Annotated in this window: 98 protein-coding genes and 1 pseudogene (1 of these 99 running past the window's edge); 35 read left to right on the top strand and 64 right to left on the bottom strand. The window is 38.0% G+C overall.

The window, feature by feature from the left end:
• From ATS74_RS18240 to ATS74_RS18230, 3 genes and pseudogenes are all read right to left on the bottom strand, one after another.
• A pseudogene (locus ATS74_RS18240) lies at positions 1–454 on the bottom strand (S46 family peptidase); its annotated part reaches 166 nt to the left of the window's first position; the annotation flags it as partial.
• Between the two features lie 48 nt (positions 455–502).
• Positions 503–2,593 carry a bifunctional diguanylate cyclase/phosphodiesterase gene (locus ATS74_RS18235; RefSeq protein ID WP_058550283.1) on the bottom strand — a complete coding sequence of 697 codons (2,091 nt, stop codon included), beginning with the start codon at positions 2,591–2,593 and terminating at the stop codon, positions 503–505.
• Positions 2,594–2,769: 176 nt separating this feature from the next.
• The gene (locus tag ATS74_RS18230; protein WP_058550282.1) at positions 2,770–4,557 is read right to left on the bottom strand and encodes a M61 family metallopeptidase; all 1,788 of its coding nucleotides are present in this window, start codon (positions 4,555–4,557) and stop codon (positions 2,770–2,772) included.
• A gap of 204 nt (positions 4,558–4,761) precedes the next feature.
• Here ATS74_RS18230 and ATS74_RS18225 point away from each other — a divergent pair, with 204 nt between their 5' ends.
• The 6 genes from ATS74_RS18225 (at position 4,762) to ATS74_RS18200 (ending at position 11,888) form a co-directional block, all read left to right on the top strand.
• Complete coding sequence (locus ATS74_RS18225) at positions 4,762–6,297, top strand: GGDEF domain-containing protein (protein ID WP_058550281.1); 1,536 nt, start codon at positions 4,762–4,764, stop codon at positions 6,295–6,297.
• Between the two features lie 65 nt (positions 6,298–6,362).
• Positions 6,363–7,706: a nucleotide 5'-monophosphate nucleosidase PpnN gene (gene ppnN, locus ATS74_RS18220; protein ID WP_058550280.1), complete on the top strand. Its 1,344-nt coding sequence runs from the start codon at positions 6,363–6,365 to the stop codon at positions 7,704–7,706.
• 10 nt (positions 7,707–7,716) lie between these two features.
• Positions 7,717–8,490 carry a flap endonuclease Xni gene (gene xni / locus ATS74_RS18215; protein WP_058550279.1) on the top strand — a complete coding sequence of 258 codons (774 nt, stop codon included), beginning with the start codon at positions 7,717–7,719 and terminating at the stop codon, positions 8,488–8,490.
• A gap of 69 nt (positions 8,491–8,559) precedes the next feature.
• Complete coding sequence (locus ATS74_RS18210; RefSeq protein ID WP_058550278.1) at positions 8,560–8,943, top strand: DUF3192 domain-containing protein; 384 nt, start codon at positions 8,560–8,562, stop codon at positions 8,941–8,943.
• A gap of 11 nt (positions 8,944–8,954) precedes the next feature.
• Positions 8,955–10,643: a hypothetical protein gene (locus tag ATS74_RS18205; RefSeq protein WP_058550277.1), complete on the top strand. Its 1,689-nt coding sequence runs from the start codon at positions 8,955–8,957 to the stop codon at positions 10,641–10,643.
• Positions 10,644–10,880: 237 nt separating this feature from the next.
• Positions 10,881–11,888: an isocitrate dehydrogenase gene (locus ATS74_RS18200; RefSeq protein ID WP_058550276.1), complete on the top strand. Its 1,008-nt coding sequence runs from the start codon at positions 10,881–10,883 to the stop codon at positions 11,886–11,888.
• Positions 11,889–12,134: 246 nt separating this feature from the next.
• Here the strand turns inward: ATS74_RS18200 and ATS74_RS18195 are convergent, their stop codons facing one another.
• Positions 12,135–15,140 carry an immune inhibitor A domain-containing protein gene (locus ATS74_RS18195; RefSeq protein WP_058550275.1) on the bottom strand — a complete coding sequence of 1,002 codons (3,006 nt, stop codon included), beginning with the start codon at positions 15,138–15,140 and terminating at the stop codon, positions 12,135–12,137.
• Between the two features lie 477 nt (positions 15,141–15,617).
• On the opposite strand from ATS74_RS18195, the gene ATS74_RS18190 reads away from it, so the two are divergent.
• Together ATS74_RS18190 and ilvN are read left to right on the top strand one after the other, a co-directional pair.
• Positions 15,618–17,342 carry an acetolactate synthase 3 large subunit gene (locus ATS74_RS18190; protein ID WP_058550274.1) on the top strand — a complete coding sequence of 575 codons (1,725 nt, stop codon included), beginning with the start codon at positions 15,618–15,620 and terminating at the stop codon, positions 17,340–17,342.
• On the top strand, positions 17,342–17,839 hold the full coding sequence (ilvN, locus tag ATS74_RS18185; RefSeq protein WP_058550273.1) for an acetolactate synthase small subunit: 498 nt from the start codon (positions 17,342–17,344) through the stop codon (positions 17,837–17,839). The genes ATS74_RS18190 and ilvN overlap by 1 nt, the downstream gene beginning before the upstream one ends.
• 371 nt (positions 17,840–18,210) lie before the next feature.
• Here the strand turns inward: ilvN and ATS74_RS18180 are convergent, their stop codons facing one another.
• From ATS74_RS18180 to ATS74_RS18110, 15 genes are all read right to left on the bottom strand, one after another.
• Complete coding sequence (locus tag ATS74_RS18180) at positions 18,211–18,486, bottom strand: HU family DNA-binding protein (RefSeq protein ID WP_004586404.1); 276 nt, start codon at positions 18,484–18,486, stop codon at positions 18,211–18,213.
• A gap of 210 nt (positions 18,487–18,696) precedes the next feature.
• Entirely contained in the window at positions 18,697–19,233 is a 537-nt protein-coding gene (locus ATS74_RS18175) for a DUF3833 domain-containing protein (protein ID WP_058550272.1), read from the bottom strand.
• Between the two features lie 3 nt (positions 19,234–19,236).
• A complete protein-coding gene (locus ATS74_RS18170) occupies positions 19,237–19,725 on the bottom strand; it encodes a chalcone isomerase family protein (RefSeq protein ID WP_058550271.1) in 489 nt (162 codons plus the stop codon).
• 81 nt (positions 19,726–19,806) lie between these two features.
• Entirely contained in the window at positions 19,807–20,316 is a 510-nt protein-coding gene (locus tag ATS74_RS18165; protein WP_058550270.1) for a DUF2878 domain-containing protein, read from the bottom strand.
• Complete coding sequence (locus ATS74_RS18160; protein ID WP_058550269.1) at positions 20,294–21,556, bottom strand: SAM-dependent methyltransferase; 1,263 nt, start codon at positions 21,554–21,556, stop codon at positions 20,294–20,296. The genes ATS74_RS18165 and ATS74_RS18160 overlap by 23 nt, the downstream gene beginning before the upstream one ends.
• 51 nt (positions 21,557–21,607) lie before the next feature.
• Positions 21,608–22,336 (bottom strand): DUF1365 domain-containing protein, encoded by a 729-nt coding sequence (locus tag ATS74_RS18155; RefSeq protein ID WP_058550268.1) that lies wholly within the window; start codon positions 22,334–22,336, stop codon positions 21,608–21,610.
• Entirely contained in the window at positions 22,329–23,585 is a 1,257-nt protein-coding gene (locus ATS74_RS18150; RefSeq protein WP_058550267.1) for an NAD(P)/FAD-dependent oxidoreductase, read from the bottom strand. Before ATS74_RS18150 ends, ATS74_RS18155 begins: the two co-directional genes overlap by 8 nt.
• Entirely contained in the window at positions 23,582–24,292 is a 711-nt protein-coding gene (locus ATS74_RS18145; RefSeq protein WP_058550266.1) for an SDR family NAD(P)-dependent oxidoreductase, read from the bottom strand. Before ATS74_RS18145 ends, ATS74_RS18150 begins: the two co-directional genes overlap by 4 nt.
• Before the next feature lie 2 nt (positions 24,293–24,294).
• Positions 24,295–24,723, bottom strand: a complete 429-nt coding sequence (locus tag ATS74_RS18140) for a nuclear transport factor 2 family protein (RefSeq protein WP_058550265.1) — start codon at positions 24,721–24,723, stop codon at positions 24,295–24,297.
• Position 24,724: 1 nt separating this feature from the next.
• Positions 24,725–26,119, bottom strand: a complete 1,395-nt coding sequence (gene phrB, locus ATS74_RS18135; protein WP_058550264.1) for a deoxyribodipyrimidine photo-lyase — start codon at positions 26,117–26,119, stop codon at positions 24,725–24,727.
• Positions 26,119–27,072, bottom strand: coding sequence for a YbgA family protein (locus tag ATS74_RS18130; protein ID WP_058550263.1), 954 nt, complete (start codon positions 27,070–27,072; stop codon positions 26,119–26,121). Before ATS74_RS18130 ends, phrB begins: the two co-directional genes overlap by 1 nt.
• 8 nt (positions 27,073–27,080) lie before the next feature.
• Entirely contained in the window at positions 27,081–27,761 is a 681-nt protein-coding gene (locus ATS74_RS18125) for a ChrR family anti-sigma-E factor (RefSeq protein ID WP_058550262.1), read from the bottom strand.
• Positions 27,754–28,377: a sigma-70 family RNA polymerase sigma factor gene (locus tag ATS74_RS18120; RefSeq protein WP_058550261.1), complete on the bottom strand. Its 624-nt coding sequence runs from the start codon at positions 28,375–28,377 to the stop codon at positions 27,754–27,756. Before ATS74_RS18120 ends, ATS74_RS18125 begins: the two co-directional genes overlap by 8 nt.
• A gap of 69 nt (positions 28,378–28,446) precedes the next feature.
• Complete coding sequence (locus ATS74_RS18115; RefSeq protein WP_058550260.1) at positions 28,447–29,025, bottom strand: LON peptidase substrate-binding domain-containing protein; 579 nt, start codon at positions 29,023–29,025, stop codon at positions 28,447–28,449.
• 237 nt (positions 29,026–29,262) lie between these two features.
• Positions 29,263–29,535, bottom strand: coding sequence for a hypothetical protein (locus ATS74_RS18110; RefSeq protein WP_058550259.1), 273 nt, complete (start codon positions 29,533–29,535; stop codon positions 29,263–29,265).
• A 296-nt stretch (positions 29,536–29,831) separates the two neighbouring features.
• On the opposite strand from ATS74_RS18110, the gene ATS74_RS18105 reads away from it, so the two are divergent.
• On the top strand, positions 29,832–31,523 hold the full coding sequence (locus ATS74_RS18105) for an alkaline phosphatase D family protein (protein ID WP_058550258.1): 1,692 nt from the start codon (positions 29,832–29,834) through the stop codon (positions 31,521–31,523).
• 78 nt (positions 31,524–31,601) lie between these two features.
• Here ATS74_RS18105 and ATS74_RS18100 read toward each other — a convergent pair whose 3' ends face one another.
• Together ATS74_RS18100 and ATS74_RS18095 are read right to left on the bottom strand one after the other, a co-directional pair.
• Positions 31,602–33,080: a cellulase family glycosylhydrolase gene (locus ATS74_RS18100; RefSeq protein ID WP_058550257.1), complete on the bottom strand. Its 1,479-nt coding sequence runs from the start codon at positions 33,078–33,080 to the stop codon at positions 31,602–31,604.
• A 338-nt stretch (positions 33,081–33,418) separates the two neighbouring features.
• Complete coding sequence (locus ATS74_RS18095; RefSeq protein WP_058550256.1) at positions 33,419–33,763, bottom strand: hypothetical protein; 345 nt, start codon at positions 33,761–33,763, stop codon at positions 33,419–33,421.
• A gap of 173 nt (positions 33,764–33,936) precedes the next feature.
• Between ATS74_RS18095 and trhA the strand changes: the two genes are divergently transcribed.
• On the top strand, positions 33,937–34,566 hold the full coding sequence (gene trhA / locus ATS74_RS18090; RefSeq protein WP_058550255.1) for a PAQR family membrane homeostasis protein TrhA: 630 nt from the start codon (positions 33,937–33,939) through the stop codon (positions 34,564–34,566).
• Between the two features lie 598 nt (positions 34,567–35,164).
• Entirely contained in the window at positions 35,165–36,064 is a 900-nt protein-coding gene (locus ATS74_RS18085; protein WP_058550370.1) for an SDR family oxidoreductase, read from the top strand.
• A 230-nt stretch (positions 36,065–36,294) separates the two neighbouring features.
• Here the strand turns inward: ATS74_RS18085 and ATS74_RS18080 are convergent, their stop codons facing one another.
• The 3 genes from ATS74_RS18080 to ATS74_RS18070 form a co-directional block, all read right to left on the bottom strand.
• Entirely contained in the window at positions 36,295–36,846 is a 552-nt protein-coding gene (locus ATS74_RS18080) for a hypothetical protein (RefSeq protein WP_058550254.1), read from the bottom strand.
• Positions 36,847–37,374: 528 nt separating this feature from the next.
• Positions 37,375–37,686 carry an MGMT family protein gene (locus ATS74_RS18075; RefSeq protein ID WP_058550253.1) on the bottom strand — a complete coding sequence of 104 codons (312 nt, stop codon included), beginning with the start codon at positions 37,684–37,686 and terminating at the stop codon, positions 37,375–37,377.
• Positions 37,676–38,572 carry a LysR family transcriptional regulator gene (locus ATS74_RS18070; protein WP_058550252.1) on the bottom strand — a complete coding sequence of 299 codons (897 nt, stop codon included), beginning with the start codon at positions 38,570–38,572 and terminating at the stop codon, positions 37,676–37,678. Before ATS74_RS18070 ends, ATS74_RS18075 begins: the two co-directional genes overlap by 11 nt.
• Positions 38,573–38,695: 123 nt before the next feature.
• Here ATS74_RS18070 and ATS74_RS18065 point away from each other — a divergent pair, with 123 nt between their 5' ends.
• The 3 genes from ATS74_RS18065 (at position 38,696) to ATS74_RS18055 (ending at position 43,395) form a co-directional block, all read left to right on the top strand.
• Positions 38,696–39,778 (top strand): efflux RND transporter periplasmic adaptor subunit, encoded by a 1,083-nt coding sequence (locus ATS74_RS18065; protein ID WP_058550251.1) that lies wholly within the window; start codon positions 38,696–38,698, stop codon positions 39,776–39,778.
• Between the two features lie 2 nt (positions 39,779–39,780).
• Positions 39,781–42,855 (top strand): efflux RND transporter permease subunit, encoded by a 3,075-nt coding sequence (locus ATS74_RS18060; protein WP_058550250.1) that lies wholly within the window; start codon positions 39,781–39,783, stop codon positions 42,853–42,855.
• Positions 42,856–43,086: 231 nt separating this feature from the next.
• Positions 43,087–43,395, top strand: a complete 309-nt coding sequence (locus tag ATS74_RS18055; protein WP_201023038.1) for a hypothetical protein — start codon at positions 43,087–43,089, stop codon at positions 43,393–43,395.
• A 16-nt stretch (positions 43,396–43,411) separates the two neighbouring features.
• Here the strand turns inward: ATS74_RS18055 and rluF are convergent, their stop codons facing one another.
• The 10 genes from rluF to ATS74_RS18005 form a co-directional block, all read right to left on the bottom strand.
• Positions 43,412–44,407 (bottom strand): 23S rRNA pseudouridine(2604) synthase RluF, encoded by a 996-nt coding sequence (gene rluF / locus ATS74_RS18050; protein ID WP_058550249.1) that lies wholly within the window; start codon positions 44,405–44,407, stop codon positions 43,412–43,414.
• An 85-nt stretch (positions 44,408–44,492) separates the two neighbouring features.
• Positions 44,493–45,563 carry a DUF418 domain-containing protein gene (locus ATS74_RS18045; protein WP_058550248.1) on the bottom strand — a complete coding sequence of 357 codons (1,071 nt, stop codon included), beginning with the start codon at positions 45,561–45,563 and terminating at the stop codon, positions 44,493–44,495.
• Between the two features lie 34 nt (positions 45,564–45,597).
• On the bottom strand, positions 45,598–46,812 hold the full coding sequence (locus tag ATS74_RS18040; RefSeq protein ID WP_058550369.1) for an EAL and HDOD domain-containing protein: 1,215 nt from the start codon (positions 46,810–46,812) through the stop codon (positions 45,598–45,600).
• A gap of 92 nt (positions 46,813–46,904) precedes the next feature.
• A complete protein-coding gene (locus ATS74_RS18035) occupies positions 46,905–48,440 on the bottom strand; it encodes a glycogen synthase (protein WP_058550247.1) in 1,536 nt (511 codons plus the stop codon).
• A gap of 81 nt (positions 48,441–48,521) precedes the next feature.
• On the bottom strand, positions 48,522–49,823 hold the full coding sequence (gene glgC, locus ATS74_RS18030; RefSeq protein WP_058550246.1) for a glucose-1-phosphate adenylyltransferase: 1,302 nt from the start codon (positions 49,821–49,823) through the stop codon (positions 48,522–48,524).
• A gap of 14 nt (positions 49,824–49,837) precedes the next feature.
• Positions 49,838–52,375, bottom strand: a complete 2,538-nt coding sequence (locus tag ATS74_RS18025) for a glycogen/starch/alpha-glucan phosphorylase (RefSeq protein WP_058550245.1) — start codon at positions 52,373–52,375, stop codon at positions 49,838–49,840.
• Complete coding sequence (gene glgX, locus ATS74_RS18020) at positions 52,368–54,431, bottom strand: glycogen debranching protein GlgX (RefSeq protein ID WP_058550244.1); 2,064 nt, start codon at positions 54,429–54,431, stop codon at positions 52,368–52,370. The genes ATS74_RS18025 and glgX overlap by 8 nt, the downstream gene beginning before the upstream one ends.
• The gene (glgB, locus tag ATS74_RS18015; protein ID WP_058550243.1) at positions 54,424–56,628 is read right to left on the bottom strand and encodes a 1,4-alpha-glucan branching protein GlgB; all 2,205 of its coding nucleotides are present in this window, start codon (positions 56,626–56,628) and stop codon (positions 54,424–54,426) included. Before glgB ends, glgX begins: the two co-directional genes overlap by 8 nt.
• On the bottom strand, positions 56,629–58,623 hold the full coding sequence (malQ, locus tag ATS74_RS18010) for a 4-alpha-glucanotransferase (RefSeq protein ID WP_058550242.1): 1,995 nt from the start codon (positions 58,621–58,623) through the stop codon (positions 56,629–56,631).
• Positions 58,624–58,632: 9 nt separating this feature from the next.
• Positions 58,633–58,935, bottom strand: a complete 303-nt coding sequence (locus ATS74_RS18005; RefSeq protein WP_058550241.1) for an isoamylase early set domain-containing protein — start codon at positions 58,933–58,935, stop codon at positions 58,633–58,635.
• Between the two features lie 378 nt (positions 58,936–59,313).
• On the opposite strand from ATS74_RS18005, the gene ATS74_RS18000 reads away from it, so the two are divergent.
• Complete coding sequence (locus ATS74_RS18000; RefSeq protein ID WP_058550240.1) at positions 59,314–60,246, top strand: hypothetical protein; 933 nt, start codon at positions 59,314–59,316, stop codon at positions 60,244–60,246.
• 7 nt (positions 60,247–60,253) lie between these two features.
• Here ATS74_RS18000 and ATS74_RS17995 read toward each other — a convergent pair whose 3' ends face one another.
• Positions 60,254–61,423, bottom strand: coding sequence for a cache domain-containing protein (locus ATS74_RS17995; protein ID WP_058550239.1), 1,170 nt, complete (start codon positions 61,421–61,423; stop codon positions 60,254–60,256).
• A 341-nt stretch (positions 61,424–61,764) separates the two neighbouring features.
• Entirely contained in the window at positions 61,765–62,193 is a 429-nt protein-coding gene (locus ATS74_RS17990; protein WP_058550238.1) for an Lrp/AsnC family transcriptional regulator, read from the bottom strand.
• Positions 62,194–62,375: 182 nt separating this feature from the next.
• Here ATS74_RS17990 and ATS74_RS17985 point away from each other — a divergent pair, with 182 nt between their 5' ends.
• The 6 genes from ATS74_RS17985 (at position 62,376) to ATS74_RS17960 (ending at position 69,386) form a co-directional block, all read left to right on the top strand.
• Complete coding sequence (locus ATS74_RS17985; RefSeq protein WP_058550237.1) at positions 62,376–63,581, top strand: aspartate aminotransferase family protein; 1,206 nt, start codon at positions 62,376–62,378, stop codon at positions 63,579–63,581.
• A 45-nt stretch (positions 63,582–63,626) separates the two neighbouring features.
• Positions 63,627–64,661 (top strand): arginine N-succinyltransferase, encoded by a 1,035-nt coding sequence (gene astA / locus ATS74_RS17980; protein ID WP_058550236.1) that lies wholly within the window; start codon positions 63,627–63,629, stop codon positions 64,659–64,661.
• A gap of 7 nt (positions 64,662–64,668) precedes the next feature.
• A complete protein-coding gene (astD, locus tag ATS74_RS17975; RefSeq protein ID WP_058550235.1) occupies positions 64,669–66,135 on the top strand; it encodes a succinylglutamate-semialdehyde dehydrogenase in 1,467 nt (488 codons plus the stop codon).
• A 22-nt stretch (positions 66,136–66,157) separates the two neighbouring features.
• Positions 66,158–66,961, top strand: coding sequence for a DUF1338 domain-containing protein (locus ATS74_RS17970; protein ID WP_058550234.1), 804 nt, complete (start codon positions 66,158–66,160; stop codon positions 66,959–66,961).
• Between the two features lie 144 nt (positions 66,962–67,105).
• Positions 67,106–67,891: a transporter substrate-binding domain-containing protein gene (locus ATS74_RS17965; protein ID WP_058550233.1), complete on the top strand. Its 786-nt coding sequence runs from the start codon at positions 67,106–67,108 to the stop codon at positions 67,889–67,891.
• A 271-nt stretch (positions 67,892–68,162) separates the two neighbouring features.
• Positions 68,163–69,386: a type III PLP-dependent enzyme gene (locus ATS74_RS17960; RefSeq protein ID WP_058550368.1), complete on the top strand. Its 1,224-nt coding sequence runs from the start codon at positions 68,163–68,165 to the stop codon at positions 69,384–69,386.
• Positions 69,387–69,535: 149 nt separating this feature from the next.
• Here ATS74_RS17960 and ATS74_RS17955 read toward each other — a convergent pair whose 3' ends face one another.
• Entirely contained in the window at positions 69,536–70,816 is a 1,281-nt protein-coding gene (locus ATS74_RS17955; RefSeq protein WP_058550232.1) for a flavohemoglobin expression-modulating QEGLA motif protein, read from the bottom strand.
• Positions 70,817–70,962: 146 nt separating this feature from the next.
• Here ATS74_RS17955 and ATS74_RS17950 point away from each other — a divergent pair, with 146 nt between their 5' ends.
• The 7 genes from ATS74_RS17950 (at position 70,963) to ATS74_RS17920 (ending at position 77,711) form a co-directional block, all read left to right on the top strand.
• A complete protein-coding gene (locus ATS74_RS17950; RefSeq protein WP_058550231.1) occupies positions 70,963–71,220 on the top strand; it encodes a DUF3081 domain-containing protein in 258 nt (85 codons plus the stop codon).
• Positions 71,220–71,525 (top strand): hypothetical protein, encoded by a 306-nt coding sequence (locus tag ATS74_RS17945; protein ID WP_058550230.1) that lies wholly within the window; start codon positions 71,220–71,222, stop codon positions 71,523–71,525. Before ATS74_RS17950 ends, ATS74_RS17945 begins: the two co-directional genes overlap by 1 nt.
• A 380-nt stretch (positions 71,526–71,905) precedes the next feature.
• The gene (gene betI, locus ATS74_RS17940) at positions 71,906–72,481 is read left to right on the top strand and encodes a transcriptional regulator BetI (protein ID WP_173827090.1); all 576 of its coding nucleotides are present in this window, start codon (positions 71,906–71,908) and stop codon (positions 72,479–72,481) included.
• Between the two features lies 1 nt (position 72,482).
• A complete protein-coding gene (betB, locus tag ATS74_RS17935) occupies positions 72,483–73,946 on the top strand; it encodes a betaine-aldehyde dehydrogenase (RefSeq protein ID WP_058550366.1) in 1,464 nt (487 codons plus the stop codon).
• Positions 73,947–73,957: 11 nt separating this feature from the next.
• Positions 73,958–75,625, top strand: a complete 1,668-nt coding sequence (gene betA, locus ATS74_RS17930; protein ID WP_058550229.1) for a choline dehydrogenase — start codon at positions 73,958–73,960, stop codon at positions 75,623–75,625.
• Between the two features lie 157 nt (positions 75,626–75,782).
• Complete coding sequence (locus tag ATS74_RS17925) at positions 75,783–77,000, top strand: BCCT family transporter (RefSeq protein WP_058550228.1); 1,218 nt, start codon at positions 75,783–75,785, stop codon at positions 76,998–77,000.
• A gap of 9 nt (positions 77,001–77,009) precedes the next feature.
• Positions 77,010–77,711 carry a TorF family putative porin gene (locus ATS74_RS17920; RefSeq protein ID WP_058550227.1) on the top strand — a complete coding sequence of 234 codons (702 nt, stop codon included), beginning with the start codon at positions 77,010–77,012 and terminating at the stop codon, positions 77,709–77,711.
• Positions 77,712–77,826: 115 nt separating this feature from the next.
• On the opposite strand, the gene ATS74_RS17915 is transcribed toward ATS74_RS17920, so the two are convergent.
• From ATS74_RS17915 to fdxA, 3 genes are all read right to left on the bottom strand, one after another.
• On the bottom strand, positions 77,827–79,737 hold the full coding sequence (locus tag ATS74_RS17915; RefSeq protein WP_058550226.1) for a putative bifunctional diguanylate cyclase/phosphodiesterase: 1,911 nt from the start codon (positions 79,735–79,737) through the stop codon (positions 77,827–77,829).
• Positions 79,738–80,024: 287 nt separating this feature from the next.
• Positions 80,025–82,271: a carbohydrate binding family 9 domain-containing protein gene (locus ATS74_RS17910; protein ID WP_058550365.1), complete on the bottom strand. Its 2,247-nt coding sequence runs from the start codon at positions 82,269–82,271 to the stop codon at positions 80,025–80,027.
• A 141-nt stretch (positions 82,272–82,412) separates the two neighbouring features.
• Positions 82,413–82,736 (bottom strand): ferredoxin FdxA, encoded by a 324-nt coding sequence (fdxA, locus tag ATS74_RS17905; RefSeq protein WP_058550364.1) that lies wholly within the window; start codon positions 82,734–82,736, stop codon positions 82,413–82,415.
• 191 nt (positions 82,737–82,927) lie between these two features.
• Between fdxA and ATS74_RS17900 the strand changes: the two genes are divergently transcribed.
• Both ATS74_RS17900 and ATS74_RS17895 read left to right on the top strand, forming a co-directional pair.
• A complete protein-coding gene (locus ATS74_RS17900) occupies positions 82,928–84,535 on the top strand; it encodes an NAD(P)/FAD-dependent oxidoreductase (RefSeq protein WP_058550225.1) in 1,608 nt (535 codons plus the stop codon).
• 92 nt (positions 84,536–84,627) lie between these two features.
• Positions 84,628–86,127 (top strand): amidase family protein, encoded by a 1,500-nt coding sequence (locus ATS74_RS17895; RefSeq protein WP_058550224.1) that lies wholly within the window; start codon positions 84,628–84,630, stop codon positions 86,125–86,127.
• 36 nt (positions 86,128–86,163) lie between these two features.
• Here the strand turns inward: ATS74_RS17895 and ATS74_RS17890 are convergent, their stop codons facing one another.
• Together ATS74_RS17890 and dapA are read right to left on the bottom strand one after the other, a co-directional pair.
• The gene (locus tag ATS74_RS17890; RefSeq protein ID WP_058550223.1) at positions 86,164–87,465 is read right to left on the bottom strand and encodes a DEAD/DEAH box helicase; all 1,302 of its coding nucleotides are present in this window, start codon (positions 87,463–87,465) and stop codon (positions 86,164–86,166) included.
• Positions 87,466–87,556: 91 nt separating this feature from the next.
• Positions 87,557–88,474 (bottom strand): 4-hydroxy-tetrahydrodipicolinate synthase, encoded by a 918-nt coding sequence (gene dapA / locus ATS74_RS17885; protein WP_058550222.1) that lies wholly within the window; start codon positions 88,472–88,474, stop codon positions 87,557–87,559.
• Between the two features lie 172 nt (positions 88,475–88,646).
• Between dapA and ATS74_RS17880 the strand changes: the two genes are divergently transcribed.
• A complete protein-coding gene (locus ATS74_RS17880) occupies positions 88,647–89,306 on the top strand; it encodes a DUF6058 family natural product biosynthesis protein (protein WP_058550221.1) in 660 nt (219 codons plus the stop codon).
• A gap of 268 nt (positions 89,307–89,574) precedes the next feature.
• Here the strand turns inward: ATS74_RS17880 and ATS74_RS17875 are convergent, their stop codons facing one another.
• The 6 genes from ATS74_RS17875 to ATS74_RS17855 all read right to left on the bottom strand — a co-directional run bounded on the left by ATS74_RS17875 (position 89,575) and on the right by ATS74_RS17855 (position 94,132).
• Complete coding sequence (locus ATS74_RS17875) at positions 89,575–90,339, bottom strand: hypothetical protein (protein ID WP_058550220.1); 765 nt, start codon at positions 90,337–90,339, stop codon at positions 89,575–89,577.
• A gap of 132 nt (positions 90,340–90,471) precedes the next feature.
• The gene (locus tag ATS74_RS17870) at positions 90,472–90,876 is read right to left on the bottom strand and encodes a hypothetical protein (RefSeq protein WP_058550219.1); all 405 of its coding nucleotides are present in this window, start codon (positions 90,874–90,876) and stop codon (positions 90,472–90,474) included.
• A 154-nt stretch (positions 90,877–91,030) separates the two neighbouring features.
• Complete coding sequence (locus ATS74_RS20055) at positions 91,031–91,189, bottom strand: hypothetical protein (protein WP_165491333.1); 159 nt, start codon at positions 91,187–91,189, stop codon at positions 91,031–91,033.
• 446 nt (positions 91,190–91,635) lie between these two features.
• The gene (locus tag ATS74_RS17865; RefSeq protein ID WP_058550218.1) at positions 91,636–91,923 is read right to left on the bottom strand and encodes a putative quinol monooxygenase; all 288 of its coding nucleotides are present in this window, start codon (positions 91,921–91,923) and stop codon (positions 91,636–91,638) included.
• 64 nt (positions 91,924–91,987) lie between these two features.
• Positions 91,988–92,803: a 2,5-didehydrogluconate reductase DkgB gene (gene dkgB / locus ATS74_RS17860; protein ID WP_058550217.1), complete on the bottom strand. Its 816-nt coding sequence runs from the start codon at positions 92,801–92,803 to the stop codon at positions 91,988–91,990.
• A gap of 156 nt (positions 92,804–92,959) precedes the next feature.
• Entirely contained in the window at positions 92,960–94,132 is a 1,173-nt protein-coding gene (locus ATS74_RS17855) for an MFS transporter (RefSeq protein WP_058550216.1), read from the bottom strand.
• A gap of 114 nt (positions 94,133–94,246) precedes the next feature.
• Between ATS74_RS17855 and ATS74_RS17850 the strand changes: the two genes are divergently transcribed.
• Positions 94,247–95,134 carry a LysR family transcriptional regulator gene (locus ATS74_RS17850; protein ID WP_058550215.1) on the top strand — a complete coding sequence of 296 codons (888 nt, stop codon included), beginning with the start codon at positions 94,247–94,249 and terminating at the stop codon, positions 95,132–95,134.
• Positions 95,135–95,190: 56 nt separating this feature from the next.
• Entirely contained in the window at positions 95,191–96,219 is a 1,029-nt protein-coding gene (locus ATS74_RS17845; RefSeq protein ID WP_058550214.1) for a metal-dependent hydrolase, read from the top strand.
• 218 nt (positions 96,220–96,437) lie between these two features.
• On the opposite strand, the gene ATS74_RS17840 is transcribed toward ATS74_RS17845, so the two are convergent.
• Together ATS74_RS17840 and ATS74_RS17835 are read right to left on the bottom strand one after the other, a co-directional pair.
• Positions 96,438–97,403 (bottom strand): sensor domain-containing diguanylate cyclase, encoded by a 966-nt coding sequence (locus tag ATS74_RS17840; protein WP_058550213.1) that lies wholly within the window; start codon positions 97,401–97,403, stop codon positions 96,438–96,440.
• A 281-nt stretch (positions 97,404–97,684) separates the two neighbouring features.
• Positions 97,685–97,951 carry a hypothetical protein gene (locus ATS74_RS17835; RefSeq protein WP_058550212.1) on the bottom strand — a complete coding sequence of 89 codons (267 nt, stop codon included), beginning with the start codon at positions 97,949–97,951 and terminating at the stop codon, positions 97,685–97,687.
• 227 nt (positions 97,952–98,178) lie between these two features.
• Here ATS74_RS17835 and ATS74_RS17830 point away from each other — a divergent pair, with 227 nt between their 5' ends.
• A complete protein-coding gene (locus tag ATS74_RS17830) occupies positions 98,179–98,442 on the top strand; it encodes a type B 50S ribosomal protein L31 (protein WP_058550363.1) in 264 nt (87 codons plus the stop codon).
• Between the two features lie 176 nt (positions 98,443–98,618).
• On the opposite strand, the gene ATS74_RS17825 is transcribed toward ATS74_RS17830, so the two are convergent.
• Positions 98,619–99,005: an OsmC family protein gene (locus tag ATS74_RS17825; protein WP_058550211.1), complete on the bottom strand. Its 387-nt coding sequence runs from the start codon at positions 99,003–99,005 to the stop codon at positions 98,619–98,621.
• A 28-nt stretch (positions 99,006–99,033) separates the two neighbouring features.
• A complete protein-coding gene (locus ATS74_RS17820; RefSeq protein ID WP_058550210.1) occupies positions 99,034–99,423 on the bottom strand; it encodes a cytochrome b562 in 390 nt (129 codons plus the stop codon).
• A 618-nt stretch (positions 99,424–100,041) separates the two neighbouring features.
• Between ATS74_RS17820 and ATS74_RS17815 the strand changes: the two genes are divergently transcribed.
• On the top strand, positions 100,042–102,888 hold the full coding sequence (locus ATS74_RS17815; RefSeq protein WP_058550209.1) for a TonB-dependent receptor domain-containing protein: 2,847 nt from the start codon (positions 100,042–100,044) through the stop codon (positions 102,886–102,888).
• Positions 102,889–102,992: 104 nt separating this feature from the next.
• On the opposite strand, the gene ATS74_RS17810 is transcribed toward ATS74_RS17815, so the two are convergent.
• The 12 genes from ATS74_RS17810 to ATS74_RS17755 form a co-directional block, all read right to left on the bottom strand.
• Positions 102,993–104,771 (bottom strand): sugar phosphorylase, encoded by a 1,779-nt coding sequence (locus tag ATS74_RS17810; RefSeq protein ID WP_058550208.1) that lies wholly within the window; start codon positions 104,769–104,771, stop codon positions 102,993–102,995.
• A gap of 29 nt (positions 104,772–104,800) precedes the next feature.
• The gene (locus ATS74_RS17805) at positions 104,801–106,021 is read right to left on the bottom strand and encodes a hypothetical protein (RefSeq protein ID WP_058550207.1); all 1,221 of its coding nucleotides are present in this window, start codon (positions 106,019–106,021) and stop codon (positions 104,801–104,803) included.
• A complete protein-coding gene (locus tag ATS74_RS17800; RefSeq protein WP_058550206.1) occupies positions 106,014–107,759 on the bottom strand; it encodes an HAD-IIB family hydrolase in 1,746 nt (581 codons plus the stop codon). Before ATS74_RS17800 ends, ATS74_RS17805 begins: the two co-directional genes overlap by 8 nt.
• 145 nt (positions 107,760–107,904) lie before the next feature.
• On the bottom strand, positions 107,905–109,143 hold the full coding sequence (locus tag ATS74_RS17795; protein WP_058550205.1) for a uracil-xanthine permease family protein: 1,239 nt from the start codon (positions 109,141–109,143) through the stop codon (positions 107,905–107,907).
• 9 nt (positions 109,144–109,152) lie between these two features.
• Positions 109,153–109,782, bottom strand: coding sequence for a uracil phosphoribosyltransferase (gene upp, locus ATS74_RS17790; protein ID WP_058550204.1), 630 nt, complete (start codon positions 109,780–109,782; stop codon positions 109,153–109,155).
• A 146-nt stretch (positions 109,783–109,928) separates the two neighbouring features.
• A complete protein-coding gene (locus ATS74_RS17785) occupies positions 109,929–110,885 on the bottom strand; it encodes a kinase (RefSeq protein WP_058550203.1) in 957 nt (318 codons plus the stop codon).
• Positions 110,886–111,128: 243 nt separating this feature from the next.
• A complete protein-coding gene (locus ATS74_RS17780; protein ID WP_058550202.1) occupies positions 111,129–112,103 on the bottom strand; it encodes a transposase in 975 nt (324 codons plus the stop codon).
• A gap of 258 nt (positions 112,104–112,361) precedes the next feature.
• Positions 112,362–112,781, bottom strand: coding sequence for a hypothetical protein (locus tag ATS74_RS17775; RefSeq protein WP_058550201.1), 420 nt, complete (start codon positions 112,779–112,781; stop codon positions 112,362–112,364).
• Positions 112,782–112,914: 133 nt separating this feature from the next.
• Positions 112,915–113,358: a hypothetical protein gene (locus tag ATS74_RS17770; RefSeq protein ID WP_058550200.1), complete on the bottom strand. Its 444-nt coding sequence runs from the start codon at positions 113,356–113,358 to the stop codon at positions 112,915–112,917.
• Between the two features lie 118 nt (positions 113,359–113,476).
• Positions 113,477–113,842, bottom strand: coding sequence for a cupin domain-containing protein (locus tag ATS74_RS17765; RefSeq protein ID WP_017040012.1), 366 nt, complete (start codon positions 113,840–113,842; stop codon positions 113,477–113,479).
• A gap of 117 nt (positions 113,843–113,959) precedes the next feature.
• A complete protein-coding gene (locus tag ATS74_RS17760) occupies positions 113,960–114,631 on the bottom strand; it encodes a hypothetical protein (protein ID WP_058550199.1) in 672 nt (223 codons plus the stop codon).
• Between the two features lie 116 nt (positions 114,632–114,747).
• A complete protein-coding gene (locus tag ATS74_RS17755; protein WP_082660687.1) occupies positions 114,748–115,065 on the bottom strand; it encodes a hypothetical protein in 318 nt (105 codons plus the stop codon).
• Positions 115,066–115,343 lie beyond the last annotated feature (278 nt).

Below are 115,343 nucleotides of genomic sequence, written 5' to 3'. Positions count from 1 at the left end.
AGCTCTGCTTTACCGTTAAGTGTTGGCGAACCTGAGTTACCACCGGTAGTGTCTACATTTGATAAAAAGTTAACGGGTACTGTATTCATGCCACCCGTGTAATCACCGTAGAGCTTGGCTTTAATTTGCTCTTGTAACTTTTTAGGTGCATTAAATGGGTCAACATCGGTGTTTTTAGCTAGTAATCCTTCAAGCGATGTAAAGGGTGTTGCTACCAAGCCGTCTTGAGGTGAATAGCCGCCTACAGTGCCATAGGTTACTCGTAGTGTGCTGTTAGCATCGGCGTATACAGGTTTGTTTTTAGCTTTGTTAAGCGCAATGATTGCGCTCATTAGCTCTGGCGACCTGCTTGTAATTTACCTGCAAGTGCTTTTGGTTTATCTTCCTCAGCTTTTATTACTTTAAAGATTGCTTTGGCGTACTGCACAAATGGGTCTTGGCTTTGACTTAGCTGGCCAAACGATTGCTAAAATAGTGAATTGTTACAATCGAGTGTTTAATCTTACTTTTTATCAAAATTCATCGAAAAATCAAGAAACTGTTCTGCTGGTATTGGTTTACTAAAATAGAAGCCTTGCATAAAATCACAACCCAATTCGTTCAATAAAGTATGCTGCTCTTTTGTTTCTACACCTTCGGCAACAACTGTCAGTCCTAAGCTGTGCGACATGGCAATAATTGCCTTTACGAGATTACGGTCTTCATTGTTTAGTACAATACCATCAATAAAACTTCTATCTATTTTAAGTACATTAAAAGGGTATTCTCTCAAATAACTTAATGATGAATAACCTGTACCAAAGTCATCCATTGATAAGTTAATGCCTAATGCAGTAATTTCAGTCAGTATATCAACAACATTAGTGTGGCAACTCATCAATACACCCTCAGTTATTTCAAGCTCTAAACTTTCGGGGTTTACGTTTGCTTCACTCAATGAGTTTTGAATAAAACTGAGTAGTCCTACGTCTCTAAATTGGCGAGGAGATAAGTTAACAGCCATTGTATATTTTTGTTGGCGTTTACAGGTACTTTGCCATGTGTTTAAAAAGTGTAAAGCTTGGCTAATTACAAACTTGCCAATAGGTACAATTAATCCTGTATTTTCGGCAATAGGTATAAACTCATCAGGTGTTACATTACCTAACACAGGGTTATGCCAACGTAATAACGCTTCTGCACCAATGATGTGTTTATTTTTGGCGTCAAATTGGGGCTGGTAGAATAACTCAAATTCATTACGCTCAAGGGCGTCACGCATCTGCTCTTCTATTACTAGTCGGCGCTGAATAATTACGTTCATTTTTTTAGTAAAAAATGAATAAGTATTACGACCATATGATTTTGCTTGATACATTGCTGTATCGGCATTTCGTAGTAAATCAGCGACTGTAGTGCCATTTTCAGGATATATGGCTACACCAATACTCGCTGTAAGTATGTGCTCCCGGCCTTCAATTTTAAAAGGAGCTCTAAAGTTATTAAGCAGTTTTTCAGTAATTTTTAGCGCTGCATGGTGATCAGTTATACCTCGTAGCAATACGATAAACTCATCTCCACCGAGTCGCCCTACCGTGTCGTCTTTTCGAAGTGCCTCTTGCAGCCTTTGCGCTGATTCAATTAAAAGTTTGTCTCCTGTTTCATGGCCTAAAGAGTCGTTTATTTTTTTAAAATCATCTAAATCCAAAAACAGTACTGCCGCTTTTTCGTTATTTCTTTGTGCTTCAATAAGTAATTGCGACAAACGATCAAGTGCTAAAAAACGATTTGGGAGTAAAGTTAGACTATCGTAATACGCTTGATGTCTAATTATTTCATCTGATTTATGCTGTTCTGTAATATCTCGAATAATAACCATTAACTGGTTATGTTCTGTTATTTTATTTATTCTTGCTTCAAAAAAAACGAGCCCATGGGGCAAAGCTAGCTCGTATTTAAAACTCATCATCTGCTCTTTTTCTAATACAAGGCTGATATAAGTTTCAAATTTTTTGGCTACTTCCTCAGGTAATACATCTCCCATCTTTTTACCAATAAACTGCTTTGGCTTGGTATAAAGATCGGTTTCATTGCTCGCATGATACTCTAGGATAGTTCCATCATTTTCCATCAAGAAAAATAAATCAGGAATTGCCCCAAAAATGGTTTTTAGCATATCCTCATTAAATGAAGCCTCTGCTTGTGCTTTTTTCACATCCGACAAATCGATATCAATACAGTACATTTGTTTTGTATTATATTGATTTGTAAACATAACATGGCTGGAAAAAACCGATACGTTGTTTCCATCCTTGTCTTGTAAAATAATTTCAGATGCTGGAATTTCTATATCTTTTTTTACCCAATCACTGTGCGCATCAATAACAAATTCACACATTGGCTCTGGAATTATAAGATCTTCTATTTTTTGCCCTATGGCTTCTTCTTTGGTATAGCCATAAAGTCGCTCACTGCCTTCATTCCAATAAATAACACGACGCTCATTGTCATAACCTTGAACAGAAATAACATTTACTGCATCAAATAACTGATGCAAATAGTCGTTAATTACAAATTGATGGGTTAAATTTGAAGTCGGGTTATCTGATTTCATTTTGAGGCTATATCCATAATAATTTTATTTAATAATAGGAAATACTAAATAATTAAATTTAACTTTAATGTTAAATTTCCATATACATTTTATACGTCATTATGCAAAACAAAAAAAGAGCCGAAGCTCTTTTTTTAATGGTAGTTATTTATATCTAAACACTATAAAAACTGAGTTTAATTTTTTGTCACATCATTTGGATGCTCCACGCCAATCCATGCTTTGAATAGTGCTTTTTGCTCAGACGTTGCCTCTTTATCAGCAACTACTTTTTTAGGTTTATCGTAATTTTTAGATAAAACTAACGTTAAGCTTTCAAGTTTATCTCGACGAATATAATCAATTGTCACCTTATCGCCCGCATTAAATGTTTCTAGGCTACTTTTTAGATCTTTGCCTACATGTTGCTTGTTAATAGCCACAATTTTGTCGTCGGTTGTTAAACCCGCCTGCCATGCACTACCACCGCGTTTAACGTAGCTAAGAGTTAACAGCTCGCCTGTGTTTTTAGCCGTTGCATCAATGCTTGCAACTACTTTAGCTTTTTCAGGACGCTCAAGTTTTAAACCAACCTTAGCAAGTAGCTCATCAAAGTTAATATTTGCTGGAGAGTCTACATTTTCTTCCCACCAGATTGAATAATCACGGCCGGTTAGATTTTCTAAAATATTTAGCACATCAGTTTGTGTAAAGCCGGCAGGCATCTTATGGTTGTTATAAAGTGCCTTATGTACGTCGCGGTAACTAATTTTACCTTGGCTTTTTTCAAGTAAGTCGATATCTAAAGCTAATGAAAGTAACGAGCCTTCTGAATAAATATTTGTACTGTAATTACGAGCATGATCACCACCTTGGTTTATCCACTTATCAAAGCTGGTTTCGCTTGCACTTTGTACTTCTCGACCTGGTGTTTGTAAATGCCGATTAATTGTTTTACTCATCACTTTAAAAAATTCGTCGGTTGTTTCTATACCCGAGCGAACTAATAAGTGATCTTCAAAATAACTTGTTGAACCTTCTGCAATCCAAAGCAGTTTTGAATAGTTCATATTAGTGTAATCGTAAGGCACCAAACCTTGAGGGCGATATGCTTTAACATTCCACGTATGAATAAATTCGTGTGCGGCTGTGCTAATAAAACCTAAGTAATCTTCGCGACTACCAAATCTATCGCGTGGACGTTGAATAATTGTTGAGTTTAAATGCTCAGTTGCACCACCAGCACCCGACGTAGCGTGTACCATAAATACATAACGTTCATAAGGGTAGCTATCCCAAATTACATTGCCTGTAGCCACTAATTTTTTTAAATCACTTAGCATTAAATCTACATCGTAGTTACCATCACCCCATACCACTAAATCATATTCTCGATTATCTACTTCAAAAGTATGTAGTTGGTTAATACCCGTTTCGATAGGCGAATCTACAAGCACATCATAATCGGCCGCTTTAAAACTATTTTTCCCTTTTAAATTATCCATCCCCGATACAGAGCGCCACTTTTTAGGCACGTCTAAATTAACGGTTACTGGCTCTTGGCGAAACGAGTCACTAAACATAAAAAAGCCTGATGCATCTATAAATGCATGGCTGTCGTCAATGTGGCGAGCACGTTTACCAAGTTCATTTGCGTACACCTGGTAGTCAACATTAACTTCTGTAGGTTCATTAAGATGTACACGCCATGTACTGTGATCTATTTTTTCCCATTTTAGTTCTTTGCCATCTTCGTCTTTGGCTTTGAAGTAGCGAATGCCATTTGCAAGGTTTAACATTTCGTAGCGACCCGTGCGCCACGCAGGAAGTTTTATATCAAGGTGTGCTTGCGCTGTTTTTGGAAACTCGACACTTACATCACCTAAATGATGCTGTGGCTGCGAAATTTCTAAAGAATAATTTACATCGGCAAATACAGGTGCTGAACACGCAGCTAAAATTGAAAGGGCTAATAACTTTTTCATAGAGACTCTTAGTGGAAACTTAATTACCTATAAGACTAACAACCCCCTATTTAAAAGTGAATTAAATACGACAAATTGCCCTGTATACGAGTTTATACGTACTATGACTTTAAATTTTATAAGTTTTTTACTAGATAACTACACTTAATAAAATTTTGTTGTAAACTGAACTTAATGAAACTAATACAATGGCGGTATGCTTAGGTGACTGAAAAATCTAAAGCTACAGATAAAAAGTTGAAACAAGCTATTGATGCTCGTATGGCAGTAGAAACTGCGCGAAAACACCAAGTTGATATTTTATCTAATTTAGCGGCAAAATTGTCTTTGAGCTGTAAAGGCCTAGACACAGAGCTTGATAATAGATTAGCTAGGTTTCGTTCTGCATTAGTAAAAGGGGTTAGTTTTGAAAATTTATCACCACTAATTGACGAACTGGTTGGCCTATTACAAAACCAAGAGGCAGTTCAACTAGCGCAGCAAAGAGATTTATTTACGAGTGTTCAAAGCGCAGGTAAGCAACTACAAAAAACAAAAGGCTTACCAGATGAAACGCGTCGTACTTTGCGTCACTTATTAGATCATGAAATAAATAACGTTCAGTCTACGCACGACTATATCCCTTTATTAGATCAACTCATTAGCTTTTATCATCAAGCTCTTCAAACCAAACTAGCAGCAAACCAAGGTGAAGGCGGCTCAGTATCCTCACAAATGGCAAAGCAATTGTTAGAGCTTGCCAATGAGTTAGTTCTTGAAGATGAGTCGACGGATCAAATAAAAGTAATAAAAAATACAATCACTGATAGCGACAGCCTAGAAAACCTTCTTGATGCTGCAATAAAAATAATAAGCGTTATCGTAAAAAATATTAATAAAGAACGTCAGTCAGCTCAAAGTTTTTTAACTTCACTTAATCAAACATTAGAAGAGCTACATCACTCGATTGTATCTACCAGTAAACACTCTGAATCAATGAATGTTGAGTTTAATATTTTAAACAAAAGCATTGAAAGTAAAATTAAAAATCTCAATGAGCAAACTCAACAGGCCACCTCAATCTCATCGTTAAAAGAGCTTGTTGATAACGAATTAAAATCTTTGAGTGAAGACTTCATCGCCAAAGAAAAATTAGAACAAGAAGACCGTCAAATGCTTGTTTCTAGTTTTGATAGCATTACAAAACGAATTGTTACCCTAGAAAGCAAGTTAACAACGTATAAAAAACGCTTAAACGAACAACGTTTTAAAAGCTTACTTGATGGGCTTACAAAATTACCTAATCGCGCTGCCTTTGACGAGCGCTACAATCATGAAATGCACCTATTTAATGTGCAACCATCAGATGTTACCCTTGCGGTGATTGATGTAGACCATTTTAAATCAATAAATGACCGATTTGGCCACACTGCGGGTGATATTACATTACAGGTTATTTCTAAAGCACTGCAAAAGTCGGTAAGAAAATCTGATTTTATAGCCCGTTATGGCGGTGAAGAATTTGTATTATTAATGCCGGGTGTATCGCTAGAAAACGCAGCACTTCCGCTTGATAAGGTTAGAAAGGTTATTAAAAATATTCCTTTTAAATTTAGAGAAAAACAAATAGAGATCACTATTTCTGTTGGTGCGACTCAATTTAAAAAAGGCGATACCCCGCTCAAAGCATTTGATAGAGCAGATGACGCCCTTTACGAAGCAAAAAATTCTGGTCGGGATCGCCTTTGTACTAGTAAGTAATAAATTACAAATGTTGTTTATTTATTACCACGCAGTTTACTATTTTAGCCTCAAGGAGAACGCCGATGTTAATACAGTTAAACCCTACTGGGGTTTTAGATTTACTGTCGCAATTAGAAGTTGATTTATTAGAGCAATCTTCCGCTAGCGAGCGTTATAAGTTATTTAGAAACTGTGCGCTTGCAGTTCTTAATGTAGGTAGCCATACCGATTCAAGCAACGAAATTTATGACAAATATCAAGACTTCGACATTCGATTAGTTAGCCGTGAACGTGGTATTAAAATTGAACTTGAAAACCCACCCGAAACAGCTTTTGTTGATGGCGAAATAATTACAGGTATTCACGAACATATTTTTTCGGTTATTCGTGACATTTTATTTATTTGCCAAAAATATGAAAAGGATCTTAAAGAGCAAAAAGCTATCACACATATGGTTTTTGATATGCTTAGAAATGCAGGCGCTTTGAGAGTAAATAGCGAGCCAAGCATGATAGTTTGTTGGGGCGGCCACTCAATTAACGAAATTGAATACAAATACACTAAGCAAGTTGGCTATGAACTTGGCCTACGTGGTTTAAATATTTGTACAGGTTGCGGCCCTGGTGCCATGAAAGGCCCAATGAAAGGTGCAACTATTGGTCATGCTAAACAGCGAAATACCGATAATCGTTATTTAGGGTTAACCGAGCCAAGCATTATTGCTGCTGAGCCACCAAACCCGATCGTAAATGAACTTGTTATTTTACCTGACATTGAAAAACGCTTAGAAGCATTTATAAGAACAGCCCACGCAATTATTATTTTCCCTGGTGGTGCAGGTACAGCAGAAGAATTACTATATCTTTTAGGGATTTTACTTCACCCAGATAACGCTAAGCAGTGTTTACCTGTCATTTTAACAGGGCCAAAAGAAAGTGAAGCGTATTTTAATGAACTTTGCCAATTTATTGAAATGACTTTAGGCACGCAAGCACTCGATAAATTTGAAGTGATTATAGATAACCCTGAACTCGTTGGCCAAAAGCTAAAGTCTGCCATGGCAAGTGTACGAAATTATCGTAAAAGTGAAGGTGATGCTTATTACTTTAATTGGACACTTAAAATTGATAACGATTTTCAGCAACCGTTTGCCCCTACTCACGAAAATATGGCAAACCTCGACTTACATCTTGAACAACCCAAGCAACAATTAGCGGCTAATTTACGCCGTGCGTTTTCAGGTATAGTTGCCGGTAATGTAAAAGATGAAGGTATAAAAGCCATTAAACAAAATGGGCCTTATATTTTAAGTGGCGAGCCGGCCTTAATGACCGATATGGATAAACTACTACAAGCATTTGTTGACCAAGGTAGAATGAAACTCCCTGGTAGTAAATATATTCCGTGTTACAAAATAAAAGCATGAGTTATATAGTTTGAAACCCCAATTACTTCTTATTGATGCGCTTAATTTAATTAGGCGCATTTACGCTGTTGATGCTAATCAAAAACACCACAGTGATGCACAAATGATTGAAATATGCTGCTCACGTGTTGCCCACGCATGTAAAAAACTACTTAAAAGTAGTAATGCAACACATGCTATTGCGGTCTTTGATGGAGATAGAAGCTGGCGATACCATTTTTACAAAGATTACAAACATTCACGCGCACCAATGCCGCAAATGTTAAAAGACGCATTAGTAGATTTTAAAACGGCAATAGAACAAACTGGCATTGTTGTATTTGAACCCGTTAACGATGAAGCTGACGATATAATAGCAACGCTTGCTTACAAGGCCTCCAGTAATCAAATAAGTAACATTGTAGTATCAACGGATAAAGGGTTTTTACCACATATTGGCTCTTACATTACCGTTTACGATTACTTTAAAAAGTTATACCTTGACGAGACAAGTATAAAAGATCGTTTTGGAGTAGAGAAAAACAAGCTGGTTGATTTTTGGGCTCTAGCAGGCGATAAAACCAATGATATACCTGGCGTTAAAGGTATTGGCACAAAGTCTGCGCAGCAATTAGTAAATAACTATAGCTCTATTGAGCAAGCGCTAGAGGATGACTCTTTAACCCCTAGTATTAAAAGTAAGCTTGTCGCTAATATGGATATGTATGTTATTTCAAAACACTTGGTTAGTTTGCGTACCGATATAAATTTAGGCTTTAGTTTAAAGCAGTTAAGGCTAAGTTAATCGCAAGTTTATAGCCTGCGTTACCATCAATACGTATACTATTATTAGTTACAGCAGCCAGAGTTAAGCATGTTGAAAAAGTTTATTAGATATTTAATTTTAGGTTTAGGGCTATATGCGCTAATAGCAGCATCTGTGATCATGTTTTATAAAGACGATCCGCAAGCTATGATCTGGCAAGACCGCGAAGCATTTAATAAACGATTTATAGAAAAATTATCTCTTGAGCAACCCACTACTTTAAATAGTGTGCTTGATTACTTAGGCAGCCCCGATTTAACGTATGCTAAACGCGATGGAGAACAAGTTTTTCAAATTGTTTTTTATCGTACACAACATAAAACATCTGACGGTATTACAACAATGGATGAATGTACTGGATTACTTTTTAAAAATGGACAGCTTTTTTTATGGGGTCCCAGCGCTTATAACAAATACCAAGAACAAAATTAGGTGCAGGTTTAATGGAAGAAACCGTATCAACCACCTTAGAGCACCTACTTAGTAATACGCAGTTATTTTTAGGTACTTATAGTAATAAAAAAAAGTGGACAGCCATATACCCTATGGCAAATAAACTCGCCGAACAATATAGAACACTCTATGCTGAACAACCCCATGCGCTTCAAGCACGGCTTACGCTTTACAATCCAAATTATTCATACGCTACAAACCTCGTTATTGCACAGTGCGTTGTCACTGCAGCTCTGTGTAAATCTCAAAGCTACGACTCAAAGCTAAGCGAGCTATATATTAGCACCGCGCTTATTGAGCATTTATGTGTTGGTGCTCAGTTAAATAAATTAGGCAATCAAGATGAGTTTACCGATACAGATAAACATATTTGGAAGATGCGTCATAAACTAGCTGCAAAGATTATGCTTACGGCTGGAGAGCCAGCCCAGCACGTTGCGCAATTGCTAGCTAAGCTAAATAAATACAAGCAAGCATTGGTGAGTACCCCAAAAATTATGCTTTATGATGGCGGTATTACATTACTTGCCATCGCAAATATCATTGCAATGAACATTAGCAATAACTCGCAAAATAAGCATATGAGCATATATAAAGCTTTAAGTGATTTATATATTCGGACTCCAAACTTGTTTGCCCTAGAACTAATTAAATCACTAGTTTCTCATTTGGGTCCATTATTGCCAGGTAGCCGAGTAAACTATGCTGACCAATCAATGATTTATTTAGCGACAGATCCCCAAGGGAAGCATGTATTAATAAGCACTGAAAATCCTAAAAAACTCGTGTGGTACAAAGTTAAAGCATCCTTTAGCGACAACGCAAAACAATGGAGTTGCGTTAGTAAAAGCATTAGCTTTACGGTATTTAATAGCGAGCATATTAAAACAAAAAGTCCCTCGTTTGAAAATAAAGCACAAGAGCTGCTTAATTTAATTAGCCACATTAAATTACAACATGAATACAGTTATAAAGGGTTAAGCCAACTAATGGCAGCCCACCCACTCGTGGTCGCAAATTTATGTGAAGCAGTAAAGCCTTATAATAAAGAGTATCAAGCCGCAAAAGATTTAAAGCACAGTCTGTCAATGGTCGGCTATTATAACGCGCCAGCTATAATACAACGTGTTGTATTTGAGCAGCTTGTAAATGTTACCCCCCATCCTTTGCATGCCTATATTGTTAATAGATTAAATGCACTGGTAAAAATAATGGCTTTGCTTGTAAGTAAAAATAAACACGATCAGTTTGAGCATATAACATTGCCCTTATATGCTTATACACATTTTTTACTAACACAGTGCAGTACATTACTTTCTCGTAAAACATTAATAGACAGCACCCCTAATAAAATATTGAGCGCGCCCATTTGCTCATTTTTTGGCGTAAAAGAAGTTAATTCTGATGCACTAACTCAGCAATTGACTCATTTATTAAGTGATAACCCATGGACAATGGCATTATTAGAAGCAGAGCAAACACCTAAAAAACATTTAACTAACTCTCATAAGCTATGGGTGTCGCTTAAAATACTTGCACAGATCGTATTTAAACCAGACCTTGAAATGAGTGCTTGGCAAAAGCAAACATTAAACGAGCAACTAAAAATACAAAAGTGGCATGACGAAACAGATTTCAATCAACATTTAGCTGCTTTGGGTATATTCAATAGTATTTAACCTAAATTGCGAATAATAAATCTAATTTAAGTTGACTAAAGGTTATTTAATATTTCTATACCCACTATAAATTTCATTTATACCCGGTATTTACTGTATAAACTAGCAAAATGGGTGATAAATTGGTATAAATGCGCCCTTAAATTTTCAAGCACGTTCACATAAATGACCTAACAAGCAGTTACTCTCTCAGAGTAATAATTTATGTGCAAATCAAACTCTTTAAAGGAAAAGTCAATGGCCAAACAAACCATCACAGTGATCAAAGGCGACGGCATCGGTCCGAGCATTATCGACTCAGCACTTGAAATATTAAAAGCCGCAGGTTGCGACTTTGATTATGAATTTGTTGATGCAGGCCTTGCAGCACTTGAAAAAACAGGTGAGCTACTTCCACAAGAAACAATTGATACAATAGCTAAAAATAAAATCACTTTAAAAGGCCCATTAACTACGCCTGTAGGTGAAGGTTTTACGTCTATTAACGTTACACTGCGTAAGCAATTTGGTTTATACGCAAATGTTCGCCCTGTGAAATCGTTTGTTGGTACTAAAGCACGTTACGACGATATTGATATCATCACTATTCGTGAAAACACGCAAGGTATGTACTCAGGCGCAGGCCAAGTGGTTAGTGAAGATGGCAACGAAGCTGAAGCAAAATCAGTGATCACACGTGAAGGCGCAGAAAAAATTGTAACGTTTGCTTACGAGCTTGCAATACGTGAAGGCCGTAAAAAAGTAACAGCGGTACATAAAGCTAACATATTAAAATCAACATCAGGCTTATTTTTAAAAGTAGCCCGTGAAGTAGCTGAGCGTTACCCACAAATTGAGTCAACAGAAATGATTGTTGATGCAACATGTATGAAACTTGTAATGACACCAGAAGAGTTTGACGTAATTGTAACGACTAACTTATTTGGTGATATTTTATCAGACTTATGTGCAGGTTTAGTGGGTGGTTTAGGTATGGCTCCAGGCGCTAACATTGGTGAAGATGCCGCTATTTTTGAAGCTGTACACGGTAGTGCTCCAGATATCGCAGGTAAAAACTTAGCTAACCCTACATCAGTAATCTTAGCGTCTATTCAAATGCTTGAGCATTTAGACATGGGCGACACTGCAGAGCGAATTCGTAGTGCTGTAGCTGATGTGATTAAATCAGGTGATCGTACAACACGTGATTTAGGCGGCAGCCACGGTACTACAGACTTCACTCAATCAGTGATTGATCGTCTTTAAAAAGTAGCCGCTTAATATCGGCTTCTATTTGAACGTTAAAAAGCCAGCTATGCTGGCTTTTTTGCTTTTACGGGCGAAGAAATAGTTTTATACCAATTCGCTTAATTAATTGATCTATTTTGAGGTAGGAAAAACGTGTTGATAGCGAGGCAAAAAAATCGCTACTTGCTCTACCTTCTGCATCCATGCAGTCATTAATGAGAATTTTTTAACACAGGTAGCGACACGTTTAGCCTTGTGGAATGATTAAGTATTTTTGCCCATTGGTATTACTCTCAGAGTACTAAAGGCTAATAAAATAAGTAAGCCTACTAGTGTTCCACCACTTGAGCCTGAACTACTTTGCTCTATGTTTACGCTTACAGTTAAGCTTTCAGTAATAACTTCGCCCGTATGAGCATCAGTCGCTTTAAGTGTCACAGCATAACTCCCTTCATTTTGATAAACATAACTTGGGTTTTGTATGTTAGAAGTACTTCCATCACCAAAATTCCAGTTGTATGTGTAGTTACCAAAACCACCGCTTATATCACTATTAAACTGAACATTTAAATTATTAGAAGTAAAACCACTTTCAATGCTCATAGGTACTGTTGTAGAAATATCTAGCGTTTTTTCAGTTTGATTTCCTTGACTGTCTGTTACGGTCAGTTCAACTTGGTAATTACCTGAATATAAATAACTATGTGTAATACTCTGCGTCGCTAAGCTGTTATTATCACCTAAGCTCCACTGATAACTAAAAGGTGAAACGCCACCCGTAATATTAGCTTGGGCTGTCAATACCCCTTGGTTAATATCATAATCAACCTCGTTAATTGCTAATGGCTTAGTAATATTTACTTCAGCGGTAAATACTTGCTCAGCATTATCGTTGCTAACAATAAACTCAACATTATAAGTGCCAAAATCATCATACTCATGAGAAGGTGCAAGCTCAGTGCTTGTTGAGCCATCATCAAAACGCCACATAAACTTATCGGTTGGTGTTAAAGTTAATCCTTCAATATCAAATTGTACATTAAGATCAGTAATACTAAATTTAATCCCATTTGCAGAACTATAACTTAGCTCAACACTAACGCTTTCGTTATTAGTTGATTGATTTAATAAAGTAAACCCAAAACCTAATTGTGGTAATTCAACACCAGATTCAGTTTGTTGTGAAAAACTATAATCTGTTTTATCACTAAACTCACTAATGGCTGATAAATCGTTGTCGCCTAACCCTGCACGCTGGTCATATAAACTAAATGCAGCATCGCGTATTTGTATTGCCGTATCGGCAGTTGTTTGCGTAGTGCCTGTTTTAATTGCTCGCTGGTCTGCGTCAACAACTAACGCAAAGCCAGTTCCTGGGTGCTCGGTGGTATTATTATCTGATTGTGATTCGTCGGCGTACCACAAAAGTACTCCCGGGGAATATTGCTCACTTTGCAATCCGCTATCGATACCTAGATAAGATCTTAATTGTAAATAGTAATGCGATGGTGCGGCGTATATGTAACTACCTATTCTTTCAAAGTTTGTTAGTTGAGCAGATGTTTGCACTTCTGCGTTGTTTTGCCAAATTAACGTTTCGTTTTGCCTAACCTTCATATCATCAACAACAAAACCATAGTAATGGGTATTTGCATCAGTTACATATTCAATACTAAACTCTACTGTTTGCCCTGCATAAGAGGTTAAATCAAACTCATGCGTTAAATAGCCGTTAGGTTGTTTAGCATCACTATTTAAAAAAGAATCACCGGTAATGTAAGGCCCAATATCGCCATAATATGGGTTAATAGCTTGGGTGTAATTGCCACTAATTGGCGTACCATTCACTTTTATTTGCACTAAATCGTAATCACGTTCAATGCTGTAATAGGCATTAAAACTTAGCATTAGTGCATCATTGCTCGGTGGCAGTTCTATCGTATTTATAAAACTATTACGCAGGTTATCACCTGTATTTGAATAATATTGAAACTCCCCTTCTACCGGTGTTTTAAACTTTTCTAGACGCTTAGGTAAAACAACTTTTAATTGGCTTTGTGTTTGTGAAGTACTTGAGGTATCAACAAGTATTTGCTCAGAATTTGCGTTAACTTCTGTCATTTCAAGCTCTAGCTGATTGACCCAATTTCCCTGATAGCGCGTTTGTAAGTATTCAAGCGCATAAGGACTAAACATCACAGGCTCTGAGCCCCTTAAAGCCCCCGACCAACTACCAGTAGACATAACAGACCAAGATGCAACCGGCTCACCCACAGTATTAGATTGTAAATCGTATTCATCAAGCAACCCTAAATCGTGACCAAACTCGTGCACAACTACACCAATTCCAGCATCAATTGGGTTAATTGTATAGCCAAAAAGCTTAACAGAACTCCCCGTTACTTCACTAGGTTGGCTGTTTTCATCAAATACATAGTAACGATGAGACCAAATCGCATCGGTAGCTAAGTAACCTCCTCCAGCTTCTTCACCAATACTTGAATGAAAAATCATCACATGGTCTATTATTCCGTTGGGTTCGTTAATAATACCGTCACCGTCAATATCGTCTAAATCAGTAAGGTCGTAATCACTTAAATTGATATTATATTGTGCTACAGCTTTTTCTACTGCTTCTTTAACTAAAGATGGCGCATTAATATCTCGGGTATTCCCTTGTCTTTCTCCATATACTTTGGCGTTACTATCAGCGGTTACCCAGCCATAAACATCACCGCTAAAATTTAAGCTTGCACCCGACGCGTCTGAATAATAGCTTTTTGCTGTTAATAAGTTTTGACCATCTGGACCTACATAGCTTTCGCTATTAAATAACATCTGCTGATAATGTTCTTTAGAATAATCAGCGTAAAACATATCTGTATCTGGGGCTGTTAACTTATTATCGTCATGTTTCAAGTCGGGAAAGTCTATCAATATAGTCAGTACTTTTACTTGATTTACAGTCTGATCGGGGATTAAAGAAGAAGAAAAAGCAGCTTGAGATTTTACTGAATCCAGTGGATTATCAATTTTAGAATTAAACTGTCTAAAACCATTTTTAATTAAACGTGAGTTATTAGTACTCATATCCATGTATTGATCATATGATGACTCAAGATCACTCGGCGCAATGTTATCTCTTTTATTAAGCCAATATAAAATACGTTCCTTGTTAGTAATACCCACATCATGTGGAGATGCTTTATCAGCAATTGCTAAAGGACTTATTAATGTAGATAAAAGCGAAATTATAGTCACTTTTTTCACTGTAGATTCCTCAATCATTTTTATGAATTCATCATACCTAAAATTTACTATTTAGGCAGTTTCTAAAACATATAATTAACACAATTAAACTTAGCTAAATTTAATTGTTATGCTTACCTTTATAACCGTAAAAAATGCATAATATTTACTGAGTACTCAGATAAAAACACCACATTTTGCAATTTCAAGTTGAAAAACAATTTAAAATGAAATTTCAATGCAAAAAAGCCATTTCAAGGTTGACATAGAGCCTTAAAACCCTTAAAAATAACCTTATACAGAATATTTAATTTAAAAGCAGTGTTTTGCTAAATAGAGTAAAAACTATGAACACACAAATTAACCTTTTAGTCGTACTCGTACTGGTCTTAGTTATAAGCCCAGCGGGGATGTATTAAAAGGTGATACTGCTTTTTAAAAACCCTCGCACTACGCGGGGGTTTTTTTATGCACAAAAAAGCGCACAGAGGAATGAGGATGAGCAAACAAGAGTATAATGGCTCTGAACTAGTAGTTCAGGCATTGAAAGACTTAAAGGTTAAATACATATTTGGCTACCCCGGTGGTTCGGTTTTAGACTTATATGATGCACTTTTTCAGCAAGATGATATTGAGCATATTTTAGTACGCCATGAACAAGCAGCAACGCACATGGCTGATGGCTATGCCCGTGCCACCGGTGAAGTAGGTGTTGTACTTGCAACCTCAGGCCCTGGCGCTACAAACTGTATTACAGGAATTGCTACAGCTTATATGGATTCAATCCCTATGGTTGTTTTATCAGGCCAAGTACCGACTAATTTAATTGGTGATGATGCCTTTCAAGAAACCGACATTGTTGGTTGTTCGCGCCCTGTGGTTAAACACAGCTTTAACTGTCGAAGTGCTAAAGAGATCCCAGCGATCCTTGCAAAAGCGTTTTATATTGCAAGTACTGGTCGCCCAGGTCCTGTAGTGGTTGAGCTACCAAAAGATATGCTCAACCCAGCGATTAAGTTTGAGTACGAATTTCCTAAAACTACCGAGCTTAGAACCTATAGCCCAAATACAAAAGGTCATTCAAAACAAATACGCAAAGCAGTAACCGCTATTCTTGAAGCAAAAAAATTAGTGATTTATTCTGGCGGCGGAATTGTACTTTCTAATACCTCAGAGCAATTAACTCACTTAGTTGAATCATTAAATGCTCCTATTACAAATACTTTAATGGGCCTTGGTGGTATTTCAGGTGTACACCCTAATTTTGTAGGCATGCTTGGAATGCATGGTACGCTTGAAGCAAATAAAGCAATGGCCAACGCTGATGTAATTTTAGCCTTAGGCGCACGTTTTGATGATCGTGTTACAAATAACGTTAACAAGTTTTGCCCTAACGCAACCATCGTGCATGTTGATGTAGATCCGACCTCAATTTCTAAAACTATTAAAGCTCATATTCCAGTTGTAGGGTGTTTAGCAACGGTTATAGAACAACTACAAACTGCTATTGATAAAAGCCCAATACAAATTGATAGAAGCGCCCAAGAAGATTGGTGGCGACAAATTATTAGCTGGCGTGAACAAAAATGCCTTAATTACAACACCGATGGCGATAAAATTAAGCCCCAAGCTGTTATTGAAGCAGTGTACAAAGCAACAAATGGCGATGCATATGTAAGCTCAGACGTAGGTCAGCATCAAATGTTTGCCGCTCAATATTACCCGTTTAAAAACCCTCGCCAGTGGATCAACTCTGGAGGCCTAGGCACTATGGGCTTTGGTTTACCTGCTGCAATGGGCGTTAAACTTGCGTTCCCAGATAAAGAGTCTGTATGTGTAACGGGCGATGGTTCTATTCAAATGAACATCCAAGAGCTATCAACGTGTTTGCAATATAACTTAGCTGTTAAAGTTGTATCATTAAATAACCGCTCTTTAGGTATGGTACGCCAATGGCAAGACATGATTTACGGCGGTCGCCATTCATCGTCTTACATGGACTCTTTACCTGACTTTGTAAAACTTGTAGAAAGTTACGGTCACGTTGGAATAAAGGTAGACACGCTCGATGAACTACAACCAGCGATAGACAGAGCTATGAGTATAAATGACCGTTTAGTATTTTTAGATATAAACGTTGATGAAAAAGAACATGTATACCCAATGCAAATTAAGTTAGGCGGCATTGATGAGATGTGGTTACGTAAAGGAGTAAAAGCATAATGCGTCGTATTTTATCTATATTATTAGAAAACGAACCTGGTGCACTATCGCGTATCGTTGGGCTTTTTTCACAACGTGCTTATAACATTGATAGCCTTACGGTGGGTACTACTGACGATCAATCACTATCGCGTATCACTATTACAACTATGGGTGATGACAGAATTGTTGAGCAAATTACGAAACAAGTAAATAAGCTTGTTGATGTACTTAAAATCATCGACTTAACAGAAATGAGCCATATTGAGCGTGAGTTATTACTTGTTAAGGTATTTGCCCAAGACGAAACCACACGCGCTGCCGTAACACGTGTGGTTGATGTGTTCCAAGGCGCTATTTTAGATATGGGTCGACAAAGTTACAGCCTACAACTTGTAAGCAGTACAGACAAAATAGAATCGTTTTTAGACACACTGCGTCATGAAACAGACATTATTGAAGTTGTACGCTCAGGTGCCGTTGGTATCGGACGAGGCGATAAAGCTTTAAAAGCGTAACTTTAAATACGTTACAGCCCATTTTTAGTGAGTTTTAAGCAAAATCCCTGCTAAGTAATTAGTAGGGATTTTTTATGGTCTGTACCTATAAAAAATCATACTGATTCGTTTAATTAAGAGCAATTTTGGGCAATAAACCGTATAAGCAAGAGGCAAAAAATTTGTTGTTTAGTTGTTAACACTAATTGCTTTTGCATTGCTCTACGGCCTGCATTAATACAGTCGTATATTAGAAATTTTTAACGCATTAACGTCAATTTAATTGAGTATTATTGCAAATTAGTAGTTGACCCGCTTTGGTGGCAACTTTTATACAGGCAAAAAAAAAAGAGCTTAATAGCTCTTTTTTAAAAAATTCTGTAAATCGCCAATTAAGGGTTTACTTGGTCTTTAAGACCTTTACCTGCTTTAAAGCTTGGGATAGTTGCCGCTGCGATTTGGATCTCAGCACCCGTTTGTGGGTTACGGCCAGTGCGTGCTGCACGTTCTTTAACTGAGAAAGTACCAAAACCAACTAATGCAACTGAATTACCTTCTTTTAAAGAAGAAGTTACAGCGCCAGTAAACGCGTCAAGTGCACGTGTAGCAGCAGCTTTAGAGATTTCTGCATCAGTAGCGATTTTTTCAACTAATTGAGCTTTATTCATTGTTAGATTCCTATTCGTTATTATTTTGCCTTCGCAAAACCTATCTTTATGCATTTTTAAAGAGTTAGCAACAGCAAATTGCGTTTTTTGCTTAAATTCTTAAAAAATGCGTAAAATTTAAATAATTCTCGGTAAAATACAGCGTGTTGGGTTAACAAAGACTTAATTTGAGTACAATTTTGGTGCAAGTTAAACAACGACGTAAATCAACTATATTTTTTCGATAACTAAGGTCACTTCCCCGACCTCGACACCAAACTTAACAATAGATGTGCGGTTTATCAAGCGCGATTGTGTAACCAGGTACATCCAATCGTCAAAGTTTACATTTAATGTTGAGCCATCGTAAGGTAGCTCTACATTGTAGTTCCAGTGAAACACACTGCCCATACTTTTTCCTTTAGCTACACCTGTAACATCTGCGGCTGTGCCAGTTAATGTATTATCATCGTTAAGTATTACTTTCCAAACACGCCTTTGCGTTTCACCATCGTCGTATACAAAATCTTCTTCAATAACGCCTTGTGAGCCATTCCAGCTTGCATTCATATCAACAACAAGCTTTCGGGTTAATTCACCTTTAAAGTCTTGTACAACGCCATATGCTTTTAATTCACCACTAAAAAACTCTTTGAAGTTAAACTCAGGTGAACTGTTTTTATAATGCTCAACACTCGGCGCTGAGCAGCTAATTAAAAATATGGCAAAAATACACACCATAAGTGGCTTTATCTTTAATAAGCTCATGAGTTAGTTTCCTAGTAGTTGTTGTCGAAGCGCAGGCTCAGACGTATTTTTATCAAGCCATATTGCCAAAAAATCATTAGCAAATTGAACATCATCTATTTGGCCCACTTTTTCATCATTATAATAAAATGTACTTTTACCATTTACGTCTGTTTTTAGCATTAAGGAGTCGCCTTTGCTTATATTTGGCCAAATATTAAGTAATTTTTCAGCATACTTTTGAGATAAGTCAGGTTTGTTTAAGTGCTCCCACTGCTCTTTAGTTGCTTTAACAATGTCTTTTGCCTCAAAGTCACGCAAGTATTTAAGCTTAAATTTTATCGGGTTTTCACCGCTTTTATATTTACCAGAGGGTGTAAACAATGTGGCATCGTAAACGTCCCAAAATAAATACTCCATTCTGGCTTCGCCTACTTTTGTAAAGTCATCATTTGCATAGGCATTATAGGAGGTGAGTAAAAAGCAAAAACTAATCAATAAATTTATTTTCAAAATCGTTCCTTAACTTTATAAAGTACTAGATATACGCGCTACAGAACAAGTTTGATCAAATCACAAGCAGGCTGAGGCATGCTAAAGAGATTTTGTGTTCAGCACCGCTTTTATTTTTGAGTTTATAAACAATATTAAAGTAAACATACTTGACCATATTAAGCCGTATATCAGCCAAAATTGTATCAAGGGTAATTGTAAGTTTAGTACACCAAAGCGTGCGCCGGCCCAGTAGCTTGCAGGTGCAAAGGCCAAACATACTAAAAATGCTTGCCAAAACTTAAGTGACGTCAAAAAAGACATTGAGCTGTTAATACATAGCACTAAAGAGGCCCATAAAAATACAAGCCAAAGAGGAAATGGGTAAGAATGAAACTCAAGCAATCCAATTTTTACAGCAATATACTCGCCTAGTAACCCTAGCGGAAGTGCTTTAAAAATTAAAATAGCATCGTGTTTTTTTTGCTTTGATAAATAAAACATCAGAGCAATTACTAAAGGCGTTACATAAATAGATTGCCCTTCAAGCAGTAATGATAAAAACCATACTGCTTGAAACAAGACAAAATTAATAACCGAGTGCAATTTCATCGTTATCGCTAGTAAAACGCGGTTTACGAGCCATTAAGTGAACCGTACTAGTGGCACGAGTTCTAAATGCCCCTTCACAGTAAGCAAAATAAAATAACCATAGTCTGTAAAAGCGTTCGTCAAATTTAGTTCTGTCTAACTCTGGCCAGCTTTGAATAAAACGTTCGCGCCAATCCGCTAATGTTCGCGCGTAATGAGCACCAATATCATTCACAGTATGAATAACCATGTTTGTATTATTTTTAATTTGTTCACTCATTTCGTTGAGCGATGGCAAACACCCACCAGGAAATATATATTGCTGAATAAAATCGGAATTTTTTAAATAATGTTTATAACGCTGATCGCTTATTGTTATTGCTTGAATAAGCATAGCGCCATTTTCTTTGAGTAAATCACCGCACTTGGTAAAAAAGCTTGGTAAATACTCATGGCCGACAGCTTCTATCATTTCAATCGAAACAAGCTTGTCGTACTGCCCTTCTAATAAACGATAATCAAGCTTTAATAACGTTATTTTTCTTTCAAGACCAAGGGCTTTAACCTTGTTAGCAACGTAATCGTACTGCTCGTCAGAAATAGTTGTAGTTGTTACGTGGCAATCATAGTGGGTGGCTGCATAAATAGCGAAAGCACCCCAACCTGTACCAATTTCAATCACCGAGTCGCCTTGTTGTAACTCTACCTGCTCACAAATACGTTTAAGCTTATATTGCTGCGCCTCCTCAAGCGATGCATCTTTACTAGGGTAAACGGCGCTTGAATACAACATTTCATCAGATAAAAAAGATTCATACAAATCATTACCTAAATCATAGTGAGCAACAATATTCTTTTTTGAACCAGACTCTGAATTTTTATTTTTAAAATGGTTAATTCTATGGGCAATATTACTAAAAAAAGAGAATTTCTTTTCAAAATTGTCTAATTGATCTTGGTTAATTGCAAAAATTTCGATAAGGCGCGTCAAGTTGTCGCAAGACCACTGGCCTAAAATATAAGATTCACCAGCGCCAACACTACCTGATAATGCAAATGCTTTATACATCGCTTTATCGTTTACGCTTATAGTCACCTTTAAGTTTGACGAAGTATCACCAAAAACAGAGCGAGAGCTACCGTCAACTAAAACTACTTGGCCTGTTTCTATAGAAGAAAATGCGCCTATTACTAACTTTTTATAAAAGTTAGTAAACCAACCTGTGTTTTGTGCGCAATTTAAACTCGACACTTTTTCCATTGAATTACCTATATTATTGTTTTAACTACCAAGGCTTAACACCTAATGGCTTCACGAATGACCTAAAAAAGGCACTCTTTTAACAAACAACTTAAAAGCTTGAACATAAATACCTTTGAAAACAGACCACGTCATAGCTGGAAAGCGTTTTAGTAATTGACTAACCGCTTCTTTGGTTAGGTCTTGACGTTTTAGCCTAAGAGAAGCATCAAATAACAATGTTTCGTCTTTCTTATTTTCTATGTGTATCAATGTATTGCTAAGTGTATGTCGAATGTTCCAGTGGTAGTCCATATTCAAATCCATAAATGGTGATACGGAAAAAACCTTTTTAAAGTTCACTTTTTTTCCTAAAGGAACTAAATAGTAATGTCTCTCATTCCAAGGTGTATTACTTACTTCTGCTACTAAATACTTAAATTCGTCACTAGTGTGGCCATAAAAATAAAAATTTACTGGGCTGAAATAAATTCCAAAGCAACGCAACTGCCCCAACATATAAATATGCTCAAACTCTTCATTAACACCTAATGATTGCAATTGCATTTGTGCACGCTCAAACACGGTATGTTGCTGCGGATGAGGTACATTTTGTAAGTAATCTGCCTGTTTAAACCTAAGTGCTTTAAACCCAAATGTACCCAACATAGGATGAATATTATTTAAGTTTAAAGGCTGCTTTAAGTCAACCCACATCATATAAAGCGAGTAGTTAAAGCTATGGTTTTTAACAGCAAATCGGCGATGTCTAACATCGCCTAAGTACACTGCACTAGTCAAACTCAACACCTAACTGCTTTGCTACGTCTACACCGCTTCGTACACCGTCTTCATGAAAGCCGTTATACCAATAAGCACCACAAAAATAACTGTTATTTTGCCCATCAATACTGTGTTTTTGCTTTTGTGCGGCTATGGATGATTGATTAAATACAGGGTGGTGGTAAGTAAACTCACGAAGTATTTTACTTTGTTCAATCCCCTGCAGGTGATTAAGCGTTACACAAAATTGTGTATCACTTGCAATTCCTTGCAAAATATTCATTTGATACGTAACAACCGCGGCTTTGTCTGTGTTGTTATTAAGAAGATAATTCCAGCTTGCCCACGCTGCTTTTCTGTCCGGTAATAAACTCGTATCGGTATGTAAAACCACAGAGTTTTCAGTATAAGCGATGGCACCTAATACGGATTGCTCTTGCGCTGTTGCATCACCCAAAAGGCTAAGTGCTTGGTCTGAATGACAAGCAAAAATGACTTTATCAAATTCGTCTTTGTCACCATTTGCAAACTCAATAATAGCTTTGTCGTTAGTACGAATCACTGATTCTATATTACTATTTAGTTTTATTTTATCTGCAAACCCCTTAATTAAAGGGTTAATGTACTCACGAGACCCACCAGGAATAACAAACCACTGCGGACGGTTTGTTATGTCTAAGAGTCCATGATTAAAGAAAAATTTAACAAAAAACTCGACACCAACATTTTCCATTTCTTTAATACTGGTAGACCAAATAGCAGCGCCCATCGGCAAAATATAATGATATTTAAAAAAGTCGTTAAAGCCATGTTCGTTAAGTAACTCACCCAACGAGTGTTCTTGTTTGTAGTCACCTTGATCGTAAATAGCTTTACACACTTTATTAAACTTAACAATATCGTATAAAAGACGCCAAAATTTAGGTCTAAATATATTTCTTCGCTGAGCAAACAAGCTTGTAAAAGTATGGCCGTTATATTCAAAGCCAGTAGCATCGTTATGCACGCTAAAACTCATTTGAGTAGGCTGTTTATCAATGCCTATACGAGCAAGTAGTTTTTCAAAGTATGGATAAGTTCTATCATTAAAAACAATAAAACCAGTATCAATAGCGTATTTGGCTCCGCTTATAGTTACATCAACTGTTGCAGTGTGCCCGCCTATGTAATCATTTTTTTCAAACACCGTTACATCGTAATGTTTATGAAGTAAATGTGCGGCAGTTAATCCAGATACACCAGATCCAATTATTGCTATTTTTTTCAACGAGTTAATCCTTTTGCGATTTTAAGCCATAGCGGGAGTGGTAATATTCGCAAAGCTTTTAAAATAAGTGTAAAACGATAAGGGAAATGAACTTCTTTGCGGCGCTTACCGATACCTTTAATCATATAATCTGCCGCCTCTTTTGCGGTAACCGCCATTGGCATAGGAAAGTCATTTTTGTTTGTGAGCGGTGTTTTTACAAACCCAGGATGAACTAGCGTTACATCAACGTCACTTAAATCTACGGCTAAGCTCTTAGCTAAATAACTAACGCCTGATTTAGATGCCCCGTAGGCTTCTGAACGAGGAAGCGGCAGATAAGTTACGCTTGAGCTTACTAATACAAGTTGGCCACCTGCATTAATTTTAGGTAGTAAAGCTTCTAGGCAGTAACCCATTGCTAATAAATTAACTGTAATGACACGTTCAAATAAAGCACTATCAAAATTTCGTGCATCATCAACATATTCACAATTGCCTGCGTTTAATATAACGCGGTCATATTGTGTAAAACCAATGGTTGATTGTTTAATATCATCCAGACTTGTGGCATCAAATTGACAAATTTGAATATTTTTATGCTGAGCAAGTTCAGCTAGTTTTTCTCTGTTTCGACCACAAGCAATAACGGTATCGCCCTGCTCAGCGTATTTAATCGCTAGTTGCTCACCAATACCTGAGGTAGCCCCTGTAATTAATGTAATCATATTCAGCCTGCCCTTTTATCTATGTAGTTAATAACAGAGCCTAATAACGGAATGTGTTTGTACAAAAGCTCACCAACATTAAAATAATCTCGATGCTTAATAATCTTATCTTTTTTAAAAATAAGCTTACTGTGCCCTTGTACAGATATTGTTTTACCCGAGGAAAGTTTTGGGTGTGCGTAGTGCATAGTCCAGTAAATAAATGCGTTATTGTCAACGCTAAAAGAATCCGTTATGTCAAATTGGCAGTGTTTAACATTGCTATATAAATTAGCAAAATAAGCACGTAACTCGGCAATACCGTTTATCTGATGCATTGGATCTATAAACTCAATATCATCACTGTAAATTTCACTTAATAGCTCTAAATTGCTGTTATCAAGTTTTTGATAAATATCTACAAATTTATCTACTGGTAGCACGTTATCCATATCACACCTTAAAAGCAGCCAACGCACGCTCACGTGCAGCTTTATGATCTACAATTGCCGGCCAGTAACAGTCCTTCGTTTTACCCATAGAAGCAATATAAGTATGTGGAAAGTGAATTTGTTTATCTGGCACATTTTTAAGCTCTGGCAAATACTTACGTATAAACTTACCTGTTGGATCAAAGCGTTCACTTTGGGTAATAGGGTTAAAAATTCTAAAATACGGCTGAGCGTCACACCCTGTACTGGCAGCCCATTGCCAGCCACCATTATTAGATGCTAAATCACCATCAATTAGATGCTTCATAAAGTACTTTTCGCCTTCACGCCAATCAATAAGCAAATGCTTAGTTAAAAAACTTGCAACAACCATACGTAAACGATTGTGCATCCAACCTGTTTGCTTTAACTGAAGCATAGCAGCGTCTACAAGTGGGTAACCTGTACGACCTTCGCACCATGCATTAAAGTCATCTTCGTTTTTACGCCACTTTACCGCGTTATACTTTTCGTTAAAATTATCTCCACGCGATAACTTAGGAAACTCTGAAATTAAATGTCGGTAAAATTCGCGCCAAACAAGTTCATTTATCCATGTGAAGGTTTTACTTTTTGACGTTGTTAAAATATCAGGATATTGCTGCTGAATATTAATTAATAATTGCTTTGTACTCACTATACCAAGCGCTAAATAAGGGCTTAAGCCCGAGGTTCCTTTAATACTTGGAATATCACGGTTATCGTCATAGCTTGTTAGTTTGTCAGCAATAAAATCATTCACTATTTTAGAGAGTGTTTCATCATCTACAGGCCATTTTTCAGAGCCATCATCACTTTTAAGAAGTGGTTCAGCTTTTACATCAACAGACGATTTTTCTAAAGGCCACGTTGGTAAACTAAAGTGAATGTCTTGATACTGCTTTAGCCATGCGCGCTTAAACGGAGTAAACACTTTATACATTTCATTGCTTTGGTTTTTAACACTGCCCGCTGGCGCAATTAAATCCCCTTCGTAAAGAGTAAATGTAACACCAACATCATCGCATTTAGCTAAAATTGCCTTATCACGATTTACTTCATTTAATTCATATTCAGTGTTAGCAACAATATGTTTAACGTTATTCGACTGGCAAAACTCAATTAACTTCGATTCGCAATCACTAAAGTATGGCGCACAAATTACATGCAGCGTAATACCATAATCTGCTAGTTGCTGTTGTAAGTACTTTACTCGTCGCTTAAGTAAATCTATTTGAATTGGCGCGGTGTTATGCTGCTGCCATTGCTTTTCGCAAACAAAAAAAATGGCGTGTTTAGCGCCATCATTTAGCGCCTGAATCAACGCTTCGTTCGAAAAAAGGCGCAAATCGCGCCTAAACCAAAATAATGTGTTCATTAAATACCGTATCGTAGTTTTAGTTCGTTAGGGTAAGGGTTAAAGAATACTTGTTTTTCAAGGTACTCGTTTGGATGCACTTTTAAGTGGTGTTTAAGTAATGTTAACGGAACATATAACGGCACCAAGCCTTCTCTATATTCATCAATAGCGTCACGTAACTCTTGTTTTTCAACTTTAGATAAATCTTTTTTAAAGTAACCTTGTAAATGCATTAAGGTATTGCAGTTATTTCTACGAGAAGCAGGCTTTTTTAAACCCGTCATTAAACCTAAAATATATTCGTCGGCAAGTGCGTTTACATCATCCCCAACAAAAGTCCCCAGTAAGTTGCCGAGGTCTCTATAAGCTTTGTAGTTATGAGCCATTAGCAAATATTTATACTGAGAATGAAACTGAGTTAATTTGTGAACACTTAGCGGCTCTTTTGCTAGCATTTGCCAGTTTTTATATACGTAAACACGCATTACAAAGTTTTCACGAAGGTGCATGTCATTTAAGCGGCCGTTTTCTTCACATGGCAATAACGGATTGTGTTTCATTATTTGCTCTGCAAAAAAACCAACGCCTTCAGATGTGTTTCCTGTACCTGCTTCGTTATAAATTTTTATGCGTTCCATACCGCAGCTTGGGCTTTTGGCACAAAAAACAAAACCGCTTAATGTACTTGCTTGCTCTGTTGCCACTTTTTTACCATATTCGGTTAATTGTGGGCCTACATCCCCAGAGCCATCTGGCCTGCACACTTTAATTGTGTCGCCAACCCTAACCTGCCTAATCGTAGGTCGAGGAATTGGTAAACCTACAGCGACCTCTGGGCAAAAACGCGTGTATTCAACGTGCTTACCCAGTTCATCCATACAAAAGTTAGATTTTTTATGACCTGTATCAAATCTTACTTTTTCGCCTGCTAAGCAAGCGCTTATGCCTATTTTTATTGTGTCTGTTTGCATAAATTCTCTTAATAAATCAAATTACCAATTGGATTTAGTAACTTGCTGAAGCCCTTATTAAAATGTAGCGCACTACTGACCACTGTAAAGCATAAACAACCATCTTTTGTTAGTGGTGTATGTTGGTGGCTACCATCTTGAAAAATAAAGTCACCTGGTACGTAGCTACCTTCTTCGTCACTAAACTCACCATCAAGTAATAAAGTAATTTCAAAACCAGTATGAGTATGCTCCGGAATTTCACCACCAGCATCAATATGTAACAAGCTTGATCGCAGTGGTCCGTCATCAAGCGCTACACGTGAGCGGGCTAATTTACCAACCTGCGTAAACTTACCATGCGATATGCGTGTCAGTGCTCGTGGTAGCTGATAATTATGGTTATTTACTTTAATAGCAACTGGTTCTACTTCATATACTTCATCAACGCTTGTATCGGCAGTAATAAAATCGAATAAGCTAGACTCTTGCTCATCTGTAATATCAGCAGGCAGTGGTTCTGCATGCGTACTTTGCTCAAAAGAGTCGCTAAAAACTTGCTCGGCATTGCTCGCCTCAATTTTTGCTACTTTTGCTTGGCACACTGGACACATATCTACATGAATAGATACGGCTAAGCTAAGTGATGCGCTAAGTGATGCACTGCAATATTGTGTCAGTAAGGTTTCACTCGGGTGATGTTTAATCATGCTGATCTCCCATTTCATTACGTAATTTCTGTAAGGCCAAACGTAAACGTGATTTTACCGTGCCTACTGGAATGTTAAGTTGATGTGCAAGTTGCTCTTGCGACATATCTTGAAAATAAACCCCTCTTACAACTTCTCTTTGTGCAAGTGGTAACTTGTCGAGATAACGTTTGATTTGTTTATCTTCAAGGTGATCGGTGTATTCGTGATTTGTATCTTGGGTTTCGTTCAATAACGGCCAAATATCTTCGCTAATATTTTCTTCTTTATTGCTTTTCATTTTACGAAGCATATCAAACGATGCATTACGCATTACCGTGTAAACCCACGTAGTCGCAGCGCCTTTGTCGCTGTGATATAAATGCGCTTTTCGCCATACAGATGTTAGTGTTTCTTGCACAAGTTCCATTGCTTGCGCCTCAACACCAAACTGTTTTATACCAAATCGTTTAATTTTTGGAGCAAAATATTCAAATAAATAAGCAAACGCTTTTTTGTCTCTCGATTGAGCTACATCAATGAGCGCTTGCATTAGTTCTTTGCTTGGCGTTTCTGGCATGGCAGTGTACTTACCTGTATTAGGTTCACAACGTGGTGATTGTTGTTGACTTACCATAATAATATATCCCGTTATTGCTTTTGTATTAGTAAATACGCACGCAAGTTTGTTTAGGATCAAATAAAATTAGGCAAATTCGTTATTAATCACAGTATGGAGGAAACTTAGTAAGTTATCAAAGTTAGTTTCGAACGCAAGTTGCTGTTTTTTCTCAATAGATATAGGCAATAATTCTAACCAGCGGGCTACAACCCACGTTAGTTCGTCAAAGCGAGTTTGCTTATACAATTCACTCAGCTCATGATTGGTTGAAAATATATTTTGAAGGGTCAATTTAAGCTTTGTATGCTCGCCAATATCAGCGAACGATTGGCTGTACCAATAAGGTGCAGTACAATTTGAAATTAAACCATGGCGAAGCTCTTGCTCATCTTGGTAAACATCATCAATTTGCACGGTTTTGGATGCAATTACATCTATAAGCAACATACCGCTGTCATCTTGGTTAAAGTCTATAATGTCGACTAAGCAACCCTGAGCGCTTATATTAAACGGTGTGTCGTGCTCAAAAGTACACAGTACAAATCCGGTGTCGTTTTCTAGTGCTGTTTTAACCATATTTAAATAGCGAGGCTCAAATATACGCAAACGCGTATAGCCCTGAGGTAGTATAAAAATTGGTAATGGAAAAATCGCACGCTTCATAAAGTCTACTTATTTAAATCACTCTGCCTTTATTTACGTGCGCTTTTGCTAAGTCGATCAGCTTAGTATCAATCGAATTAATTACCTGTAATGTTATTAATTAAAGATTAAACCAACTCCCCATAACTTTAATCATTTGAACCGAGTAATAAGCACTTATCATACTCACTACCGGTGCTAACATTAATGCAAATAATCCTAATTCATTGCTCATCGTCTTAATTCCTTTTAATTAGTTTACTGCGCGTTATTTGCTAAGTTTTTTGCTGTAGTACTATCACTAACTTCACTTGGCTGCTTGGTTTCTAATAAGCTATCTAAAATAGCTTGTGCATCAAAACTTAGCGTTTCTTTTAACGAGCTTTCAAGCTCAGATGTTGTTTGCTTTACATAGTTACTAACACTGGTTGATAAAATATCAGTTACATCTAGGTCCACTTCAGCTGCATTAACATGTGCAGAACCTAATACTAATAAACTTGCCATAGCGATTTTAATTGAATTTTTCATAATGGTATTCCTTGTTTGTGTATTGTTTAGACGTAATAACATAATCAAGGGTTGTGCCAATATAAAATAAAAATTAAAGCATTGTTATTAAACAACTTTATTAATTAACATTAAAATCAAACAATTCAGCGCTAGTTAATTTAACCACTGCGTTTAATTTTTTGACCATATTTTAGTAAATAAATAAAACGCTATTCTCCCTCACTCCGTCATATTAAATACATTTAGCGCGTATAAAAATGTCATATCGACACAATAAAATTCAGGCCAATTTAAATAACTCTAAAAAGTGCAGTATGCCAATTTCATCTCGTCGTAATTTTTTAAAAACAACCGCTGCAAGTGTGTTTAGCGTGGCAGTTTCAAGCAGCATTACTGGTTGTACCAACTCATTAATCAATAAACCATTGTCACATACTGAATTTAACCACGGCGTGGCAAGTGGTGATCCATTAAGCAATGCGTTAATAATTTGGACGCGTGCAACTTCATCACAATCAACAACTTTAGTAACTCTTGCATGGGAAGTAGCACTGGATCCTCAATTTAAAAACATTATCAGAAAGGGGCAAGAGCAAACAGATGCAAGCCGTGACTATACAATAAAAATAGACGTACAAGGGTTGCTTCCAAATACGCAGTACTTTTATCGCTTTATAGGAGCAAATACGGCAAGCCCTATCGGTCGTGCTAAAACACTTCCTATAGAGAACGTTGAACAAGTTAAAATGGTTGTTGTGTCATGCTCAAACTATCCGGCAGGATATTTTAATGCATACACTGATGCTGCTAAGCAAAAAGATCTAGATGTTGTACTTCACTTAGGTGATTACATTTATGAATACCCAATGGGTGGATACGCAACCGAAAATGCAGAAAAAATTAACCGTAAACTAGCAGATGATAATAGCGGTGAAATAATTACATTGAATGACTATCGAAAGCGATATGCTATTTATAGAACCGATAAAGGATTACAAGCACTACATGCAGCAGCCCCTTTTATAGCAATATGGGATGACCATGAAATCACAAACGACACGTATAAAGCAGGTGCTGAAAACCACACCCCCGATGAAGGTAATTTTTACAAACGCCGCGCTGCAGCCATACAAGCGTATTATGAATGGCTTCCAATTCGCCCGCCAATGGGCGAACAAAATCCCCATATTTACCGCACGTTCAATTTTGGAAATTTAATAAGCCTACATATGCTAGATACTCGTGTAATAGCACGCGATAAACAACTCCTCTACAGTAATTACCAAAGCGCTGAGACTAAGCAATTAGATATTACTCGCTTCATGAGTGACTTAAATAATCCACAAAGGCAATTACTAGGAAACACTCAGCTAGCCTGGCTTACAAATGCAATAAAAAACTCAAATGCAAAGTGGCAAGTATTAGGGCAGCAAGTACTCATGACAAAAATGTGGCTACCTATAGAGGTTTTTTTTCAATCTGAGCGAAAAAAAACTGCGCAAATACTTGAAGAGCTAGTTTCAATAAAAAACGCGGTACTGGATAATAAAGCTGTAACACGACAGCAATTAACACGCATAAATACATTAATGCCCTATAACTTAGACGCGTGGGATGGCTACCCTAGCGAACGCGAAGTACTGTATAAAAGCACTGCTGCATTAAATAAAAAATTAGTCGTCCTTGCGGGTGATACTCACAATGCATGGCAAGGCACGTTAAAAAATAAAAGGGGTGAAAACGTAGGGGTAGAATTTGCAACACCAAGCGTGACCTCACCCGGTATGGAGCACTATTTAGCACTTAACCCGCAGCAAGCTAAACAAATGGCCGATTCACTTTCGTTACTAATTAACGATTTAGATTATTGCGAATTATCGCATCGTGGTTATATGTTACTTACAATTACAAACAATCAAATTACAACCGATTGGCGTTATGTGGATAACATACAATCACCTACTTACAATCTTATTAATCAGCACCAAAGTATTTATAAAGGCTAACTTATATAACAGTGCTTTATAAGGTTAAAAGGCAAATACACTCAGTATTTACCTTTTAACTTTTTGTACAAAGCCTAATTAATTACAACTGTAAATCAGTGTCCACGAAGCATCACTTCCTGGCGTCGTATTAGTGTACCAATTAGCAATGTATGCATTGCCTTGATATTGCATTTTATCGTCTGTGTTATTGTGCGTATAAGGACCTGCAGCATAGTCTTTTTTCACCCAATTAGGATATGCGTTTATATCACTGCAGTCTGTAGAGCTCACTATAGCGCATCCGTTCGAATCAACACTTGCTCCTGCAGGTGTATCAGGACATTGATCAACATCATCATATACGCCATCGTTATCGGTATCAGTTTGTGGCTCCTCTACTTCCAATACACAGCCTACATCATTTACCGTTTCGCCGACTGGTGTATTTGGACACTGGTCAATATCATCGCTAACACCATCAGCATCAGTATCAGATACTTCACACCCGATGCTATCGACAATAGTATCCGCAGGTGTATTCTCACATTGGTCAAGGCTATCAATAATACCGTCGCCATCACTATCAAGCTGAATGTTGTCATTAGCATCATGCCAACTTTGAATGATTTCTTTTGCTTTAGTACCAGAGGCTGTTAATGAATCCCAATCTCCACCTGGTGTGAACATTGACGCACCTTCACTTTTATCGTTAAGTGCCCACATTGCATGGCTAATGTTATTAGTTTTTAAAAATGCCATCCAGGCATCTGTTTCATTAATATTAACACCACCATTACCATCTGCATTTACACTACCCCACTCGGTGGCAAATAAAGCAATGCCGTTATCTAAAGCAACTTGAGCTTTATTACGGTATGACTGGCCATGCGTACCTGCATAAAAATGAAGAGTATAAGCAACATTCGCACGATCGATTGGGTTTTGTGACGCAATATCAACATCCTGAGACCATGTTGGCGTACCAACAACAATTAAATTGTCAGGATCAATTGCGCGTATTTTGTCTATAACGGTTTCTGCGTATGGCTTAATATCGTATTCCCATGATATTTGTAATGGCTCATTATAAATCTCATAAATTACGTTATCATTGTCTCCATACTTAGTGGCTACTTCTTCAAAAAATTTGATTGCAGTAGCTTGATCTTTATGCGCTTCGTGGCTATGGAAATCTATTATAACGTACATATCTTCGGCAATTGCCGCAGTAACAACTTCATCAAGTCGACCCATGTTACCGTTCCAATCTTGATTTATATCACCGCCAGCACCGTGGCCAATTGCTGCACGTATAATAGTTGCACCAAATTCAGACTTAGCTTTAGAAACTGTTTGCGCGGTGTAAAATTTTTCACCACCCCAACCTGTATTACTCCAAAACAAACTAGGGCCTGCAAAACTTTTACTTACACCGTCTGCCAATACCTGATTGCCGCTTACCGTTAGCTTTTCAACTTCAGCATTTGCTACTGACGTCATTCCTAGCATTAATGCTAAAGATAGGCTGCTAACTTTAAAGCTTCTTTTAACACGATTATTGGTACAAATATTCATAACACTTTCCTTAAAAATTATTAGCTTTTTTAGGCTAAAACAATACATTTTGTATTAATTTAGATACACAAATAATAACTAATACTATTTGAAAAGCGAGAATAGCAAACTTTTGTTAACAACAAAACGCCTATTACAATATAAAAACATTAGATAAATTAAAATTAAAAATCATAAAGTAGTACATTCGAGTTATTTAGAGGCAACAATAAGGAAGATAAGGGGCTTTACAATACATTTACATAAGTGGATTTAATTGAAAAATAATTTACTAAAATAAAAAATGGCTGCTCTTGGCAACCATTCATTAAAAAATCAATCTAAAATAACCATAAAATTTATTTAATGTGAGCTTTTCTACCTAAGCGATAAGCATCAACAATGCTCAAAGCCCACACAATAACCATTAAGGGTACATACTTATATTGTGCAAGCTTTGCGCACTCATCAGAAGGTTGTTGCGCTGCTTTTAATATACCCGCGATTGTCATGGGTATTTTACCCGACATAAGTTCATTAGCAGTACATTGAGCAATCGCAAAAATATCTTTAAGCGTCAATATTAATAAAATAGAAAATACACCTGCAAAAATACTCCCTATTAGATGTTTCTTTAACGAAAAGTGCCCCGCTCCAGGGTAAACAACAGCGGTAAGTAAAGCCGCTTTTAAATCTTTTTTCATGTTTGTTTCAGCTCGTAATATGGATTACAGTAGACAACAACATAGTGAATTAATTCTCTTTAAAATCAAGTAAAAGCTTAATTAACTCAAATCGAGAACGCATAAAAACCATATTGAAACTTTCAGCGTACAACTGTACACTCAAATTAAATTTTACAGTGGTAGGATATGTTATGTCGTTAGACGCGCCTTATTCCCGAAAAGAAGAAAAGCTCAATGTATTAAGCCATGCATTGGGTATTGCATTTGCAGTGTTTGTAATGTGGGATTTGTTCACTCAAGCAACCAGTGTTAAAGCATATATAAGCACAGCTGTTTATGGGGCAAGCTTATTTATTTTATTTTTATCATCCACACTTTATCACGCAAGCGTACAGCCTAAACTCCGTGCCTTTTATAAAAAATGTGATCACTGCGCAATTTACGTATTAATAGCGGGTACGTATACCCCCTTTTTATTAATATCGCTAAATGGCGCTTGGTCTTGGGGCACACTTAGCTTTATATGGGCTGTAGCACTTAGCGGCGTTGCTTATAAAATACTGGTTAAAAATGGTAACAAAAAAGTATCGTTAGCTACTTACTTACTCATGGGCTGGTTTGCCCTAGCTATTGTATACCCGCTTTATTTAAATATTGATGTAAATGCACTTTATTGGTTACTCGCCGGTGGTATTTTTTACAGCTTAGGTACTTTATTTTATAGCGCTAAAAGCACCCAATTTAGCCATGCTATTTGGCATTTATTTGTGATTGCTGGGTGTGTGTGCCACTACATTTCAATTACTAATTACGTGTATTAGTACATGTAATTAGTAATTTACTGCCACGCACATAAACCGCATTAATTTGGCTACCCTTTTACGTAAAAGCGCGTTGTAGCTTAGTCGATATCACCTGGCCTTAATTAAAAACGCTGTTATTTACGGCTCTGAATATAAGCCTATCATTGTCCCTTACTCGCCTAATTAACTAGCTCAATAAACAGCGTGTAACATTTTCGGTACTCTTATCCATTTTTTACCCATTTTATTCACTTACTCTTCTCCTAGTTTAAAAATAAATGCTTTAAAATAAGTGAGATAGCTTCATATCTTGAATGTAACGCTATGGCATATCTATTGCTCCTTCAATATAAATGGTCAGTAAAACCTTGGCCAAGCAAATACGTTAAAGGAGATACAAAGTGGGCGCATTCCAAGCTGATTCTACAATTGAGTTAAGTGCTACATTAGTAAGTTGCTACTTATACTCAATATTTTACAACCACACTCACTTTTACGTCTATTCCCGCAAAGCAAAGAGGTAGGTAACACGCATTACTGCGTTATCTAACATTAGGCTCTTTGTGATTACATGCAGTTAATCCAACTTAAACTTTACGTTAAAGGAGACGTTGATATGCCAACTAACCAATTTACGATGCAAGACCCTAGAAGCCAATATCAAATGGGACGAACCGAAAAAGACAGTGATCAACCAGACCCAGGCCTAGATGAAATTTTAAAACCCAAAGCAGATCACGGCGAAGATACCTATGTAGGTAGCGACAGATTAAAGGGTCGCAAGGCGTTGATCACTGGGGGCGACTCGGGCATTGGGAGAGCGGTTGCCATTGCATTTGCCAGAGAAGGTGCCGATGTAGTTTTTAATTACTTAGCCAGCGAAGAAGCCGATGCGAAAGAAACACTCGATATATTAAAAGACAGCGGTAACAAAGCATGGGGAATTGCAGGCGATATCTCTGACGAGAGTTTTTGTAACGATCTTGTGGCTCAAAGCGTTGAAAACTTAGGCTCAATCGACATATTAGTGAATAATGCGGGTAAGCAACAGTTTGTTGCCGAGTTAGACGATTTATCTACCGAGCAATTTTGCCAAACATATGCAACAAATGTATTTGCTATGTTTTGGATAACAAAAGCGGCGGTAAAACATATGCCACCGGGCGCTAGTATTATTAATACAACCTCTATCCAATGTTATCAACCCTCTGCTGGGCTTCTTGATTACGCATCGACTAAGGGTGCAATTACAAGCTTTACTAAAAGCTTAGCAAAAATGGTGATTGATAAAGGCATTCGGGTTAATGGGGTTGCTCCTGGGCCAATTTGGACCCCGCTTCAACAAAGTGGCGGCCAACCGGCTAAAAAATTGCCTGAATTTGGTGATAACGTGCCATTAGGTAGACCAGGCCAGCCTGCTGAACTAGCACCAACCTATGTATACTTAGCATCGCAAGAGTCAAGTTACATTACCGCTGAAATAATGGGCGTGACAGGTGGGCAGCATCTACCTTAATCATGATGGCTAACTCATATTAGTTAATCTCAGCTTATTGATTTTATAAAATAATAGCGGCGTATATACGCCGCTATTATTACCTAGCTTTTTTTCAATCACACCTAAATAAAGCCCGCTAAATATTGGCCAGGCTCTGGTTAACAACACCTTAGATACACACTAAAACCTGTGCTTACACAGCAGTATTTATACACGCATAAATTAACTGCTTAAATAACTCAAGCAGATTAAGTGTTATCTTTTTTAGCACGTATACCGCGAATGAACTCTTCTAAATAAGGTGTAAACTCTAACGCGAGTGCTATAAATAGCACAGTTGCCAAGTAAGTTATTGGTAAAGGAGATGCTTTTAATTGCAACGTAAAGTCAGGAGGAAAGCCGCCTGATGTAAATAAAGCGGTAAATTGTCCCCAATGGCGCGCAATAATTAAAACCAAAGCTAATAGGGGTATCATTTCTAAAAAACTGTGTATATGTTGCTCTACCGGCCCTACCCTTCGCTTACTTACCGCATAAGTTACATCCCACATTGCTGTAAGCTCATGCAAAAAAAACAACACAATACAAATGGCGATAATTAAACTATTAACTTCAAAAATTAAAACTAAGATTAACGGAATGCCCACTTCGGCAAACATTAATAAATGGATAAATGACTCTTTAGCACCGCTGGTTGCAGAAATATTACTACGTCGATGACAAAACCAATCAGCAATGCCAGCGACAAGCCAAACAGGGATCACAAAGTACATTAAAATAACTAAAGTTGGGTCAGTCATAGTTTTTTTAGTCCTTAATATTTGGTTTTTATAACCCTCATGCTGAAATTAAATATCTACACTTAATCACCTCGATTATTCATCACTAGCGATGTGAAAAAACGTATTTTTCAAATAATTTATCAGTCAAATTTAAGATGGCTTGGGGATTACTTACTTTTTACCTTTTGCAAATGAGATACCATTTTTGAACGCGCCCTTGAGTCAACATTTGGTATGCTCAAAATCTATTTACAACAAATAAGTATTTCAAGTGTTATGCCAAATCTCGACGCTAAATTGAATTAATGAAGGTATAGGTAGGTGTAGAGGTGTTTTTACTTTGCCGTATATATTTTTATTGTGTAAAAAATAGAAAATATTTCACTTATCATTGTAAGTTTTTCATTTATGAGGCTAGATAAGGAGATTGTGCTAAAAGTAGAACTAAAAAGCCCAATTTGTTGTAGATTTACGATAGCTAAAAAAAGTAAGCTGCACACTTATATTAAAGCAGCCTTTAAAAGCTCTTTTACGATTATACGTTCACTATTGCCATCTACACTCGCGCATATTTACTTTATCATTCTTAAAACTAACACCTTCTGATAATAGCTTTTGGCGTTGTTCTTGGTATTTATCACTGCCTTCGGGAAACGATATTTTTCCTTGGCTATTTACTACCCTGTGCCAAGGTATAACCGAGTCGTTTGGCATTACCTTTAACAAGCGCCCTACCAAACGTGAATTTTGCGGGAAACCGGCAAGCGTTGCTATTTGCCCGTAACTTGCTACAAAACCTGCAGGTATATTTGCAATAATGGTGTAGATGAGGGTTTCTTTATCAATATTACCGGTCATTAACGTAAGCCTCACTGAGTACTTTAAATTGCTCCCAAATAGAGCGCGCAACGGGGCCATGATGTATTGCATCACGCCTAAATGCACGCACTTCTATACCAAACTCATCTTCTCTGTCGTTTATCTGTATTTGCTGCAACAGCCCGGCTTCTATTTCTGGGGCGCAGTAATCTATATTCATCATTGCCCAACCTGCGCCTTGTAATAAAAACGACTTTAAATTGGTTACATCATCTATTTTCATTAAGGCTGAGCCTTTTGAATACGAAAGCTTGTCGCTGTCTATATTTAAGTCGCTTTCAAACATAGCCAAACAGGGGTAATTTTGTAATTCGTTAAAGGTGATATGTTTTGGAAACGTATTGGCCGCTGCAATTATACCAATATTAAATTTACCTATTGGCAGACTTTCTAGGTGCCCTGTTGCATGAAATAAATCAAACCACGGGCCAATGCCAAGCTCTACTTGGCCGCTATTTACTTGCTCTAAAGAAACAAAGCGTTTGCCACTGGTTAAATTAAACTCTGTGCGTTTAAATAGTCTAAAAGTATTACTTATGATCTCGTTGTAACTTTGCTTTTGGCAAATTTGCTCATAGCATATTCTAAATTGTGGCTCGTTACCCAGAGCAAGCTCTTTAGCAAGCTGTGCTAGCTCATCATTTGCATGCAATAATTGTTGTGCTTCGCGGTGAAAAACACGGCCTTTTTCAGTTAACTGTAATCGGTACTTGGTTCTATCAAGTAACTCAAAACCTATTTTTGCTTCAAGGTTTTTTATGGCAAGTGTAAGCGCTGGTTGAGTTTTATGTAATTTAAGCGCCGCGCCACTTAAACTTGCACTTTGTACAATGGCATCTAAAATTTGTAATTGATTCAGCTTCATACTGCGCTCAACATGATCATAAATAAAACTTATTATGTTTCTAAAATTTAATGAATTTTATTTTATATGGTTGCAGCGTATCCTGCACTTAATTATTTTGCCCATCATTGCCACGGAGAAGACATGAAACTCTTTCGTCTATGTATACTTACTACGACTTTACTTACCTTAATGGCCTGTTCTGAGCCAGAAAAGCAAGTAAAAGAAGAGCCCATAAGGCCTGTTAAATTATTTAATATTGGACATGATTCGCAAACAAATGTACGCAGTTTTCCTGCTGAAGTGGTTGCAAACCAAGGCTCTTACTTGGCGTTTAGAGTAAATGGTGAGCTTGTTGAGTTTCCGGTTTTAGCAGGTGAAGAAGTTAAAAAAGGTCAGCTACTGGCAAAGCTCGACCCAGAAGACTTTCAACTACAATACGATGATAGAAAAGCCCGCTTTGAGCTTGCTAAGTCGCAACTTGGTCGTATTGAGCAATTACTTGAGAAAAGAATCGCGAGCCAATCAGAATACGATGAAGCATTGGCTAATATGCAGGTAGCTGAATCTGCCTTTAAAATTGCCGAAACAAATTTAGAATACAGCGAATTACGCGCACCATTTGCAGGCACTGTAGCTAAAGTATTTGTTAAAAACTTTGAAAACATTCAAGCCAAGCAAAATATTTTACGCCTAGAAACCCGCGATTTAATGGATGTAGAAATACAAGTGCCTGAAAAAATAATCGCGCGTATTAAAAAAGGCAGCGACTACCACCCAACAGTGGTTTTTGATGGTTTTACCAATAAAGAATACACCCTTGATTTAAAAGAGTGGGATACACAAGCCGATCCTACGACTCTGACTTACAAAGTGGTTTTTTCCCTGCCCGTTCCTAAAGATTTTAATTTATTAGCAGGCATGACTGGGCGTGTATTTATTGATTTATCAAAAGTTACTAGCTCGCAAGTGGCTTACACTATTTTACCAGTTGAGTCGGTTTTTTCAGAAGCTAAAGAAAGCGTGTCAGATAACGCCTACGTATGGATATATAACCCTGCAACTGGTGTTGTAAACAAACAAGCGGTTAAAGTAGGCCAAGTACACCGCGATGGCATCGAGGTGTTAAATGGTGTGAAAGAAGGCCAAATAGTTGTATCTGCAGGCGTGCACTCACTAGATGAAGGCATGAAAGTACGTCCATGGAATAAAGAGCGAGGCTTATAATTATGAGCTTTGCGCAGCTTTCTATAGAAAAAAAAGTAATTAGTTGGATGTTTGCACTGCTGTTATTAATAGGCGGCAGTGTATCGTATTTCGATTTAGGCCAATTAGAAGACCCTGAGTTTACGCTTAAAAAAGCCATGGTGATTACCATGTACCCAGGTGCGTCGCCTCAGCAGGTCGAAGAGGAAGTCACCTTCCCTATTGAAAATGCAATTCAACAATTACCCTATGTTGATTTTGTTACGTCTATTTCATCAAACGGTAAGTCGCAAATCTCAGTAGAGATGAAAAGCAATTACCGAAAAGAGCAGCTTCGCCAAATTTGGGATGAAATGCGTCGTAAAATTAATGACCTTTCTCCCTCTCTTCCTAGTGGCGTATACCCAAGTACCATTTTAGATGACTTTGGTGATGTGTATGGTGTGCTGTATTCGGTTACAGGTGACGGCTACTCGTACGATGAGCTTAAAGATTACACTGATTATTTAAAGCGCGAGCTTGTACTAGTTAAAGGTGTAAGCAAGGTTACTATTGCTGGTGAGCAACAACCACAGGTAATGGTTGAAGTGTCTTCGCGTAAGTTGGCGCAACTTGGCATAGCACCTAGCCATATTTTTGGCTTACTGCAATCTCAAAATACAGTATCGAACGCAGGTAAAATTAGAGTGGGTGATGAATCTATTCGCTTTCACCCTACTGGCGAGTTTAAAGATGTGAGTGAACTTGAAACTCTTCTTATATCTAAACCCGGCGCGAGTGAACTTATATACCTTGGCGATGTAGCAAAAGTATTTAGAGAATATGCAGAAGTACCCAGCAATGTTATTCGTTACAATTCAGAGCAAGCGCTATTGATAGGCGTGTCGTTTATGAACGGTGTAAACGTTGTAGATGTGGGCAAGCGTATAGATGATCACTTATCTGAACTTGAATACCAGCGCCCGCACGGCATACATGTTGAATCGGTTTATAACCAACCTAAAGAAGTAGAAAAATCAGTAGATGGCTTTATTGTTAGTCTTGTAGAAGCAATTGCGATTGTAATTGTTGTACTGCTTATTTTTATGGGCTTAAAAAGCGGTATTTTAATTGGCGGTATTTTATTACTGACTGTATTAGGCACCTTTATATTTATGAAGTTGTTTGCCATAGACCTGCAACGAATTTCACTTGGCGCACTTATCATTGCGCTAGGTATGTTGGTTGACAACGCCATTGTTGTCACCGAAGGCATATTAATAAACTTAAAGCGTGGGCAAACAAAACTCAAAGCAGCGGTTAATATAGTAGAGCAAACTAAATGGCCACTGTTAGGTGCAACGGTTATTGGTATAACCGCGTTTGCACCCATTGGCTTAAGCTCTGATGCAACGGGTGAATTTGCAGGTAGCTTATTTTGGGTTTTATTTATCTCGCTCTTATTAAGCTGGATAACGGCTATTACATTAACGCCATTTTTTGCAAACTTAATGTTTAAGCAAGATGAGTTTAAAAAAGATAAAGGTGATAACGACGAAGACGACGACCCTTATAAAGGCTTTATTTTTACAGGCTATAAAAAGCTATTAGATGTGTCTATGCGCTTTCGCAAAACCACACTGGTGCTTATGGTTGTATTGCTTTGTTCTGCAGTTGTTGGCTTTGGTGCTGTTAAACAGTCGTTTTTTCCGGCATCTAATACGCCCATGTTTTACGTAGATTATTGGCAACAACAAGGCTCAGATATTAGAGCTACGCTTGATGGCATAAAAAAGCTAGAAAACTACTTACAAAAAGAAGAGCTCGTTGAAGAAATAACCAGTACCACTGGTCAAGGTGCACCGCGTTTTATGCTAACGTATGCGCCTCAAAAATCGTACTCATCTTATGGTCAGCTTATTATTAGGGTAAAAAACCGTGAAGCGGTTGCTGTAGTAATGCAAAAAGTTCGCGAGTATTCACAAAATACGCCGCTTTCAGCTGAGCTTAAAATAAAACCAATGGAAATTGGCCCATCAACCGATGCAAAAATAGAGGCGCGTTTTACAGGCCCTGATCCTGTTGTGCTTCGTAAACTGGCTGCAAAAGCTGAAGAAGCAATAGCACAAGACGACGGTGCTTATAATATTCGTGACGACTGGCGTGCACGTACTAAAATGATTCGTCCACAGTTTAACGAGCAAAAAGCGCGCCGCTTGGGGATTAGTAAGTCTGATCTTGATGATGTGCTGCTTACCAGCCTTTCGGGCAAACAAGTGGGTGTATACAGAGATGGTACGCAGTTATTACCTATTATTGCTCGCTCCCCTGCTAATGAGCGTCTAAATGTAGAAAGCGTTCACGATTTACAAATTTACAGCCCTGTACTGGGTGTATTTGTACCGGTTACGCAAGTTGTTGATGAGTTTATTGTTGAATGGGAAGATAGCCTTATTATGCGCCGCGACCGTAAACGCACGATAACAGTTATGGCCGATCAAAATGTATTAGGAGATGAAACTGCCGCCAAGTTATTTGCGCGTATTCGTGGGTCTGTAGAAGCGATAGAACTGCCACGCGGGTATACATTAGAATGGGGCGGTGAATATGAATCATCGACAGATGCCCAAAAAGCAATATTTGGCTCGCTCCCTCTTGGTTATTTAGCGATGTTTGCAGTAACTGTATTACTGTTTAACTCTGTAAAACAACCTTTGGTTATTTGGGCTACGGTACCACTTGCCATTATTGGTGTTAGTGCGGGTATGTTAATAATGAATGCCGCATTTAGCTTTATGGCTTTACTTGGCTTATTAAGTTTAAGTGGCATGCTGATTAAAAATGGAATTGTGTTAGTTGATCAAATTAATCTAGAACTGCGCGATGGCAAATCGCCTTATCAGGCGGTGTTTGAATCTGGCGTTAGTCGTGTACGCCCTGTTGCAATGGCAGCTATAACCACCATTTTAGGTATGATACCACTATTGTTTGATGTGTTTTTTCAGTCAATGGCTGTAACCATTATGTTTGGTTTAGGCTTTGCCACGATACTAACGCTAATTGTAGTGCCAGTGCTTTACACTGTAGTATTTAAAATAGATTACGAACCAAAACAGTAATTTAGTAAAGCTATAAAACACGTATAAACGCAGCTCGCTTAACACGGGCTGCGTTTTTTAATATATAAAACAAACTAGAGGTCATTTACACTTTGTTACTCAGTTTTTACTTAGCCCACGAGGTTACAAACCTCGCGCCACGATTAAACCGCCCCTAGTTTGAACAAATTTTAATCCTGAAAGGTCAACAGGTCCTAGCACGATGGAAAGCTTCGCGGGTGGCTTGGTATTTTGTTTATACCGGTTTTAGTTTATTTATGGCTGTGGGCTAGTTTTTGTATTTCAGTAAAGTTATGGACGTATTATTATAGCGACAATAGCTGGCAGCAAGAGTACCAGCTACTGGCTGTAGAGGCGTGTCCGAGTGATTACGAATACAACTGCGCAAAACTGGTTGTGCTTGATTTACAAACTTACAGAAAGCGCTCTTTTAGGTGGTATTTAGATAAACCAGCATTAAAGCGGCTAAAAAATGAGAAAATAAACATAGTGGGCGTTAAAAGCCCACTAGGGTCTGTAGTTCATCAAATACAGTGGTAGTTGAGCTTTTAATACACTACTTTTTTAAACTTAACGTGCCAGATGAACGAGCTTTACGATTTGCTGGCTTGTTGTTATTTGAGTTTTTATTATCGTCTTGCGTATTTTTACTAGCTCCACCTTTACCTACATACGTAGTAGATCGTTTTTGAAATGGTGAGTTACTTCTTTGAGTTCGAGTGCCTCGTTCATTATTAAATGCACGTGGGTTTTCGCCCTGAAAATCACGCTTTTTAGGCTCGCCTTTATTGCTATTACTCATGCTATTTTGCTTGTTGTTATCAACCGAGTGCTCTTGCGTTTTACCCGAATCGGCTATCGAGTCGTTAATTTGCGCCATTTCTACATCGGTTAAATGACGCCACTGCCCTACTTTTAAGCCCTTAAGCGTCACGTTCATAATGCGTGTACGTTTTAATGTCACAACTTCATAGCCTAAGTATTCGCACATACGGCGAATTTGGCGGTTTAAGCCCTGAGTAAGGACAATTTTAAATTCTTGAGGAGCCGTTTGGGTCACTTTACACTTTTTGGTAACAGTATCTAAAATAGGGATGCCGTTTGCCATTTTGGTCACAAATTGGCGGTTTAGTGGTTTATCAACTGTCACCACGTATTCTTTTTCGTGGTTATTACCAGCACGCAAAATTTTATTTACGATATCGCCTTCGTTGGTTAAAAAGATTAGCCCTTCTGATGGTCTATCTAATCGTCCAATAGGGAAAATACGAGTTTGGTAGTTAACGGCTTTAACTATGTTACTTTGAATTTTACTCTCGGTGGTACACGTAATACCAACCGGTTTATTATAAGCAATATAGACACGCTTTGGTTTTGCGCGAAGGGGGTTACCATCAATCAAAACGGTATCAGTATCTGCTACTTTTACGCCCATTTCTGGAATATTACCATTAACCGTAACACGACCCTGCTCAATAAATTTATCGGCTTCACGACGTGAGCAAAACCCGGTTTCACTTATAAATTTATTTAAACGTTTTAATTCGGTCATGGCACTTAACAGTCGTAATTTTAAAGGCGACTAGTGTAAACCACACACACTTATTTTTCGCCCCTAAATTAATATAAATAGGTGTTTAAGTACTAATTTTTAATTGAGTGAGCTTACGCCATATAAATTCAAGCGGCCCTTGTATATAAAAGCGGCTATATAGCGCTGTAAATAACAGTTGCACAATGACCAAAGCGGTTGCCACTAACCAATAATCTATGCGGTTAAAGCTTAATACCCACTGCGGAAATAAAACTTTATAAAGCAGTAATTGCATTATAGTTTGACTTATATATAAGGTGAATGCTAATCGCCCTGCTTGTTGAATAAGCGTACCAACGTGTACCCTGTTATTGCAAAATTTAACTATGATATGAATATAAAGCACGGCTATAAAAAGCGCTGCAAATGTATTTACTAATTCTTGAGTAGCGATACTTAAACCATCATTTCCCTGAAGTATTAAAAGCCTTAAGCTTGTAAAAACAAACGCCCCACTAACGCATACAAATAACTGCTGCGAAGTAAGCCCTTTGGTAAATACCTCCAACTTATATAAGTATATTCCAATGAGCATAATGCCAGAAAACATCAAAAAAGCTAAGAATGGAACCGCTACAACTGCAATCATATTGTAACCTAAGTTACTGATAAAATAGTCCTTATAGTGCGGGCTATATAAATCTATAAATGCTTGAGAGTCGCGGTGAATATTCTCATCAGGCAAGTTCATTAAAAACAAAAAGGTCACTGCGCAAGCCAATAACATAAATATAATGCCTCTTTTTAAAAGCATATTATTATTAGTTTCTACAAATTTAAGCACCCACCAACCGCATACTCCGTAAACAAATAAAATATCGCCAGCCCAAAGTAAAAAACCATGTGCCAAACCAAAAATAATGAGCCAATACAGTCTCGCTTTTATAGGAATAGTTGATTTGTAGCGCTGCCACTGAATAAATAGGCCAGCACCAAAAAGAAGGCTGAACAGCGTTCTAAAACGCCCATCAATAAAAATACTACTAAGGGTTTGAATAACAGCATCGCTAAAAGGTGGAGTAGCTAATGGTGTATAGATATATTCCCCTAATCCAAAAGCATAACCGTTCATGTAAACAAGGCAAAGCACTGCAATACCGCGTATAAAATCCATATTATAATTACGCATAACTGAGATTTAATTTCCTTTAACTTTTATTTTTATAATTATCTGCCCAATCAACAGCTTGTTGATATAAGTTAGGTAATACTTTGCTATCGAGATTAATTAATATTACAGCTTGTTCAAGCGCCCACCAGCTTCCAGTTTCGTACGCTTTAACCACATTCAAAATATAATAAAGGTTGTTTTTTTCATTTAAAAGCGCGGCTTTTATCTCATCTGGAAAGGGAAGTTTTTCAACGAGTAGGCTCATTGGTTGATCAAGTATTGCATCAAGTAATGAAAATAGCCCAGTTAAAAAAGCTTCTCCTGATTGCTGCTTAGCGACTTTTTTTGCAATTAACTCGCAAAAGCGAGCACGCACAACACACACTTGCATAAGTTCTGCTGGCTTCTTACCTGCTGTGTGTGCAGTAACAATAAGACTCACAAACTTTTTTAATCGCTCGTGCCCAAGGTAAACCAAAGCTTGTTTAAGTGATGATATTTTACTTTGAATAGGAAAAACACCACTATTGATTAATCTAAGCAACTTATAGGCTAACGCAGCATCAAGTTCAAACAAACCAGCAATCGCTTTTATATCTGGACTGGGTTTCATTATCTCTGCGTAAATAGCGACGACTAAAGCATAGTTATAATCAATGTCGTTTTGTTTGACCATGGTGGGTTTTGCAAAAAAGTACCCTTGAAAATAATCAAACCCCATTTTATGGGCTAATTCAAAATCCTCTTGGGTTTCTAATTTTTCAGCTAAAAGCTTAATTTTTTTATGTTGCTGAAGCTTTTCTATTACAGGTGTTATTTCACTTAATGGTGTAATTGAAATATCAAACTTTATTAATTTAACAAGCTTTAAAAACCTATCCCACTGCGGTTTATAAACAAAATCATCAAGTGCTAATTTGTAATTACGATGAAATAAGTCACGACACATCTCGTAATTTTCATCGTTTGGCTCTATGGTTTCGAGCAATTCAATTACAACATCTTGGCAAGGTAAAAACGCACATAAATCAAGCTCTAACGATTCAGGGCCGATATTTATTAATGCTTTTTTACCCGAGGTAATATGGCGAGTTCCGAGATTTAATTGGTTTTCCATTATTAGGCGCGCAGTGGCTTCGCCTTCACAAATATCAGGGAAATAATTTTTAGGGCTGTCCCTAAATAGCAACTCGTAGGCAACTACGTTTTGACGACGATTAAATATTGCTTGCCTTGCAACAAATACAGACACATTACCTACTTTTATTAAATTTACCAATACCAAGTAATTAATAACGTAAATAAGCTGCTATGTCACGGAGCTAAAGTATATTTACATTAACTTTATTGATATAAGTATGAAATATAATCAGTTGCCACTTGAGTCCACGAAAAACGCGCACCTTTAGCATTAGCTTTAATTTTTTGCCATTGCTTAGGCTGTTCTTTGTGTAACATTAGTGTTTCATCTAAACACTTTAGCAGTGAATCGGCTTGCTTACTAAGCGTACCAGCATTAAAACTAAAACCGTTGTCATTATGCTTTACGGTATCTTTTAGTCCGCCAACACTGTGAACCAAACAAGGCTGCCCTGCTCGCATTGCCAGCATTTGGCTAATACCACAAGGTTCAAATGAGCTAGGCATTAAAAATAAATCACCTAATTGATACATTAAATCACCAACGCCTTGTCCGTAACCTTTCAAAAATAAAAGATTTGCATTGCGCGCCATTGCTTTAGTAAACGCCTCTTCTAGTGCTTCATCTCCTGAACCTAATATAATAACCCGGCCATTAAATTCATCCACTATTTTGCACACTTCATCGATAACTAATGAGCTTTCAATAGACTGGCACAACAGCAACACTTTTTGCTCAGTAAGTCTGCCAACACTTGTAACTAATGGCCCTTTAACAGGTGATGCCATAAACTGCTGTAGTCGTTGATGAGCAATATAGTAGCCACTTTCAAGCTGTGGCGTTTTTGCCATCCAGTTAAATAAGGTGTCTTGTGCTTGGCTATATAAATCATCCATTGATACTTTTTTATCTGTGCTATTGGGGTATTCACAGCCATTTAAAATACCAACGAGTTTTCCTTTGTCTGCGGCATTTTTTAGGTCTTGCTCTAACCCTTCACCACCAAAAAAACCAAGTTCATAATTACTCGGTTTTAATACTTCTTGACTATACGTTGGCGACACTAGGTGAACCTTATTTGCCAAGTTAATTGCACTGCGCATAGGGTTAAAGCAATGTGGATAGCGGGGATCACACAGTTGCTGCCCATCGTAACTAAGTGAAGGAAACCACGCCTCTAGGCTTGAGTCGTCATACTTAAAAGGTCTTATTCCTTGCAGTGCAATATTATGAACTGTGTAGGCAATGTTTAAGTTACTTAATGTTTGATAACGTGGTTCGAATTTAAGTAAAACAGCAACACATGCACTGTGCCAATCATGTAAATGAAGTGCTGTTGGGCGTTTTAATACACCTTGCAATAACGCTTCACACACAGCTGCATTAAACAAAGCGAACTTGGTTGCATCAGTTGCAAAAGGTCTCCCTGGGGCATCGTTACAATACACACTGCCCGAATTACTAAATAATGGATGGCTAATAACAATTTGCGTTACATTACTTTGACTCTGCTCTACTTTAAAAAGTGTTAATACATGTGGATGAGCATTAAAAGCAACGGTTACATCACCAATGTGAGTTCGATTTAGATCGTGTATACCATAATCGGGGATCACCACATCAACTGTTATGCCTTGCTCTGCAAGCGCTTTTGGTGCGTCACGAACCACATCCGCAACGCCACCTACTTTTGCGCCTGGTAACGCGTCGTTTTCTGCTGCAACCATTAATACATGCATTAATTCACTACTTCCTATAAACCTATATTAGCTTGCTCAAATATGAGCAAGCTTGTGTTGTCGTGCTTATTTAGCTAATTGTTACGCTAGCTTTTTATTCTCTTGGGATTGACGCTCTAACTTTTTTGCAAGCTCAGTGAGCATATCACGGGTGACAAGTACTATGCCCTTTTTAGACACTCTAAAGCCATTTTCTTGATCTGCTTTGCGATCAATACCAATTTCAAGCCCTGCCGGTATTTCACAGCTTCTATCAATTATCGCGCGTTTAATTTTACAGCCACGATTTATTACTGCACCGGGTAAAATAACTGACTCCTCAATGGTACAAAAAGAGCGAACATGCACATTAGAAAACAACAATGATTTTCTGACCACTGAGCCTGAAATTATACAGCCACCCGAAACGGTTGAGTCCAGTGCCATTCCGCGTCTATCATCGTCATCAAAAATGAATTTGGCTGGCGGTAACTGCTCTTGATATGTCCATATTGGCCATGTTGGATCGTATAAATCAAGTTGTGGCTCTGGCATTACTAGCTCCATATTGGCTTCCCAAAATGAATCAAGCGTACCTACATCGCGCCAATAAGGCTGACCTTCTTGAAGTGGATCTCTAAATGGAAAAGCAAACACATTATGCTCTTCAATAATGGCTGGGATTATATCGTGCCCAAAATCGCGTCCTGAGCCTTCATTTTCAGCATCTTTCTTTAGCTGTTCAAATAAAAATTCAGTATTAAATACGTAATTCCCCATTGAGGCTAAACACGTCCCTGGTTTACCTGGTACTGAACTTGGCATAGCTGGCTTTTCGTCAAAACGACATACTCTGCTTTGCTCATCCACGGTCATAACACCAAAGGTATCTGCAGCTTCTTCAACTGGCACTTCTAAGCAGCAAACAGTCATATCTGCGCCCTTTTGAACATGCTCAGCAAGTAGCGCACCATAATCCATACGATAAACATGATCGCCTGATAAAATCATCACGTACTTAGGGAGCTCGTGACGAATAATATCTATGTTTTGAAATACGGCATCTGCGGTACCACAATACCAATCATCACCTTGGCGCTGAGATGCAGGCAAAATCTCTACAGATTCTCCAAGCTCCTTCTTAAAGTGTCCCCATGCTCGGTTAACGTGTCGTATTAATGAGTGCGACTTATATTGTGTGGCAATACCGACACGCCTCACACCAGAGTTAATACAGTTTGATAGCGGAAAATCAATAATTCGATGCTTTCCGCCAAAATAAACTGCAGGCTTTGCACGCCAATCTGTTAGCTCATGCAGGCGAGAACCGCGTCCGCCTGCCAGTATTAACGCGTAAGTTTCTCTGGTTAGGCTACTTATGTAGCGATTTGCATAATTAGGCATAATACTCTCTCCATTTAGTCTAGGCTGTTAGTGGCATGGCTTGTAGTTGTCGTTAAGTCTGTTTCACTAATATTGAGGGGTTCTAAATGCCAAATATCTTCACTGTATTGGCTTATGGTTCTATCACTTGAAAACATACCACTGGCTGCCGTATTTAAAATACTCATTTGTGTCCAGTAGGTTTGATCTGCATAGGCTTTATCAACCTCTTTTTGCGCCGCTACATAGCTTTCAAAATCATGTGCAGTGAGCCATGGATCGTGTGGGCTCTTTATTGAATTTGTAATGTCTTCAAATAAGCATGGTTCAAATAAATTGAAATGCCCGCTTTGAAGAAGTTGCATTACATTATTTAAATCACTATTTTGCGCAATTATATGTTCGGGGTTGTAACGCGATTTAATATCGTCAATTTCGTGCGCTTGTGCACCAAACAAAAAGAAGTTATCAGCGCCAACAGCATCTCTAATTTCAATGTTTGCACCATCTAATGTGCCAATAGTCAGTGCACCATTCATCATAAACTTCATATTACCAGTGCCAGAAGCTTCTTTACCTGCTGTAGATACTTGCTCTGATAAATCTGTTGCTGGGCATATAGTTTCCATTGCCGTTACATTGTAGTTTGGTAAAAATGCGACTCGTAAATAGGGCGCTGCTAAAGGGTCTTTATTAATAACCTCAGCGACATTATTAATCAGCTTGATTATTTTTTTAGCCATGTAATAACCCGGTGCAGCTTTACCGCCTAATAATACACAGCGAGGTACTATACCCTGAGTGTCGCCACGGCGAATACGGTCGTACAAATGAATAACATGTAATATATTTAAAAGCTGACGTTTGTACTCGTGAATACGTTTTACCTGTACGTCAAACATCATTGACACATCAAATTCAACATCACATCGCGCTTTAACTAAATCAACTAAACGTTGCTTGTTTTCGCGCTTAGCGTTTTGCCATTGACCATGAAATTTTTTGTCATCATAAAATCGGCGTAAATTACTAATTTTAGAAAACTCTTTAACCCAATCTTTACCAATTTTTTCGCTAATTAATTCGCTTAAGCTCACATTACAATGCGCAAGCCAACGCCTTGGGGTAACACCATTGGTTTTATTATTAAATTTGTTTGGCCAAAGTTCGTAAAACTCTTTAAATAAACCTGCTTTTAATAATTCTGTGTGCAGTGCCGCAACACCATTTACAGAGTAACTACCCACAATAGCTAAATAAGCCATGCGAATTTGCGGCTCGTTACCCTCTTCTATAAGCGACAGCGCACGTTGTTTTTCAACGTCTCCAGGCCATTGCTGGGCAACTTGCGCTAAAAAGCGTGCGTTTATTTCAAATACTATTTCTAATATGCGCGGTAAAAGTTTTGCAAACAACGATACAGACCATTTTTCCAGCGCTTCTGGAAGTAACGTATGATTTGTGTAGGCCATTGTTTTAGTCGTAATTTGCCACGCATCATCCCAATCAAGCTCGTAGTCATCAATTAAAATACGCATCAGCTCTGCCACTGCAATGCTTGGGTGGGTATCGTTTAATTGAAATACATGATAATCAGCAAAGTCTGTAAAGTTTTCGCCATGTTGGCTTACCCACTGATCAACAATGTCTTGAATACTTGCAGATGACAAAAAGTATTGTTGGCGTAACCTAAGTTCTTTACCATTTTCGCTGCTATCGTTTGGATACAGCACCATCGTAATTTGCTCTGCTAAGTTTTTTTGCGCAACCGCTTCTGAGTAACTGCCAGCATTAAACTCGGTTAAGTTAAATTCATCAGTTGCCTCTGATTTCCATAAGCGAAGTGTATTTACAATATTGTTTTTATAACCAGGTACAGGTACATCATAAGGTACAGCTAATACATCCTGTGAGCTTATCCATTGACGATGCTCACGTGCGTATTTATCTGTGTAGCTTTGTACATACCCGCCAAATTTTACGCGTTTAGCATGCTCAGGCGCACTAAGCTCCCAAGGATGACCTTCCCTAAGCCAATTATCAGGCTGCTCTATTTGGTTGCCATCTTTAATTGATTGATTAAACATACCGTATTCGTAACGCAGGCCATAACCTACAACCGGTAGCGCTAAACTCGCGCAACTATCTAAAAAACAAGCCGCTAAACGCCCTAGGCCACCATTACCAAGCCCAGCATCGTGCTCGGCATCTTCAATCGTTTCTATTGAAGTGCAATACTCCTGCAGTGCAGCGCTTACTTGCTCATCTAAATCTAAGTTTAATACGGCGTTGCCTAGAGCTCGCCCCATTAAAAATTCAAGCGATAAATAAGCCGTTTTACGGCGCTTATCTTGCTTAATTTGTTGGTTTGTTTCTCTACAACGCGCAACAAGTCTGTCACGAATAGTAAGTGCTAATGCATGATACAAATAATGCTGCGACTCGCCGACTTTATCTCGTCCGAGGGTATAATAAAAATGCCGTGTTAAGTCATCTTTAAGGGTACTTTCATCAATAATAGGGCCTTCTTGCCAACCCTTTACTACACACACTTGTTCACCTTGTTTAGCCATGACCTACGTCCTCTAAATTGGCACTAAAAACCCAACTACTTTGTGCTGAAATTTCAACCATCGCATCTTCATTACTTCTCGCAGATGCATTATTGACACTCGATAAAACCATTTGCCACTGCGCTTTAATTGGCGAAGGTGGCAATTGGCAAAAAATTGTTTTTTTACTGGCATTAAATACAATCAGCAATGCATGTTTATTTTGCTTATCAAGTAAGCTGTACATTAAAAATTGTCTGGTCTGTTCATGCCAATGTGCATCAGTCATGGTTTTACCTTGCTCGGTAAACCATTTAACTGTAAAGCGCTCGTCTATATCGTCTAAAAATACACTGTGTTTAAACGCACTGTGTGCACGTCTAATTTTAAGGGCGTCGTCTATAAATCGTGTTAAAGAATGATTCAGCTGTGAGTCTTTCCATGCAAGCCAACTCGTGCGATTGTTTTGACAATAAGCATTGTTATTCCCCCCTTGAGAATGTGCCATTTCGCTGCCAGCAGCAATCATTGGCACTCCTTTTGACAGTATTAAAGTAAGTAAAAAGTTTTTTTGCTGTTGTAATCTTAGTGATGTTATTTTTACGTCACTGGTAAAACCTTCTACGCCACAGTTAAATGAGTGATTTGCACTGTGACCATCTCTGTTTTGCTCGCCATTTGCTTCATTATGTTTATGCTCATAACTCACTAAATCAGCAAGGGTAAAACCATCATGGCTGGTTATAAAGTTTATGCTATTGAGTGGGCCTCGCTGGCTATGCTCAAAAATGTCAAACGAGCCATGTAATCGTTTAGCTACGTTTGCAATTATGCCGGTTTCACTTTGCCAAAAGCGCCTAATAACATCACGATATTGATCGTTCCATTCTCGCCAAGGTGGCGGAAATGCGCCTAATTGATAGCCGCCTGGGCCAATATCCCATGGTTCACTAATAAGCTTTACTTTGTTTAATACGGGGTCTTGTGCAATGGCTTGTAAAAAAGTATGCCCAGAGCTAAACCCCGATTTAGAACGTGCCAAAATAGTCGCTAAATCAAACCTAAAACCATCAACCCCCATCACTTCAACCCAATACCTTAAGCTGTCGAGTACTAGTTGTAATGTTTTTGGGTGATCAATATTTATGGTGTTACCACAGCCGGTATCGTTTATATATACGTTAGGTTGATCGTGTGCAGTACGATAATAAGCTAAGTTATCGAGCCCTCGCAGCGACAATATTGGGCCATCGTTACCAGCTTCTGCTGTGTGGTTGTAAACAACGTCGAGTATCACTTCTATGTCGGCGTCGTGAAACTGCTTAACCATTTGCTTAAATTCGTTTATATCGTCATTTACTAAATAGTCTTTATGGGGAGTAAAAAAGTTTAGTGTGTTGTAACCCCAATAGTTTTGCAGCCCTTTGGCAGTTAAAAATTGTTCACTAATAAACGCATGAACAGGTAATAACTCTACTGCGGTTACGCCTAAATTATGTAAATGCTCAATAAAACTTGGGTGACTCAACCCTAAAAACTTACCTTGTAAAGATTTAGGTATTTTAGGATGACGACAAGTAGTTCCTTTAACGTGGCATTCGTAAATCACAGTATTAGACCAGCGATGCTTTGGCTTCTTATGCTCGTAATGAACCTGAGCAGCCACTTTAGATTTTGGAATATCAATAGAATTATTAACACAGCTTTTTGTGCCAATTGGCATTTGCCCATAATGGCGCTCACTCCATGTAAACTCACCAAAAATGTCTTTCGCGTATGGGTCAATTAGTAACTTGTTTTCATTAAACAGCAAACCATCTGATGGATTATATTCTCCTTCAACCCTAAAACCGTAAAGTGCCCCTGCGCTAAGTGGTGATATATGAATACTCCACACGCCACCTTCGTTGATGTTCATTGCCATTTTTAAAATTTCTGAATGACCACTTTTATCAAACAAACAGACATAAGCTTGGCTTGCATTAGGTGCATATAACGAAAAGTTTACACCGTTATCACTAACACTCGAACCCAGTGGCTCTACATTGCCATGGGCAGCATCGAATAGATTACTCATCATCAACCTTTTGTAAGTAAATAGTGGTTAGGCCACCAATGGCAATAGAAATACTTTGCTTGAAACCATGATTGTCTTCATCGATTGTGTTTACAATTTGCAATGGGTTATCTGTTACTTTAATTCCTGAACCAAAAAACTGTGTTTCATCTGTATTTAAGATAACTTTATATTGCCCTTTATTTGGTACACCAATGACGTAATTTTCATACGAAGCGGGTGTAAAATTAGCAATAACAACGACAAAGTCTTTGGCAGTTTTTGCATAACGTACAAAGCTCAAAATACTTTGTTGGTTGTTGTTATTATCAATCCAAGTAAAACCAGCAGCGCTAGAATCAAGCTCGTACAAAGCAGGTTGATTTTTATAAACCGTATTAAGTGCTTTAACCGTTAGCTTTACTCCGTTATGGCTTTGATGCTCAAGTAAATGCCAATCGATAGAATGGTCATGCCCCCACTCTTTACGCTGAGCTATTTCACCGCCCATAAACAATAGTTTTTTACCCGGATGCGCCCACATAAATGCGTAATAAGCGCGTAAATTTGCAAATTTTTGCCAATCATCACCTGGCATTTTTTCAATTAAAGAGCGTTTGCCATGAACTACTTCATCATGGCTAAGCGGTAATATGTAGTTTTCGCTAAAAGCGTAGACCATAGAAAAGGTCATTTCGTGGTGATGATGCTGACGGTACAAAGGGTCATGCTGCATATAATGAAGGCTGTCGTTCATCCACCCCATATTCCATTTATAGCCAAACCCAAGCCCGTTATGTTCAACACTTTGAGTTACACCTGGCCAAGCCGTTGACTCTTCAGCCACCATCATAATGCCAGGGTTATTTTTGTAGCTGCGCATGTTCACTTGTTTTAAGCACTCTATTGCACCTAAGTTTTCACGTCCGCCATAACAATTAGCGACCCATTCACCTTCTTTTCGGCTGTAATCTAAATAAAGCATGGAAGCTACAGCGTCTACTCTCAGCCCATCCAAACCAAATTGATGTAGCCAATACATCGCGTTAGAAATTAAAAAGCTTTTTACCTCTGGGCGGTCGTAGTTGTATATGTAGGTATTCCAATCAGGGTGAAAACCTTGGCGCATATCAGCATGCTCATATAAATGAGTGCCATCAAATCGATGTAACCCATGCGGATCACTAGGAAAATGACCCGGCACCCAATCAAGTAATATACCTATATTGGCTTTATGACATTGCTCTACAAAATATTTAAAGCTATTGTAGTCGCCAAAGCGGCTAGTTGGTGCAAATAAGCCCACGGGTTGATAGCCCCACGAGCCATCAAATGGGTATTCACTTATTGGCATAAGTTGTAGGTGGGTAAACTCCATTTCTTGCGCATAGCTAACTAGTTTGTCGGCAAGCTCTGTGTAACTTAAATAACGATTATTCTCTTCTCGCTGCCATGAGCCTAAATGTACTTCGTATATGCTTATTGGCGCATCTATATGATTTCGCTTTTGCCTATTGGTTAATGCACTTTCACTTAACGTTATTGGCTCAGGTTTATATTGCAAAACACTTGCTGTACCCGGTGCTTGTTGCATTTTAAAAGCAAAAGGGTCCGCTTTTTCAAGCACTTCTCCACTTTGTGCAGTAATAGCAAACTTGTAACACATATCAGCCTCAAGCTTAGGAATAAATAATTCCCACACACCACTTGCTGGATGAAAGCGCATAAAATGACGATTAGCTTGCCAAAAATTAAACTCACCAATTACAGATACACTTGCTGCATTAGGTGCCCAAACACAAAAACGTACACCTTCTACGTTTTGCAAAGAGCTAAAATGGGCGCCAAAATGAGAGTAAGCATGTTCTAGGCTACCTTCATTAAATAAATACATGGCGTCTGTATCAAGTGCGCTCTCAAAGCTATATTCGTCATAAAAGGTAGAGAGGGTATTTGAATATTGAGCACTGCATTGGTAGGGCTTTGTGGGTAGCTCTTTTACCTTAGCTATAAATAAATCAGTGTCTTTATATCGTTTAGCTTCAACACTATTTTCATTTAACGTAATGCTTGCACTGATTGCTGAGGGTAAATAAAGACGAATTTCTATATCTGAATTTGTTTTATGTGCCCCTAAAAAACTAAAAGGGTCTTTGAATCGCCCTGCATTTAATGCATTTACCTGCTCATCATATTCTGTATTATTTGTACTGCTCATTTAACCTTTCCTTATTGAGTCTATAGCAGCTAATAGCGGAGCATTTTTAGTAAAAATATCTTTACTTGAGTGCGTTAATACACGACGCCAATTAGGATACTCTTTATCTGTACCGGGGATGTTAACGGGGTACTTTTGCTCATCTAAATCATCTATTTGTAGCGCGAATAGGCCTGATTGAGAACCTGCTAAACAAAGCGCTAGCTGAGCATAAACATCTGTTGCATTACTATTTAATACTAGTTGAGGTTTATTGCTGTGGCTGTTTATAAAACGTAAAAGCTTATGCTGCTCTTGAATTCTTTGTTGTTTTTGTTGCTCGTATTCACTTTTATTAATCAATTCATATTGTTGCTTAATATTTAAATCATCGTGACACCACCAGCCCGAGAAAGGCGGCACGTCATGATTAGCTATCATTAACAAGCAATGAGGCGCTAAGTCATCTACTGATAAAAACTCACCATCGTGTTGTTTTTCAAAATAAAATAAACTATTTGAAAAAATACCACTGGTAGATAACGCGTGTTTTATTTCAGGTGGAACTATGCCTAAATCTTCACCAATGACAATGCTTTGATTGATATGCGATTCAATTTTTAAAATAGCGAGTAAATGCTCAAACGGATAGTAAACATAGCAACCATCTTGGTGCCCGTTAGTGTCAAAGCACCACCATAAACGCCTAATTGCCATAACATGATCTATTCGTAAACCGCCTACACTTTGCATATTGGCGCGTATTAAAGAGCGGTAATATTGATAATTGTTATGTTGTAAGCTCTGTGGATTTAATGCAGGTAACCCCCAGTTTTGTCCGGCTTCTGCCCATGGATCTGGCGGTGCACCAACATTTGCTCCCTCAGAGAATAATGCTTGCTGATTATAAAATTCAGCTCCATCACCAGCACAACCAACGGCGAGGTCGTTGATTAAGCCAATCGCCATTCCTTGGTCTTTACAGCTTTGTTGGCAAAGCGCTAACTGCACAGTAGCTTGCCATTGTAAGTAATAATCAAATGCTGGCTCTGTTGAATTTAGCGTAGAAAGCGTACTTAAATTTTCATTACAAAATTTATCAAACGCTTCACGCCTTTCATTACTGGCTGTTAATTCAAAATGATTATAAAGCGCTTTAAACAAAGCATATTTGACCTGGCTAACCTTATGGTAATTAATAAACTGATCGGTTGCGTTTAATAAATCAATTACATCATCACTATCCATAAGTACATTTAATTGCGTATTATTTTGTGCATCTGCACTAAGTGCGACAGAAATATAAAGAGGATTAAGCAACGCACGGCTATTAGGGCTATATGGACTTGCTCGCTCTGGTATATTGGCAAAGAGTAAATGCAGAGGATTAAGTAATATATAATCCATATTTTTCGTTCCACAAAGAGCAGTTAGCTCAAGTAAATCGTTAAAGTCACCTACACCTAATTGTGCTTTATTTTTTAATGTATAAAGCTGAATTGAAAGCCCCGTACGCTTTACGTCTTCAACCTGAAAAACCTGATCAGGAACACTCCAAATTTGAGTACGAGCAAGCTGTTCACCTACTTTAACAGCCGCATCATGATAGCCAATCGGCATTTCATTAATTGGCACAGCAAGCTCGATATAACGAACACCATGTAAATAGTATTCACCTGTGACTGCTAAGTTATACAGATTATTGAGTGTAATATTTATATTCAAAGAAGGTACAGTTATGTTGACTGGTAAATTCTGCTGGCGCTCATCTATTTTAATTTTTAAGAGCTGGCTTTGTTGCTCAACCAAACTAACGTTTGCGACTAGACCTAACCAATTAGAGGCATCTAAATCATAATTTAGTTGAGCTATTTGCGCTTCATTATTTGTATCTACGCCACAACATTGTAAGGCACGTTTGCGCGTGTCTTCGCTAAAAAATACCTGTTCACCTGTATACTTAGTGAATTCATAGCCTATGCCATGCAGGTAAAACAACTGCGAAATTGCGTCCATTTACCCGCCTTAATTAATGCGTTGAGTATTTACTATGCTGTTTTCAGTACCAAAATTATTTGCGATATAGCCGTCGGCTTGATGATCGTTATCCCAAATGTCTCCATTTACTAAATAACGAAAGTGAAATTGCTGGTCTACAGGTAAGCGTTGTTTAAATTTAAAAACGCCTTGTTTTTTATTAAGCTTCATTGGCACAGGTTGCCAATCAGTAAATTCACCTAATAAACAAACTTGCTCTGCTTCAGGGTGAGAAAATTCAAAAGTTACTTCAGCTTCATCTTTTGTTTTAAAAAAACGCTTATTCAACATAACAGGCTCCAACTAAACAATTAAGGGTATTTAATCTTTGCCACAGGGCCGATTTAACATCAAAGGGCGATGTGGAATCCATTCAAAATCATTAAACGTGTTGTTAGTTAAGCAAAACTTTATTTACGCTTTATTACAGTGCAAATGTTATTTTTACCGCACCAACAAAGTGCATTAATCATTAATATATTACGTTTAAAATGATACTTTTATACAGAGCAATATTTAAACCAACTCAACAAAACTGGTACATACCCAATATACACATATTTAGGGCACTTAAATCCAAATAAAATTAAAAGTATTAAATTCTTTTTTTATATACTTTCATCATGGATAATACACAGCATCCTAATACTCTGAAATATAATTAATTTCATGTTGAAAAAAAGCATTTTAATAACTACCGCCATTATTTTTTTAGTTGTAGCTGCATTTATTGGTACTTCAATATACACCTTATATAGTAAAAAAGAGATTTCTGTTGACCCCAAACTAAAAGAAATCTCAGGCATAGAATTTGATAAGCATCAACGCTTGTGGGCCATTAATGACAGTGGCGATGAGCCTAAGCTTTATAGACTAAATAAAGACGGCTCTATTGCTAAAGAAATTTTAGTGACGAATGCTAAAAATATTGATTGGGAAGACATGACCCAAAATAAATTTGGGCACTTTTTTTTAGGTGACTTTGGTAATAATAAAAACGAACGCAAATGGCTAACTATTTATAAAATAGAAAATCCAATCGATATTAAAGGTAATACAACCGAAGCTGAAATAATAAAATTTACCTATCCTGAGCTTGACGGTACCCCAGTAACACCAGAGCAACGTAACTACGACCTAGAAGCATTTGTTGCACTTGGGCGTCATTTATACTTATTCACGAAAAACCGCACCGAACCATTTGATGGAATAACAAATGTTTATAAAGTTGGCGATCATGCTGCTAATTTTGACGCTCAGCTTATCGATTCTTTTAAAACGTGTACCACTATGGAAAAGCTGTGCTGGATAACATCTGCGGCTTTAAGCCCCGATCGTAAAAAGCTAGTACTTTTAGATTCAACAAGTATTTGGTTATTTGAAAACTTCAAAGGTGATAAGTTTTTCTCAGGGGACGTTTCGCGTATTGACCTAGGCATCGTAACTCAAAAAGAAGCAATCACCTTTTATGACGACAACACCATTGTGTTTACTGATGAGGAATTTAAAGGCATAGGTGGCAATGCTTACTTTATAAAATTAGATGAAGTAACTAAAAATGTTATACGTAAAGTATCTAACCTTCAAAGCGCTGATAAGTAATACTTAATCAGCGTCTTAAGCTAGCGTTTAAACGCAGCGCCTTTTCTACATCAATACCAATTATTAATACCCCGATGTGATTATAGTGCTCATTAAATACAGGTATACTTAGCTGTACTTGAAAGTGATGGGTAGATGCATCATATTCAACATTATCAAAATAATAGTCATCTATAAGCGTGAATACTTTATTGAACTTATCTTCATCACCTTGCCAGTAATCAGAGGTTAATTTACTTATAGCTACATTTTTACCTTGGTTATCCGTAAGAATTACCTCGGTCACACTTCCATTAAATTGAGATTGCCATTCATTTAGCTTTTTAGATAACGCTTTATCGAGCATTAATTTACCTAACTTGGCTTGCTCATTTTTCACCTCTGTTTGCCATTGCTTATCAGCTTTAATCAGCTCATCTTCGCTCAATGGCAAACTGTTACTAATGAGAGTTTGCTCTGTTAAATTTGCCTGCGCTGCTAACGCTTTAGCTTGATTATATATAAAGCCTAAAACGTGATCTTTTTCGCTTTTTGATAAAGAAAAGGGAGTTTGAGAGCACGTTGCAAGATTATCGTCAAATTGACTCATAAAATTAGGAAAGCGTTTAATTAAAGAATTAGAAGCAAACAAGCCTAGCGGTACATACCGAAAAAACTCTTTGCTGTAAGCTGATTGATCTATTTCTAAACGTGAAGTTACATGCTCAAAATCATCTAAATCAAGTAATATTCTGTCTACTCTTTGATGGTGTAAAATTTTGATTATTTCCTCTATAGAGTTAACTTCAACTTGCACCTGAATATTTTGAGATTTAAGCCAATTAGCTTGGTAGCTTCCTCTTACAGCACCATAATGTATTTTTTCTTCAGGTTTATTAACGCTGTCTGGATGAGTAAACCAATACCACTTCTCTAAAAAAACAGGTGATGTTATTTTTCCATATGCTTTCATTTCTGGCGTTAAATGAGTAGTAAAGTATCCATCTAAACGGTGAAGTTTCACTTCTCGTCGAGCACGAAGCCAAGGTAAAGTATGCAGCTTAAAAGGTGTACCCATTTCATATAGAATACATTGCACTTGATTTACAGCGTTGTCGGGTGACGTGGTCGGTAAATTTGAGCCAAACTTTAATGGCTCAGACAATCCAAGTAACATAAAAAAAAAGTATGCAGGCATAATCCATTGCTAATAATTGCAAAAATTAAAACAAGTATAGTTAAGCATACAGATAATGCATAATTTAAAAATAAAATATAGCTATAGAATCAAAGGCTAACAATTTTATTTTGGAATTAATTATAATTACAACAATTGCTAGGTCGTGTTGACCTTTGGTGGGTGATTTTGCAGCAGTATATTTGTTTTTTAAGCAAGCCAGAGCCTATGTAGTGTGTTTACACCCCATAAATAGGCGATAACGCGGGAGCAGTTACCGAGCCCACTAGGTTACAAACGTCGCTCCGCGATTTAATCTTCCTTGGATTGAACAAGTTTCAATCCGCAAAGATCAACACGCCCTATCGTTTAAATTTAGTTTCCAAAATTACTGACGAGGTTGTGCGCTCTACGCCATCTAAATTACCAATATCATCAAGCAGGTGGCTTAATTTTTCTAAGTTTTGCGCTTGTACAACAGCAATTAAGTCAAACTCACCGCTTATTGCATAAAGCTGAGAAATAGCATCGATTTGTTTAAGCTCTAAATTGGTTTTGGTTGTGAGTTTTTGCATCACCTTTATAGATACATGAGCCGAAACCATACTACTTAAATAGTCTTCACCGTAATCTACGCTATACCCTTTTATAACACCGGTTTCTTCAAGCTTTAACATACGGCTTTGCACAGTAGAACGCGATAGATTAAGCATACGCGCTAGGTCAGAGATACTTGCACGCGCATTGGTTTTTAAAATTGAAAGTAGCTTTTCATCTTGTGGAGTTATCATATTGCTTATTAATTTCGTTATTTTGACTTTTATTGTAATCATTTTTCACAAAATAGCACTGCAAATTTAACCTGCAACCTTCGATAATAACCACCAATAACAAAAATTATCTAGCTGAGAAAACGCTAACGTTTTTATTTTGCTAATCTTTATTCAATATTCACAATTTTTAGGTGTACATAATGCAAGTAACAAGAGACTTATTTAACGATGTAATGGTGCCAAACTACAACCCGTCGGCTGTTATTCCGGTACGCGGCGAAGGCTCACGTGTATGGGATCAAAATAATAACGAGTTTATTGATTTTGCTGGTGGTATTGCCGTTAATTGTTTAGGCCACTGCCACCCTGCGCTTGTATCTGCTTTAAAAGAGCAAGGCGAGAAAATTTGGCACTTATCAAATGTAATGACTAACGAACCTGCCCTGCGTTTAGCACAAAAAATGGTTGAAGCAACATTTGCTGATAAAGTTTACTTTGCAAACTCAGGCGCAGAAGCTAACGAAGCAGCACTCAAGCTAGCGCGTCGTTTTGCTTTAGATGTACACGGCGAAGAAAAATCGCAAATTATTGCCTTTAATAAAGGTTTTCACGGCCGCACATTTTTTACAGTAACCGTGGGTGGCCAAGCTGCTTACTCTGATGGGTTTGGTCCTAAGCCTGGCGACATTATGCATTGTAATTACAACGACATTGCAGCATTTGAAGCACTCATCAGTGATAAAACATGTGCCGTAATGATGGAGCCACTACAAGGTGAAGGCGGTATTATTTCACCAACAGATGAATTTGCTAAAAAAGTACGCGAGTTATGTACTAAACACAATGCACTGCTAATTTTTGATGAAGTACAAACAGGCGTTGGCCGCACTGGCGATTTATACGCTTACGAAGGTTTAGGTGTAGTGCCCGATATTTTAACTACAGCTAAAGCTTTAGGCGGTGGTTTTCCTATTGGCGCTATGATCACCCGCACAGCTATTGCAGAGCATTTAAAAGTAGGTACGCATGGCTCTACTTACGGTGGTAACCCACTTGCCTGTGCAGTAGCAGAAGCAGCCTTTGATACAGTAAATACGCCTGATGTATTAAATGGCGTAAAAGAGCGCGAGCAGTTATTCCGCGATGGCTTAAACGCTATTAACGAAAAGTACAACGTATTTAGTGAAGTGCGTGGTAAAGGTTTACTTATTGGCGCTGTATTAAACGAAAAATTTGAAGGCCGCGCACGCGACTTTTTAGTTGCCAGTGCTAACAATGGCTTAATGAACTTAGTGGCGGGCATGAACGTGATTCGTTTTACCCCTTCTTTAGTAATTCCATTTGAAGACATTAAAGAAGGCCTAGCACGCTTTGAAAAAGCAGTAAGCGACGTAGTAAACGGCTAATTTAAGAAGGCGCGCCCTAGGGCGCGCTGTTGGAGCAAGTAATAAATGCAAGTATTACGTCCTATTACCACTGCAGATTTTGCTGCACTTAAGCAAATTGCAATCGAGTCAGGCCATGGCTTTACCTCACTGCCTGTAGATGATGAGCAATTAAAAGAAAAAATAGACCGCGCCGAAAAAAGCTTTGCTAAAAATATCAATCAGCCACTCGATGAAAGCTACTTATTTGTTTTAGAAGACAGTGAAACAGGTGAGGTTATTGGAACAACCGCCATAGAAGCCGCTGTTGGCTTATCGGTGCCGCTTTATCATTACCATTTAGGTAAAACAGTACACCACTCGCCTACACTTAATGTTTATAATACCGTTGATATTTTAAGCATGTGTAACGATTACACCGGATGCTCTGAAATATGTACTTTGTTTTTGCGCGAAAACAGCCGTAAAGGTTTAACCGGGCGCTTTTTATCACGCTCACGCTTTTTATTTATGGCCCAGCACAGCGAACGCTTTGCCGATACCGTCATTGCTGAAATGCGTGGTGTAAGTGACGAAGAAGGCCATTCACCGTTTTGGCAGTGGTTGCAAGAGCACTTTTTTAGTATTGAGTTCCCCAAGGCCGATCATCTAGTGGGACTTGGCGATAAAGTGTTTATTAGTGAGTTAATGCCTAAATACCCTATTTACGTCAACTTACTAAGTAAAAAAGCCCAAGCAGTTATTGGCCATGTGCATGACAAAACAAAACCGGCGCTCAAACTGCTTGAAAAAGAAGGTTTTGAGCATCGTGGCTATGTTGATTTGTTTGATGCGGGCCCAACGGTAGAAGCAAAACTTGGTAATATTCGCAGTATTCGTGAGTCTCAAGTATGCCCTATTACAATTGGCGAGCTGGAACATATTAGCCAGCACAGCTCAGATACACTTGCCGTTTGCAACCAAGGTGTAAGTGGGTTTAGAGCAACCTTTACCCAGCACGCCCATTATAACCACGCTAAGCACACATTAGTAATAAGCCAAGAAGTGGCTGATGCCCTTAATCTATCCCAAGGAGATGCAGCGCGTTTTTTCCGCCTGTAAAACAAATATGAACACACACCTTATAAATAACCAATGGCATTCAGGCCAGGGCCCCGCTTTTAGCTCTGTTAATCCGAGTAACGGCGAAGTTGTATGGCGAGGTAATGGCGCAAATGCCGAGCAAGTAGATGCTGCAATTAATGCAGCTAGAGCCGCACAAGTACAATGGGCAGATACGCCAATTGAGTCGCGTATTACCATACTTGAAAACTTTGTAGCGCAATTAAAAGAGCACAGCGAAGAATTTGCAGCCATTATAGCGCGTGAAACTGGCAAGCCTCTTTGGGAAACACGCACAGAAGTAGGCGCTATGACAGGTAAAGTGGCCATTTCTATCAAAGCCTATAATGAGCGTACCGGCACCACAGAAAACCCAATGCCAGGTGCTAAAGCCTTTATACGCCATAAACCACACGGCGTTGTAGCTATATTTGGTCCTTACAACTTCCCAGGGCACTTACCAAACGGCCATATAGTACCTGCCATTTTAGCGGGTAACACCGTGGTATTTAAACCATCTGAGCTTACACCTCACGTTGCTGAATTTACTTTAGCACTTTGGTTAAAAGCAGGCTTACCAGCGGGTGTCATTAACCTAGTGCAAGGGGAAGTAGAAACAGGTAAAGCACTTGCTTCACATAAAGACATAGACGGCTTATTTTTTACCGGCAGCTCAAACACTGGCCATTTACTACATAAGCAGTTTGCCGGCCACCCAGGTAAAATATTAGCGCTTGAAATGGGCGGGAATAACCCATTAATCGTTAAAGATGTAGCCGATGTAAGCGCTGCGGTGCACGATATTATTCAATCTGGCTTTATTACTTCTGGCCAGCGCTGTACATGTGCCCGCCGCGTGTTTATTGAGAATTCAACCAATGGCGATGCCATTTTAGAAAAACTAATTAGCGCGACTAAAAATATTGTTGTTCACGACAGTTTTGCAACTGACCAGCCATTTATGGGTGCAATGATTAGCGAAAGAGCAGCCCTTGGTATGGTTACTGCGCAAAAAGAATTAGTTGAAAGCGGCGGCGAAATACTCGTTGAGCTTAAGCAGCTAAAAGCAGGAACCGGCTTTGTAAGCCCAGGTATTATTGATGTTACACATATCGCTAACATGGCCGATGAAGAACACTTTGGCCCGCTTATAAAAGTTTACCGCTACAACAACTTTGACAGCGCAATAGCAGAGGCTAATAACACCAGCTTTGGTTTATCAGCAGGCTTACTTGGCGATAACGAAGATGATTACAGCCACTTTTTAAAGCGCATTCGTGCTGGCATTGTCAATTGGAACCGCCCTATTACGGGTGCCTCTAGTGCTGCGCCGTTTGGTGGTATTGGTGCAAGTGGTAATCACCGTGCTAGCGCATATTATGCGGCAGATTACTGCGCTTACCCTGTTGCGTCGGTTGAATCAGAAAAAGTGAATTTACCGCAAACTTTAGCACCTGGCTTAGTAATAGAATAATACCCATTTTTAAGGATTTAACATGCATACCAACGTAAATACATTATTTGAAAACCTATGGGATAACTATTTAGCAGTTACGCCATCGGCAGATAAAATTCATGACCTTTTAGGTTCAACCCAAAAAGACGACATAATTAACGATCATATTGCGTTACGTACGTTCAATATAGAAAAAGTAGGCCTTGAAAAACTAGCAGCACACTTTTTAGCGTTAGGTTACACAGAGTGCGGCGAATACCACTTTGAAGCTAAAAAGCTATACGCTAAACACTACGAACACAGCGATCCTAATCAACCTAAAGTATTTATTTCTGAGTTATTAGTAGAAAAGTGCTCGCCAGAGTTACAAGCTATTGTTACCGATATGGTAAATCAAATTGATGAAAGTGCTGTAACGGCTGATAACTTTTTATATTCAGGTACACATTGGCAAGTAAGCGGTGAAACCTACAAGCAGTTATTAGCAGAAAGCGAATATGCCGCGTGGATGTCAGCATGGGGCTATCGTGCCAATCATTTTACTGTAAATATTAATATGCTTGCCAAGTTTGATAACATTCATGATGTTAACCAGGCGCTTAAAGATGCAGGCTTTGCGCTTAATACATCAGGCGGCGAAGTAAAAGGCTCACCTGAGGTGTTACTAGAGCAATCATCAACACTTGCTGATGATTACGCCGTTATGTTCAGTGATGGCGAGTTACGCATTCCTAGTTGTTTTTATGAGTTTGCAATTAGATACCCTAAAGCCGATGGCGAGCTTTACACAGGCTTTGTCGCAGCGTCTGCTGATAAAATATTTGAAAGTACCAACGTACGCTAATACTCGCAGTGGTTGAGTTTTCGACGTAAAAAAAGCCCTCTTGGGCTTTTTTTATAACAATTTTATTCTAGAACAATTACACTAAGGGCTATGACGAATATATTTAAAACCTCTCTAATTATTCTCCTGTTGCTCGTATCAAAAATGAGTGTTGCAGATGAGCCTATTACATTACTTTCTCGGGCTAATGCCGCTTCTGATGGGTTTTTAAATTCAGATGAAACATTTAATCGCCTTTTAAGCCATGCTTTTACTACTAAGTTACAGTGGACCAACCAAGCGCGCCTTATTAAGCGCCTTACAACTAACGAACCCGTTTGCAGCTACGACTTAATTAAAACACCAGAGCGCGAACAGCATATTATATTTTCAGAGCTCCCTACAACGGTTTATGAGCAAAGAAAAGTTTATGCATTTAAAAGCTTTTTGGACAATCTGCCCAAACGAGTTTCAGTTTTAGAGTTACTTGAGAAAAACCACACCTTAGGTATTGATTCAGGCACTAGCTATAAAGAACTTGAGCCCATATTAAAAAAATATAAAGACCAAGTTGCATCAATTAGCAGTGAAGATACAAGCTCGCAACTACCAAACTTACTTATACATAATAGAATCGATATGATTATTGATTATGAAATAAATATTCAAGAAACATTTAGCGACGAGCAGTTAAAAAAAATAGGTAGCCGAGCAATAGCTGAATACCCAGAGTATGTTAATGGCTACTTTGCATGTAGTAAAACTTCGCAGGGCAGTAAAGTCATTCAAGCCTTAAATCACTTGATGAAAACCCCGGCAATTTATAATTATCTACGCCAGCAACCTCAGCACTCTTATAGCGCTGACACCTCGAGTAAAATCATGCTTGCTCACAAACAAATGTTCGTTATCCCCCCAAAGATTAGTAAAATTAATCGTCAAGATAAATAATTCGAATTAACTTAACCCGCTGATATTTATAGATAATAAAATAATTTTATTTTTATTAAAATTTTTATTGCACTGATTAAAAACTCGTTTTATTATCTCGCCGCTTCTTGATGATAGCCAATCCGAGTACATTACAAACCCTGTTTGTAGCAAGGCGATAGAGCAACTATCCAAGAGTGAATTTGACTGTGCGTAAGCACTCTTGATCTCACTCAACCGACTTGTGGATAACCATAACCCGAGCGGTTGCTTAATTGACTCGGAAAATATAATGACTTTATCAACTCAACTAAAAGACACCGTAACTAAAGTACCTGCAGCAGCGGTTGCTGCAAATCAAGCATTTGATTATGTACAACCGACCAACACGCACATTGAACAACTTGCAGCACAATTTGGCGCACCACTTATGGTCCTTGACTGCGAAGCTATTCGTCGCCAATACCACGCGCTTAAAAATGCACTACCAGGCGTTGTTTTACACTTTGCATTAAAACCATTGCCTTTAGCCGCTGTTGTACGCACTTTACTTGAAGAAGGTGCAAGCTTTGATTTAGCAACAAGTGGTGAAGTTGATTTAGTGGCAAGCCAAGGTGTGCCAAGTGAGCGTACTATTCACACTCACCCTATTAAGCGCGACAGTGATATTCGCGATGCGCTAGCGTATGGCTGCACAGTGTTTGTTGTTGATAACATAAACGAGCTTGAAAAGTTTATTGCCTACAAAGATCAAGCTGAAATTTTAGTGCGCTTGAGCTTTCGTAACAAAGATGCATTTGCAGATTTATCTAAAAAGTTTGGCTGCAGCCCTGATGTTGCAATTGACATTATTAGCTACGCACAGCAACTAGGCATTCGTATAAAAGGGTTATCGTTTCATGTTGGCTCGCAATCACCAAACCCAACTAAATACGTTGAAGCAATTAATGCGTGTGCAAAAGTAATTACCAAAGTCAGTGAGCTTGGTTTACCAGCACTTAGCACACTCGATATTGGTGGTGGTTTTCCTGTGCCATACAGCGTAGATGTACTACCAATTGACGTTTTTTGTGCACCAATAAACGTAGCTTTAGCGCAATTACCTGAAACAATGCAAATTATTGCAGAGCCGGGTCGTTTTATTGTAGCAAGTAGCGTAACTAGCGTAGCCTCAGTTATGGGCCAAGCGCAGCGCGAAGGTAAAACGTGGTATTACTTAGATGACGGTATTTACGGGTCTTTCAGCGGCTTAATGTTTGACGAAGCAGCATACCCTATCGACAGTGCTAAACAAGAAGGCGAGCGTTTTGAGTCTGTACTTGCTGGCCCAACATGCGACAGCATAGACGTAGTGAGTGACTCGATTATGTTACCAAAACTAAACAACGGCGATTTAATTATCAGCCGTATGATGGGCGCATACACACTGGCTACAGCAACCGACTTTAACTTTTTCAAACGAGCTGAAGTTGTTGTATTAAACGAGCAAGTACACAGCCAAGTATTAACTGGCTAATTGGTTAATTTCCTCAACTATAGTTACGTTGGCTTGTAACTATATACTTAAACGCAGTTGCTCATTCCAACTGCGTTTTTTTATATTTTCTGCAATCGATATAAATGTAGTTCTACCTTTGAGCCAATAAAAAGGAGCTAACGCTCCTTTTACAAAAATAACGGCTTGTAATCGTTTTCTAACTGCTCAAACGACAAATCACCAATAAAACGACCAAAGCTTAGCCACGTTGCTAAACCACGTAAATCTTTGAAGTGCGGAGGAACAAATTTAGGGTCCTCAATTACACCTAAATCGTGCAGTTGCGATATGAGTCTAAAATCATCAATGGAGATTTTACCGACTAATAATAATGGCAGCTGATCAATACGCCCTAGCTGAATAGCTACGCGAATTAAGTTATACACCAAAACAAAACCTTTAATGTAGGCAATATCTTTTGTAAATGGTAATCCATTTGCTGTACTGCCTCTAAATACCCGTTGCGCTAATGTGTAGCTGTCATCTTTTGAAAGCCCTTGCGCCACATAATCTCTATATATGTCTACAAACTCAGCCCCATCTATCACCTCGGTAACTGCTTGAATACGGTTAACTAATTTTGATAAACGCCTCGGCGTTGATTTAAGAGTAATTATTTCGGTTAAAACAGCTAACCCCTCTTGGGTTACTGTTGAACTTGGGGTGCCTTTACTTAAACAAGTTAAATAAGGCTGAGCTAGCCCGTTTTGCGTCGTACCTACGTGTATCCAGCCTTCGTGAACTTCTAATATATCAAGCTCGCGCTGAGAAAATTTAACGTCTTGGTTTAGTTTAATGTTATTAGCACCGGCCGCTGCATCACTTACAATGCCGTCGCTAAGCATTACTTCTACATTAATACCTGCCATACTACTATTAACTTGCTCAGATAAAATACGTACTGCATCCACCGCATCAATATTTTTAGGATCATCAGGTAAAATATCGGCAACTAACAAATTTTGCAGTGGTTTTTCTAGCATATTTGCAAGTTCGAACAGTGAAGGCTCACCTGCATGAAATAGATCTTTTGGGTGACCAAATAGCTCTACTGATAAATCATGAAATTCAGGTGTGCCTCTGTATTCCAGCATACTTAGAACCGTTTTATATTCGCTACACATTTTACCCATATATTGCGAAATAGGATTTAACTGCCCTAGCTGATTTATAATATTTCTATTAAGTGTAGAAAAAGCTTGGCGTAATTCACTAGGTACAAACCCTAAATCGCGTTGCTGGTAATAAGCACGATCAATTAAAGGGTTTTTTTGACATTTTTGTCTAAAAAACTCTTCTTTTATTTGTTTATCCCAATTAATAGCATCGAGTATTCTAATAGGCGTTTGTAACGCTATTAATTGATCAGATAATTCTCGTGTTTTAAGTAGTAACGCCTTGTCTATCATAGTAAAAGCTCAAGTAAAAATGAGCGCTGAGCATAGTTTATAAATGCAAAAATACAAAGTAAATTTACACATAATTAAGCATTGTTTTTTAGGTGATCGAGCCGCATATCTATAACGTAAATCTATTTAACTTTTAAAGGTGAAATATGAAAAACGAACTCGATAATAAACAAATTTTAGCAGTATACGAGCGTATTCAAAAACGTGGAGTAGCAACTAATGAAGGTAAGCATTATCAAGGTATTACCGCTTATTCTGATATAGACGGTTACACTATATATTTACAAGGCAGCGGTGTAATTCTTCGTTTTGGTTTTCATAACGCCTACCACCTAGATTACGAACACGACAAACACAAAGACGATTTTTTAAAGAAAATTGTTAATATTGCTAACGAAGAATAATGTACCCTAGAAAAGTTAGAAAGCGTAGCGACAGTAAACTCAATACCTCGTTTATAAATCAGGTTATAGCTGCGCTTAAATCTGATCCCGCTAAACTCGCCATCATCCGTAAAAATTTAGAATATTATCGTAATCAGCGTCATTTAAAGCGCGGTTTTTTACTCGCCATTGAGCGTTTTGACTGGGTATTTGAAGCCAGTGATGACGTAAATTTTATATGCGATCAAATTTTAGCTGACGATTACATAGGCAATCGTCTCAGGCGCTATCCACTTTTATTTAAAGGTGTGCTCGATGAAGGATAAATCTCCTCATATTTGCCACCCGTTAGTTATTAGAGTACTAAGCAATTAGGTTGTATTTATGTCATTGGTTTAAAAAAATACTATTAGTACTCTAATTATTACCGCACTAAATATTTTATTATTACTTTTATTAGCATAAAGCAGTAAAGAAAACAGTACAGTAAATGAAAAACCCAACAAACAGCATAACCATCTGTTTTATAACAAATTATACCCCACAGTTAAATATCCTCTTTCTTACAAAATTTAGCCCCATTTGTTAATAATTCATCTACATTTTGGCATCTCAAGGTTTACTTCACCCTTGAATTATTAGACCTATTACCTTAAGCTTATCTTTATTGAACGTTCAATTAATAAAAATTATGCCTAAAGTTGGAATGGAACCTGTCAGGCGTCAACAGTTAATTGACGCGACAATTGAGTCAGTGGCGATGCGTGGATTACAAGCAACCACTATAAACAGCATTAGTAAAAATGCAGGTTTATCGTCAGGCATTATTAGTCATTATTTTGGTGGTAAGCAGGGTTTAATAGAAGCGACTGTTCGTTATTTGCTTTCTAATCTTAAAAAAGACCTCATTGAAAAAGTTAGCCATAACACCAGCGCTACACAGCGCCTTATGTTTATTGTTGAAGCTAACTTTGCGCTTGTGCAACAGCGCAGTGATACCACCAAGACATGGTTGAGCTTTTGGGCGCAATCAATGCACGACGACGAGCTTCACCGACTGCAAAATGTAAACAGTAAACGCTTGCAAAGTAATTTAGCATTTTCATTTAAGCAATTAATGCCTATTGAGCAAGCAAAACAAGCTGCTGAACTTAGCGCTGCCATGATCGATGGCCTATGGTTAAGAACAGTACTTAGTAAATCCGACGTAAACCAGTTTAAACACAGTGAAACTTTAGCTAAAAGCTATGTAAATTCACTCATCAAGCAATATGGAGCCTAGCGTGAGCAAACCAGTCTATCAAAACTTTATTAATGGCCATTTTCTTGCTAACCAAAGCGGTGAAACTTTTGATGTAACTAACCCTGCAACAGGTGATGTTATTTATAGTGTAGAAGTTGCCGATGAATTTGTTCAAAACGCAGCCATTAAAAGTGCAAAACAAGGTTTTGCACAGTGGTCTAAAATGACACCTATCGAACGCAGCCGTATTTTATTAAAAGCAGTCGCAATACTTCGCCAGCGAAACGATGAACTAGCCTTAATAGAAGTGCTTGATACCGGCAAACCAATGCAAGAAGCAAACTGTGTTGATATAGAAACCGGCGCTGATGTAATCGAATACTTTGCAGGCCTAGCCCCTGCACAAGTGGGTCAGCAGCAAATGGTAGGTGATGACTTTTACTATACGCGCAAAGAACCATTAGGTATTTGTGCCGGTATTGGTGCCTGGAACTACCCGCTACAAATAGCATGTTGGAAATCTGGCCCTGCCCTTGCAGCTGGCAACGCATTTATTTTTAAACCATCTGAAGAAACACCACTAGGCGCTATTAAACTGGCCGAAGTATTTGTTGAAGCAGGTGTACCTGCTGGCGTATTTAACGTTGTACAAGGTGCAGGTGACGTAGGCCAATGGTTAACCTCGCACAGTGAGATTGACAAAGTGTCGTTTACTGGTGAAGTAGGTACAGGTAAAAAAGTAGTAGCAAGCGCTGCTGGTACCTTAAAAGACGTAACAATGGAGCTAGGTGGTAAGTCGCCGCTAGTTGTATTTGATGATGCAAATATAGAGCAAGCAGTAAGCGCAGCCATGCTAGGTAACTTTTATACGCAAGGCGAAATTTGCACTAACTGTACACGTATTTATGTTCATAAAAATATTTATCAGCAGTTTATTGATGAGCTTAAAACGCGTACAGAGCAAAATATTATTGCTGGCGATCCGCAAGATTTAAACACAAACTTTGGTGCGCTTATCTCTAAAAAGCATCAAGACTTAGTAATGAGTTATGTTAATAAAGGGATTGAAGAAGGCGCAACACTGCTTACCGGTGGTTCAACGCTTTCACCTGAATCTGCGCCTAATGGCTACTTTGTTGCACCTACCGTTTTTATTGATTGCAACGATGAAATGACTATCGTTAAAGAAGAAATATTTGGCCCAGTAATGAGCGTACTTGTTTTTGAAGACGAAGACGACGTAATTGCACGTGCCAATGGCACTCACCTAGGCTTAGCTGCGGGCGTATTTACAAGCGATATTAAACGCGCACACCGTGTTATTCATCAATTAGAAGCGGGGATTTGTTGGATTAATGCCTATGGTAACTCACCTGCTGAAATGCCTGTTGGTGGTTATAAGCAATCTGGTATTGGCCGTGAAAATGGGATCGAAACACTTGATCATTACACGCAAACTAAGTCTATTTATGTTGGTATGGCCGACATAGAAAGCCCATTTTAAGGCGCCTTACTATGAGTAATCATTACGACTATATTATTGTTGGTGCAGGATCTGCGGGTTGTGTTTTAGCTAACCGATTATCTGAAGATTCCAGCAATCGCGTGTTACTGCTTGAAAACGGCGGCAGTGATAAAAGTATTTTTATAAAAATGCCAACTGCACTGTCTATTCCTATGAATACCGATAAGTACGCATGGCAGTTCCATACTCAACCAGAGCCACATTTAGATAATCGTGAAATGCATTGCCCTCGCGGTAAGGTACTCGGTGGCTCGTCATCGATTAATGGTATGGTGTATGTACGCGGCCACGCTAAAGACTTTGATGAGTGGCAGCAGCACGGTGCTAATGGTTGGGACTACCAATCGTGTTTACCGTATTTTCAAAAAGCGGAAAGCTTTTACCTTGGTGAAAACACATACCGAGGTGGTAAAGGCCCACTTGGCGTTAATAACGGTAACGAAATGCAAAACCCGTTGTACACCACATTTATAAAAGCCGGTGTAGAAGCTGGTTATGCTAGTACAGACGATTATAACGCGTCGCAGCAAGAAGGCTTTGGCCCAATGCACATGACCGTTAAAGACGGTGTACGCAGCTCGGCTTCTCGTGAATATTTAGACCCTGTAAAATCGCGTAGTAATTTAACTGTACTTACCGGCGCACTTGCTCAAAAAGTTATTCTTGACGGTAAAAAAGCCACAGGCATCGAGTACAAAGTAAACGGTAATGTTCAAACAGCACATGCAGCAAAAGATGTTGTTTTAAGTGCAGGCCCTATTGGCTCTCCGCATATATTACAGCTATCTGGTATTGGCGATAAGGACATCCTTGAAAAAGCAGGCGTTGAAGTTAAACACCACTTACCGGGTGTGGGTCAAAACTTACAAGATCATCTTGAATTTTACTTTCAATACAAATGTAAGCAGCCAATTACACTAAACGGCAAATTGGGCCTTATTTCCAAGGGCTTGATAGGCGCTAAATGGTTATTTACTCGTAAAGGTTTAGGCGCTACTAACCACTTTGAGTCATGTGCATTTATCCGCTCAAAGCCTGGAGTTGAATGGCCTGATATTCAGTATCACTTTTTACCAGCCGCTATGCGATACGATGGTCGTAGTGCATTTGCAGGTCATGGTTTTCAAGTTCACGTAGGTCATAACAAACCAAAAAGTCGCGGCAGCGTTACTATTCAATCAGCTAACCCTGAGCAACCGCCACAAATTTTGTTTAATTACTTACAGCACAAAGACGACATTGAAGGCTTTAGAGCATGTGTGCGTTTAACTCGCGACATTATTGAGCAAAGTGCCTTTGATGATTACCGTGATGAAGAAATTCAACCAGGTAAACACATTCAAACAGATGAAGAAATAGATGCCTTTGTACGCCAAGCCGTAGAAAGTGCTTACCACCCTTCTTGCTCATGCAAAATGGGTGAAGATGATATGGCCGTTGTTAACTCTAATACCCGAGTGCACGGTATTAAAGGCTTACGTGTTGTTGACTCATCTATTTTTCCAACCGTTCCTAACGGAAACCTTAATGCTCCTACGATTATGGTTGCTGAAAAAGCAGCTGATTTAATTTTAGGTAAAAGTCCATTACAGAAATCGGATGTGAGTGTTGCCATACCAACTAATTGGCAACAAACACAACGTAGTGCGGAGATCTAACTTTAGCCACATGCTTGGTTTAGCCTCGTCGGGTTAAACCACAGCGTGCCTTGCAGTGGCACACGATGTAAATAGGTTATGTTGTGTTAATGCGAGAATAAAACAATAAAATACGGAGTGCTTATGAATTCTATATATTCATTTTGGGAGGGTAACAATGACTATTTGGCTTAATGCAGGCATCATTTTTACCTTACTTGCCATTATCACTATTTTAATAAAATGGGGTAATGTTCGCGTTGTTGGCGTAACACCAGTTCGCACCTTTACGTTTATAGCAATATTATTTACATCAGGCCTTGATGTTGGCCTTATAATGTTTCCTTTAACTGAGTTTGCAGGTTATGCAGACATAAAAGCAAGCCCAGAATACGCGTTTGCAAATCCACTGGCCATTGAGTTTGGTTACTGGGGATTTTTGATCTGGGGATTTTACTTTCTTACGTGTTTTTATTTCTGTGTAATAGAACCTAAAGTTAAATTTTTCGAAATTCCTTGGGTTAAATTTATCAATAATGTAGTAATTATTGGTACATGTGCGTTTACTGCTTATTTATTACTTACAAACCTACCATGGTACTTACCTGAGCTCGGTGATGGCGAAAGCGTTATACCCACTTTTTACTTTGTGGTATTAGCCGCTATATGTTTTGCGGTTTACTCAAGTACGGATATTAAATACGTACGTATTCTAAGCATTGCAACTACTTGGTTATTTATTGCATTAATTGGCTTTATGTGGGCCGGTGCATTTGTGTTAGGTGACAGTGAAATGTCTGCATTTACAAGTAACGTAGCTTCCATTGGTGTTTACTTTGCTAATATTAATGAGTTTGTATTACCTCTTAACGATTACCACGAATTTTACTTATTTTGGTGGTTTGCGTGGAGCATAATGATTGGCCAATTTACATCTCGTTTTGTTGGCGGACTTAAGACATATCAAGTACTTGGGGCAATGCTAATATTCCCTTCAATCCCAATTGCAATCTGGTTTAGTGTGCTTTATCACTATCATGATATGGGTATTCCAACTCAAGGTATTAAAAACTTTGCGATGGTGTTTGTAGGTGTTGTGTTTGTAATCAATTCACTTGATTCATTGATACGCTTATATACCGATAACTTAAATTTAACGGTAAAACGTTTAGGTAAGCTTAACTATATGGCACTAAATATAGTTGCCCTTTCATTGCTTACTTTATTATTTAAGCTAGAGTTTTTACAAATTCAATGGGTTGGTGCGTTAGTAATTGGTTTATTCTTTGTGTGTGCAGGCTTTATTGGTTACAGCAAGTTTAAAACAGTTAAGAACATAGATAGCTCACCAAAAGATAATAAAATTGATTATACAAAAATAGAAACTGTACATTAGGGATCAACAATGAATAATAAATTAAAACAACTAGCAATAGCAGTACCATTCGCACTTTTATCAACAACAGCTGCGGCAGATTGGTCAACAACAATCACTGCAGCATCTGATTACACCTTTAACGGTGTAAGCCAAACAGATAACGACCCTGCAATTCAAGGAAGTCTTGATTACGCTTTCGATAACGGTGTCTACGCCGGTGCATGGGCTTCAAATGTAGACTTTGGTGATGACACTGATTTTGAACTTGATGCATACCTAGGGCGTTATGTGCAGTTAAATGATGAAGTAAGTGTTGATTACGGTATTGCGTATTACACGTACCAAGGTAATAACAGCGATGGCAACTACGCCGAAGCTTACACTAAATTCGGTTACGCAAGTGAATACGGCCAAACTGAGCTTAACTTTTGGTACAGCTGGGATTACTTTGGAACTGGCGCAGGCCATGTAATATCTATGGTTGCACATACCTATGAACTAGCGCCTAACCACGCTATTCGTGCAAGCTTTGATATTTCTAACTCGCTTGATGGCGAAAAATGGGCATGGGATGTAAATCAAAAGAAATCATACAAACATTACCGTTTAGCATATCAAACAAGCTACGAAGGTTTTGGTATTGAAGTTGCTGCAGAAAACACAAGCTTAGATTACGATTATGCAGATGAGCGTATTGTGCTTGCAGTGTCTCGTACATTCGACCTTTAATTAGCGTTATAGCCCTGGGCTCTAACTAGTAAATATTTTTATCAGAACCTAGGCTATATAGATACAAAAATGCCACCCAATATAGGGTGGCATTTTTTTACTAACTCTTTACTCTCTAACTAATAATATCCCAAGCACTGGTTCCTGAAGCAGATAAGTTACTATTATTATTACGTAAAACTTTGTTTCCCACGTTTATCGATGTCTCGGGTCGGCTAACTAAATAACCTTGCACTGAACTCACACCTATTTTTTTAACTAACTCAAATTGTGCGATTTCTTCTACACCTTCCGCGACAATTTTAAGCCCTAACTTTTGTCCAAGTTCACTAATTGTATTTAAAATATCATTATACTTTTGACTTTTATTAGCCTGAGTTATAAATGAGCGATCTATTTTAATTACATCAATGGGTAAGTCAGCAAGTGTACTTAATGAGCTAAAGCCGGTACCAAAGTCATCAATAGCAATCGTGATCCCTTCAGCGCGTAAGCGTCCTAATTCTTCAATTATTCTAGGGCTTGCTTTAATAAAGGTAGATTCTGTTATTTCGAGCATTAACGATGTTGCTGGCAAGCCGGTTTTTTTCAGCTTTTTCATGATCCAGTCATAAATATCCCGGTGCTTAAGTTGCACACCCGATACATTAACCGATATTTTAACTTTACGCATACCAGCATTATGCCAAGCAGCCATTTGTCTACACGACTCAAGCATAATCCAATCGCCTAACTCTAATATTAAATTAGACTCTTCAGCTATTGGAATAAATTCAGTAGGTGAAATCATTCCCTCTACGGGATGATCCCAGCGAGTAAGCGCCTCAAAGTAATCAATCATGCAATCTTCTACGTGCACAATAGGCTGAAAAGATAAATAAAAATCTTTACACGCAACAGCTAACCGCAACTCTTCCAATAGATAGTGGTAGCGACGCATTTTGTTACCCATTTCAGGCGAGTAAACTTTAAATATACCCTTACCATCACTTTTAGCTCGGTACATTGCAACATCGGCAAGTTGTAATAAAGCCTGAGGGGTTGATGCGCTTTCTGGATATGTAGCAATACCAATACTTGCGCTAATTTTTACTATTTTATTTCCCAGTACAAAATCTTTTTCAAGCTCGCTTAAAACATGCTTAGCAATTTCTACAACTCTATCACTTTCATCTAGTGACTCTATAAAAATAGAAAATTCATCTCCTCCTAAACGAGATAAATTTTGCTCTAATTGGTTTGCAGTATTTATATTACTTAATTTATGGTGGCGTAAAACGTTTGCTAATCGGCTCGCTACTTGTACTAATATTTCATCGCCAAAACTATGTCCAAAAGAGTCATTAACTTGTTTAAAACCATCTAAATCAATAAATAAAAGTGCGCATTTGAGCTCTTCTTTTGATGTGTGGTTAATTTGTCTGTCGATATGTTCTATATAAGCGTGACGATCAATGAGTAAAGTAAGCTTATCTTGGCAGATGCTCGTTTGGGTTTGCTTTAAATAGTTAGCAACATGTGTATTTAAACTAGTGATTGACTGGCTTAAACTACTCACTCCTGAAGGGTTTTCTGCTGGTTTAACATTTAAATTAAAGGCATTAAGTAACGTGTTTGCTTGAAGGTTTAATTGAGCTATTTGGTTTTTATATTGGCGTTTTCTTCTTTCTCTGCGAAGGTAAGCTCCACAACCAAATAGCAAAATACAAACAATTAAAAAATTAATAGGTGACGCTAATGTCATCAGCACTAGTTTTTGAGCATTCGCCGCTAAAAATTCGGTGTCCGTTGTTTTTATAAGGAGATAATTTACCGAAGAGTCTTCTATTATGTAATGGCCATTAATAATAGGATTATACCAAGGGGCCATATTTAACGAGGTGCTCGCTATTTCGAAACTACGTATATCTATATCAGAGTGAAATAAATTGATGCGATTAATTTGATTTGTCAGTTCTATATTTATGCAAAAGCAAAATAAGATTAAAACTAAAATTATAAATCCAACAGGCTTCAATTTACTCATCAATAAAATCCATCTAAATTACTTCTCCTACAAATCCGTTACTAAAAGGTGATTATATCGCCTGCATTTAGTACTAAGCAAGCGATAATACAATACTTATTAATGAGCATTTGTAAGGCCAGCAATAATAAAGAAGTAAATTATTGCTTGATCATTAACTAATTATAGAGCGTAGTGAATAAAAATAAACCAATTGTTAAGTATTATGTATAAATTATTCTCACTATCTCGTAATCAAGTTTTTAGCAATTTGATTACCAGTCATTATGAATTAACAATACTAAAGCTTAAAGTTGCCACGCATAACTTACTTTTGTAAAAAATGTGCGCTGATCACGCTCAACATGCTTTAGCGAGTCGTCTTGATAACTTTTATCTGAGTACCCTAAGTAAAATAAGGTTTGCGCATTTATTTTGTACGAATAAACAAGTTGGCTGCCATAATCTTTATTTATGTGGCTTACTTGATAAAAGTAAGCGTCTTCATTTCTATCAATATCTTCAAATTGTAAAATTAGTTTTAGCATTGAACGCATACTAAATTTATAATAAAGCCTAAAATCTAATAAGTTAGCGTTATATACTCGCTCACCTTGAGGGTTATCTAACACACTGTAATTATGCTTAACGTCTACCTGCCAGTGATCGTTTATATCCCACTTAGCTTGCGTTTGCGTAGCGTACGAGTCGCCAATTTGCTCATTTGCGTAATCTATACGGCTACCATATTCACCATAAAACGAAAGCCATATATTATTTTTAGGTTTAAAGCCTGTATAAACAAAGCCAATGTTTTGGTTATAAAAAGTATCGTTATAATTCTCATAACGATGAAGTAAGCCAATTTCAAAAATAGACTGTTTTTGGCCTTTTAATGTTATAAACCCTTGGTATTCATCTTCAAGTAAGTCGCCATTTTGAGCCCATGTTTTATTCCAGTCGGCCTCGTAAGACCATGACGTTAATAAGCCTGACTCGTCGCTGTACCAAGTTTGTCCGCCTACAAGGCCTACTTTTTCGTAATCTACTTTTTCTTGGTAACCTAGGTCTGTACGATAATCTTCCCCGATATTTTCGTAGCTCGCAGACACATTGTAGTCACGCTTATCTCTTGTGAATTCAATAGCGTATGCTTCATCTGATTGATTTTTAACTAAATTATAGTTATTGGTTAAAAACGCTGAGTTTTTAGAATCAGCTGTTGCCACTTGATAGGCAAGCGTATCTGATTGATTAAACCAGTAACTGCCATCAACAGAGATCACCGTATTGTAGTAATCATCACTTTCTCTATGAGTAGTACTAAGCCCTATAGTACCTTGATCGCCAATATCATATTGATAACGGGCAGCTGCTGCGTGAGTTTTTTCCTCTAAAATAGCAAAACCAGAGCCTTGGTTTGTAGGTAATAAAATATTACTGTTATCGTCATCTGCATACATAAATGCATAGCTATGCTGATCCGTTTTGCCAGTCAGTTTTGCCCCTACCTCAGGCTCTGCAATAGTGCGGGTGTAAAGTAGTTCGAATAAACTACTTTGAAAATACGATGCCCCATCTAAAAAAAACGGGCGCTTTTCGTCATAATATATAGAGTAAGTCGTGTTTACATCAAGCTCTAAAGCATCACTTTCTATTTGCGAAAAATCAGGATTAATTGTCGCATTAATCACCGCATCTTGAGTAACACCCCAGCGTAAATCTAGTCCTGCTTCGGTATTAATATCGCCGTTATCCCAGTTGCCAGGTAAGGTTGGCTTTGAATCATTTCTAAGCGCTGTAAGCGTAGGCGTTAATTGTAAATTTTTACTGGCTTTTACGTTTTTAAAACCGTGGAGTTTATCAAACTGACAAAGGCTGCATTTTATATCTCGGTCAAAACCCATATTTGAAAGTTGATAAAGCACGTCACGTTGATAATTTCGTAACACCGCAAACCCCCACGTTAGGTCGGGCTTATTTTCAGGAAATCGAAGTGCTTTAAAAGGTATACGCATTTCAACGACAAAGCCTTGTCCAGTGATTTTACCTGCGCTATCCCATATTGCATCCCAAGATGGGTCTGACTGCCAACCATCGGTGTCACTCATTCGAGTATCACCTTGCGCCCCTAATGGGTTTACATAAAATTCGTAAGCTGAACGCTCATCGTTAAAGGTATCAATAATTAAAATAACCGTGTCGTCTTGCCAAAGCGTATCTCTATCACGAAGTGACGCTGTAATTTGGTTAGGCTGAGGATCTTCGGCTACAAATGCAACATATAAGTTGCTGCCATCTTCATACATGTAAGCGTCGGTTTTAACAGGTGGTATACCCTTTTCGTTTGGCTCATCTTGAAACGCAATAGGTACTAATGTGGCATTTTGCCAATGTGGCTCGTCAAGTACGCCATCAACGGTAATATTAGTACTGATATGTGACAGCGAATACTGTGTTTTTTCAGCGGCTAATAGTGGGGTTGTAGATAAAAGTGCAAAAGTAAGTGCAAACAAAACACTGAAGTGTTTTTTTATAGTTATAAAGTACTGCATAAACATCCATTTAGAGATATTTACCCTAAAAAGGTAAACTTATCTACGGAGTGTAATTTAAGTCAGTACATTTGTTAATAGTATGATACTAAAAATATTGGATATTTTAACTAATTAATATTAAAGGATTAATTTAAAAAGCTAGGTTTCTATTAATTTAAGCTTATTAGCCACACCATTCCATTGGTCTGCATCATCAGGGGCTGGTTTTACCTCAACAATACGCGGCCAAACTAAAGCAAGCTCAGCGTTAAGTTCAGTAAATTCTTTTTGATCTTCTGGAAGTTCGTCTTCTTGATAAATTGCCTCTGCTGGGCACTCTGGTACACACAAACCGCAATCAATACAATCTATTGGGCTTATTGCTAAAAAGTTAGGGCCTTCGTAAAAGGCATCTGCAGGGCACACTGCCACACAATCTGTGTATTTGCATTTAATACAGTTTTCGGTGACTACAAACGCCATAACAGTTAAAACCCAATAATTAATCATCTAAGGCGCGGATCATACCCAACCACACTAAAAACACAATAAATAAGTGCCATAATTGGCCAATTTAACGTAGTATATGCGCCCTCAATGTAAAGCCATTACGTGCCCTACACTTCTTATTGTGAGCGGAAATAAACCCGCTAAGACACCTAAAAGAGATACTAATGATACGTTTAACCGAAATAAAGCTGCCGCTTGATCATAACGAAGATGCTATAGGCCAAGCCATAGTAGACAAACTAAAAATAAAACCTGAGCAATTACACAGCTATAATGTGTTTAAACGTGGCTACGACGCACGTAAAAAAACAGCTATTTTACTTATTTACACTCTTGATATTGAAGTAGATAACGAAGAAGTGCTCCTTAATACATTTTCTAAAGATCAGCACGTAAAACCGGCGCCCGACACTTCATACAAATTTGTAGCGCAAGCACCTGCTAATATTACCGAGCGCCCAGTGGTAATTGGTTTTGGCCCGTGTGGTTTATTTGCGGGTTTAGTCCTTGCTCAAATGGGCTTTAACCCGATTATTTTAGAGCGTGGTAAAGAAGTACGCGAACGCACAAAAGACACCTTTGGCTTTTGGCGTAAACGCACACTTAATACTGAGTCTAATGTGCAGTTTGGTGAAGGTGGTGCAGGTACATTTTCAGACGGTAAACTATACAGCCAAGTAAAAGATCCAAAACATTATGGTCGTAAAGTTATAACCGAATTTGTAGAAGCCGGTGCACCAGATGAAATTCTATATGTAAGTAAGCCGCACATTGGTACGTTTAAACTTGTTACTATGATTGAAAAAATGCGCGCGCGTATTATAGAGCTTGGCGGCGAAATACGCTTTAGCACACGCGTAGATGACATTCATTTAGATGATGGACAAGTAACCGGCTTAACGCTTTCAAATGGTGAAAAACTAAATACTCGTCACGTTGTACTTGCAGTAGGTCACAGCGCTCGTGATACCTTTAAAATGATCCACGACAAAGGTATTTATGTAGAAGCTAAACCCTTCTCTGTTGGCTTTAGAATCGAGCACAAACAATCAATGATTGACGAGTGCCGCTTTGGAGATAACGCAGGCAACCCAATTTTAGGCTCAGCCGATTACAAACTCGTTCATCATTGTGATAATGGCCGCACGGTTTACAGCTTTTGTATGTGCCCAGGGGGCACTGTAGTAGCCGCAACCTCTGAAGAAGGCCGTGTTGTTACTAACGGTATGAGCCAATATTCACGTAGTGAGCGTAACGCAAATAGCGCCATTGTTGTAGGTATTAACCCAGAAAAAGATTTCCCTGGGCACCCGCTTGCAGGTATTGATTTACAACGTAAATTAGAAGAGCAGGCTTATGCATTAGGCGGCAGTAATTATGATGCCCCTGCTCAGCTTATCGGTGATTTTTTAAAAGGCAAACCATCGGGTAACATTGGCGGCGTTGAGCCTTCATATACACCAGGGATTAAATTAACCGATTTAGGTAAAGTACTTCCGCAATTTGCTATCGATGCTATACGCGAAGCCATACCTGCATTTAATAAGCAAATTCGTGGTTTTTCAACTAACGATGGCTTATTAACCGGTGTAGAAACGCGTACATCATCGCCGATTAGTATCAAACGCGATAAAAGCTTTCAAAGTATAAATACAAAAGGTTTATACCCAGCAGGTGAAGGCGCAGGTTACGCAGGTGGTATTTTATCTGCAGGCATTGATGGTATTAAAGCGGCTGAAGCAGTTGCACTCTCAATGTTAGAAAACGCTTAAACCGGTTTTTTAAGTTATTTACCGAAAAGCCTCACTTTGTGAGGCTTTTTTGTGCTAAATGTATAATAAATAACAATTAGCGGCTTAATAGAATGACCAAAACAACCATTATTTCTTTAATTTGTGTGCTTTGTGTATTTAGTGCTAAAGCGAATAATTTAAAAACTATAGAGCAAATTCACATAGCTTATAAAAACAAAACTACAAATGCACAACACGTTACACAAGCTTATATAAACCGAATAGAAAAACTCAACCCACAATATAACGCTGTGATTAATATCGATCCCTCAGCTATTGAACAGGCTAAAGCTTTAGATTTACTCTATGCAAACTCTAAATGGGCCGGGCCACTTCACGGCATACCCGTTTTGCTTAAAGATAACATAGAGACCAAAGGTAAATTACCGACTACAGCGGGCTCTTTGGCTTTAAAAAACAATATTACAAATAAAGATGCTTTTGTAGTTAAAAAACTGCGAGAAGCGGGTGCTATTATTTTAGGTAAAGCAAACCTGAGTGAATGGGCCAATTTTCGGTCTTCGTACTCTTCTTCTGGGTGGAGCGCAGTAGGTGGACAAACACATAATGCTCACGATATAACTAGAAACCCGTGTGGTTCTAGTGCTGGCTCTGCAGTGGCCGTAGCACTTAACTTTGCACCAATTGCACTGGGCACAGAAACCGATGGCTCTATTACCTGCCCCGCATCAGTTAATGGTGTATATGCTATAAAACCAAGCATGGACCAAGTATCACGCAATGGGGTTATTCCCCTTTCAAGCAGTCAAGACACTGTTGGACCTATGGCTCATACCCTAAAAGATGCGCTACTTGTGCTTGCAGTATTACAAGGCAAAGATAAAAAAGATGTATCAACACATGAGTTTGTTTTAAATTCAAAAGAGTTAACGGCTAAATCAACACTCAAAATTGGTGCGCTACCAAGTGATAAATTTACCATTCAAACTCAGCAGCTTTATAAAAAGCAATTAAATGCACTTAAACAAGCAGGGCATACCGTTACTGAAATAGAAGTAACCGACAATCTAGATACTTTATTCGCTGATGAATACTACATTTTACTTTACGATTTTAAAGCTGAAATAAATCATTACTTATCTAACACACCAAAAGAAGTAAAAACTAAAAGCTTAGAGGCACTCATAAACTTTAATAGCCAAAATAAAGAAACAGAAATGCCCTACTTCGGACAAGATATACTTACTAAGTCGCAGGCAATTGATTTAACAAATAAAGATAAATACCAACGCGTTAAAGCACGCTACCGTGCACTGGCTAAATCAGCAATTACTAATTTATATAAAAATAATGATATAGATATTGTTATTGCCCCAACAGTATCGCCAGCGTGGAAAACCGACCTCATTAACGGTGATAATTTTAAAGGCAGCAGTAGCTCTTTGCCCGCAATAGCAGGAAGCACACATATAACACTCCCTTTGGGCAAGGTAAGTAACTTACCGGTTGGGTTATCTATTATTGCTAACATAAACCAAGAGCAAGCTGCGTACACTTATGCTGATATAATTGATAAAACACTTTCATTAAATACAAAAAAACCTGAGTAAACTCAGGTTTTTTTTAATTAAAATTCGCGTTTCAGCTTACTTTTTAAGGGTAAGCTTGGCGCCTTTTAAGCTTTTACGTACATTTGAAATACGCGAGCGATTTACAGCACGTGCTTCGCCTGTTGCTTGCCCTGTAGGCTTATTAGTACGGCTACGGCGTAAATGCGCTGGTTTTTTACCAATTTTATCAATAAGTACTTCACGGTTACTTACTTCGTAACCCTCTAAATATACACGCTTAATTTTTTGGCCAATTAGCGCTTCGATTTCAAATAAAGTATTTTCTTCTTCACGGCTTACAAATGAAATTGCTTGGCCTTGGTTACCAGCACGACCTGTACGGCCGATCCGGTGTACGTAATCTTCAGCAAGCCACGGTAAATCAATATTAATTACACGTGGGAGGCCATCAATATCAATACCACGTGCTGCAACTTCGGTTGCAACTAAAACACGTACTTTGCCTTCTTTAAATTCACGAAGTGCACGTCGGCGGTTACCTTGCGACTTATCGCCATGACATACAGTGGCAGGAATACCGTCAAGGTTAAGCTCTTTTACAAGCTCATCTGCCGTTTCTTTCATGTTTACAAACACAAGTACTTGCTGCCAGTTCTTTTTACCAATCAGCTCTGAAAGAAGCTCTTGTTTACGGCGCTCTTCTACTGGGTACACAACGTGCTGAACGGTACTTGCTGTGCTATTAGTTTGATCAACACGTACAATTTCAGGCTGTTTTAATACTTTAGCAGCAAACTGTTTAATCGCAGCTGGGAACGTAGCCGAGAAAAGTAATATTTGACGCTGCTCGTCACAGCTTTTAATAACACTTTGCATATCTTCAATAAAGCCCATATCAAGCATACGGTCAGCTTCATCAAGTACTAAATGTTTAACGCTTGCAAGGCTTAAATTACCTAAACGAATGTGATCAAGTAAGCGCCCAGGTGTTGCAACAACAACATCTACACCGTCTTTTAGTGAATTAGCTTGGCCTGCGGTATTAACACCACCAAACAAGCTCACTACTTTTAAAGGAGTGTGTTTTGCGTAAGCTTTAAAGTTATTAGCTATTTGCTCTGCAAGCTCACGCGTTGGCGCAAGTACTAATGCACTTGGTGCATTTGTTGTGCTGTGCTCTGATTCAAATAATTTTTGGATGATAGGTAAAGCAAACGCTGCCGTTTTACCAGTACCAGTTTGGGCACTTGCTAAAACGTCTTTACCTTTACGAACAGCCGGAATAGCTGAACGCTGAATGGGCGTAAGGGTGTGGTAATTAAGTTCGTCTAACGCCTGAATAAGTTCAGGGGCAAAACTAAAAGATTTAAAATTCATGCTGTATAACCTGCGGCCACATTATCAAGGGTCGCAAATTATACAGTAAAAATGAGTCAACAGTTAGTGATTACTGCCTATAATTAAAAACTTAAGATAAAATTAATACATTGTCGATATTTAATACTTCTGCCTTAGTGCCAACGATATCATCAACGTTAAGTTCGTTAATTAATATTTCGCCTTGAGCTTGCTGCTCATCACTAAGTGGTAAGTACGGTAATCTAAATACCGGGTTTACAGCACCTGTCATCATCATTGCGGTGTTAATAGCAATAGGGTTTGGCTCGCAGAATAACCAGTTCATTAAAGGTTGTAATGAGGCATTTAACGCATCATTTTTAGTATCCATTAATTGGCGGAACAACCCAGGTATAAGATTAGAGGTAACCGATATAACACCGTGAGCTTTGTGCACATGGCGCGCGTCGTGCGCTTCGTCATCGTTACCAGACCAACATGCAATACCTTGCTGCTCGTAGTGTGTAATACGTTCATTACCGCCACATTCTTTTATACCAATTAGGTTAGGGTGCTGTACTAATGGCTCAATAATATCAGGCGTTAAGTCTTGCCCTGTACGCCCTGCTACGTTGTAAATAAACGCAGGGCCTATATCAAGTACTCTTTTAAAGTGCTCGTTAACACCAGCTATAGACGTACGGCCATAATACGGGTTAATTTGCAGCGCTGCATGCATGCCGCTGGCAAAACCATATTTAGTAGCTTTTATTGCTTCACGCGTATTGTTACTGCCTGTATTACCTACAATCAGTAGCTTATTGCCATACTTGTTTGCACTGTGCGCAATAAGCATTAAATGCTCTTCCCAGTTCATTAACTGGCCTTCGCCGGTTGTACCACCAACCACAATGCCATCTACTCCCGCTGCTATTTGTATTTCAATGAGTTCGTCGTACTTTGCTAGGTCTATTTCACCATTGGCTAAGTACGGGGTTTTAATAGCGGTAATTAAGCTTGCTTGTTTAATTTTCTCTAGGGTGCGCATAAAAATTCATTATTTATAAAACTTGCGCTATTTGTAACATACTTGCACGCATTTTTGCAGGCCTAAGCGAATAATAAACGTAAAATGGCTTGTGTTATTTAGTTTGATAATACAAAATACAAACACTGTACATTTAAACAGTGTTTGTATTTTTAACTTTAAGCGAGCCATTATGCGTTTATCTGACTACTTAGCCACTCATTTTTATAACACCGATGAGCTTTGCCATGCTTTAAATATTGATGCCGAGCAACTAGATACATGGCAGCAACACAGCGTATTTCCTAAGCCAAGTTATTGTATAAAAAGCCAATTAAGTTGCAGCTCGTATTCTGGATTGTATGAATGTGAGGAATACGATGATTATTACCCGCGCGGTTGCGTAAATTGGGGCCAAGGGCTTATAAAACAAAAGATTGAATCATCGAGTAATGCCTTTAATTATTTTGCACAGCAATACACGGCAAGCCTTACTAAACTTGCTCAGCAAGGTTTTACCTTTAACGAAGAATTGTTTGGTTGTGAAATAGATGAACACCTACAACAAGTATGGCAGCAGTTTTTATGCAGTAAATATGGTGTGCTTACACAAAATGGTTTAATTGACGAAATAGTATGTGTTGATATTGGCAGATTATTAGTTGACGACATCACTGAGCTGCGCACTAAAGCATCCTTAAATCAACAGGAGCGTACACAGCTACACCCCGCAATGAAGCTATTAAACAAAGCGCTAGGCCACGGGGCTGATCACGAAAAACAACAAACCCTACGCACCCGTTACATAGATGCGCTTATTTTAAAATACGATTTGTCTATTGGGGCGTATTGAATTTTGTGGATTGAAATTTGTTCAATCTAGGGGGGATTTAATCGCGGCGCGAGGTTTGTAACCTAGTGGGCTAAGTAAAAACCGAGAAACAAAGAGTTAATCGCCCCTGTAAAGAACCCTTTGGGCAGCGCATGTTTGGAATTTATGCTGCGTTATCGCCTATTTATGGGGAATAACCACACGTCATAGACTCTGCCTTGCTTAAATAAAAAACACACTGCTGCAAATTCAACCACAAAAATACAACACGCTCGAAGTAATGCTATATTTATTTTGATATAAACGTAGTACTAAAGGCACCTAAACCTTCGTAGCTAATGGTGATTAACTGATCAGTATTAAGCTCAACCACACCACAATATGAGCCAGTTATAAACACGTGCCCTGCTTTTAAGTCAATTCCTTTGGCCGATAAATAGTTAACCGCCCAATAAAGAGGAAGTTGCGCAAGCTCTGCAGGGTGAGCACCAGCAAAGCTTAACTCAGCGTCAGTTTGCTTAATGTTAATATTAACAGTACTTGCGTTATAGGCTTTTGTATTATCTATTTGTGGGCCTACATATACACCTTGGTTAGATAAACCGTCGGCTAATTTTTCAATGTGAGTACTTGGAGTACCTTCATCAAACCTTTTTTGAATAAGCTCAAGTGCTAAATGAGCACGAGTAAAAGCCGTATCAATATCTTCGTTAGAATAATTTTTATTGCTTGGCAAATCGCTTTCTAAAATAAACGCAATTTCTGGCTCGATAAGCGCTTTATTTTGGGTTGTATAGAGCGAGCAGCTTTCGGTTTGCTCTATTGGAGCATGTAAAAGAGGCGCTAAAATAATCGAACCATCATCTAACGGCAGCATACACTTCCAGCCGTATACTGTTTGATCATTTAAATAAATCATCAACTTTTGTACTTCTATTGCATCATCAGTCGAGTCTAGTATTAACTCTTTAGGAAAATTTGAACGTGCTGGGCTTTCCCCTCTTTGGGCTAATAAATGAGTCGCAATTAATTTTAGTTGTATTGAGTTATTCACAAAAATCTCTTTAAAGTACGCTACTACTGGTTAAGCAGTAATCGGCAAAGGGGCGATTATTAATTTAAGCATTAATACATCAAGCAAAATGGCTGCATTAAAACTATCTCTCAGGCAAAAATTGGTAATTATTTAAGTATCAGTAGATTTAAGTGATCGTAAAAAAAGCCCTAAACCACCAAAGGCTAAAATTATAATTACTATTAAATCAAACGAGGTCATTGTACGCATACTAAAACGTACGCTTGATATAACACCAAATATTAAAGCCGTTAATGAACCTAAAGAAAGTACCCAACCTAAAATATTTTTGGAATTATAAAAAATTAAACCCACTCCAAAAATAAAGGGGATCATTACCATGCCACCAGTAATGCCAAAACCACCTAATGCATTAACACTGTAAATACGAGAACTAAGGCCAAAGTTAGAGGTTACCGAGATTGCGTTTAGCAGCATATAAAAGCCACCACACATCATTATTAATCCAATAAAAAAATGCCCTATACCACCAGAGCTTCCGCCTGCACCTTTCATTTTTATTCCTTTTATTTTTTATTAGTTGTTTTTACAATGCAAAGGTTCTACTTAAATGATGCTTTTACTTCGTAGCCTTTACATTGAAGCCGCTCTTTAAGTACTTTACTTTACTCATAATAAGAAAAATAAAGTACTTAAGGAGCAATAACACTTAGCGAGTAATTACATGCCAAATTACATAAAACCAAGATAAAAAACCGTGCAAAATTGCCCATATAACAGATTCGTTTTCACTCCACGAAATTGCAATTGCTAACGCCGTACCGAAGGATACACCATATTTTACTATCTCATTTCTTGAGTTTCTCATTATTTATATCCTGAGTTTTTATTGTTTTATATAGTGAGCAACATAGTAATAAATTGAGTTATTAGTACTTAGAAGCGCTTATTAAATCCAATATTTATAACACATCATAATTTTTGCATGTTGTATTTTTATAATCACACAAGTTAACTTTTATATAAACAGGAGATTAATGATGCAGGAAGGAATGGTTTGATAGTTATATATTAGGTATCACTTTAATGTTTTTAAGTTTGTTCTATCCGAGGATTACTTGAAGCCTCGCGGGACTGGTAACTGCTCCACTGATATCGCCTATTAGTAGGGAGCAACTACACTAAGTAGGCTCTACTTTAGCTAAAAACCAATCATATGGCTGCAAATTCAACCTTCAAATATAAATAAGCACTACAAAAAAGGCGATGTATAATTACGCCGCCGCTTAAATTAATTGAATCAATTAGTTATATTTAACCAATAGATTTGTACACTTCAATATTACTGCTGGTTACTAAGCCTGTTACTTGTGTGCCAAAGGCTTTAAAATGCGGCTCATTTTTATGCGCTTCAAAATGCTCATCAGATGCCCATTGCTCACTCACTAAATAAGTCGTTTGCTGCGCATCACTTTTAACCGATAGCTCATAGCGTAGGCAGCCTACTTCTTGGCGCGAGTATTTTTGTAGATTTTCAAGTGCGGTTAATACAACGTCTGCATCAATATTTTTACTCGAAATGGTGGCGATTACCGTTAACATGCTGAGTCCTTTATAAAAAATAAAGGTGCAGATTTCTGCACCTAGTGTCATATTACGTATTTTATTACTGATCCCACTGCGGCGCAAAATCTGGCGTTGCTTGGCGGTCGCCACAATCAAGACCGTCAATACGGGCAATGTCCTCATCATCTAACTTAACGTGGTCGTTAAAGTTATCTTCTAAGTTTTTACGCTTAGTTGATGATGGAATGGTAGTCATGCCATTGGCGTTTACCCATGCAATAACCACCTGCGCTGGAGATGCATCATGTTTATTGGCAATATCAATAATCGTTTGGTCTTTAAGTACTTTACCGACTACAAATGGCATATACGCAGTTACGTGTATATCGTGCTGAGCACAAAATGCGCGCAATTTAGTATTGGTTAAGTATGGGTGAACCTCAACCTGATTGGTAAATATTTCACGCGAGTCAAGCGTCTGCATTGCTTCGTTTAAGTTTGCAATAGTGAAGTTTGATACACCAATGTGTTTAGTTAAACCAAGCTGCTTAGCTTTTAATAACTCAGTTAAGTATTCACTCATTGGCTCATCATTTGAAGGCGCAGGCCAGTGAATAAGCAGTAAATCAACTGACTCTACTTGTAGCTTTTCAAGCGATTTTTTTACACTGGCAATAAAGTCAGTTTTATTGAGTTTATTGTTCCACACTTTGGTGGTTAAAAATATTTCGCTACGCGGAATGTTGCTGTCTTTTATGGCTTGGCCTACTTGCTCTTCGTTACCATAAATTTGCGCAGTATCGATATGACGAAATCCTACTTCTAACGCCATTTTTACTGAATTGTAGGCAGTCTCGCCTTCTAAACGGAATGTTCCCATGCCTAAATCTGGCATTTCTATTACACGTTGTGTCATGGCTCTATCCTTATAAAATAATCGGTTAAAAACAAGCTCTTTTAAAGCTTTACAAAATACACCTTTTACTTCTTTTGTGTCGTCACTTAAAAATCTATGACCTCAATATAGGTAATGAGGCCATTAATTTAAGTTTCAACCTTAGCAGAAGATAGTTTATGCTCGCTGAACTTCTCGCTTATCAAGCATGCCACTGTAGCGGGTTGCTACTAATGCTAAAGCAGAAATTGCTGCGCCTATCCATGCGGTGTCTTGTAAGGTCATACCCTCTACAACACTTCCGCCAATAATAGAGCCCAGTGCTATACCAATATTAAATGCCGCTATGTTTAAGCCCGATGCGACATCTACCGCATTAGGAGTGTGCTTTTTCGCTTGTTTTACTACATAAAGCTGCAAGCCCGGTACGTTACCAAATGCAAATGCACCCCATATTAAAATCGTTAGTACAGCGGCTATTTTTGACTCCATGGTAAAGGTGAAAGCCAATAAAATAATTGTTAACGCGCTAAATATAATACTCAGAGCGCTAATTGGGCCGCGTTTATCGGCCAATTTCCCGCCCCATATATTACCAACCGCTACCGACACACCATAAACCAGCATTATTAAACCAATAGCTGAGGGGGCAAAGCCAGTTTGCTGCTCCAATATAGGTGCTAAATAAGTAAACGCGGTGAACGTACCGCCGTAGCCTAATATAGTCATTAAATATACGAGCAATAAGCGCGGCTTAACAATAACCTGAAGCTGCTCTTTAAACGTCGCCGGAATAGACTGTTTTAAGTTTTTTGGTACTAAAATTGCGCTACCAATTAGAGCAATTAAGCCAAGTAGCGACACCACTAAAAACGTTGCACGCCAGCCAAAGTGTTGGCCAATCCATGTACCTAACGGCACACCCGTTACAAGTGCAACAGTAAGACCAGTAAACATAATCGCGATTGCACTGGCTTCTTTATCTTTGCTTACTAAGCTTGTGGCAATCATAGAGCCAATTGAGAAAAACACACCATGGGCAAGCCCCGTTAAAATGCGCGCAAGTATTAATGTTTCGTAGCTTGGCGCTTGCCAAGCAAGTAAGTTACCCAAAACAAACAAGCCCATTAAGCTTATTAATACAATTTTACGGTTCCATCGCCCGGTGAGTGCAGTTAGTACCGGTGCACCAATAGCTACACCTACCGCATACAAACTCACCAGTAAACCCGCTGAAGGTAGGCTTACGCCTAAATCGTTTGCAATGGTAGGTACTAAGCCTACTATTACAAACTCAGTTGTTCCTATTGCAAATGCGCTTAAGGTAAGCGCCCACAAAGCCAATGGCATAGTTAAATCCTCGTAATTAGTTTAGGCATGCAGTTTGACCAAAAAAGCATTTGCAAAAAATAGCATTAGTGACAAAATACTTTTGTAATTAATGCAAAAGTAAGGTACTAACGTATGGCTCAACATGCCAAAACAGAAGACTTAGAAATGTTTTTAACGGTGGTTGATAGCGGTAGTTTTTCTGCTGCGGCAAATTTGCTTGATCAACAAGTAGCTAAGGTGTCGCGTGCGGTATCTCGCCTTGAAAATACACTGCAGTGCACTTTATTAAACAGAACTACACGCAGATTAGAGCTTACCGAAGAAGGTCATACTTTTATAAAATATGCGCGTGATGGCTTAAACACTCTGCAAACTGGCGAAGAAGCAATTAAGCTTTTAAATCAGGCACCTAGCGGTAAGTTAAGAATAGATGCTGCAAGCCCGTTTGTATTACACCAATTAGTGCCACGCATTGATGAATTTACAAAGCAATACCCGCATATCACGCTTGATATAACCTCCCACGACAGCATTATTGATTTGCTAGAACATAAAACCGACTTGGCCATTCGCATAGGTGATTTGAAGGATTCTAATTTGAACGCTAAAAAGCTCGGCGTTAGTAAATTATATTTAGTAGCAAGCCCAGCCTATTTAAAAACTGCGCCAGGTATTTCAAAAATCAGTGACTTAAACCAACACAAACTTATTGGCTTTACAGACTCCCCAAAATTAAATAACTGGCCGCTAAAATCCACTACTAATTTAAAATTTAATTTAATGGCCAGTAGCGGTGAAACCGTGCGCCAATTATGTTTAGCAAACCAAGGGGTTGCATTGCTTTCGCATTTTATGATTGGCGATGATTTAAAAACAGGTAAGTTAATAGAAGTACTACCTAATAGTATAATCACCCCTAATAATCGTGAGGTAGTGCAAGCTGTTTATTATAAAAATAGCGCGGTATCGTCGCGCATTGTCGCGTTTTTAGATTTTATAAAGCCAAAGCTTTCATTATAAGTGACGCATTTGGGCTTTACGTTAGTATAAACAGTATTAAAATACAAAGGGACACTATGGACTCGTTAACGCAAATAGTACTAGGCAGTGCTGTAGGGCATGCTATTTTGGGTAATAAAGTGGGCCGCAAAGCCGTTTTATGGGGAGCAGCCTTAGGAACTTTACCCGATTTAGATGTATTTATACCTTATGGCGGCCCTGTAGAAGCGTTTACTTACCATCGTGGTTTTAGCCACTCTTTATTAATGCATTTATTAATAAGCCCACTTATTGTTTGGCTTATTTTAAAAATACACACCGGCATGCAAGCTTATAAAACACGATGGTTTTGGCTGGTATTTTTGTGTTTATCTACCCATGCCTTACTCGATAGCTTAACCGTATATGGCACACAGTTACTTTGGCCTTTTACTGAGCACCCCTTTGCTATTTCAAACATGTTTATAGTCGACCCGCTCTATACGCTGCCCTTATTATTTGGTGTAGCTTGTACATTATTGCCAAAAATAACGAGTGCGCGTTCATATAAAATAAACACCACAATGCTTGTACTTAGCAGTATGTATTTATGTAGTTCACTCATTTTAAAAGTAATTATTGACGATAAAGTAACGACGGCCCTTTCTGACAGGCAAATAAAAGTTAACAATTATATAAGCACCCCTGCGCCACTCACTACATTGTTATGGCGTGTAGTTATTATGTCTGATGGGCAATACTACGTAGCATATGCGTCGGTATTTGATGAGCCAAACGAAGTAACAATAAATGCCTATAACACCACTACCTCATTATTAGATGATATAAATAATGATTGGGGCATCAAACGCTTGCAGTGGTTTACTAAAGGTTTTTACAACGTACGTCAGCAGCAAAGTAATATAATACTTTCTGATTTACGAATGGGTATGGAGTGTAATTATGTATTTAACTTTGTTGTGGGAGAAAAAACCGATTTAGGCGTGAACGTGGGTAACTTTGAAAAAATAAGCCAGCGCTCTAATTTAAGAAGTATGAGTAAAATATGGGATAGAATTTGGAACCCAAATGTCTCTTTAGTGACTAATAGCTGCAGCAATAAATAACAATTCAGTTTAAACTTTATATACCAAATAAAATTTAAGTACGATAGACCTAACTTATCAGGGTTTACTTATTTTTTGAGGTTAAATTTACAGCTGAGCTATATGTATTAAGCAAATCAGTAACTATGTTGTGTGTGTAATTATTTTGTGTGATTAATTACTATCAGTTGGCTGTCACGCAGCATATAAGCTAAACATGCTCTACCCTTTGGTTTTATTTAATAGGGGTTACACTGCTTTTTTTGTTTATACATTGCAGTATCAGCATCTTGAATCATCTCGACGACTGTTTTATCAGTATTATATGTAAAATTTACCACTCCAAAGCTGTAATCAATATTATACGGTTTATTTAAAATACTATTAGTTTGCTCAATCGCATTAGTAAAACACAGTAAAGCATCATCTGCTTTTTTCGCACCTGAATCACTTAACATAACTACAAACTCGTCTCCACCTAAGCGCCCTATTACTTCACAATCACAAAATGAGCTTAGCATCACTTGCGCGAATTTAGTTAAGACAAAATCTCCTTCGTGGTGCCCATATACATCATTAATTTGCTTAAATTTATTAAGATCAAATAGTATCAAAGTCATAGATACTTTATTTTTCTTACAATTATTTAAGGTGTGCTCAGCAAGACTCAAAAAACCGCGTCGATTAGAAATTTTAGTTAACTCATCGATTGTAGCCAGTTGAATAGATTGTATTTCTTGCTCCACTAAGCTGCCTAAATCTCTTAGTAACTGCTTTTCTTCATCGCTGAGGTTTCTAGGCTTATCATCCGCAAGACACAGCGTGCCTATAATCACTCCCTGTTTTAACTTTAAGGGGAAGCCCGCATAAAACCTAATTTTAGGATCGCCAACAACAAAAGGATTATCAAAAAATCGTTCATCAGATGAGGTATCAGGAATAATTAACAATTCATTTTGATTAATTGTGTGCCCGCAAAAAGAAGACTCTCGCGGAAGTTCACATACACCCAAGCCTTGTCTTGATTTAAACCATTGTCGATCCTCGTCAATTAGAGTAACTAAAGAGATAGATACATTAAACAAATGTTTAGCAATACGAGTTACACGATCAAAACGCTCCTCATGTGCTGTATCAAGAATTTTAAGCGCTCTCAATGCACGTAATCGCTCTATTTCGTTACTTGGAGTTTCAGGTTTAATCATTTTAGTTCTATTAATTTTTATATACTGGGTGAATATGTAAGAGCCGTAATTCGTTAAATTGTATAGCCTACGAATAGCCTAACCCTTTAAAATTAGAGCATTACTTAAAAATAGCAATAATTTAAATGAGATAGCTAGATAGATGAAAAAACTTGAAATGAAATTTAACTAATAACAGTACGTTTTTAAATTTGCATTAACTGCTAGCCCAAGTACATCAAAATTTAAAAACTTTAGTGGCTAAATAAAACTATTTAAATGACCGCTAAAGTTTAATAAAATTAATTTTGGTGCTCATATTGGCCGCGGTAAACCTCAAACACTTTTAGCACTGTGTGTTGCTCCTTGGTTAAGTTGTCAAACCAGTCGTCAAACAACTCATCATCGTCCTGCTCACTAAGCGCCATATATCGTGCTAGTAATTCTACAATATCGTTATGATTGCATGTTAAAGGATTTACTTGTTGTGCTAAGGCACTATGGTCACGCTCTCTAAGGGTTTCCATCACCCCTTGATCAATTTGTTCTTGTTGTATTGCGTCGCTCATACATAACCTCTGTAATAACTTTTTAACCGTTTTTAACTCTCAAATATAGTTATAACAGCCTAAACAGCAATAGCCAGCATTTTTGATCCAAGTGCTTATTTTTTGATTTATTTGCGCAATTAGCCAGCAATTACGGCCTTTTTGAGGAACATAGACACTTGCAATGCAAATTTAAATACGTTAAATTTAAATGATACATTATCACATATCATTTAATGAGGCGTATTATAAAACCAAATATTCATCCCGATTACCAAGTGGTTGCTTTTCACGATACCGCTGCCGACTCGTATTTTATTATTGGATCTACAATTAAAACAGATCGAACGGTAGAAATTGACGGTAATACTTACCCATATGTTCCTATTGATGTATCGAGCGACTCGCATCCGTTTTACACTGGCAAGCAAAAAACAGTCTCAACTGATGGGCGTGTGGCACAATTTAATCGTCGTTTTAAAAATCTATCTACGGCTAAAAAAGCTGATTGATAGGTTTTTTCATGCTTAGGTGCGCTTTGGGTTTTGTATTGTAAGTTCAAATAACTTACTGATTATTAAAACTTAGTTTAAGGCAATAGAAGTATGAAGAGGTAGTAACTAATTTGTTGTAGCAATACCGCCGGGGTTATATGTTCCTCTGCGGTATTTTTATATTTTATTTATGGTTATTTAACCACTACCGAAAACTCAGGAACGGCTTGAATCACCTTTTTAACTGTACAGGTATTTACAGCCGCAATAAGTGCTTTTTTATATTTAACAGGAAAGCCATCAGGTAAATTAATTTCAATCGAGAATAACTTTTTACCATTATCGTCTACATTTTCATTATTTTGAGTAAGGGTCATACCCTTAGTAGAGATATCTCGCTGTTCACAAAACTTACGCGCATAAAAGCCAGCACATAGAACCATACTTACTAAAAAATAATCGAACGGCTCTGGATGCTCTGCACTGCCCCCAGCATTTACACTTTGATCGCTTATTACTTCTAAATCGCCAAATTTAGCACTTTGCTTTTGACCTTCTAACATTGAAACTGAAATTTCCATTGTTTTTCCTTTTTATTCTAAATTTAAACTATGAACCAAATAATAACTCAAAAAACCCTGGTGGCTCATGTAATTCATGATATTTTTTACGTAAATTATCAATGTTTTTTAAAGGCGCTTTAGCCGCATTAAGCCCCTGCTCGTTAGCCGCTTTTTTAGCAAGCTTAGCTTGCGTAATTACCTTATCAAGACCTTGTAATGATTGCTCAGGCTCTTTATGAAATTTAGCTGTTTTGCTTACCTCAACCAGCTTTATAAATTCATTAATTGCTGTATTAAACTCAGCTAAATCGCTAGCCTGTACTGCTTGCTTATATGCAAGCCCTGTGTTTTTCATATTGATTTCAAGATCGACATCCTGCTTTGCAAAAGAGCTTGTACTAAACAGTATTGTAAAAATAATAACTAAAAACTTCATGGTCAAACCTATTAATTGAAAACAGCCAAATTGTATCAAGTTTACGTGTCAAAGTAACTTAAGGAGCAATTAAGGCTATTAAAACTGTAAAGGGGCTTTACACATTAAAACTACGTTTTTTTGGTCTTTAATAATGAAAAAAATTCAAACTATGCTTTTTTTGGAAAAAAAGCCTTACATAAAAAACATTTCAAAACATTATTTACGTACACAATACTAACAAATGTGTATACATAATACCCAACACCTATTTCTTAGCTTAATACTTATTTAGTTAAATACTTTTAAATAAAAAATAAACGCTATAAAAACCAGCTAAAAAATTATTAAAACAATAAATATGTAAATGATGTAAAAACATGACAAATACTCAATGTAACTTATCTTTAAACAGTCATTTTATGTACACCCAAAAACTAATGTAAAAAAAACAATAATAGCCATTAAGAATATTTCAAGTTGCTTATTTAGCAGTAAGTTACTTACTTTTAATAAAATTATCAGCATGCAATAATCGCCGCCCTCATAACAAAAGTTATTGGTTTTTACCAAATACACACTGTATTCGGTAAAAAGAAATACTGTTATTAATTATTAGAAATCTCCTTTGGGAAACACATGAAACGTCATAATTTACTTTCTACTAGCATTAAATGTGCATTAATTACTGCTGCTGCAACAGCAAGTAATTCAGTGCTTGCGCAAGATGAGCAAGCGACAAAAATTGAACGCGTTGAAGTAACGGGTTCACGTATTTTACGTGAAGGTGCTATTGCACCTGCACCAGTAACAGTTATAAGCGGCGAGCAGCTAATTAATACCGGCGCTGTAAACATTGGTGAAGCGCTTAACAATTTACCAGCACTTGGCAATACATATTCTATGGCTAACTCAGGCCGCTTTATTGGTACTGCTGGTTTAAACATTCTTGATTTACGTAACATGGGTACAGATCGTACTTTAGTACTTGTTAATGGTAAGCGTCACGTATCAAGTTCAGCTGGCTCTCAAGCGGTAGATACAAACACCATTCCAAGTGTGTGGGTTGAGCGTGTAGAAATTATCACTGGTGGTGCATCAGCTGTATACGGTGCTGACGCAGTTACAGGTGTTGTGAACTTTATATTAAAAGACAACATAGAAGGTATGGATTTTAGTGTTACCCGAGGTTTTGCCGATTTAAACAGCTACAACAACGAAAAAGCAACATTCTCGTACGGCTCTAATTTTGATAACGACCGTGGTAATGCAGCTTTCGCTATAGAGTACTCAGGCCAAGATTCATTAAATGCACTTGACCACCCTTGGACTAGTACTTCGTTTAGTAGCTTACCTAACCAAGCCCAAACGGATGAGAACAAAAATAGCGCGGACTTCCCAGACGATATTTTAACACCTAATGCAGGTTATTACGCCATCAATGATGCAGGCGTTTATGCACTTGAAGATCCAACTAAGTATATTAATAGCTTTAACGCTGATAGCAGCGCACGCGACTTATACATAGGTAATAACGCAGATTTATATTCATGTGCAGAATGTGACTTTTTTAACTTAGGCCAATTTGAAGAAATTCAACCTGAGTTTGAGCGTTATAATGTAAACTTTAAAGTTAACTACGATGTGACCGACGACTTAAACGTTTACTTTGATGCTAAATACGTAAACAGCCAAGGTGAAAGCATAGGTCAACCTGCGTTTTTCTTTTTTGATGACGAAAACAGCATTAAAATTGATAACCCTTACCTAGATCCAACTATTAAAGCGCGTATGCAAGAAGAAGGCGTTGACTCAATCATGGTTAACCGCATGATGAGTGACCTTGGACGCCGTGTTGAAAACAATACTCGCGAAACAACACGCTTTGTTACAGGCTTAAAAGGGACTGTGTTTGAAGACTGGGAATTAGATACATCAGTTGTATACGGCCAAACAGATCTAGAGCGTAAAAACGGCGCTAACATGATTTTAGCCAACTACTTTAATGCACTTGATGCTGTTGAAGATGCAGATGGCAACGTTGTATGTCGCAGCGCTGCTGCACAAGCTGATGGCTGCGTTCCTGTAAATATCATGGGTTTTGGCGCACCATCTCAACAAGCGATTGATTATATAAATACGGTATCGGTTGGTACCTCAACTATTAAGCAAACGGTTGTTTCTGGTTCACTTGCTAATGGCGCTATTTTTGAGTTACCGGCAGGTTATGTAGGTGTTGCATTTGGTGCTGAGTACCGTAAAGAAGAAAGCGAAACAAAAGAGCCTGATAACGCAGAAGGTACGTTTTTTAACGCTTTAGGGGAAGACAAAGGCTCGTTTAATGTTCGCGAAGTATTTTTTGAAGCGACAATGCCAATTTTAACTGACTTACCGCTTATTCAAGATTTAGTATTTGATACCGCTGTACGTCATGCTGATTACAGCACAATTGGTGAAGCAACTAGCTGGAAGCTAGGCCTTGATTGGACAGTTAATGATGAGCTACGTGTACGTGTAACACAATCTGCAGCACTTCGTGCGCCAAACATAAGTGAGGTATTTGGTGCAGCAAGCCAAACTTTCTACAATGTAGAAGACCCGTGTCGCGCTGAAAACATAGCTAATTTATCAAATGCAGCAACACGCACTGCAAACTGTGCTGCATTAGGTGTTGCAAGTGACTTTAACTCAGGTTACGACTCAGCCTCTTTAGATGGCTTAACAAGCGGTAACCGTGATGTTAAAGGTGAAGAGTCAACAAGCACAACGGTAGGTATTGTTTACCAACCTGAATTTTTAGACAATGCTGTACTAACTATTGACTACTGGGAAATTGACCTTGAAAATGCAATTGACACAATCGACGCGCAAGAAATTCTTGACCGTTGTGTTGACAGCGCAACAGGTATAGACAACCAATACTGTAACTTGATTACACGCGATGCAAATGGCGAAATTTCACTAATTCAAAACTCAGTACTTAACGTAGCTGGTCAAAAGGCTTCTGGTGTTGATTTTGAACTAGGCTATGACTTTGAAGCGCTTGAAGGTAGCTTTAAAACACGTTTAATTGGTACATATTTAATTGAACGTAAAGATTACCCGTTCCAGGATGATCCTAGTTCATATATTGAGTACGCAGGTACAACCGGCGAAGCGAAATGGCAAACTAACTTATCTGTAACTTATGCTATGGATAATTTTTTCTCAACGGTTGAAACACGCTTTATTAGCGAAGTTGATTTATACACAAATGTTGATCTTGCGAGTAACTCGAACCCAAGTAACCAAATGTCTTACGGTAAATACTTTATTACCGATATGACTGTTGGTTATAACTTCGATAGCGGCTTAGGCGTTAAAGTAGGTGTTGATAATCTATTTAACCGTAAACTTCCGTACGGTTCACGTGGTACAAGCGCTGGTAGTGCAAGTTACGACAATATTGGTCGCTTTGGCTACATTAACTTAAGCTACAGCTTATAATTAGTAACAACGTTATTAATTAAATTAAAGGCTCGCACTGCGAGCCTTTTTATATCAATCCTCTTAATTAAGTGATCAATTTTGAGGATTGGTATTATTGCGCCTTATTTTATATTGCTTAGCCATACACTTTGATAAGGCTCAAGTTCTATTGTTAATTGCTCTTCTTCAATTGTTTTATCAGCGACTAAGTCAAACCATTGCTGAGTGTTAATTAAGTTTAAATCAGCTAATGTGAGTGTTTGTGGTTTGTCACTAATGTTATAAACACAAAATACACTTTGGCGTCTGTCTATACTTTGCCTCCAAAAGCCAAATAATCCACCCGCTAAATGCAGCGTAAACTGTGTCGCATTAGGATGAAAGGCACTTTGCTTTTTGCGCACTGCCAATAAGCTCTTAATACCATTAAATACCTTATGATGATGACTGTATTTCTCACCAATTGCAGCGAGTAGCTTTGACTCTTGCCAGCGATGACGGTTAATAGCACGGTTATGCTGTGAGTTTTCAAAGCGATCGTAATCGTTAGTAGTACCTAATAAACTATGAATATAAAGCCCAGGGATCCCCTCTAGTGCAAACATAATGGCATGTGCACACATAAATCTCTCTAGGCCAAACTTATCTGGGCCATTGTGCGTACCTTGCATTGCATCAAATAACGCTATATTTAACTCGTACGGTGTATGTGTGCCATCGTTACTGGTTCGCATAGATACCCTGCCACCAAATTGCATAGTGGTACTTACGAGCGAAGCAACTTCGCTGGGTTGTAACAAACCTTCAATGGGTCTAAGCCCTATTCCATCATGCGATGCGATAAAGTTAAAATAAGCCGTACCGTTTTGCGCCGGTGGCATGCTCATCATCCAGTGCTTAATAGCTGTGCTATCACCACTTAATAATGTATGTAGTAATAATGGCGGTAAGGCGAAATTATAAATACTGTGCGCTTCGTTAGCATTACCAAAATAAGACAGGTTCTCTTGGTTTGGAATGTTTGTTTCGGTAATAATTACCACGCTTGGCTCAGTATGCTCAATCAGGGTACGTATTAGCCTAACTGCCTCATGTGTTTGTGGCAAATTAATACAATTGGTATTAAGCTGTTTCCATAAAAATGCAACCGCATCGAGTCTAAATAAGCGAACTCCATTATCTAAATAATGGCGAATAATGCTAATAAATTCTTTTAAAACTTCTGGATTACCAAAATCAAAATCAACCTGGTCGTGGCTAAACGTACACCACACGTGTTTTTCACCACTTGGTGTGGTAACCGTATTTAACAACGGTGACGTTCGCGGGCGTACCACTTGGCTTAAATCATCCGTTAAGCTGGCTGTTTTAAAGTAATCTTTACCTGGGTGTAAGTCGTTTAAAAAGTTTTCAAACCATACACTTCTGCTCGAGCAATGGTTAATAACTAAATCTGCCATAAGCTTTACGTCTTTAGCTATATTTTGAATATCATTCCAATCACCCAGCGATTCATTTACCTGTGCATAGTTCATAACCGCAAAGCCTTCGTCCGAGCTGTACGGATAAAATGGTAAAATATGCAGAGCATTAAGCTGCATATCACAGCGCTCCTTAATAAAGCGATGTAGCGTTTTAAGCGGCGCTTCAATTGGGCTTGATACAGCAAATTCACTATCGTCATGTTTTATAATAGAGTCGCCGTAGGCAATTAATATTATATCTTGCTCATCCCATCGGTTTGTATGAGGTGTAGGGTCGCGCAGTGGATTACTGCCTAAAATAATTTTAATAAGCTGCTGAGCAAGCTCAGTAACCGATAATGGCAGTTCAACACCTTCGTAAATAATATGAAGATGCTGCTCAACTCGTTGTAAAAATAAATCGCTAACTGAAATCACATGCGCCCCTTTTTTTATTAGTTTTAATTTTAACTATATTCTTCGTTATCTAGCTCTACGGCCTCTTTTAAGCGCTCAAGTACGTCTGGCATTGCTGATACAACACGGTTCCAACTTGGCACAAATGGCGCTTCCATTGGGTTTTCTAAAAAGTGTTGACCTGCTTCCATAATATTTTGCGCAAACATTTCAACGGCTTTTTCTTCTTGGTGTACATCAAGCGTTAAGCCGTTCATAAGCGCATCGTTATGATACGTTTCTATAAAGTCTAACCCAATACGATAATACGTTGCTTTTAATGAGCGAATAGTTTCACTAGTAAAAGTAACGCCTTGTGTAGCCAGTTTTCTAAATAATGCTTTAGTTATATCTATAGACATTTTAGATAAACCCGCACTTTGATCATCTAGTGAAAGCGCTTGGTGTTTATGATCGTAGTTATCGGCAATATCTACTTGGCACAAGCGGTTATGTGAATAGTTACGGTACATTTCGCTCAGTACGCCTATTTCAAGGCCCCAATCACTTGGAATGCGAATATCATTTAATACATCGCGTCTAAACGAAAATTCACCAGCTAATGGATACCTAAATGAATCCATATATTCAAGGTAGTCTGTATTACCTAAAATTGTTTTAAATGAGCGTAGTAATGGCGTAACTAATAAACGCGATACGCGGCCGTTAATTTTGCCGTTTGCTGTTCGTGGGTAAAACCCTTTACAAAATTCATAGTTAAAGCGAGGGTGTGCTACAGGGTAAATTAAACGCGCAAGTAAGCTTCTATCGTAGGTTAAAATATCGCAATCGTGCAGCGCTATTGACTCAACTTCAGCAGTGGCTAACTTATAACCCATGCAATACCATACGTTTCTGCCTTTACCTAGCTCTCTTGGGGCAACGCCAAGTTCTTGCAGTTCTTGATCAAGTGCTTTTAAACGAGGTCCATCGTTCCATAGTACTTTATGATTTTGATTCAACTCTTTAAAAAAACTAAGTGCATGACGATACTGTTCTTCATTTGCTCTATCTAAGCCAATGGTTATTTGCGATAAGTAAGGCACATCACGTAGTTCACTTACTATATTTTGCAGCGCAGGGCCTTCAAGTTCACTAAATAAAGACGGGAGTATTAACCCCATTGGACGTTTTTTGCTAAAGCTAAGTAGCTCTTGTTCTAGATCTTCTATTGGTCTATCGGCAATATTATGTAGTGTTGTAATAATGCCATTTTGATAAAAATCAGCCATGAGATGTTTGCTCCTCAGAAATACTTAAAATACTGCTAATGCACGGCAACGACGTTATTTCTTCTATCCACCCAAGTGGTGCTGGCGATTGAGAATAACGTGCTTTGTTGTGCGACAATTTAACCGGCTTTTTACTGGCCGGATTGGCAATAATAATGGCGATATTTGCTTGCTCTAACATTTGCTTATCGTTATCGCTATCACCTAGTGCAATGACCGTGAGAGGCTTTCTAAAATGATGGGTAAACTGTTTAACTAACCACTGCTGCGCAGCGCTTTTGTCGGTATTTTTGGCAATATGAATAAATCTACCACCAATTTTTATGTCGTAACCGAGTGCTTTAACATCTTGTACAAAGGTGCTAAGTAACTCATCGTCACCATACCAATAAAGGGGATCTGAATAATCGCGGGTTTGGGCGCGCCTTGCTTGCGCATCATCGAGCCCTGTAAGCTCAGATATTTGCTCGCTCGATAAATCACTAAATAATTTATAATGCGCTTTGTAATCACTTTTTAAAGTATCTAAATCCTTTAATAAGCTCGATAGTGGCTTAGCTAGTGCATAGCACCAATAAGCGCCTATTTTTTTACAACCAATAGGCTTAAGTTCAAAATAGTCCTCTGGAATAAATACCGCGGCACCATTTTCTACAATAAAAGGCTGTTGAATATTTAAATCGTTTTTAAGCTCAACCACTTCACAAAATGTTTTACTAGTATTAAACACAACAGGAATGTGAGCACTTTGTAATTGCTGCAGTAACTCACTGATATTATTTGTATTGTAGTCAGCATGGTCGAGCAATGTACCATCTAAATCTGTAAATATAATAGGCTGTAGTGTGTCGTCACTTGTAAGGTGCATACCGCTAATATCGCGGTTGCTATCAAGTTCAATTAAGGCATTGGCTTTAGCGCTTAGTGTATTTAAATTTTCTCGAGTAATGCGCTCAAAATGAGAAATAAAATACACCAGCTGCTCGTTATTCATCGTGCCCGAGCCCTCACCTTTTTTAGCAATTAACTTTTGTTCTTGCTCTTGTCGCCATGTAAAAACATCTGTAAAACTTGGCGCTTTAAGCATGACGGTATAGTCAATTAAGCTAAAAACAGATTTATATTCGTTTGCTAAGCAGCTGTTTACACAGCGACGCCAAACACCTTCTTTGTCGTATTGCTGCTCTAGTTCGTTAAGTGGCTCGCTTAGTGAAAATGGTGGCTGAGGCTCGCTGCCTACACACCAGCCTTCTAAAATAACAATGTCGACAGGTTTGTCGTTTGTAACCCATTCGCTTTTAGGTACGCAGTCGTCTTCATGTTTATTAAAACGAGGAAGCGGTACGTTTATCTCGCCAGCGAGTAAATTAGTAATTGTGCTATTCATTAAGGCTACATCGTGAGTACCTGGTACACCACGAGTAGTAAAAAGAGGATGTACATCGCTTGCAAGTTCAGCACGTGCTTGTTTGGCTAAATAAAAATCGTCAATAGACAATGCGACACTATTAAAAGGTGTGTTTTTAGAAAACCAAGTAACTAAAAAATCCGCAAGTGTTGTTTTTCCTGAGCCTTGGCATCCATTTATAGCAACAAAAATAGGAGTATTTGTTTTTTTAGATTCTAGGATGTCATGCGCAAGTGGAACAAAATATTGTTCACTTAAATATTGATACTTTAAAGGCAGTTGGTGTTTTGTTAAAAACGGGGTTATATCCACAATATTGGCCTCTGACATAGTAACTCCTTTGCATACAATGCGTTCTGGGAGTTAAATGCAGATACTAGACCATTATTATTTTTGTATATAATTTAGTTACTTAAAAAAATAGCGCATTTAAAATGCGCTATTATGGTGCAATGTTTTCTACTTACGTGCACTATTAACTCTCTTGCGACTGCGCCTTAGGTAATACAAGGTTTAGTACAATGCCTAAAATAGCGCATAAACTAACGCCCTCTAAGCTAAATTGGCTGCCACCAATATGCATACCGCCTATGCCACACACCAAAATAAGCGCCACAATACTTAAGTTACGCGGTGCGGTTAAATCATCACCCGACTTAACTAACGTATTTAAACCTACTACAGCAATAGATCCAAACAGTAAGATCATAATTCCGCCCATTACCGGTACAGGTATGGTTTGTAAACCAGAGCCCATTTTAGCAACAAAGGCTAAAATAATGGCGATCACAGCTGTCCACATCATTACTTTTGGGTTGAAGTTTTTAGTAAGCATGACAGCGCCCGTAACTTCTGAGTATGTAGTGTTAGGCGGGCCACCAAATAACGATGCGGCAGAAGTAGCAAGGCCATCACCAAATAAAGTACGGTGAAGTCCAGGCTTTTTCAAAAAGTCTTTATTGGTAACTTGGCTAATAGCCATCATGTCGCCAATATGCTCAATAGCTGGGGCGATTGCTACTGGCACCATAAACAAAATAGCTTGCCATTTAAACTCTGGCCATGTGAAATTTGGTACAGCAAACCACTGTGCGTTAGTTACCGCATCAAATTGCACAACACCCATTGCAAGCGATAAACAATAACCCGCTACAACGCCTGCTAATATAGGAATAAGCTTAAATACACCCTTACCCCACACAGCAAAAATAAGTGTAACCACTAACGAGAACAATGAAATATAAATAGCGCTGTTGTAATCAATAATTTGAATACTACCGTCACCACTTTTACCCATTGCCATATTTACAGCAACAGGTGCAAGTGCAAGGCCAATCACCATAATTACTGGGCCTACAACCACTGGCGGTAAAATTTTATGAAGCATTGCTACTCCTTTAAACTTAACTAATAAGCTTAAAAGCATATAAGCAAAACCTGCAGCCATTAAGCCGCCCATAGTAGCTGGTACACCCCACATTTGAACTGCAGCAATAATAGGTGCAATAAAAGCAAATGATGAGGCTAAGAATATAGGTACTTGGCCTTTAGTCACTACCTGAAACAGTAACGTACCAATGCCGGCAGTAAAAAGTGCAACATTAGGATCAAGGCCAGTTAAAAGCGGCACCAATACTAACGCACCAAATGCAACAAACAGCATTTGCGCGCCAGTTAAAATAGTTTTTATCGAAAAAGTGTCATTTTTTTGCACTGAATACTCCTAAACAGTACCAAATATTTTATCACCCGCATCACCTAAACCTGGGATAATATAACCCTTTTCGTTTAAGTGGCTATCTACAGATGCAGTAAATATTTCAACATCGGGATGAGCTGTTAGTGTTTTTTCAACACCTTCAGGCGCTGCAACAAGCACGATTACTTTAATATCTTTACAGCCTGCTTTTTTAAGCATATCGATTGTCGCAATCATAGAGCCACCCGTTGCAAGCATAGGGTCGATCACTAAGCTTAAACGCTCATCAATATTGCCAACTAACTTTTCAAAATATGGAACTGGTTCAAGTGTTTCTTCATTACGTTCAAGGCCAACAACACTCACTTTAGCTGCTGGTAAAAGCTGCATTACGCCATCCATCATGCCAAGGCCTGCGCGTAAAATTGGCACTACAGTAATTTTTTTACCTTTAATGTGCTCAACCTTTAACTTGTTGCCATCCCAACCTGTAATTTCGTTATCTTCTAACTGTAGGTTTTTAGTTGCTTCGTAGGTTAATAATGTACCTACCTCAGAACATAATTCACGAAAACTTTTAGTGCTAATACCATGCGCGCGCATTAGGCCTAATTTATGTTGAACAAGAGGGTGAGAAATAACGTGAATAGCCATGATATAAACCTACTGATACAAGAATTTGCGGTATTTTATATTAAAAAAGGTCATTTGACCTGTAGTTTTAGCAAAGATTTCATAGATCGTGCCAAAATTCATTGATTTGATTGATATTTATGCAAACCATCTATCCATTGTGTTTATTAAATGTTACCTGCTAACGAGGTGTTTACCTGCTTAAGCATGTAACTATTTATTTTTAAATGTTCAGGGCTCCACCCTGCTAAAAAGCGATAAAAATCAGCCCATGCTAACGGCCATAATTTTTGCCACTGAGCAGTAACATCATCAGCATTAATAGCTGGCTGGTAAATTGTAAGCGCACTTTTTAAATGCGTAAAATAATAAGCTAAATATTCATCTGCACTATCATGGAGCTGCTCATCATTAAAGCAACTGGTCATAAAGTACATTACATCTATAATCCCTGCCCCAGCCCCCACATATTGAAAGTCATACCCTAGTATTTCACTTTGCTCATTAGCTGCAAAGTTGGCAAGTTTAGCATCGCCATGAATCAGCGTTTTGTAGTGTGATGTTTGCAGTATTTTATCTATTTTATGTGCAGCACTTTTAATATCGGACTTTTTATCGTCGTGTTCATTTAATTTATTAAACTCATCGGGTCGTGTGCTTAAATGCCAATAATTACCTTGCTGCCATAACCCGTTAGCAGGTTTATTTAAGTTAAACGCATGAAAGTTTGCCAGCCACTTTAATATAGCTTGAACATGTTGTGACCCTGCTTGAGCAAACCCATGTTGGGTAAAGTTTTTAAACACCAGCGCATATTCATCAACGTTATTGATAGCACTTATACATTCGATGCTTTTTGCTGTGCTAGGTAAAAACGGGCTGTAACGCTTATAAAAATTATATTCAACGCTATAAGAGTGCTGTTTTCTTTTTAGTGCAAATTCGCTCTGCTTAATTTTAGGATGGTGTATGTATCGTGGTATTTTAATAGCCTTAACAACACATGACTCATCATCAAGCATGCACTCTACAATACTGCCACACCCACTCCAAAGCGATGTTAGTGTATCGCCAACTTCAATATGTTTAAAACGAGACTGTAATAGAGGAAGATAAAATGCCATTGCTATAATAAGTAATTAAATTTTATATAGCTTAACATTATTGGGCGTTTTTAATAAAACTAAGGCATAAAAAAGCCCCGCTGTGTTTTATATAAGTTTTGTATGTAAGTAGTGGCCAAAATCACTACACCAGGTTATTTCCATTTCATCCATTAAATAAGTCATTAGCCTATTAAATCTAAATTGCACGCATGAAAATGGCTGCATGGTGCAGTTGTGATTTATTACTGAATAGTTTAAGTTTTATGCTAGTAGCTTTTCGCAGTTACTGATATTCGCTCGGCGCTTTCGGTTTAAGTTTTCACAATAACCTTCTTGTGAGGCTGGCCTGCCCACTGCGCCATGAAATACGCGCGTAAATTGGGTTGTAAGCTTTAACCAGTTTTCTAAAGATATATTCACCCTTTCTAGCAAAGGAAGGTTCATATTATCAATATGACCGCGCTTGTCTTCTCGTATACAACGTCCTGTTAATTCAACAAGTTCAATGTACGATCTAAGTTCAAACGGGAGTCCTTTTGGCATTATCTTACGTGGCATGCCTGAAAAGCGCTGTAGTTGTTTTGGTTGTTTACCATCCTTTGCATACGTTATACGCTGTTTGATGCTGGTATGGCCTGAATCCTCTGGAGTGTTAGCCATTTTAGCTCTAATAGGGTTTAAATCGACATACGCCATGCAGGCCGCAAGGGCTGCTTCATCTAGTAATGCTTGCGATTTGAATCTACCCTCCCAGAACCGTCCAGTGCAGTTATCTTCTTTATTTGCTCTGCGAGCAATGTTTTCATTTAACAACCGCATAAACCAGCTAAGACTTGATAGGCGCTCTCGATATTCTTTTACTGTTTGATTAAAAAATATGAGTTCTATTTTACTTAGCTTTTCGCCCTCTATGTATTTTTGCGTAAGTACAGTGCCTTTACACAGCTTGTGCCAGCGAATAATAATCGCTTTATCATTTAGCCTATTCGCTTTCTTATCATCAACATACAACACTAAGTGCGTGTGGTTACTCATAACAGCATAAGCACAGACATCAATGCAAAATACCTTAGCTAACTTAAGCAGTTTGTCTTCAACCCAGCCTCGTCGATGCTCATAAGATTGACCAGTAAAACGGTCTTCACCACATAAAAAAGCACGACGCACGCAACGTGAAATACAGTGATAGTATTTTGTATCAACCAAACTTACTTGACGCTTTCTTGCGATTGCCATAAGACACCCTGCTTGTTTTTTGCACTAAATAAAGGCTAGCCTTCAAGTTCGAAAAGTGCAAAATTTTAGATGGGTGTCTTGTTTATTATGGCGAAGGCTAGCCTTCAAGTTCGAAAAGTGCAAAATTTTAGATGGGTGTCTTGTTTATTATGGCGTTAAAGTGAATATGTGCTTCATGGCTCACCTATGCATAACGCTTTGCATATAGGGATTTTAGGAGCGCTTTCCAGCGAGTAAATTCCCACCATGATGCACTTGTTATATGCCGTTGGACATTGCAACGGCGCCTTCTTTAACTTGCTCGTTAGTTAGAAAAGTACCACCTTGAGGCTCAAATACAATGGATTCCTTTTCACACCCAATTAGATAAGCAGAGTTCAACGCCACAATCATTTCATTCATGTCTCCACCCCACCTAAAAGTAATTACTACAGGTTCCTGATATGTTGAAGAATCAAAACTAGGAAAATAGTCTGAAAACTCTGATAAAGGAGACATATAAGTTTCCACACCAGAATCTTCATCATTCAATTTGACAGGAAGAAAGCCTGTATGCTTTGTGAAATCCACATTTTCAGAGTAATAAACCGGTACGTTTAATTTTTTTGATAATTCGTTAAGCGAGTCTGTGTTTGGGACATCACTGAGTGACAAAATCACATACAAAGTCATAGACATTAAGAGATCCTTCTAATTTAAATTAGGCATATAACGCCCCACTAAGAGGCAAATAATAGTTGGCTATAATAGAGAGCGAAGCGAACAAAGCCAACTGTTATTTGTCCTGCTTGAGTGGCTTGTTAGGGCTCCGTTAGCACAAACCTTGGATTAAAATTTCTTGATCAAAACTGCTAGACCACGATTTTATCTTTATTTTATTTGATGCTGGATACTCAGAGTTATCAATTGGTAAGTCAGTTACTTTTAATAGAGATGAACCATTCAATTGTTCATTTAACCAATAACTAACAATAGCCCATTCATCACTAGTAATTTGTAAAATAAACTCCAGAGCATCATCGTAAGCTTCATTATTTCCAAAGTCATCAAAATGCGCATGATAAGCATCGAATGAAACTGTGACTTCTTCGTTAAATGTATCAAGAATCAAAAGATCATCTGAGTCACCACTTGGACAAGGAACTTTTGCTTCGAAAATTGTGACCCCTTCGTATGTTGTCTGGCAACCATATTCTTCCCATTCAGGGAAGCGAGAATTAAACTTTAATTCTACTTCTTTAGAAAATTCATCCATGCTCAATAGGTGCCCTAACGCCCATTTAAGGGGCTGATAACAGTTTGCTAAAATGTGTAGCGAAGCGAAACCGAGCAAACTGTTAGCAGTCCCGCTTTAAAATCTTGTTAGCTGTACTTTACACCCAAACATCATTTTCAGCCGTTAGCTCGCTACCTGAATCACCGGTATTAACGACTCCTTTAGGTTCAACAAGCATGATTTTACATTCACTGTTAGCAACAGGTTTATGCTCTACACCTTTTGGAATTACAAACATTTCACCCGAATTTAGGGTCACGATGCCGTCACGGAATTCTATATTAAGGATACCTTCCAAAACGATGAATACTTCATCTGTATCAGGATGATCATGCCAAACAAATTCGCCTTCAACTTTTACTAACTTAAATTGATAGTCATTCATTTCTGCAACAACACGCGGAGACCAGTGTTCAGTAAATTTCGAGAACTTATCTTTAAAATTTATAGCATCAAACTTCATTCTTACTCCATACATTCATGTATTGCTAACGCCTCGTTAAGAGGCAAAAAGTTGTTGGCTAAAATTAGCGACGAAGGAGCAAAAGCCAACTGTTTTTTTGTCCTTTTGAACGACTTGTTAGCTCTCGGGACAAGCATTTTCCCAAGATTTAATTTCCTCCAACAAAGCCGCTTGAACTTGTTTATGCAGCGATACGTTATGTTCGTTAAGGCTATAGTTATACACTATATCTTTGTACACAACGTTTACTTTACAATTGTATGAGCCAGCTAATTTACCACAAAAGGCAATATACCAGTCTTTAGCTTTTTGTTTATTTGAGTTTTTAACTGGAGCTGACTTTACAAGGTGCCAAGGCCCTATTTCTTTTTTGAAAGTGAATACTTTAAAAAAGTCAGTTTTTGGATCTTTATATATTATTGGCTTTTCAATTTCTTGATGGATATTCCATGCATTATCGCTGAGCCCATTAATATCAATTGTCGATAATGGGTAAATAATTCCGTTTACGTCATGCATCACTTTCGGGTTGTACTCGTTCGCATGACTTAAAGAATACTCAGGCACCTTATTCTTTATCCGTTGAGCAGGAATATACACTAATTGTTGCCCTGCTGAGTCGTCCAACTCACCTTTTATAGGAGCCAATATTGAATCCATGAATGAAGTATTTGGTGAGTAAGATTTAGGGTAACAAATAGTAGTTTCATCAAATGTCACTCTAACTAGTTTTTCGGCTACCGAAGAGAACGGCAAAAATAATAATATAAGAGCTAGTTTAAAGTGCATGATTTGATAAATCCATTTAGAGAGCTAACGCCCATATTAATAGGCAAAAAATGCTTGGCTATAATTAGCGAAGAAGGAGCGCAAGCCAAGCGTTTTGCGTCCTTTTGATTGACTTGTTAGTTTTTGAAGCTCTCATACGTCCCAAGCCAATCTTTGTGCTCAGGATATTTTTGCTTATAAGCCTTTAAGTCTGACTTTGGAGCATACTTAAAATACAAACCGAAATAGTCGACTAAGTAATCTTCACCTTGACCCATTCGCCAAAACATATCTGTTGGATGGTAATTAGGAAACTTAATCCATGGTGGTTCAGGTGGATTAATTTTTAATTCATTCTCGTATCGTTCTTTAAGCATATTTTCCCACGAGGCTTTATGCTCAAGATACTTGTTCCATTGCTCGTCAGTTAAGTCGGCTGGTTTATCATTTGCCATTGTCACCACTGATAAAAAAATTAAATTGAAAAATAATACTCGAATCATACTCATAGAAAACTAGACATAATGACTCCCACACGGTGTTAGCCTCCGCTTTTCGTGGGTTAGCTTAATTCAAAGCCAGAGCCATAATTAGTTTGTCAATTAACTAAACAGCAGAGGCTAACATGAACAAACATAGCATACTTTTTATCGGACTTGATACACATAAAGAATTCAATGAAGTCGCCTATATTGAAGAACATAGAGGCTCTCAACCTGTTCACCTTGGTCGA

The organism is Pseudoalteromonas sp. H103 (genome assembly GCF_001469205.1).
In the GTDB taxonomy this organism is placed as follows: Bacteria; Pseudomonadota; Gammaproteobacteria; order Enterobacterales; family Alteromonadaceae; genus Pseudoalteromonas; species Pseudoalteromonas carrageenovora.
This window is presented reverse-complemented; position numbering and strand designations above follow the sequence as displayed.

Excerpts from the sequence above, each read along its gene's own strand:
- astA (WP_058550236.1), top strand. The coding sequence starts at position 63,627 with ATGCAAGTATTACGTCCTATTACCACTGCAGATTTTGCTGCACTTAAG.
- ATS74_RS18165 (WP_058550270.1), bottom strand. The coding sequence starts at position 20,316 with ATGAAATTGCACTCGGTTATTAATTTTGTCTTGTTTCAAGCAGTATGG.
- ATS74_RS18065 (WP_058550251.1), top strand. The coding sequence starts at position 38,696 with ATGAAACTCTTTCGTCTATGTATACTTACTACGACTTTACTTACCTTA.
- ATS74_RS17850 (WP_058550215.1), top strand. The coding sequence starts at position 94,247 with ATGGCTCAACATGCCAAAACAGAAGACTTAGAAATGTTTTTAACGGTG.
- ATS74_RS18230 (WP_058550282.1), bottom strand. The coding sequence starts at position 4,557 with ATGAAAAAGTTATTAGCCCTTTCAATTTTAGCTGCGTGTTCAGCACCT.
- ATS74_RS17815 (WP_058550209.1), top strand. The coding sequence starts at position 100,042 with ATGAAACGTCATAATTTACTTTCTACTAGCATTAAATGTGCATTAATT.
- rluF (WP_058550249.1), bottom strand. The coding sequence starts at position 44,407 with ATGACCGAATTAAAACGTTTAAATAAATTTATAAGTGAAACCGGGTTT.
- ATS74_RS18190 (WP_058550274.1), top strand. The coding sequence starts at position 15,618 with ATGAGCAAACAAGAGTATAATGGCTCTGAACTAGTAGTTCAGGCATTG.
- ATS74_RS17870 (WP_058550219.1), bottom strand. The coding sequence starts at position 90,876 with ATGAAAGGTGCAGGCGGAAGCTCTGGTGGTATAGGGCATTTTTTTATT.
- ATS74_RS18180 (WP_004586404.1), bottom strand. The coding sequence starts at position 18,486 with ATGAATAAAGCTCAATTAGTTGAAAAAATCGCTACTGATGCAGAAATC.
- ilvN (WP_058550273.1), top strand. The coding sequence starts at position 17,342 with ATGCGTCGTATTTTATCTATATTATTAGAAAACGAACCTGGTGCACTA.
- ATS74_RS17760 (WP_058550199.1), bottom strand. The coding sequence starts at position 114,631 with ATGCACTTTAAACTAGCTCTTATATTATTATTTTTGCCGTTCTCTTCG.
- ATS74_RS18000 (WP_058550240.1), top strand. The coding sequence starts at position 59,314 with ATGTTGAAAAAAAGCATTTTAATAACTACCGCCATTATTTTTTTAGTT.
- ATS74_RS18145 (WP_058550266.1), bottom strand. The coding sequence starts at position 24,292 with ATGATTACATTAATTACAGGGGCTACCTCAGGTATTGGTGAGCAACTA.
- ATS74_RS17995 (WP_058550239.1), bottom strand. The coding sequence starts at position 61,423 with ATGCCTGCATACTTTTTTTTTATGTTACTTGGATTGTCTGAGCCATTA.
- betA (WP_058550229.1), top strand. The coding sequence starts at position 73,958 with ATGAGTAATCATTACGACTATATTATTGTTGGTGCAGGATCTGCGGGT.
- glgX (WP_058550244.1), bottom strand. The coding sequence starts at position 54,431 with ATGAGTAATCTATTCGATGCTGCCCATGGCAATGTAGAGCCACTGGGT.
- ATS74_RS18045 (WP_058550248.1), bottom strand. The coding sequence starts at position 45,563 with ATGGATTTTATACGCGGTATTGCAGTGCTTTGCCTTGTTTACATGAAC.
- ATS74_RS20055 (WP_165491333.1), bottom strand. The coding sequence starts at position 91,189 with ATGAGAAACTCAAGAAATGAGATAGTAAAATATGGTGTATCCTTCGGT.
- ATS74_RS17800 (WP_058550206.1), bottom strand. The coding sequence starts at position 107,759 with ATGTCAGAGGCCAATATTGTGGATATAACCCCGTTTTTAACAAAACAC.
- ATS74_RS17865 (WP_058550218.1), bottom strand. The coding sequence starts at position 91,923 with ATGTTAACGGTAATCGCCACCATTTCGAGTAAAAATATTGATGCAGAC.
- ATS74_RS17925 (WP_058550228.1), top strand. The coding sequence starts at position 75,783 with ATGACTATTTGGCTTAATGCAGGCATCATTTTTACCTTACTTGCCATT.
- ATS74_RS18125 (WP_058550262.1), bottom strand. The coding sequence starts at position 27,761 with ATGATTAAACATCACCCGAGTGAAACCTTACTGACACAATATTGCAGT.
- ATS74_RS17840 (WP_058550213.1), bottom strand. The coding sequence starts at position 97,403 with ATGATTAAACCTGAAACTCCAAGTAACGAAATAGAGCGATTACGTGCA.
- dapA (WP_058550222.1), bottom strand. The coding sequence starts at position 88,474 with ATGCGCACCCTAGAGAAAATTAAACAAGCAAGCTTAATTACCGCTATT.
- trhA (WP_058550255.1), top strand. The coding sequence starts at position 33,937 with ATGTCGTTAGACGCGCCTTATTCCCGAAAAGAAGAAAAGCTCAATGTA.
- ATS74_RS18105 (WP_058550258.1), top strand. The coding sequence starts at position 29,832 with ATGCCAATTTCATCTCGTCGTAATTTTTTAAAAACAACCGCTGCAAGT.
- ATS74_RS17820 (WP_058550210.1), bottom strand. The coding sequence starts at position 99,423 with ATGAAGTTTTTAGTTATTATTTTTACAATACTGTTTAGTACAAGCTCT.
- ATS74_RS17755 (WP_082660687.1), bottom strand. The coding sequence starts at position 115,065 with ATGGCAAATGATAAACCAGCCGACTTAACTGACGAGCAATGGAACAAG.
- ATS74_RS18205 (WP_058550277.1), top strand. The coding sequence starts at position 8,955 with ATGGAAGAAACCGTATCAACCACCTTAGAGCACCTACTTAGTAATACG.
- dkgB (WP_058550217.1), bottom strand. The coding sequence starts at position 92,803 with ATGACACAACGTGTAATAGAAATGCCAGATTTAGGCATGGGAACATTC.
- astD (WP_058550235.1), top strand. The coding sequence starts at position 64,669 with ATGAACACACACCTTATAAATAACCAATGGCATTCAGGCCAGGGCCCC.
- ATS74_RS17985 (WP_058550237.1), top strand. The coding sequence starts at position 62,376 with ATGCAAGTAACAAGAGACTTATTTAACGATGTAATGGTGCCAAACTAC.
- glgC (WP_058550246.1), bottom strand. The coding sequence starts at position 49,823 with ATGCCTAATTATGCAAATCGCTACATAAGTAGCCTAACCAGAGAAACT.
- ATS74_RS17965 (WP_058550233.1), top strand. The coding sequence starts at position 67,106 with ATGAGTGTTGCAGATGAGCCTATTACATTACTTTCTCGGGCTAATGCC.
- ATS74_RS18110 (WP_058550259.1), bottom strand. The coding sequence starts at position 29,535 with ATGAAAAATTCAATTAAAATCGCTATGGCAAGTTTATTAGTATTAGGT.
- ATS74_RS18160 (WP_058550269.1), bottom strand. The coding sequence starts at position 21,556 with ATGGAAAAAGTGTCGAGTTTAAATTGCGCACAAAACACAGGTTGGTTT.
- ATS74_RS17770 (WP_058550200.1), bottom strand. The coding sequence starts at position 113,358 with ATGGATGAATTTTCTAAAGAAGTAGAATTAAAGTTTAATTCTCGCTTC.
- ATS74_RS17855 (WP_058550216.1), bottom strand. The coding sequence starts at position 94,132 with ATGCCATTGGCTTTGTGGGCGCTTACCTTAAGCGCATTTGCAATAGGA.
- ATS74_RS17955 (WP_058550232.1), bottom strand. The coding sequence starts at position 70,816 with ATGATAGACAAGGCGTTACTACTTAAAACACGAGAATTATCTGATCAA.
- betI (WP_173827090.1), top strand. The coding sequence starts at position 71,906 with ATGGAACCTGTCAGGCGTCAACAGTTAATTGACGCGACAATTGAGTCA.
- ATS74_RS17785 (WP_058550203.1), bottom strand. The coding sequence starts at position 110,885 with ATGGCATTTTATCTTCCTCTATTACAGTCTCGTTTTAAACATATTGAA.
- malQ (WP_058550242.1), bottom strand. The coding sequence starts at position 58,623 with ATGGACGCAATTTCGCAGTTGTTTTACCTGCATGGCATAGGCTATGAA.
- ATS74_RS17835 (WP_058550212.1), bottom strand. The coding sequence starts at position 97,951 with ATGAGCGACGCAATACAACAAGAACAAATTGATCAAGGGGTGATGGAA.
- ATS74_RS17910 (WP_058550365.1), bottom strand. The coding sequence starts at position 82,271 with ATGCAGTACTTTATAACTATAAAAAAACACTTCAGTGTTTTGTTTGCA.
- ATS74_RS17765 (WP_017040012.1), bottom strand. The coding sequence starts at position 113,842 with ATGAAGTTTGATGCTATAAATTTTAAAGATAAGTTCTCGAAATTTACT.
- ATS74_RS18075 (WP_058550253.1), bottom strand. The coding sequence starts at position 37,686 with ATGACCGGTAATATTGATAAAGAAACCCTCATCTACACCATTATTGCA.
- ATS74_RS18200 (WP_058550276.1), top strand. The coding sequence starts at position 10,881 with ATGGCCAAACAAACCATCACAGTGATCAAAGGCGACGGCATCGGTCCG.
- ATS74_RS18025 (WP_058550245.1), bottom strand. The coding sequence starts at position 52,375 with ATGGCTAAACAAGGTGAACAAGTGTGTGTAGTAAAGGGTTGGCAAGAA.
- ATS74_RS18210 (WP_058550278.1), top strand. The coding sequence starts at position 8,560 with ATGTTGAAAAAGTTTATTAGATATTTAATTTTAGGTTTAGGGCTATAT.
- ATS74_RS18080 (WP_058550254.1), bottom strand. The coding sequence starts at position 36,846 with ATGACTGACCCAACTTTAGTTATTTTAATGTACTTTGTGATCCCTGTT.
- ATS74_RS17900 (WP_058550225.1), top strand. The coding sequence starts at position 82,928 with ATGATACGTTTAACCGAAATAAAGCTGCCGCTTGATCATAACGAAGAT.
- ATS74_RS18235 (WP_058550283.1), bottom strand. The coding sequence starts at position 2,593 with ATGAAATCAGATAACCCGACTTCAAATTTAACCCATCAATTTGTAATT.
- ATS74_RS18035 (WP_058550247.1), bottom strand. The coding sequence starts at position 48,440 with ATGCATGTATTAATGGTTGCAGCAGAAAACGACGCGTTACCAGGCGCA.
- ATS74_RS17945 (WP_058550230.1), top strand. The coding sequence starts at position 71,220 with ATGTACCCTAGAAAAGTTAGAAAGCGTAGCGACAGTAAACTCAATACC.
- ATS74_RS18115 (WP_058550260.1), bottom strand. The coding sequence starts at position 29,025 with ATGAAGCGTGCGATTTTTCCATTACCAATTTTTATACTACCTCAGGGC.
- ATS74_RS17970 (WP_058550234.1), top strand. The coding sequence starts at position 66,158 with ATGCATACCAACGTAAATACATTATTTGAAAACCTATGGGATAACTAT.
- ATS74_RS18130 (WP_058550263.1), bottom strand. The coding sequence starts at position 27,072 with ATGCAAACAGACACAATAAAAATAGGCATAAGCGCTTGCTTAGCAGGC.
- ATS74_RS17780 (WP_058550202.1), bottom strand. The coding sequence starts at position 112,103 with ATGGCAATCGCAAGAAAGCGTCAAGTAAGTTTGGTTGATACAAAATAC.
- ATS74_RS17880 (WP_058550221.1), top strand. The coding sequence starts at position 88,647 with ATGCGTTTATCTGACTACTTAGCCACTCATTTTTATAACACCGATGAG.
- phrB (WP_058550264.1), bottom strand. The coding sequence starts at position 26,119 with ATGAACACATTATTTTGGTTTAGGCGCGATTTGCGCCTTTTTTCGAAC.
- upp (WP_058550204.1), bottom strand. The coding sequence starts at position 109,782 with ATGGCTATTCACGTTATTTCTCACCCTCTTGTTCAACATAAATTAGGC.
- ATS74_RS17805 (WP_058550207.1), bottom strand. The coding sequence starts at position 106,021 with ATGGCTGATTTTTATCAAAATGGCATTATTACAACACTACATAATATT.
- ATS74_RS17915 (WP_058550226.1), bottom strand. The coding sequence starts at position 79,737 with ATGAGTAAATTGAAGCCTGTTGGATTTATAATTTTAGTTTTAATCTTA.
- ATS74_RS17825 (WP_058550211.1), bottom strand. The coding sequence starts at position 99,005 with ATGGAAATTTCAGTTTCAATGTTAGAAGGTCAAAAGCAAAGTGCTAAA.
- ATS74_RS18175 (WP_058550272.1), bottom strand. The coding sequence starts at position 19,233 with ATGAGCTTATTAAAGATAAAGCCACTTATGGTGTGTATTTTTGCCATA.
- ATS74_RS18095 (WP_058550256.1), bottom strand. The coding sequence starts at position 33,763 with ATGAAAAAAGATTTAAAAGCGGCTTTACTTACCGCTGTTGTTTACCCT.
- glgB (WP_058550243.1), bottom strand. The coding sequence starts at position 56,628 with ATGAGCAGTACAAATAATACAGAATATGATGAGCAGGTAAATGCATTA.
- ATS74_RS18140 (WP_058550265.1), bottom strand. The coding sequence starts at position 24,723 with ATGGATAACGTGCTACCAGTAGATAAATTTGTAGATATTTATCAAAAA.
- ATS74_RS17990 (WP_058550238.1), bottom strand. The coding sequence starts at position 62,193 with ATGATAACTCCACAAGATGAAAAGCTACTTTCAATTTTAAAAACCAAT.
- ATS74_RS17890 (WP_058550223.1), bottom strand. The coding sequence starts at position 87,465 with ATGAATTTTAAATCTTTTAGTTTTGCCCCTGAACTTATTCAGGCGTTA.
- ATS74_RS18120 (WP_058550261.1), bottom strand. The coding sequence starts at position 28,377 with ATGGTAAGTCAACAACAATCACCACGTTGTGAACCTAATACAGGTAAG.
- ATS74_RS18060 (WP_058550250.1), top strand. The coding sequence starts at position 39,781 with ATGAGCTTTGCGCAGCTTTCTATAGAAAAAAAAGTAATTAGTTGGATG.
- ATS74_RS17950 (WP_058550231.1), top strand. The coding sequence starts at position 70,963 with ATGAAAAACGAACTCGATAATAAACAAATTTTAGCAGTATACGAGCGT.
- ATS74_RS18005 (WP_058550241.1), bottom strand. The coding sequence starts at position 58,935 with ATGTTGAATAAGCGTTTTTTTAAAACAAAAGATGAAGCTGAAGTAACT.
- fdxA (WP_058550364.1), bottom strand. The coding sequence starts at position 82,736 with ATGGCGTTTGTAGTCACCGAAAACTGTATTAAATGCAAATACACAGAT.
- ATS74_RS18070 (WP_058550252.1), bottom strand. The coding sequence starts at position 38,572 with ATGAAGCTGAATCAATTACAAATTTTAGATGCCATTGTACAAAGTGCA.
- ATS74_RS18100 (WP_058550257.1), bottom strand. The coding sequence starts at position 33,080 with ATGAATATTTGTACCAATAATCGTGTTAAAAGAAGCTTTAAAGTTAGC.
- ATS74_RS18085 (WP_058550370.1), top strand. The coding sequence starts at position 35,165 with ATGCCAACTAACCAATTTACGATGCAAGACCCTAGAAGCCAATATCAA.
- ATS74_RS17960 (WP_058550368.1), top strand. The coding sequence starts at position 68,163 with ATGACTTTATCAACTCAACTAAAAGACACCGTAACTAAAGTACCTGCA.
- ATS74_RS17895 (WP_058550224.1), top strand. The coding sequence starts at position 84,628 with ATGACCAAAACAACCATTATTTCTTTAATTTGTGTGCTTTGTGTATTT.
- ATS74_RS17775 (WP_058550201.1), bottom strand. The coding sequence starts at position 112,781 with ATGTCTATGACTTTGTATGTGATTTTGTCACTCAGTGATGTCCCAAAC.
- ATS74_RS17845 (WP_058550214.1), top strand. The coding sequence starts at position 95,191 with ATGGACTCGTTAACGCAAATAGTACTAGGCAGTGCTGTAGGGCATGCT.
- ppnN (WP_058550280.1), top strand. The coding sequence starts at position 6,363 with ATGTTAATACAGTTAAACCCTACTGGGGTTTTAGATTTACTGTCGCAA.
- ATS74_RS17920 (WP_058550227.1), top strand. The coding sequence starts at position 77,010 with ATGAATAATAAATTAAAACAACTAGCAATAGCAGTACCATTCGCACTT.